Annotated in this window: 77 protein-coding genes, 1 tRNA gene and 1 pseudogene; 61 read left to right on the forward strand and 18 right to left on the reverse strand. The window is 67.9% G+C overall.

Going from position 1 to position 86,495, the window contains the following annotated elements:
* Positions 1-309 precede the first annotated feature (309 nt).
* The 4 genes from FHR84_RS20520 to FHR84_RS20535 all read left to right on the forward strand — a co-directional run bounded on the left by FHR84_RS20520 (position 310) and on the right by FHR84_RS20535 (position 3,443).
* Positions 310-1,287, forward strand: a complete 978-nt coding sequence (locus tag FHR84_RS20520) for a CPBP family intramembrane glutamic endopeptidase (protein WP_179537187.1) — start codon at positions 310-312, stop codon at positions 1,285-1,287.
* A 123-nt stretch (positions 1,288-1,410) separates the two neighbouring features.
* Positions 1,411-1,866 (forward strand): fluoride efflux transporter FluC, encoded by a 456-nt coding sequence (locus tag FHR84_RS20525; RefSeq protein WP_179537188.1) that lies wholly within the window; start codon positions 1,411-1,413, stop codon positions 1,864-1,866.
* On the forward strand, positions 1,863-2,240 hold the full coding sequence (gene crcB / locus FHR84_RS20530) for a fluoride efflux transporter CrcB (protein ID WP_179537189.1): 378 nt from the start codon (positions 1,863-1,865) through the stop codon (positions 2,238-2,240). The genes FHR84_RS20525 and crcB overlap by 4 nt, the downstream gene beginning before the upstream one ends.
* A gap of 231 nt (positions 2,241-2,471) precedes the next feature.
* On the forward strand, positions 2,472-3,443 hold the full coding sequence (locus FHR84_RS20535; RefSeq protein WP_179537190.1) for a mechanosensitive ion channel domain-containing protein: 972 nt from the start codon (positions 2,472-2,474) through the stop codon (positions 3,441-3,443).
* A gap of 85 nt (positions 3,444-3,528) precedes the next feature.
* On the opposite strand, the gene FHR84_RS20540 is transcribed toward FHR84_RS20535, so the two are convergent.
* Both FHR84_RS20540 and FHR84_RS20545 read right to left on the reverse strand, forming a co-directional pair.
* Positions 3,529-3,945, reverse strand: coding sequence for a hypothetical protein (locus FHR84_RS20540; protein ID WP_179537191.1), 417 nt, complete (start codon positions 3,943-3,945; stop codon positions 3,529-3,531).
* Positions 3,945-4,325: a LapA family protein gene (locus FHR84_RS20545; protein WP_179537192.1), complete on the reverse strand. Its 381-nt coding sequence runs from the start codon at positions 4,323-4,325 to the stop codon at positions 3,945-3,947. The genes FHR84_RS20540 and FHR84_RS20545 overlap by 1 nt, the downstream gene beginning before the upstream one ends.
* A gap of 95 nt (positions 4,326-4,420) precedes the next feature.
* On the opposite strand from FHR84_RS20545, the gene FHR84_RS20550 reads away from it, so the two are divergent.
* The 4 genes and pseudogenes from FHR84_RS20550 to FHR84_RS20565 all read left to right on the forward strand — a co-directional run bounded on the left by FHR84_RS20550 (position 4,421) and on the right by FHR84_RS20565 (position 7,430).
* On the forward strand, positions 4,421-4,978 hold the full coding sequence (locus FHR84_RS20550; RefSeq protein ID WP_343075360.1) for an AAA family ATPase: 558 nt from the start codon (positions 4,421-4,423) through the stop codon (positions 4,976-4,978).
* 43 nt (positions 4,979-5,021) lie between these two features.
* A pseudogene (locus tag FHR84_RS20555) lies at positions 5,022-5,503 on the forward strand (DJ-1/PfpI family protein).
* Entirely contained in the window at positions 5,500-6,255 is a 756-nt protein-coding gene (locus FHR84_RS20560; protein ID WP_179537193.1) for a GNAT family N-acetyltransferase, read from the forward strand. The pseudogene FHR84_RS20555 and the gene FHR84_RS20560 overlap by 4 nt, the downstream one beginning before the upstream one ends.
* A gap of 206 nt (positions 6,256-6,461) precedes the next feature.
* Positions 6,462-7,430 (forward strand): bile acid:sodium symporter family protein, encoded by a 969-nt coding sequence (locus FHR84_RS20565; protein ID WP_179537194.1) that lies wholly within the window; start codon positions 6,462-6,464, stop codon positions 7,428-7,430.
* A gap of 196 nt (positions 7,431-7,626) precedes the next feature.
* Here the strand turns inward: FHR84_RS20565 and FHR84_RS20570 are convergent, their stop codons facing one another.
* Entirely contained in the window at positions 7,627-9,471 is a 1,845-nt protein-coding gene (locus FHR84_RS20570; RefSeq protein ID WP_179537195.1) for a glycoside hydrolase family 9 protein, read from the reverse strand.
* 267 nt (positions 9,472-9,738) lie between these two features.
* Between FHR84_RS20570 and FHR84_RS20575 the strand changes: the two genes are divergently transcribed.
* Positions 9,739-10,917: a metallophosphoesterase family protein gene (locus FHR84_RS20575; RefSeq protein ID WP_179537196.1), complete on the forward strand. Its 1,179-nt coding sequence runs from the start codon at positions 9,739-9,741 to the stop codon at positions 10,915-10,917.
* A 299-nt stretch (positions 10,918-11,216) separates the two neighbouring features.
* On the opposite strand, the gene FHR84_RS20580 is transcribed toward FHR84_RS20575, so the two are convergent.
* The 3 genes from FHR84_RS20580 to FHR84_RS20590 all read right to left on the reverse strand — a co-directional run bounded on the left by FHR84_RS20580 (position 11,217) and on the right by FHR84_RS20590 (position 13,960).
* Entirely contained in the window at positions 11,217-12,371 is a 1,155-nt protein-coding gene (locus tag FHR84_RS20580; RefSeq protein WP_179537197.1) for a nucleotide disphospho-sugar-binding domain-containing protein, read from the reverse strand.
* Between the two features lie 123 nt (positions 12,372-12,494).
* Entirely contained in the window at positions 12,495-13,304 is an 810-nt protein-coding gene (locus FHR84_RS20585) for a copper chaperone (RefSeq protein WP_218863546.1), read from the reverse strand.
* Entirely contained in the window at positions 13,301-13,960 is a 660-nt protein-coding gene (locus FHR84_RS20590) for a DUF1326 domain-containing protein (RefSeq protein ID WP_179537199.1), read from the reverse strand. Before FHR84_RS20590 ends, FHR84_RS20585 begins: the two co-directional genes overlap by 4 nt.
* 577 nt (positions 13,961-14,537) lie before the next feature.
* On the opposite strand from FHR84_RS20590, the gene FHR84_RS20595 reads away from it, so the two are divergent.
* Complete coding sequence (locus tag FHR84_RS20595; protein WP_179537200.1) at positions 14,538-15,473, forward strand: DNA-processing protein DprA; 936 nt, start codon at positions 14,538-14,540, stop codon at positions 15,471-15,473.
* Positions 15,474-16,296: 823 nt separating this feature from the next.
* On the opposite strand, the gene FHR84_RS20600 is transcribed toward FHR84_RS20595, so the two are convergent.
* Positions 16,297-16,770 carry a LysE family translocator gene (locus FHR84_RS20600; protein ID WP_343075361.1) on the reverse strand — a complete coding sequence of 158 codons (474 nt, stop codon included), beginning with the start codon at positions 16,768-16,770 and terminating at the stop codon, positions 16,297-16,299.
* A gap of 384 nt (positions 16,771-17,154) precedes the next feature.
* Positions 17,155-17,454 (reverse strand): DUF1330 domain-containing protein, encoded by a 300-nt coding sequence (locus tag FHR84_RS20605; protein ID WP_179537201.1) that lies wholly within the window; start codon positions 17,452-17,454, stop codon positions 17,155-17,157.
* 133 nt (positions 17,455-17,587) lie between these two features.
* Between FHR84_RS20605 and FHR84_RS20610 the strand changes: the two genes are divergently transcribed.
* The 4 genes from FHR84_RS20610 (at position 17,588) to FHR84_RS20625 (ending at position 20,478) form a co-directional block, all read left to right on the forward strand.
* Positions 17,588-18,148, forward strand: a complete 561-nt coding sequence (locus FHR84_RS20610) for a GNAT family N-acetyltransferase (protein WP_179537202.1) — start codon at positions 17,588-17,590, stop codon at positions 18,146-18,148.
* A 261-nt stretch (positions 18,149-18,409) separates the two neighbouring features.
* Positions 18,410-18,811, forward strand: a complete 402-nt coding sequence (locus tag FHR84_RS20615) for a hypothetical protein (RefSeq protein ID WP_179537203.1) — start codon at positions 18,410-18,412, stop codon at positions 18,809-18,811.
* An 84-nt stretch (positions 18,812-18,895) separates the two neighbouring features.
* Positions 18,896-19,642, forward strand: a complete 747-nt coding sequence (locus FHR84_RS20620) for a YoaK family protein (protein WP_179537204.1) — start codon at positions 18,896-18,898, stop codon at positions 19,640-19,642.
* Between the two features lie 281 nt (positions 19,643-19,923).
* On the forward strand, positions 19,924-20,478 hold the full coding sequence (locus FHR84_RS20625; protein WP_179537205.1) for a flavoprotein: 555 nt from the start codon (positions 19,924-19,926) through the stop codon (positions 20,476-20,478).
* An 82-nt stretch (positions 20,479-20,560) separates the two neighbouring features.
* Here the strand turns inward: FHR84_RS20625 and FHR84_RS20630 are convergent.
* Positions 20,561-20,632: transfer RNA gene (locus FHR84_RS20630), tRNA-Gly, on the reverse strand.
* A 79-nt stretch (positions 20,633-20,711) separates the two neighbouring features.
* On the opposite strand from FHR84_RS20630, the gene dcd reads away from it, so the two are divergent.
* Together dcd and FHR84_RS20640 are read left to right on the forward strand one after the other, a co-directional pair.
* Complete coding sequence (gene dcd, locus FHR84_RS20635) at positions 20,712-21,293, forward strand: dCTP deaminase (protein WP_179537206.1); 582 nt, start codon at positions 20,712-20,714, stop codon at positions 21,291-21,293.
* Positions 21,294-21,501: 208 nt separating this feature from the next.
* Entirely contained in the window at positions 21,502-22,905 is a 1,404-nt protein-coding gene (locus tag FHR84_RS20640) for a sugar porter family MFS transporter (protein WP_179537207.1), read from the forward strand.
* A gap of 201 nt (positions 22,906-23,106) precedes the next feature.
* Here FHR84_RS20640 and FHR84_RS20645 read toward each other — a convergent pair whose 3' ends face one another.
* Together FHR84_RS20645 and FHR84_RS20650 are read right to left on the reverse strand one after the other, a co-directional pair.
* Positions 23,107-23,538 carry a hypothetical protein gene (locus FHR84_RS20645; RefSeq protein ID WP_179537208.1) on the reverse strand — a complete coding sequence of 144 codons (432 nt, stop codon included), beginning with the start codon at positions 23,536-23,538 and terminating at the stop codon, positions 23,107-23,109.
* A 249-nt stretch (positions 23,539-23,787) separates the two neighbouring features.
* Positions 23,788-26,055, reverse strand: coding sequence for a heterodisulfide reductase-related iron-sulfur binding cluster (locus FHR84_RS20650; protein WP_246300866.1), 2,268 nt, complete (start codon positions 26,053-26,055; stop codon positions 23,788-23,790).
* Positions 26,056-26,518: 463 nt separating this feature from the next.
* Here FHR84_RS20650 and FHR84_RS20655 point away from each other — a divergent pair, with 463 nt between their 5' ends.
* The 3 genes from FHR84_RS20655 to FHR84_RS20665 all read left to right on the forward strand — a co-directional run bounded on the left by FHR84_RS20655 (position 26,519) and on the right by FHR84_RS20665 (position 28,071).
* Entirely contained in the window at positions 26,519-26,995 is a 477-nt protein-coding gene (locus FHR84_RS20655) for a DUF1707 SHOCT-like domain-containing protein (protein WP_179537209.1), read from the forward strand.
* 165 nt (positions 26,996-27,160) lie between these two features.
* On the forward strand, positions 27,161-27,484 hold the full coding sequence (locus FHR84_RS20660; protein ID WP_179537253.1) for an SMR family transporter: 324 nt from the start codon (positions 27,161-27,163) through the stop codon (positions 27,482-27,484).
* On the forward strand, positions 27,481-28,071 hold the full coding sequence (locus FHR84_RS20665) for a TetR/AcrR family transcriptional regulator (protein ID WP_179537210.1): 591 nt from the start codon (positions 27,481-27,483) through the stop codon (positions 28,069-28,071). The genes FHR84_RS20660 and FHR84_RS20665 overlap by 4 nt, the downstream gene beginning before the upstream one ends.
* Positions 28,072-28,178: 107 nt before the next feature.
* Here FHR84_RS20665 and hisG read toward each other — a convergent pair whose 3' ends face one another.
* On the reverse strand, positions 28,179-29,045 hold the full coding sequence (gene hisG / locus FHR84_RS20670; protein WP_179537211.1) for an ATP phosphoribosyltransferase: 867 nt from the start codon (positions 29,043-29,045) through the stop codon (positions 28,179-28,181).
* A gap of 432 nt (positions 29,046-29,477) precedes the next feature.
* Between hisG and FHR84_RS20675 the strand changes: the two genes are divergently transcribed.
* From FHR84_RS20675 to FHR84_RS20695, 5 genes are all read left to right on the forward strand, one after another.
* Positions 29,478-30,254 carry a DUF4097 family beta strand repeat-containing protein gene (locus tag FHR84_RS20675; protein ID WP_179537212.1) on the forward strand — a complete coding sequence of 259 codons (777 nt, stop codon included), beginning with the start codon at positions 29,478-29,480 and terminating at the stop codon, positions 30,252-30,254.
* A gap of 480 nt (positions 30,255-30,734) precedes the next feature.
* The gene (gene dnaK / locus FHR84_RS20680) at positions 30,735-32,624 is read left to right on the forward strand and encodes a molecular chaperone DnaK (protein WP_179537213.1); all 1,890 of its coding nucleotides are present in this window, start codon (positions 30,735-30,737) and stop codon (positions 32,622-32,624) included.
* Between the two features lie 77 nt (positions 32,625-32,701).
* Positions 32,702-33,400: a nucleotide exchange factor GrpE gene (gene grpE / locus FHR84_RS20685; protein WP_179537254.1), complete on the forward strand. Its 699-nt coding sequence runs from the start codon at positions 32,702-32,704 to the stop codon at positions 33,398-33,400.
* Between the two features lie 141 nt (positions 33,401-33,541).
* On the forward strand, positions 33,542-34,735 hold the full coding sequence (gene dnaJ, locus FHR84_RS20690) for a molecular chaperone DnaJ (RefSeq protein ID WP_179537214.1): 1,194 nt from the start codon (positions 33,542-33,544) through the stop codon (positions 34,733-34,735).
* The gene (locus tag FHR84_RS20695; protein ID WP_246300868.1) at positions 34,732-35,196 is read left to right on the forward strand and encodes a heat shock protein transcriptional repressor HspR; all 465 of its coding nucleotides are present in this window, start codon (positions 34,732-34,734) and stop codon (positions 35,194-35,196) included. The genes dnaJ and FHR84_RS20695 overlap by 4 nt, the downstream gene beginning before the upstream one ends.
* A gap of 123 nt (positions 35,197-35,319) precedes the next feature.
* Here the strand turns inward: FHR84_RS20695 and FHR84_RS20700 are convergent, their stop codons facing one another.
* Positions 35,320-36,423, reverse strand: coding sequence for a globin domain-containing protein (locus FHR84_RS20700; protein WP_179537256.1), 1,104 nt, complete (start codon positions 36,421-36,423; stop codon positions 35,320-35,322).
* 296 nt (positions 36,424-36,719) lie between these two features.
* Between FHR84_RS20700 and FHR84_RS20705 the strand changes: the two genes are divergently transcribed.
* From FHR84_RS20705 to FHR84_RS20725, 5 genes are all read left to right on the forward strand, one after another.
* Complete coding sequence (locus tag FHR84_RS20705) at positions 36,720-37,643, forward strand: pyridoxamine 5'-phosphate oxidase family protein (RefSeq protein WP_179537215.1); 924 nt, start codon at positions 36,720-36,722, stop codon at positions 37,641-37,643.
* Positions 37,644-37,715: 72 nt separating this feature from the next.
* Positions 37,716-38,207, forward strand: coding sequence for a MarR family winged helix-turn-helix transcriptional regulator (locus FHR84_RS22645; RefSeq protein WP_343075362.1), 492 nt, complete (start codon positions 37,716-37,718; stop codon positions 38,205-38,207).
* A 326-nt stretch (positions 38,208-38,533) separates the two neighbouring features.
* Entirely contained in the window at positions 38,534-39,022 is a 489-nt protein-coding gene (locus FHR84_RS20715) for a MarR family winged helix-turn-helix transcriptional regulator (protein ID WP_179537217.1), read from the forward strand.
* Positions 39,019-41,718 (forward strand): MFS transporter, encoded by a 2,700-nt coding sequence (locus FHR84_RS20720; protein ID WP_179537218.1) that lies wholly within the window; start codon positions 39,019-39,021, stop codon positions 41,716-41,718. Before FHR84_RS20715 ends, FHR84_RS20720 begins: the two co-directional genes overlap by 4 nt.
* Before the next feature lie 78 nt (positions 41,719-41,796).
* Positions 41,797-42,654 (forward strand): YceI family protein, encoded by an 858-nt coding sequence (locus tag FHR84_RS20725; protein ID WP_179537219.1) that lies wholly within the window; start codon positions 41,797-41,799, stop codon positions 42,652-42,654.
* A gap of 88 nt (positions 42,655-42,742) precedes the next feature.
* Here the strand turns inward: FHR84_RS20725 and FHR84_RS20730 are convergent, their stop codons facing one another.
* Complete coding sequence (locus FHR84_RS20730) at positions 42,743-43,603, reverse strand: helix-turn-helix domain-containing protein (RefSeq protein WP_179537186.1); 861 nt, start codon at positions 43,601-43,603, stop codon at positions 42,743-42,745.
* Between the two features lie 555 nt (positions 43,604-44,158).
* Here FHR84_RS20730 and FHR84_RS20735 point away from each other — a divergent pair.
* The 27 genes from FHR84_RS20735 (at position 44,159) to FHR84_RS20865 (ending at position 74,878) form a co-directional block, all read left to right on the forward strand.
* A complete protein-coding gene (locus FHR84_RS20735) occupies positions 44,159-44,329 on the forward strand; it encodes a hypothetical protein (protein WP_179537220.1) in 171 nt (56 codons plus the stop codon).
* 222 nt (positions 44,330-44,551) lie between these two features.
* Positions 44,552-45,091, forward strand: a complete 540-nt coding sequence (locus tag FHR84_RS20740) for a MarR family winged helix-turn-helix transcriptional regulator (RefSeq protein ID WP_343075363.1) — start codon at positions 44,552-44,554, stop codon at positions 45,089-45,091.
* Positions 45,088-46,053 carry an ABC transporter ATP-binding protein gene (locus tag FHR84_RS20745; RefSeq protein ID WP_179537221.1) on the forward strand — a complete coding sequence of 322 codons (966 nt, stop codon included), beginning with the start codon at positions 45,088-45,090 and terminating at the stop codon, positions 46,051-46,053. The genes FHR84_RS20740 and FHR84_RS20745 overlap by 4 nt, the downstream gene beginning before the upstream one ends.
* Positions 46,054-46,305: 252 nt before the next feature.
* Positions 46,306-47,070, forward strand: coding sequence for an ABC transporter permease (locus FHR84_RS20750; RefSeq protein ID WP_179537222.1), 765 nt, complete (start codon positions 46,306-46,308; stop codon positions 47,068-47,070).
* 187 nt (positions 47,071-47,257) lie between these two features.
* On the forward strand, positions 47,258-48,451 hold the full coding sequence (locus FHR84_RS20755; RefSeq protein ID WP_218863552.1) for a macrolide family glycosyltransferase: 1,194 nt from the start codon (positions 47,258-47,260) through the stop codon (positions 48,449-48,451).
* The gene (locus FHR84_RS20760; protein ID WP_179537224.1) at positions 48,444-49,646 is read left to right on the forward strand and encodes a macrolide family glycosyltransferase; all 1,203 of its coding nucleotides are present in this window, start codon (positions 48,444-48,446) and stop codon (positions 49,644-49,646) included. Before FHR84_RS20755 ends, FHR84_RS20760 begins: the two co-directional genes overlap by 8 nt.
* 210 nt (positions 49,647-49,856) lie before the next feature.
* The gene (locus tag FHR84_RS20765; RefSeq protein WP_179537225.1) at positions 49,857-50,684 is read left to right on the forward strand and encodes an SDR family oxidoreductase; all 828 of its coding nucleotides are present in this window, start codon (positions 49,857-49,859) and stop codon (positions 50,682-50,684) included.
* Positions 50,685-51,102: 418 nt separating this feature from the next.
* A complete protein-coding gene (locus FHR84_RS20770; protein WP_179537226.1) occupies positions 51,103-52,191 on the forward strand; it encodes a glycosyltransferase in 1,089 nt (362 codons plus the stop codon).
* 826 nt (positions 52,192-53,017) lie between these two features.
* Positions 53,018-53,881, forward strand: a complete 864-nt coding sequence (gene rfbA, locus FHR84_RS20775) for a glucose-1-phosphate thymidylyltransferase RfbA (protein WP_179537227.1) — start codon at positions 53,018-53,020, stop codon at positions 53,879-53,881.
* Positions 53,882-53,921: 40 nt separating this feature from the next.
* Complete coding sequence (gene rfbB, locus FHR84_RS20780) at positions 53,922-54,902, forward strand: dTDP-glucose 4,6-dehydratase (protein WP_179537228.1); 981 nt, start codon at positions 53,922-53,924, stop codon at positions 54,900-54,902.
* Between the two features lie 27 nt (positions 54,903-54,929).
* Positions 54,930-55,709, forward strand: coding sequence for an FkbM family methyltransferase (locus FHR84_RS20785; protein WP_246300879.1), 780 nt, complete (start codon positions 54,930-54,932; stop codon positions 55,707-55,709).
* Between the two features lie 229 nt (positions 55,710-55,938).
* Positions 55,939-57,102 (forward strand): glycosyltransferase, encoded by a 1,164-nt coding sequence (locus FHR84_RS20790; RefSeq protein ID WP_179537230.1) that lies wholly within the window; start codon positions 55,939-55,941, stop codon positions 57,100-57,102.
* Positions 57,103-57,231: 129 nt separating this feature from the next.
* Positions 57,232-57,939, forward strand: coding sequence for an NAD-dependent epimerase/dehydratase family protein (locus FHR84_RS20795; RefSeq protein WP_218863554.1), 708 nt, complete (start codon positions 57,232-57,234; stop codon positions 57,937-57,939).
* A 343-nt stretch (positions 57,940-58,282) separates the two neighbouring features.
* A complete protein-coding gene (locus FHR84_RS20800; RefSeq protein WP_179537231.1) occupies positions 58,283-59,107 on the forward strand; it encodes an SDR family oxidoreductase in 825 nt (274 codons plus the stop codon).
* 1,205 nt (positions 59,108-60,312) lie between these two features.
* On the forward strand, positions 60,313-61,779 hold the full coding sequence (locus tag FHR84_RS20805; RefSeq protein WP_179537232.1) for an FAD-dependent monooxygenase: 1,467 nt from the start codon (positions 60,313-60,315) through the stop codon (positions 61,777-61,779).
* Between the two features lie 78 nt (positions 61,780-61,857).
* Positions 61,858-62,187 (forward strand): TcmI family type II polyketide cyclase, encoded by a 330-nt coding sequence (locus tag FHR84_RS20810; protein WP_179537233.1) that lies wholly within the window; start codon positions 61,858-61,860, stop codon positions 62,185-62,187.
* A gap of 52 nt (positions 62,188-62,239) precedes the next feature.
* Positions 62,240-63,508 (forward strand): beta-ketoacyl-[acyl-carrier-protein] synthase family protein, encoded by a 1,269-nt coding sequence (locus FHR84_RS20815; RefSeq protein ID WP_179537234.1) that lies wholly within the window; start codon positions 62,240-62,242, stop codon positions 63,506-63,508.
* A complete protein-coding gene (locus tag FHR84_RS20820; RefSeq protein WP_179537235.1) occupies positions 63,505-64,722 on the forward strand; it encodes a ketosynthase chain-length factor in 1,218 nt (405 codons plus the stop codon). The genes FHR84_RS20815 and FHR84_RS20820 overlap by 4 nt, the downstream gene beginning before the upstream one ends.
* Before the next feature lie 128 nt (positions 64,723-64,850).
* Complete coding sequence (locus tag FHR84_RS20825) at positions 64,851-65,099, forward strand: acyl carrier protein (RefSeq protein WP_179537236.1); 249 nt, start codon at positions 64,851-64,853, stop codon at positions 65,097-65,099.
* A 45-nt stretch (positions 65,100-65,144) separates the two neighbouring features.
* Positions 65,145-66,845, forward strand: a complete 1,701-nt coding sequence (gene accD / locus FHR84_RS20830) for an acetyl-CoA carboxylase, carboxyltransferase subunit beta (protein WP_179537237.1) — start codon at positions 65,145-65,147, stop codon at positions 66,843-66,845.
* The gene (locus FHR84_RS20835; protein WP_179537238.1) at positions 66,842-67,384 is read left to right on the forward strand and encodes an acetyl-CoA carboxylase biotin carboxyl carrier protein; all 543 of its coding nucleotides are present in this window, start codon (positions 66,842-66,844) and stop codon (positions 67,382-67,384) included. The genes accD and FHR84_RS20835 overlap by 4 nt, the downstream gene beginning before the upstream one ends.
* Positions 67,385-67,393: 9 nt before the next feature.
* Positions 67,394-68,794, forward strand: a complete 1,401-nt coding sequence (locus FHR84_RS20840) for an acetyl-CoA carboxylase biotin carboxylase subunit (protein ID WP_179537239.1) — start codon at positions 67,394-67,396, stop codon at positions 68,792-68,794.
* Positions 68,795-68,843: 49 nt separating this feature from the next.
* Positions 68,844-69,629 (forward strand): SDR family NAD(P)-dependent oxidoreductase, encoded by a 786-nt coding sequence (locus tag FHR84_RS20845; protein ID WP_179537240.1) that lies wholly within the window; start codon positions 68,844-68,846, stop codon positions 69,627-69,629.
* A 194-nt stretch (positions 69,630-69,823) separates the two neighbouring features.
* On the forward strand, positions 69,824-70,768 hold the full coding sequence (locus FHR84_RS20850) for an aromatase/cyclase (RefSeq protein WP_179537241.1): 945 nt from the start codon (positions 69,824-69,826) through the stop codon (positions 70,766-70,768).
* A gap of 217 nt (positions 70,769-70,985) precedes the next feature.
* Entirely contained in the window at positions 70,986-72,458 is a 1,473-nt protein-coding gene (locus tag FHR84_RS20855; RefSeq protein WP_179537242.1) for an FAD-dependent monooxygenase, read from the forward strand.
* Positions 72,459-72,595: 137 nt separating this feature from the next.
* Positions 72,596-73,492: an alpha/beta hydrolase gene (locus FHR84_RS20860; protein WP_343075364.1), complete on the forward strand. Its 897-nt coding sequence runs from the start codon at positions 72,596-72,598 to the stop codon at positions 73,490-73,492.
* A gap of 48 nt (positions 73,493-73,540) precedes the next feature.
* Entirely contained in the window at positions 73,541-74,878 is a 1,338-nt protein-coding gene (locus FHR84_RS20865; RefSeq protein WP_179537243.1) for an MFS transporter, read from the forward strand.
* A gap of 160 nt (positions 74,879-75,038) precedes the next feature.
* On the opposite strand, the gene FHR84_RS20870 is transcribed toward FHR84_RS20865, so the two are convergent.
* Complete coding sequence (locus tag FHR84_RS20870; protein WP_179537244.1) at positions 75,039-75,701, reverse strand: response regulator transcription factor; 663 nt, start codon at positions 75,699-75,701, stop codon at positions 75,039-75,041.
* 1,485 nt (positions 75,702-77,186) lie between these two features.
* Here FHR84_RS20870 and clpB point away from each other — a divergent pair.
* Complete coding sequence (gene clpB / locus FHR84_RS20880; protein WP_179537246.1) at positions 77,187-79,769, forward strand: ATP-dependent chaperone ClpB; 2,583 nt, start codon at positions 77,187-77,189, stop codon at positions 79,767-79,769.
* Positions 79,770-80,033: 264 nt separating this feature from the next.
* On the opposite strand, the gene FHR84_RS22125 is transcribed toward clpB, so the two are convergent.
* Complete coding sequence (locus FHR84_RS22125; RefSeq protein WP_218863558.1) at positions 80,034-80,639, reverse strand: CGNR zinc finger domain-containing protein; 606 nt, start codon at positions 80,637-80,639, stop codon at positions 80,034-80,036.
* A gap of 92 nt (positions 80,640-80,731) precedes the next feature.
* Between FHR84_RS22125 and FHR84_RS20895 the strand changes: the two genes are divergently transcribed.
* Positions 80,732-81,580 carry an alpha/beta fold hydrolase gene (locus FHR84_RS20895; RefSeq protein WP_179537247.1) on the forward strand — a complete coding sequence of 283 codons (849 nt, stop codon included), beginning with the start codon at positions 80,732-80,734 and terminating at the stop codon, positions 81,578-81,580.
* A 297-nt stretch (positions 81,581-81,877) separates the two neighbouring features.
* Here the strand turns inward: FHR84_RS20895 and FHR84_RS20900 are convergent, their stop codons facing one another.
* A complete protein-coding gene (locus FHR84_RS20900; RefSeq protein ID WP_179537248.1) occupies positions 81,878-83,113 on the reverse strand; it encodes an MFS transporter in 1,236 nt (411 codons plus the stop codon).
* Positions 83,114-83,197: 84 nt separating this feature from the next.
* Between FHR84_RS20900 and FHR84_RS20905 the strand changes: the two genes are divergently transcribed.
* The 3 genes from FHR84_RS20905 (at position 83,198) to FHR84_RS20915 (ending at position 85,727) form a co-directional block, all read left to right on the forward strand.
* On the forward strand, positions 83,198-83,857 hold the full coding sequence (locus FHR84_RS20905) for a TetR/AcrR family transcriptional regulator (RefSeq protein WP_179537249.1): 660 nt from the start codon (positions 83,198-83,200) through the stop codon (positions 83,855-83,857).
* 91 nt (positions 83,858-83,948) lie between these two features.
* The gene (locus FHR84_RS20910) at positions 83,949-84,719 is read left to right on the forward strand and encodes a type III secretion system chaperone family protein (RefSeq protein ID WP_246300869.1); all 771 of its coding nucleotides are present in this window, start codon (positions 83,949-83,951) and stop codon (positions 84,717-84,719) included.
* A 234-nt stretch (positions 84,720-84,953) separates the two neighbouring features.
* Positions 84,954-85,727, forward strand: coding sequence for an SDR family NAD(P)-dependent oxidoreductase (locus FHR84_RS20915; protein WP_179537250.1), 774 nt, complete (start codon positions 84,954-84,956; stop codon positions 85,725-85,727).
* An 83-nt stretch (positions 85,728-85,810) separates the two neighbouring features.
* On the opposite strand, the gene FHR84_RS20920 is transcribed toward FHR84_RS20915, so the two are convergent.
* Positions 85,811-86,278, reverse strand: coding sequence for an Imm1 family immunity protein (locus FHR84_RS20920; protein WP_179537251.1), 468 nt, complete (start codon positions 86,276-86,278; stop codon positions 85,811-85,813).
* Positions 86,279-86,495: the final 217 nt, after the last annotated feature.

Raw genomic sequence — 86,495 nt, forward strand, 5'->3', positions numbered from 1 at the left:
ACACCGCCGACCCAACCCCCCCAAGCCCGGCCCCCACCACAAGGGGGCCGGGCCATACTCATCTCTCACAACACAGCACAACACACACCCGCTCTCCGCCGCGGACCGCGGAGCCCTCGCAGGAGCCCGTAGTACACCGATCCCCCGATGGGGCTCGCGGTGCCCCTGCGTGATGCGGCCGGACCTTGCCGGACGGTATGTTCCCCGCACACGACCCGCCACTACCTACAAGAAGGAGTTCGGGTCAAAGGAGTTCGGGGCCGGTGAGGACGCCCCTCCGCGTTTCGATGTGCCACGGATCGGTGCGTGATGATCGAACAGCGTGTGGAACACGGGACCGGAGAGTCCCGTTCCCCGGTGCCGCACGGGATTCTCCGGGCGAGCTCTCCGACCGGCCCCGCAACGGGCACTGCCGTTCTGCTGTTGTGCTTCCTGGTTGGACAGTTGGCCAGTGCTCTCGGCCTTCTCGCGGTGCTCCTCGGTTCGGGCGAGGCCTTCCGGGGAGGTGCCGTCCGGTTGGATCTGCCGGCGCAGCTCGCGCTGACCGGAGGTTTTCTGGCCGGGGTTCTGGCTCTCGGCGCGTGGTTGACCGGCAAGGAGCGCCGTCCTTTCTCCAGCGTGGGCTTTCCACCGGTGCGGGGCGTGGTCCGATCCCTGCTGCTCGGGGCTGTCGTGGCCCTGGTCGCGGTGACGTTGCTCGTGCTCCTCGGTGTGGTCACCGGCCAACTCGTCCTCGAGCGGGAGGTCCTCCATTCGGTGGGAGCGGCGCTGGTGGTTCCGGCACTGCTGGGATTCGCCGTGCAGGCGGGCAGCGAGGAGATCCTCGTGCGGGGCTATCTGGTCCAGGTCACCTGGCGGAAGTGGGGCCTGGGCGCGGCTGTCTGCGCCCAGGCCGTGGTTTTCACCCTGCTGCACGGGCTCAACACGGGGTTCGGGCTGCTCCCGCTGGTCAACCTGCTGCTGATCTCCCTGGTGCTGGTTTTCTGGGCGTTGGCGGAGGGCGGCCTGTGGGGAGTGTGCGCTTTTCACGCGGTGTGGAACTGGTGCCAGGGCAACGTCTACGGCATCGAGGTCTCCGGCATGACGCTGACCACCACCCTGTTCCAGACGGACCCCGCGTCGACGGGTTCGACGTTGCTCACCGGGGGTGATTTCGGGCTGGAGGGTGGTCTGATCACCACCCTGGTGCTCGCGTGCTGCCTGGTGGTCGTGGTGCGTGTCTTCCTGCGTAGCGGATTGACCGGACCTCCCCGTCCCGGTTCACTGGGCGGAGCGTCGCGGAAGTGATGCGTTATCCTGGTCGCGGTTCGTGCGCGACGGACTCCGGCGGTGGGGCTCGCCGGGAGAAAACCGCGAAGCTGTTCGCCGACGGTCCCTACCCGTACGAGGGATTCCGGGTGGGGAGGACTGTTGTCCGGTGTTTTTCGAGTTCGAGCGCGACGGCGCTTCCCGTGGGCGGCGGTTCTCGCCGTGGCGCTGGGCGGCGCGCTGGGTTCCGTGGCCCGTTACGGCGTATCGCCGTGGATCGATCGGGGCGGCGCGGGGTTTCCCTGGAGCACCCTGGTGGTCAACGTGGTGGGCTGTTTGATCATCGGGGCGGTCACGGTGCTGCTCGAGGAGATCGGTGACCCGCACCGGCTGGTGCGTCCGTTCGTGGGAGTCGGTGTGCTGGGCGGCTTCACCACGTTCTCCACCTGCGTCGCCGACGTGGGCGGCCTGCTGGCCGCGCAACGTCCCGTCCAGGCGACGTTCTACCTCTTCGGAACCGTCGCGCTCGGTGTGGTGTCCGTGGGGTGCGGAGCGGCCTCGGTTCGGGCGATCGCGCGGCAGGCGACGGGGAGTGCGGAGAGGGCCGAGCAGTCGTGACGTCGTTGCTGGTCGCGATGGGCGGGGCTTGCGGGGCGCTGGCGCGTTACGGGATCGACCACGCGGTGCGGCGCTTCAACCGGGGAGCGTTCCCGTGGGCCACGCCGGCGGTCAATCTTCTCGGGTCGTTCCTGATGGCCCTGGTGACGGGGTGGGCCGCGTTCGGGGGATTCAGCCCCTCGTGGGTGCGTACGCTGCTCGTCACGGGGTTGTGCGGGGCGTTGACCACCTTCAGCACCTTCGGCATGGACACGGTCCGGCTCTGCTCCGGGGGAGCGCGTTCGCCGGCGGTGTTGAACGTGCTGGTCACGGTTCTGGGGGGACTCGTGGCCGGTGGGATCGGGTTCGGGCTGGCCTTTCTCCTCCAGGGGTGATTGCTTTTCCGACCCGGATCCGATCACCGAGCCGACCGGAAACGGAGAATCCGCGAGCTCTCGGCTGGTCCGTTTCGGGGAGCGCTTTGCGACTTTCTGACGTCCTTGACAGGATGAACGCCGCTCGATCGTGAAAGTCGTTCAATGCGCGGTGCGTGTGGAGCGCGTCCGCCGGTAGGCGATCGGAGCCGGTCGTACCCTTCGAGAAAGGTAAACTCGTTGCAAACCGCCGTGAATTCCACGACACATCTCGCCGAGGCTTCCGCCGCGAGTGTGGCCGACCCAGTGGTGAACTGGTTCACCGAGAACTCGGGCGCCTTCGTGTCCGGATTCATCAACGTTCTCATCATCCTGCTCGTGGCCGTGGTGTTCCGCGCCGTGACGGGGCGGGTGATCACCCACGGTGTCCGGCGGATGGTGAGCTCGCACCAGCGGCTCAACCAGGCCACGTCCAAGGCGGGGAACCTGGTGACCCGCCAGTCGAACAGCTCCGAGAGCGCTGGCCAGCGCCAGCAGCAGCGCGCGCAGACCATCGGTTCGGTGCTGCGCAGCGTGGCTTCCTCGGTCATCTTCGGTGTCGCCTTCGTGATGATCCTCGGAGAGTTCGGGATCAATCTCGGTCCGATCCTGGCCAGCGCCGGTGTGCTCGGACTGGCGATCGGTTTCGGCGCGCAGAGCCTGGTGCAGGACTTCCTGTCCGGCATCTTCATGATGATCGAGGACCAGTACGGCGTGGGGGACGTGGTCGACACCGGTGACGCGGTCGGAACCGTGGAATCGGTGACCCTGCGGATCACGAAGATCCGCGATCTCAACGGCGGGCTGTGGTACGTCCGCAACGGCGAGATCATGCGCGTGTGCAACATGAACCAGGACTGGGCGAACGCGGTCGTGGAGATTCCGCTGGATTACAGCGTCGACATCGCCCACGCCGAACGTGTGATCGAATCGGCCATCGACGATTTCGCGGCCGAGGACGAGTTCAAGTCCAGGATTCTGGAGAAGCCCGATCTGAGCGGCGTCATCGGCATCGGCAACGGTTCGGTGACCGTGCGCATCATCGTCAAGGTCAAGCCGGGCGAGCAGTGGGCGCTGGGACGTGCGCTGCGTGGCCGGCTCAAGAGCCGTTTCGACTCCGAAGGGGTGCGGGTCGCGTACCCGCTGCTGCCCGGTAACGGGGTCGGTGCGGCCAAGCAGGGCTGATTCGGAGTCGGACGTGTCCTCCCCGCGGGCCCGGCCGTCCTCCGACGGTCGGGCCGGGGCGGACGCCGCGACCGGCGCTCTCGGGTCAGCTCCGGTCACGGGTCCTGTTGATCCGCAGGATTCCCAGTGCGATCAGCCCGAGCAGAGCTCCCCAGATGATGTTGCTCAACACGATGCTGACCATGTTCCCCGCGGGCATGGAGATCTGGCCCACCCCGGCGAAGGCCGACACGGCGCGGTTGAGCACCACCGCGAGGACCCCGTAGCCGCCCCCGGTGATCACGAGCGTGAGCAGTGGATGCGGGACGCGGCGAACCACCACCGTCGCCACCCAGCACACCGCTATCAGAGCCGCCACCACCAACGGGGTCCACGGCCTGCCGAGCGTCCTGTAGACCCCGAGCATCCCCAGCGCCGGTTGGAGGAGTCCCACCACGGCGAGCACGGCGATGGTGAGCCAGTGCAGCTGCCCGAAGGTCGACCCGCTGTTCGGACCGGTCATCACGACACCTTTCCGCGTTTCTTGCGCTTGCCGCTCCTGCGCAGCTGCATGATCCGGGCGGCTCCGACCAGGGCGACGAGCAGTCCGCCGATGGCCGCTGCGAACAGCAGGGCCACTCCGAGGGGCAGCGCTCCGCGCACCCCGAGGAAGGTGACCGTCACTGCCTGCAGGTTCTGTAGAATGAAGATCAGCAGGATTATGAGGGCGATCGTCGCGACGACAACGGCGGCCCAGGTCCCCGCCGTCCGGGTGTGACTCTGTTCCTTCCGCGCTTCCGTTCCTCCGCGGACACTGCTTTCCCCGTCGCCCGGTGGACGCACTTCCGGCTCGTGCTGCCCGTTCTCCCCGTCGTCGGACCATCCTCGTGTTTTTTCGGACATGTGCCCATTGTGACCGGTCGCTTTCACCGAGCGTGCGGTGATCCTCGCTCCGCGTGTTCGGTGGGTGTTCGTGTGGCCGGGGAAGGAGTCCCGTGGTGAAGCCGCCCATCGAACCGGTGGTGTTGACCGGAGGCCCGGGTGCGGGCAAGAGCACGTTGATCGAACGGCTGGCGTCGAGCGGGTACGCGTGCGTTCCCGAGGCCGGGCGCCGCGTCATCCGGGAGCAGAGCAGCATAGGTGGCAGGGGAGTGCCCTGGGAAGACCCCGAGCTGTTCGCCGAACTCATGCTCAGCCGGGAGCTGGCCTCGTACGAGGGCGCTCTCCGTGCGCGTCCGCCGGTGTTCTGTGACAGGGGGATCCCGGACATCGTCGGGTTCCTGCGCGTCGTGGATCTTCCGGTGCCGCGGCACCTGGAATCCGCGGCCGCACGGTCGCGCTACCACCGCCTGGTGTTCGTCGCTCCGTTCTGGCCGGAGATCTACCGGCTCGACGACCAGCGCGCCCAGTCTCCGGAGGAGGCGCGGCGCACGTGCCGGGCGGTGGTCGACGCCTATGTCGAGTACGGCTACGAACCGGTCCTGTTGCCGTGCTGCGATGTGGACGGGCGGGTGCGCTTCGTGCGGGAGACGTTGGCAGCGGGCGGGTGTTCGTGAAAACGGGCGGACCCGTCGGCAGTGGTTGTGCTTGGATGCGGGCATGGGGTCGTCGCACGAGGTCGCGCACATCGGTGTTTTCCTGTTTCCCGACGTGGGGAGCTGGACGCGGTCGGGCCGTGGGAGGTGCTCGCCCACTGGACCGGCAATTTCCCGGAGGACGGCCGTGCCGTCTCCACCTTCTCCGCGGACGGTGGGCCGGTGCGCTGCGCCAAGGGGTTGACGGTCGAGGCGGATCACTCCTTCGCGGACGCTCCGGCCTGGGACGTGCTGGTTCATCCGGGCGGTCGCGGCACGTTGCCGATGCCGGAGGACGAGGCGCAGCCGGACCGGCCGGCCGAGCTGGATCCGAGTGTCGATGTCCGCGGCGAGCAGCGTTTCGTCGACGACGGGGACGTGATCACCGCGGCGGGGGTGTCGGCGGGCATCGACACGGCCCTGCACCTAGTCGGCAGGCTGGCCTCGTTCGAGCGTGCCGCCGAGGTGCGCGCCGGGATCCAGTACGACCCGCGCCCTCCGGTGTGACGGGGCCGGCGCAGGTGGAGCGGGAACGTCTGATCGAGCGTTGCGCTGCGCGCGCGTGGCCCGCGGAGACCGTCCGGTCCGAGTCCGGGTGGTTGCTGCGCGCCACGGAGCACTGCTCCCGGCGACGTGGGAACAGCGCCGTGCCGCCGTTCGGCGGCGGGGCCGCTCACGGCCTCTCGGCGGTGGAGGAGTTCTACCGCTGTCGTGGCACCCCGGTGCTCGTGCGGGTCACGCCCGCTCATCGGCACGGTGGGTTGGATTCCGAGCTGGCCCTTCGCGGGTATGCGGCGGAAGCTCCCACGCTGGTGCTGTGCGCCGAGCTGTTCGGCAGGGCGTGGCGTGGTTCGAGCCGGAGGGCGGAGTGCCGGGTGGTGCTGAACGCGCGTGATCCGCTGTGGGCCGAGTACACGGCGGCGCGGGGCGAGGTCGCCGCCGTGCGGCGCACCGTTGACCGGATCGCGCCCACGACGGTTTTCGCCAGGGCCGGGGAGCCGGGAGATCCGCTCGGGTTCGGCGCGGCCGTGTTCGACAGCGGTCTGTTGGGGATTTTCGGCATGTGGACGGCTCCGGGCCGCCGTGGCGGCGGAATCGCCTCGGCCGTGTTGCGGCGGCTGCTCGAGTGGGGAACGCGACGGGGTGCGCGCACCGCGTGGTTGCAGGTCGAGGAGTCGACCCCGGCGGCCCTGGCGCTGTACCGGAGGCGTGGTTTCGGCCTGTCCCACCGCTACCACTACCGCCGGTCACCCGAGTGACGGCGGCTTCCGCCCGGAGGGTCCGTAGCGGCGTGTGGTGCTGCTCTCGCGGTACGTGAGCACTCGGGGTGTCGAAGCTCGCAGTTGGGTCCGCATTCCAGGAACAGCGTTTACATCCTGGGAAACCCCTGTTAGGAACGTTCGAGTACGACCGGAGGTGTCCCGGCTCGTCCGGGACGCGACTCGTTCGAGGAGGTTTCGACCACATGGGCGCGTTACGTCGGGCCGCGGATCTCATCGGCCGCTGGTTCGCGCTGCTGGTGCTGCTGGGCGGACTCGTGGGCCTGCTGTTCCCGACGGCGACGAGCGCGCTTTCCCCGGCCATCACCCCGCTGCTGGGGGTGATCATGTTCGGTATGGGGCTGACCCTGCGCACCGCCGATTTCGCGCTGGTGCTGCGGCATCCGCAGGCGGTGCTGGCCGGGCTGGTCGCTCAGTACGTGCTGATGCCGCTGCTGGGCTGGGGGATCGGCACCCTGTTCGGCTTCTCCGCGGCGCTGCTGGCGGGCATGGTGCTGGTCGGGGCGACACCGGGAGGCACGGCGTCCAACGTGGTCGTTTACCTCTCGCGGGGGCACGTCGCCCTCTCCGTGGCCATGACCTCGGTTTCCACCCTGCTCGCGCCGCTGCTCACCCCGTTGCTGGTGCTGTGGCTGGCCGGGTCGAGCCTCCCCGTGGACGCGGTCGGACTGTTCTCCAGCATCGTCAAGGTCGTGCTGGTGCCCGTGGTGCTCGGGATCGTGGTCCGCGCGTTGCTGACCCGCTGGGTCGAACGCGTGCTGCCGCTGCTGCCGCTGGTCTCGGTCACCGGGATCGTGGTCGTGGTGGCGGCCGTCGTCGGGGGCAACGCGAGCACGTTGGCCTCGGTCGGTGTGCTGCTGTTGCTGGCCGTGGTGCTGCACAACGCCTGCGGGCTGCTGCTCGGTTACGGCGCGGCCAGGCTGGCCGGCGTGGCGGAACCGGCCAGACGCGCGATCAGCGTGGAAGTGGGGATGCAGAACTCCGGTCTCGCGGCGAGCCTGGCCACCACGCACTTCACCCCGCTGGCCGCGCTGCCCGCGGCACTGTTCTCGGTGTGGCACAACCTGTCCGGCGCGATCGTGGCCTCGTTCTGGTCGCGGCGCCCGGCGGGGGAGCAGGACTCCGCCGGAGCGGCTAGCTCCGCGCGGAGCTGATCCCCGCTGCTCGGCTTCTCCCCGGAGGCGGTCCCGGCCGTCCGGGAAGCGTGTTTCGGCGCTGCCTGCGCCGGAGGAGAAACCCCGACCCGCCCGGCAGCTCAGCCGGAGAGCTCCGTGATCCGGTGAAGGACCGACCATCGCCGCGGGCTCCCGGGAAACGCCGGAACGGATCCTCCGGGAGCCCGGGGTCGGGTCAGCCTCCGGCGCTGACGGCGTACAGGTACCAGGTGGCGTGCGGCAGCCACTGCTCCGTCCAGCGCCAGTCCCAGTCCTCGCCGGTCTCGGAGTAACCGCGGTTCCACAGGATCCCCGAACCGTCCCGGTTCCTTCCGGTGATGCCGTTGGCGATCCCGCCGGCCGTGTTCAGGAACTGCCAGGAGTCCAACCACATGTACCGGGGGTTGTTCCTGCCGCTGCCGCCGAGCATGCACACCTCGAACGGGTTGAGCCCGAGGATCCAGTTGAGCTGGTCGGCCGCGTAGCGGCGCAGCCCGGCGGCGAACTCCCCGTCGAACCTTCTGGCCGCCAGCCGGGCCGCGGTGGCCAGCGAGGCGATCCGGGCGTTCTCGCCCTGCCACCACCGGTCCTCGGCTCGCGGGGTCACGTCGTGCGGGAAGAAGAACGAGGTGTGCCGGTGCCCCGTGCCGTCCTGGACCAGTTCGCGCGCGTAGCCGTAGGGGTTGGTCACTTCCGAGGTGACCCGTAGTTCGAAGGACAGCGACCTGCGCACCACGTCCAGCACCCGTTCGGCCCGCGCGGGGCCGGCGATGTCCAGATAGGTCAGCAGGCTCACCACGGGAAGGCCCGCGTCGGAGGGGTGGAAGTACGGTCGGTCCCCGTCGTCGGCGCGCCAGTAGTCCCGGTGGCCGCGCCAGGAGGCCAGCCGGTTCAGCAGGTTGTCGGCCCGCTCGTCGGCGGCCGCGCGGTAGGTGCTGTCACCGGTGGCCTTGTGCAGTTCCACCGCGGCTACCAGGGCGTTGTAGTCGTCCTGGATGTTCTCGGCCCCGTCGTTGGTCATCTCGGTGTTGTGCCGCCGCAGGTGGGCGAAGGCGTTCTCGGCGGTGCGCAGGTACTCCTCCGGGGAGTGCTCCCCGGAGGGCTCGAGGGTGGAGGCCAGCGCCAGCGCCGCGATCGCCACACCGGCGCCCTCGCGGTGGTTGACCTGGCGGACCAGGCGTTCGCCGTCCTGCTCGACGGCTCTCAGGTAGCGCAGCGCCGGGTCCTTTGGCGGACCGGGCTGCATGACCGAGTGGCAGAACGTCCCCTCCGGACGTTTCACCCTGGTGAGGTAGTCGGCGCCGTACAGGCCCTCGTCGCACAACCAGGTCCGCAGTTGGGTGAACTCCGCGTTGTCGCGTGCGGTGAGCTGCTCGTGGGCCTTGAGCAGCCCCCATGCCGTCAGCGGGATGGACAGCGTGTTGAAGTAGCTGTGCCGTGAGAGCTGGGTGAAGTGCTTGCCGAAGTCCCCGGTGGCGTCGTACCAGCCGCCGTGCGCGTCGATCCCGCCCGAGCCGTTCTCGCCCACGGGCAGGGAGTGGTCCCGCCGGTCGAACCTCCCGGAGCAGCGGGTGGCCTTGAACCAGTGCGCCACGTGGGAGAGGGTGCCGCGTTCCAGCGCGAACGCGGTGACGGTGAAGGGCTCGGATTCGCCGTGCGGGCTGCCGCCCGCGCCCGCCCGCAGCACGTACTCGCCCTCGGTGGAGAGCTCGGAGAAGTCGAGCGTCCAGTGGTGCCGGTCTCCCCAGTCGTGGACCGGTCCGACGTAGTGGGGACGCGTCCGGTGGACGGTTTCGCCCGTCCCGGTGTCCACGAGCACGCACCAGTCGATGCGCACGCGGTGGTCGGCGGTGAGCACGGCGGTTTTCGGCGCGTGCGGTTCGTAGCCGACCTGGTTCACGTGCACCCGCGTCCCACCGCTGCCGCCGTGTCCGGGTGCGGTTTCCGCGGTGGCGCTTCCGGTCAGCGCGCTCACGGCCGTTCCGCCGCTGACGGCCGCCGATCCCGCGAGGAAACGGCGTCGGTCGATGTCTGTGGACATGGCCACCCTCCATTTTGGTCTAAACCTTTCGGGAGGTTAGGGGGCGGACTCAGGGGGTTGGCAAGGGCGGGGTCCCGGGCTTGCTGCGTTCGCGAGCCCGATTGGTCCTTTCGGGAGGCGGGGCACGAGCACTTCCGGAGGAACGTCCGGGGCGGATCCGGGAGGGTTCGTGGTTTTCACCCGGTGTTCGTGAAACACCCACCGCGGGGTCACCCGGTGCGCCTACGGTGCTTCCACGTCGAGGTGGAACCGAACGGTTGGGGCGGTATGAGCGAGCGGACAGGACCCATCGGGCGGCGTGCGTTGTTCCGGGCCACCGGCGTGGGGGCCGCCGCGGCAGCGGCGACCCCGGCGGTGGCCCGGGCGGGAACCGCGCGGGAGGACGGGGCGCCGGAGCCGAAGCTGCGCTTCCGGGAGGACGGGACCTTCCGGGTGGTGCAGTTCAACGACACGCAGGACGACGAGCGCACCGACCGGCGCACCGTCGAGCTCATGGAACGCACCCTCGACTCCGAGCGGCCGGACTTCGCGCTGATCAACGGCGACGTCATCACCGGTGGCTGCGACAGCGAGCTCCAGGTGAAGCAGGCCATCAACAACGTGGTCACACCGATGGAGTCGCGCGGTGTGCCGTGGGCGATCACGTTCGGCAACCACGACGAGGACTCCGAGCGGAGCTCCGGCATGTCCGAGCAGGACATGCTGGAGTTCTACACGAGCTACGAGCACAACCTCAACGAGCGAGGACCGCGGGACGGCAGCGGCACCGGGGACGCGGTGCTGACCGTGGCCGGTTCGCACGACGGACGGGCGGCTTTCGCGCTGTGGCTGGTCGATTCGGGCCGCTACGCCCCGGAGACCATCGCCGGGCAGGACTTCGAGGGGTACCCGCACTGGGGGTGGGTCCGCCCGGACCAGATCCGGTGGTACTCGGAGACCTCGCGGAAACTCGAACGGGCCGCTGGCGGCAGGGTTCCGGGGCTGATGTGGATGCACATCCCGTTGTGGGAACACCGGTTCATGTGGTTCGCCGGTGTGGACTCGCGCGGCGAGCAGGACCACGCCCGCGCGGTGGAGAAGCACGGAATCGAGGGCGAGCGCAACGAGGCCGAGTGCCCGGGGCCGTTCAACAGCGGCATGTTCACCGCGATCCTCGAACGTGGCGACGTGCGGGGTGTGTTCTGCGGACACGACCACGTGAACTCGTACGTGGGCGACTACTACGGGGTGCTGCTGGGGTACTCCTCCGGCACCGGTTTCGGGCCGTACGGGCTCGACGGCGCGGACAGGCACCGGCTGCGCGGAGCAAGGGTGTTCACCCTGGACGAGAACGCGGACGGGGTGCTGCGCGAGACCCGCATGGTCTTCGCCCGGGACTTCGGCATCGACATGAGCCCGCAGGACCAACCGATGGCTCCGCTGCCGCTGGGGCCGGAGCAGCGCTGAAGCGGATCAGCACGGGCGGCGCGCTGTCGGGGGATCTCGGCGGGACGCCGCCCGGCTGTTTCCGATTTCGCCTAAGGATTCCTTGCAGTACGACTTGCTCGGGTGGCCGGCTTCCGGCGCGTGAGGCGGCGCCCTGCTGCGTTGGACGGCACCTCGAGTAGCGACCTACGCCACGTGCCCTCCCGCCTTGCGATGCATCCACCTCACGTGCCGGAGCACCTCGTTCTGCTCTGGCCGAGCGCTCCAGCCAAGAAAAACCACACTGAAAGGACCCCTGAAACCGGAGGTTGTCCGCAGGGTTATCGCTCGGCGAGTTCCGGCAGTCGCCCGACCACTTCCTCCGGCGAGGGCATGGCGGCGATCTCGGAGGCCAGGCGGTTCGCCACCTCCCGCGGGGCCGGGTCGGCCAGCAGCCGTCGCGCCGCTGCGGTGACGGCCTCGGTTTCCAGCTGCTCGGGAAGCAGGCTCTCCCCCGCGCCGGAGGCGTGGATCGCCTCGGCGTTGGCGAACTGGTCGGCTCCCCTGGGCAGCAGCAGCTGGGGGACGGCCGCGCCCAGCGCTCCGAGGGTGGTCCCGCTGCCGCCGTGGTGCACGATCAGGTCCAGGTGCGGCAGCAGCTCCGACTGCGGCAGCCAGCTTTCCACGGTGACGTTGTCCGGCTGTTCCCCCAGCTCGGCGGGGTCCACGGGGCCGGTGGCGACCAGCAGGTGCAGGGGCAGCCGGGCGAGTGCCGCCGATGTCTCGCGCAGCAGCTCGGCGGTGCCGAAGCCGGTTCCGAAGCTCAGGTACGCCAGCCCGTGCCCGGGCTCACGGTGCAGCAGCCGTTCGGGTGGTGGGGCGTTTTCCGGTTGCGGGACCGGACGCAGCGCGAAGCGGCGGTGGTCGTTCCGCGCTTGCGCGGTGTGCAGCGAGGGCGGGTAGATGTCCAGGTGGGGGACCGTGCGTCCCGGTTCCGGTGCGGACAGGCCGAGTTCGGCGCTGAATTCGGCCAGCAGCCGCTCGTGCTCCTCGAATCCGGCTGGGGTGTCCGGGCCGATTCCGTGGGACAGCGCGGGGATCCCGGCGAGTCGCGCGGCGATCTCGGCTCCGCTGTTGGCGCTGTCGAGGACCACCACGTCCGGTGCGGTTCGCTCCAGCAACGGGGCGAGGTCGGTGAGGAAGCGGTGCGGCAGGGTCCTTCCGAAGGTCTCCGCGCCGACGCGGGCGAGCCGCTCCCCGGTGAGTCCGGGGTCGTCCGGTGTGGTGCCGAAGAGGTCGCGGATGGTCCGAGCTCCGGCTTCGCGGATCGAGGTGCCCGCGGTGAGCGGTTCGAATCCCGCCTTCCGCAGCGTCGGGTGCATGTCCGGGCCGGTGGCGAAGTCGACCTGGTGGCCGGCCGCGCGTGCGGCGGTGGCCAGCGGAAGCAGGGGGCGGGTGTGCCCGTGGGCGGCGAGGGCGGTGAACAGGAGGCGCACGTGCGGAGATCCTAGGGGACCGGTTCCGCGCGTGGGGCGGTCTCGGAGGAGATCGGGTGCTCGTGCAGGGGCCGTGCCCTCCTTCCCGCGTGCTTCCCGCCACGGAGCGGGAGGTGCGCGGAGCTACGCGACCGCGCTGACCAGTCCCGGGTTCACGAGCAGGACGGTTCCGGCTCCGGCGAGGAGTGCGCCGATCGCGCGACTGGTCCGTCTCGCGTGCGGCAGAACCTTCTCGACGGTGATGACGGCCGTGACACCCGCCATCCAGACGAGGCTCATCGTCCCGGCCGCCAACAGCACGACCATCAGCGCCCAGCAGCATCCGATGCAGTAGGCCCCGTGCCCGCAACCGACCAGCAGCGCGCCGCGCCGGCTGCGGACGGCCCGTTGACCGTGCTGGACCAGCAGGGCCATCGGTGAGCGGCAGTGCGCCAGGCACCACTGCTTCAGCCGGGTGAACTGGAACAGCCCCGCGATCAGCAGCACGATCGCTCCCCAGCGGGCCGCCGTGGTGCTACCGGCCGTGGCCAGAGAGTCGAAGGCCAGCAGGCACGCGTACGCCAACAACCCCGTCAGGGTCCAGGTGAGCAGGTAGCCGAAGGTCAACGCCGTCACGCTGCCCGTGCCGGCACGGCGTTGCCGCAGCAGCCTGCTCATGCCGAGGGTGAACGGCGTGATGCCGGGCAGCATCATCGCGGTCATCATGATCATCCATGTGAACAGGAAGAATCCCGCTCGTGCCCACTCGATACCGGGCGGGGTCATCGGCCGCGTCCCGGTCAGGATTCCCAACCGCATGCCGGGGGTGGCCAGGCTGTGAGTCAGCAGCCAGGCCAGCACGGTGAGCGTGAGCAGCGCGGCCGCCAGCAGGAGTTCGGTCCGCGACCACGTGCCGGGCCGCGGGATCCCACGCGACGCGACTCGATTCGTCACGGCGCATCCGGTCCGGACCATTCGAAGGGGATGAGCTTGCTGGAGTAACCGGACCGGTCCCATCGGAACCCGAACGCGTCGGTCCGGTCCGTGACGGCTCTGCCCCAAACAGCCGGTGGTTGTCCCGGCCCGACCTCCGCGCCGGGCAGGTTGTGGACCTCCACTCGGCTCCCCTCGGAGGTGGTGGGACCGGTCAGGGCTTCCACGGCCGCTTCGGCCTTACCGGGTATCCGCACGTTCCACCGCGCGAAGTTCTCCTCGAACGAGGCCTCGATGGGGGCGAACTCCATGCCGAGGATCTCGGGCCGGAACATCGCCCCGAACCGTGCGGGCCAGCCTCCCGCCTCGCCTCCGAAGATCGTCCGCAGGGCCTGCCGCTGGTCCTCGTCGGCGCGTTCGTCGATGAACACGGCGGCGTACGGGTCCGTGTGGTCGCCGTCCCACACGTTTCCGACGAAGGAGGTGAGCATCACGACGCTGAGTCCGTTCAGCCCGGTCTCGCCGTAGGTTCCGGTGCGAACGTGCCAGACGAGGATGCCGCTGCAGTCCCCGTACGTCGGGGGCTGGGCGAAAGCGCAGGGGCAGGGGATGGCGCACTTGCAGGCGTCGAACCAGACGCCGTCGAGGTGCCAACTCAGGGCGGTCGGAGTAGTCATGATCCACCTCGTCGTCCGTCGTGGTGGGCTACTTCCGTCTCAGTCTCCGCTCCCGGCGAGCGCGGGTGTCAATACGCGGTGCGCGCCGTTTCCCGAGCGAATCGGATCAGCCGGCTCGGCACGCGCGGCCGAGCTCAATGCGTGAAATACGTTCGTGATTCCGTGCTGCACGGAGTCGTACCGCACCACGTCTCCGGCCGTTCTCACTGCTGTGACAGGGCGAGAGCTCCGCCGAGCCCGATGAGGGTGGTGCCGCTGGCGGCGTGCTGGCGTCGTTGCCAGCGCGGGTTGTTGGCGAGCCAGGTGCCGGATGCCGCTTTCGGTACTTTTCCGGAGGAGGTTTGCCCCTGGGGTCGAGGTGGGGGCGCCACCGGGGAGGAAAAACGGGGAGCGATGCTGCGTCCTCTGGCACGGCGTTGTCTCGCCTAGCTTGTCGAACCCGTGTTCGATACTCTGTTTCCGGGGTGGTTGAGGTCCGTGTTCGAAGGCTCGGGAGGTGTCCATGCGCAGTGCTTCACCCGGTTCGGTGGGCCCCTGGGAAGGGCCGCGCGCTCTCACATCTCCTAGGCTTTCGGGTATGAGCTCCTGGAACGACGAGGAACGAGCGGCATTGGTGGCCCTGTTGCGGGCGCGCCCGGAAGGGATGTCGTGGCCGACGATCACTTCCGAGGTGGCCGAAGCCGGTAGTGCGCGTGCTGTTCGGGAGCGTTTCGGGACTCTTTCTCCCGGGGATGTTGCCTTGTTCGAGGTGACCTCGTCGGAGCGCCCTCCGGACGGAGGGCTCGAACGGGCGTTGGAGGACGTCGCCTCCTGGCGTGATGAGGACTTCGATTTCCTCACTTTTCAGGACGAGCACTACCCACCCCGTCTTCTCGAGGTGAATCAGGTTCCCCCGTTCGTCTTCGCTCGTGGAAAGCTCGTTCCTGACGAGAGCGCGGTTTCGGTAGTGGGCTCCCGTGCGGCTTCGGAATACGCTCGTGCGATTACCGCCGATGTTGCCCGCAGACTGTCGGGTGCGGGTTTCACGGTGCTTTCGGGGCTGGCGAGCGGAATCGATACCGCAGCGCACACTGCCGCGCTCGACAGCGGTGGCCGAACGGTAGCGATCCTCGGAAGCGGTATTCGTCGGGTCTATCCCGCGGCGAACCGGGAGTTGCAGGAACGGATCGCTCGGGAGGGGCTCGTGCTGTCCCAGTTCTGGCCCGACTCACCTCCGACCAAGCAGAGCTTCCCGATGAGAAACGCGACGATGAGTGCCTACGGCGTCGCCACGATCGTCGTCGAGGCGGGCGAACACAGTGGGGCACGAATTCAGGCGCGGATGGCTGTCGAGCACGGGCGTCCGGTGATTCTGATGAAGCCTGTGGCAAGAGGGACCGACTGGGGGGCGCAGCTGTGCGCGCAGCCCGGTGTCTTCGTCGTCGACACTCCGGAGGAGGCCGTCGGTGTCGCGGAACGGTTGGCCAGTGGTGAACGGGAGGTCTCACGGCTGCTCGCCTTGGCCACGTCGTGACTGACGAGGAAATTCGGACGGAGCTACGGCGGCAACTGACCCGTCGGGTGGGCGGGTTCTTCCACAATACGAGGAAGATCCACGGTGTGACCTGTCTGGTGTGTGCTGGACCGGTTTCCTCCAACGAGGATGTTTGTTCCAGGTGTGCCGGGCATCGTGCGGAGTTCGGTGACCGGCTGGCGGATCGGGTGCTGCTGCTGACGTATGTCCGTGGTCAGCAACCACGGACGCAGCACCAGTCGGCGCACACCGTGCGAGCGTACAAGTGGCCCTGGTCACCGGTGGAGAGGTGCCTCAACGATCTGCGGCTGATGGTTTTGGCCGCCACCCGTATTCACGCTCGGTGCGTTGCCGAATCAGCGGGACGAATCTGGGATTCGGTGACTTTCGTTCCTTCCAGGAACAGGCCGGGAGCGGAACATCCTGTTGCCGAGCTGGCACGTCATGTGGCTTTTCGTAATCGGTCCGAGAACCGACTGGTTTTGGAGATCGGCCCGGGATTCGATGCTTCGGAGCGTGTCGTCCGTACTGATCAGTTCGTCGTACCGGATGGGTACAGGGAACGTGTGATGGGCAAGCACGTGTTGTTGGTGGACGACACGTGGACTTCGGGAGCGAAGATGCAGTCGGCGGCTGTGGCGCTCAGTGACGCCGGTGCGGAACAGGTTACGGCGCTGTGCGTGGCCAGGTGGTGTCGACACGATTGGCCGGATCATCGGGAGCTGCTGGATTCCTGTGCCGAGCCTTATGACGCTTTCGGATGCCCTGTCCTGGGTGAGGGGTGTTCGGTAAGGTGAGCTCGTCGTGTGTTCGCACTCGCGGTTCACTGCTGTGACAGGGCGAGAGCTCCGCCGAGCCCGATGAGGGTGGTGCCGCTGGCGGCGTGCTGGCGTCGTTGCCAGCGCGGGTTGTTGGCGAGCCAGGTGCCGAGTGAGCCGGCGAAGACGGCCACGAGCAGGTCGGCGGTGGAGGCGAGCACGACGAAGGCCAGCCCGAGGGCGAGGAAGGCGATGCTCTGCGAGCCCCGTTCGGGGTGCACGAACTGCGGTATGAACGCCAGGAAGAACATCGCCGTCTTCGGGTTGAGCACTTCGGTGACCAGGCCCTGGGTCACCGCGGAGCCGCGCTGTTCCAGGGACGTCGTCCGCTGCTCCGCGGGTGCGCCGCGCAGTTCCCACAGGGTGCGTGCGCCCAGGTAGACCAGGTAGGCGGCGCCGAGGAACTTGACCACGGTGAACGCCAGAGCCGAGGTGGCCAGCAGCGCCGACAGCCCGGCCGTGGCGGCGAGCACGTGCACCGCTGCTCCGAGGAAGGTGCCATGGCCGAGCGGACCCCTTCGGCCCGGCCGCCGTGCAGGCTGCGGGCGAGCACGTACAGGATCCCGGGGCCGGGGGCGACGGCTATCAGCGTCGCGGCCCCCAGGAAGATCCACCATTCGGAGAGGTCCGGCATGGGGGCGAGGCTACAAGAACGTGGTCGGTGCGTGTTCCGACGACCTCCGGTCGTACCGGTGTTCGGGACACCGGGAGGCGCACCGTGCGGAGATCGCTCCGCACCTCGCGGAGGTCCACCTGGCCGAACCGGTCGGGTGGGAGGTCTGGAGAGTCTCCGCGGTTCGACGTTTCGGTGTGGCGCGGGGGCGCGCTCGGGAGCCGAGCGTGGAGGTGGCGCGGGGCCGGCCTCAGTCGGTGTCGGTGTCCTCGACGAAGAACAGGCGCCGTTCCAGGGCCGAGCCCCGCACTTCGAGCGCCCGCGCGTATTCGGGCGAGTCGTACCACTCCCGGGCGCGCCGCATGCTCGGGAACTCGACGACAACGACGCGCTGCTCCACCGGCCAGCTGCCCTCGACCACGTCCGGCGACGCGCCGCGGACCACGTAGCGCCCGCCGTACTGCTCGATCGAGTTCCGGGCCAACTCGCGGTACCGCTCGGCGAGTTGTTCGTCGAGTATCTCCACCTCGGATATCACGTACGCGGTCATCACCCGCCAGTCTGCCGCGGACGGCGAAGCACGTGTGGCCGTTCGTCTCGATTCCGGGCACCCACCGACGAATCGAGTCATGTTGGCACGTTCGGCGGATGAGACGGCGCGGAGCAGGCCGTAATTTTCGGGCATGTCGACGTTGTCCTTTCCCCGGCCGCCGCTGGCCGACGAGGTCGTCGCTTTGCGCCCGTGGCGGCGCGCGGACATTCCGCAGAAGTTCGCGGGGTTCTCCGATCCGCTGTGCCAGCGCTTCTCGTGGCCGTCGGCCGAGCGGTTCACCGAGGCCCACGTTCGACGGAATCTCGAGGACGAGGAACGGGAGCGGCTCAACGGGGAGGCGCTCAACTTCGCCGTGGTGGACGTGGCCGCGCGGGAGCACGTGCTGGGCGGTGCCCAGCTCTACGATGTGGACGGTGCGCGGTCGTGCGCGGCGGTCGGCTACTGGCTCGCCCCGCACGCGCGGGGACGCGGCATCGCCACGCGCACGGTGCGACTGCTGGCCCGGTGGGGTTTCGAGCGACTCGCGCTCGCCCGCCTGGAACTCACCTGCGGGCCGGACAACACGGCCTCCCAACGGGTTGCCGAGCGGTGCGGGTTCACCAGGGAGGGAATGCTGCGTTCGCACCTGCCGTTTCAGGGCGTGCGGCGCGACACCGTGATGTACGGCCTGCTGCCCGGGGAGTTGGACTGAGCCCGGCTGCTCCGGGGCTCACCAGGAGGTGCTCCGGAGCTCGGACGGCGGCTACTTTCCGGCGGTTGCGGACACGTCAGGAATCGCAGAAGTTCGATTCCTTCCCGGGGTTGACGAGGCTCGCCAACTGATCCTGGGGTGATGAGCCGCGGCCTCGGCGCCGAAGCTGGTTTCCCGCAGGTGGGGCGGGATCAGCGGTCAACACCCACGAGGGCCGCGGGGTCCCTCCGGTCCGCTCTCGCCCGGGTCGACACCAGTCTCGTGAAGACGCCTGCAGTGTGCCGCGGCTCCGCGCAGGACGGACGGACGAGCACGTTCACGTTCGTCGAACCTCTTTCGGGCGGAAAGTTCGGCCGCTGGTTCACCCGCGCCGGCGCGGGTGATCACGTGGACTCCTCTCACGTGCTTGCCGCGGCGGCCGCGTGCCGGACGGTGTTTCCGGACCCGGTGGACGGCGGGTGCGGCCTGCGGCTGAGGAGGACGGCAAGGGGAGAACGAGATCTTACCATTCCCGCAGGAACAAAAAGCGTTCCATTAAAGAGATTTCATATAGAATTCATTTTACTGTCACGAAAATTTTTGAATATCACGCGATCGAGTGTGTTCGATCATTTTTCTTTGTTGGTTCGCGATGTCGCCGATAGTGTGGTGGCGCCCTGGTGAGTGCAGTAATTCTCACTTGTTCCCCCGTGCTCGTCAATGCCGTCGAGCTTCCTTTTCGTGTCGATTTTGTTGGGAACGGCCAGCATGAGTACTTCGGCAGCAGGTGCGGACACCGACGCGTCACCGTCCCGGGAGCTGTCCCCCGACAGCGGACTCCCGACGGTTCTCATGGGGTTGACCGTGCTGAGCGGCATCATCGACGCGGTCAGCTACCTCGGACTCGGACGTCTGTTCCTGGGCAAGATGACCGGCAACGTGGTCGTGCTCGGGCTCTCCACCGCTCAGGTTCCCGGGTTCTCGGTGACCGTTCCCGTAGCGGCGCTGACGGCTTTCCTGCTGGGAGCTGTGCTGGGCGGGCGGTTGCGAACCGCTCTCGGGCACGCCAGGTTCCGCTGGGTGAGCTCGGCGTTGACGATCGAGGCGGTCCTGCTGGTCGCCGCTGCAGGAACCGCCGCCGTGACCGGCGCCGACGGTCCCGAACCGACCGACCTGGAGATTCTCGTCCTGGTCGTGCTGATGGCCCTGGCCATGGGGCTGCGCAACGCCACCGTGCGCAAGCTCGCGGTCCCGGACCTGACCACGACGCTCATCACGCTCACCCTGGCCGACATAGCGGCGGACTGCTTCCTGGCGGGGCGGCGCAATTCACGCCTGAACCGTAGGTTCGGAGCCGTGGTGTCCATCTTCGGCGGCGCGCTGCTCGGCGGGTACCTCGTGCTCAGGTACGGGCTGCTGCCGCCGTTGGTGGTTGCCGCTGCGCTGGCCACGGCACTGGCCGTCGGTTATCCGCTGCTGTGGCTGTGGTTCGCCCGCAGGCGCGGTCGTCGCTGAATCGGCCGGGCCGCGGCGAGCGGTGTCTCACGTGGCGACGGTGGGGAACTCGTCGAGCCGATGGCGTGTGTTCGTCCAGCTCGTGACGCGGAAGGCGGTCCGTGCCCCACCGACCGCGGTTGACCGTCCTCAACGGTCCGAGGTCGACCGGTGGTGGGGTGCTGATCGCGTGGACATGCCCCGAGGTCGTTACATCCGTGGCGAGAGCCCGCGAGGGATTCCACCAAACGAGCCCCTGTGCCGGGGGGAACAGAAAACATCGATGAGATGCTGGTTGATCGATGACCACGCACGCGCTCGGGCTGATCGGTTCCGCCACCGATGGTCTGGAGAACATCCGCACTTCCCTGATTGAGCCAGCGATCGCGCGTGGTTGGCGGGTCGCGGTGACGCTGACTCCGACGGCGGGAACGTGGTTGGAGGACACCGGGGAGCTGGCTCGGATCGAGGACGCTACGGGCCTGCCGTGCCGGGTGGCTCCGCGGATGCCGCGCGAGACGAGTCCGCACCCTCCGATCGACTGCTTCCTCGTCTGCCCCGCGAGTGCGAACACGGTCGCCAAGCTCGCGCTCGGCCTTGCCGACAACCAGGCGTTGACGACGGTCTGCGAAGCGATCGGTACTCAAGGGGTGCCGATCGTGGTGTTCCCGAGGATCAACGCCGCGCACGCCCGGCAACCCGCTTGGGACGCCCACATCTCCGCTCTGGAGCGTGCGGGCGTGCACCTGCTGACCGGGGACGAGTACTGGCCGCTGCACGAACCGCGCGGCGCACCTGCCGGCAAGGACCTTCCCTGGACGAGGATCCTCGACACGCTCGAGGAGGTGTCCGGCTGAGGGCGTGGAGTCCACCCCGGCCTGGCACGAAAAAGGCCCAGGCGGAACCCTGCGGGGTCCTGACCTGGGCCTTCATCGTCGGAGCGGGTGACGGGAATCGAACCCGCATTCTCAGCTTGGGAAGCTGATGTTCTTACCATTGAACTACACCCGCACTGCCTCAATGCGCTGATAACAACGCTAGCACGGCCACCATCGTCCGGTGTTCGCCCCCCGCCCGATACGCTGTGCGGGTGCTGCTCAGTGACCATGACCTGCGTAAAGAGCTCGATGACGGGCGCTTGGAACTCGATCCGTTCGACGACGCGCTGATACAACCATCGAGCGTCGACGTCCGGCTGGACCGTTTCTTCCGCGTCTTCGACAACTCCAAGTACACCCACATCGACCCCTCGCGGCAGCAGGACGACCTGACCTCGCTCGTCGAACACTCCGACGACGACGCGTTCGTGCTGCACCCCGGCGAGTTCGTCCTCGGCTCCACCTTCGAGACGGTGCGGCTGCCCGAGGACCTGGCGGGCAGGCTCGAGGGCAAGTCCTCCCTGGGACGGCTCGGTCTGTTGACCCATTCGACGGCCGGTTTCATCGACCCCGGGTTCGGTGGGCACATCACCCTCGAACTGTCCAACGTCGCGAATCTGCCCATCACCCTCTGGCCGGGCATGAAGATAGGGCAGCTGTGCCTGTTCCGCCTGTCCAGCCCGGCCGAGCACCCGTACGGCAGCAAAGCGGCCGGTTCACGATACCAGGGACAGCGCGGCCCCACCCCCTCACGCGCATATCTCAACTTCGTAAGGGTTGACACCAGTAGGTGAACACGATCGAGACCGAGTCGTTAGTCGTTCAGATGCAGCTCGCGTCGATTCAGCAACGTATGGTGTCTGAATGCGTCACAGTGGTCAGCATCACACTGAATCGTGGAAGTCAAGCGGGATGGATGTGACTTACGTTGTCGCGTAACCCGTCGTTAACGAGCGGTGTGCGAAATGGCACACCGGCGAACGGGGGCACAGGAGAACTTCGATGTCGGTAGATCAGACGAGAGGTCGTTCCACCGATCACCTGGCACACGTGGTGATGATCGCCGGGGCGGCTGCCCTGGGTGGCTTTCTGTTCGGTTATGACACTTCGGTCATCAACGGTGCGGTGCAGGCCATCCAGGACAACTTCGCCGTCGGCGCGGCGCTTACCGGCGTCACCGTCGCCGCGGCTCTGCTGGGTTCGGCTGTGGGAGCGGCCATAGCAGGTGGCATAGCGGACAGACTCGGCCGCACTCGGGTCATGCAGGTGGCGGCCGCGCTGTTCATCATCAGCGCCATCGGTTCGGCGCTGCCGTTCACCATTTGGGATCTGGCCATGTGGCGAATAGTCGGCGGCGTCGCCGTCGGTATCGCCTCCATGATCGGTCCGGCCTACATCGCCGAGGTGGCCCCGGCCGAGTACCGCGGACGACTCGGTTCGTTGCAGCAGCTCGCGATCGTGCTGGGAATCGCGGTTTCCCAGCTGGTCAACTACGCCCTCGCCTCCGCGGCGGGAGGCAGTGCCTCGGCCCAGCTGGGCCCGTTGGACACCTGGCAGTGGATGCTGGCGGTTGAGGCCGTCCCCGCGTTGATCTACCTGATCCTCGCCACGATCATCCCCGAATCCCCGCGCTACCTCGTCTCCGCGGGCAAGACCGAACTCGCCCGCAAGGTGCTGCGCCGCATCGAGTCGGCCGACGCGGACGAGAAGATCAAGGAGATCCGGGACGCCCTCGGCGGCGAGCAGAAACCGAGGCTCAGCGACCTGCGCGGAAGGTTCGGTCTGCTCCCCATCGTGTGGGTCGGCATGGCCATCGCCGCGCTGCAGCAGTTCGTCGGCATCAACGTCATCTTCTACTACTCCTCCTCGCTGTGGCAGTCCGTCGGCGTGGAGGAGAGCAACTCGCTGCTGCTGAGCCTGTTCACCTCCATCGTCAACATCGTCGGCACGATCGTCGCGATCATGCTGGTCGACAAGATCGGCCGCAAGCCGCTGCTCGTGATGGGCTCGACCGGTATGACGATCGCGCTGGCGATCACCGGGTGGGCGTTCAGCTACGCCGAGGTCAGCGGCGACCAGGCCAACCTGCCGTTCGCCTGGGGCGTGGTGGCGCTGCTCTCCGCCAGTACCTTCGTGTTCTGCTTCGCCGCTTCCTGGGGTGTCGTGATGTGGGTGCTGCTCGGCGAGATGTTCCCGCCCCGCATCCGTGCCGCGGCGCTCGCCATCGGCACCGCCACGAACTGGGTGGCGAACTGGTTGGTCACCGTGACGTTCCCGAGCATGAACGCCTGGAACCTCCCGGCGACCTACTTCATCTACGCGGCGTTCGCGTTGATCTCGCTGTTCTTCGTGGTGCGCTACCTCAAGGAGACCAAGGGGCGCTCGCTGGAGGAGATGGGCAGCTGATCGGAGCCGTCCGCTCGTTCTCGCCGGAGTGCTCGGCCGGCGGAACCTCCCGCCGGCTTCACCGCGGGAGGCGCGATGCCGAGCGGGTACGAGGTCCGGGCCGAGCCGGGGCCTCGTTACCCGCGGCAGCGCACATCGGGAGGGGCGTCGCCCGCCGCGACGCCCCTCGCTTCGCCGGGGCGGACGGATCCGTGAGTCGGTTCAGTCTCGCGTGTTCATCCGTCCGTACTTCTCGAAGGCGACGTAGTCGGTCAGCTCGTCCCGGCCCAGGTTGACCCGCTCGAACGAGCGCAGCACCCGCATCCCGCGGCGGTCCTCGAGCAGCCCGGCCGGGTCGAAAGGGAGCGGGAACGGCTCCTGTGCTTCGAATGTCGAGTCCGCCGGGGCTTTGTGCACGTCGTAAGCGCCGTCGTCACCGAGCCGCAGCAGTACGACCCCGGCGTGGCCCCTGGTGCGGGAGACCTCCACGCGCATGAAGCACTCGGTGCCCGTCTCGGCGCACGTGGCGGGTTCGTCGATCCGGTCGGCGAGATCGGGGTCCAGACACAGTGCAGCTCGACGAGTGGGTCGAACGCTCCGGTGTCGTAGGCAGGTGCGGCCACAGGTACCCCCTTCGGCCACCGCGGTGCTCATGCCCGAGACCGCCGCGAGCGATCGGCCGCGTGGGCCACCGCGCCGATCTCTCACCCCACCGGGGAGCAGCGTGATTCGGTCACCGGCCGCGCTCCGGCTGCCCGCCTCTCCGGCCGGGGTCGTTTCGCGGACACCGCTCCCGAGCACGAAACGGGGCCGGACTCCCGAGTGGGAATCCGGCCCCGTTCGTCGAACCGTCGCCGCTTTCCGAACGGGCGGCGCGGGACCGCAGCCGCTCGGCGCCAGCGGTCAGCCGCTCGTCTCGGCGTTCGCGGTGACCCCGTCCGAGCCCTGGTCGTCGTCCCCGGGGCCGTCGCCGTTCGCGTCGGAACCACTGTCACCGCGCTTGACGGACTGCAGCAGCAGCTGCGCCACGTCGACGACCTCGACGTCCTCCGAGGCGGTCTGCTCGTTCTGCCGCGTGGTCACCCCGTCGGTGAGCATGACCTTGCAGAACGGGCAGCCGGTGGCAACCTTCGACGGTGCCGTGCCCAGTGCCTCGTCCACGCGGTCGAGGTTGATCCGCTTGCCCGTGCGTTCCTCCATCCACATCCGGGCACCACCGGCTCCGCAGCACATCGCGCGGTCCGCGTGCCTGGGCATCTCGCGGAACGAGGCCCCGGAGGCGTTGACCAGGTCACGCGGGGGTTCGTAGACCTTGTTGTGCCTGCCGATGTAGCACGGGTCGTGGTAGGTGACGTCCTCGGTGACCGGGGCGACCGGGACCAGCCGCTTCTCCCGCACCAGCCTGTTGAGCAGCTGGGTGTGGTGCACCACCTCGTAGTTGCCGCCGAGCTGCCCGTACTCGTTGGCCAGGCTGTTGAAGCAGTGCGCGCAGGTGGCGACGATCTTGCGCTTGCTGGGCTCGCGCCCCTCGAACACGGAGTTCAGCGTCTCCACGTTCTGCTCGGCCAACATCTGGAAGAGGAACTCGTTGCCCGCGCGCCGGGCCGGATCGCCGGTGCAGCCCTCCTCCGGGCCGAGCACGGTGTACTTCACGCCCGCGATGTGGAGCAGCTCGGCGACGGCCTTGGTGGTCTTCTTCGCGCGGTCCTCGAACGCGCCCGCGCAGCCGACCCAGAACAGGTACTCGACGTCCTCGTCCAGCTCACCGTCGAAGACCGGCACCTCGAAGTCGAGCTCCTCGGCCCAGGCCAGCCGGTCCTTGTTGTTCTGACCCCACGGATTGCCCTTGTTCTCCAGGTTCTTGAACATCCCGCCGAGCTCGGTGGGGAAGTTCGACTCGATCATCACCTGGTAGCGCCGCATGTCGACGATGTGGTCGACGTGCTCGATGTCCACCGGGCACTGCTCGACGCAGGCGCCGCAGCTGGTGCAGGCCCACAGCACCTCGGGGTCGATGATGCCTGCTTCCTCGGGGCCGCCGACCAGCGGACGCTCCGACTCGGCCAGGGCCAGCGCGTCGATCCTCTCCTTGCGCTGTTCGGCGTCGTCGCCGGTGAGGCCGACCTCGTCGCCGGCCATGTCCTTCTTGCCGCCCTCCAGCAGGTACGGCGCCTTGGCGTAGGCGTGCTCGCGCAGGCTGGTGATCAGCATCTTCGGGGAGAGCGGCTTGGCCGTGTTCCAGGCGGGGCACTGGTCCTGGCACCGCCCGCACTCGGTGCAGGTGGTGAAGTCCAGCCAGCCCTTCCAGGAGAAGTCCTCGACGCTGCCCGCCCCGAAGGTGTCGTTGTCCGGGTCGGCCTGCTCGAAGTCTATCGGTTCGCCGTTGCTCATCATCGGCTTCAGCGCGCCGAGCGCGGTGCGCTCCGGGTCCCGCTTGAAGTAGATGTTGAAGAACGCGGTGAACCGGTGCCAGGCCACGCCCATGGTGATGTTCGAGGCGATGACGATGACCCAGATCATCGCCGAGAGGATCTTGAACGCGGCGAACAGCGACACCGCGAACGCGCTCGCGGGCAGGACGCTGCCGAGCGCGAAGCTGATCGGTGCCGACCACACCGGGGCGTGGAAGAGGTCGGAGGAGACCTTGAAGGAGCGCAGGCCCATGATGCCGACGCCCTCCAGGACGACGACGGCTTCGACGAAGTAGGCCTGCCAGAAGTTGGATCCGGCGAACCGGGAGACGCGTCCGGCGCGGCGGGGGTGGTTGAGCTGGCGTACCGCGCTGAGCCAGATCCCTCCGAGGATCGTGGTCACACCGAGGACCTCGATCAGCAGGTTCCACGGGCCGAACGACCCGAGCCAGGGGATCTCGAAGGGCGCGTGGAAGACTTCGCCGTAGGCGACGAGTACGCTGAGACTGAGTCCGCCGAAGCCCACCATGACGAACCAGTGGGCGATCCCCACGTGGCTCTTCTTGAGCATCTTGGTGTGCCCGAGGACTTCCTTGATCATGTTGCTGAACCGGGCGCCGAACGGCCCCTTGCGGTTCGGGTCCGGTTGTCCGAGCCGGATGGAGGAGATCATCCGGCGAACCGTCCTGACCACCATGACCACCGCGACGACGGTCACGGCAAGACAGATCAGGCCCAGGACGAGCTGTAGGGCTACCATGCTCGTGGCCTCCTGTTCGCGGGTTTGAGCGCCGAGCGTAACCCATGTTACTGGTCGGTAACCATTGGGGTTTCCGCTCGTGGTGGAAACAGCCGGTGATTGTGCGGAACGCTATCGCGAAAAACCGGTCGGGCAACAGTTCGGCGTTCCGGTCTCGGGCGATTCGGAGGTGTTCCACGGGGGGCCGCCTGCCGGGCACCGCTGTCGTTCGCCCCCGTGAGGACGGTTTCGCCCCCGGGGACGGCCTTCGACGGGCACCGCTCGCACCTCGCTCGCGCCGGGTGCGATTTTCACCACGTCGGGTCCGCCCCCGCCTGTCCGGGGGGTGGGGGCGCGTTCTGCGGTCCTGCGGCGGTGCCGCCGCGGGAAGCGGCTCGGTATGGTGGGCCCAACCCCTCGTGGGTGACCTTTCGGCGCCCGGTTTCTCCGGCGGTGTCGCCGCCGTTTCCGGTTTGGGGGAGCGATGGCCGAACCCGACGATTCGATCATGCGGGCTTCCGACGCCGACCGTGAAACGGCGGTGGAAAGGCTGCGTGGCGCGCTGAACGAGGGCAGATTGGACATCGCCGAGTTCGACGAGCGCGTCCGGCGCGCCTACGCGGCCGTGACCTGGGGAGAACTCCGGCCGCTCACGGAGGATCTGCCCGCCTCGTCCGCGGTGGCCGAGCAGGGCTCGGCACCCGCCCGGAAGGGGAGGGACCGGAAGCTCGGCAAGGAGTGGCGCGACTGGGCGGGCACGTCCTTCGTCCTGGTCGGCATCTGGGGGATGACCTCCCTGCTGTCCGGTGACCTCCAGTGCTTCTGGCCGGCCATACCGATGGGCATCTGGGCGCTCGTCCTGATGGCCGGGATGTTCTTCGGTTTCGGCGGCGCGGACCCCGCCGAGGACGCCGACTCCGACGACGAGGAAGGCCCCTTCGGCGGTACGACTCGCCGTTGATCGAGGTATTCGGGCTGATCGGGATTTCCGGCCCGGTTCGCGCGGCGGTGCGCGATGTGTTCGACACGGCTGCCGGTGGAGGAGTACATTCCAAATCTGGAACATCTGTTCAAATTTTGGTTGTTTCGTCGCCCACGCGGCGACGCGACGGTGCTCGGAGGCTTCGTGGTCTACATCGTGCTGGCGACGGCGATACTGTCGGAGGTGCTCGGGACGATCTCGCTGCGGTTCGTCGAAGGCCTGAGCAGGCCCCTTCCGCTCGCGCTGGTGGTGCTCGGCTACGGCTCGGCGTTCGTGGCGCTGTCCAAAGTCCTCAAGATGGGCATCCCCGTGGGGGCGGCCTACGCGATCTGGGCCGGTGTCGGCGTCGCCCTCGTGGCGCTCATCGGCGCGGTCTTCCTGAACGAGACCATGACACTCGTCCAACTGATGGGAGTGCTGCTGATCATCGGTGGCGTGGTCGCGCTGGAGGCCGGAGGAGCACATTGACCGACACCGAGAGTCCGGGCGAGCGGTCCGACGGACGCCGTGCCAAGGGCGAGCGCAGACGGCGCGCGATCATCGACGCCACGCTGCGCGTGGTCGAGCGGGACGGCATCGCGGGGGTGAGCCACCGCAACATCGCCCGCGAGGCGGAGATCCCGCCCGCTTCGATCATCTACTACTTCGACAGCATCGACGGGGTCCTGGTGGCGACCCTGCTGGAGAGCTGCGAAACGATGATCTCCGAGCTGCGTCGGTCGACCGAGGACGCCGCCGACGACCCGGAGCGGTGGGTGACCGCCACGGCCGAGATGCTGTCCGGGATGGTGCGGGACCACCGCGGGCGGACGCTGGCCGAGTACGAGCTCTACCTGCTCGCCGCCCGCAGGCCTGCGCTGCGGCCTGCGGCCCGGCGCTGGATGGAGGTCACGGCGGGCTACGTGCACGGCATCGGGGGCAGGGACTCCGGTGCCGTGCAGGCCATGCTCGCGGCCCTCGACGGTTTGTTGATGCAGGCGTTGATCGCCGAGCGACCCCCCGGCCCCGAGGTGTTCCGCCCGGCGCTGGCGGCCCTGGTGCGGCCACGGGAGTGAGCGGTCCGCGGCCGCGCGGGCTCCGGCGACGTCTCGCGGGCTCCGGCGACGTCTCGCGGGCACGGCTCCGTGCCCCGAGGCGTCGGTGGCCGAGCGGCTCCGCGGGCCTAGAGACGGCAGGCCTCCAGGCGCGTGACCAGTATCTCGGTGGCTCCCACCTCGGCCAGCCGGTCCATCACGTCCTGGACGTCGGCGCGGGGGACCATGCTCCGGACCGCGACCAGGCCCGGTTCCGCGAGGTTGGACACGGTCGGCGACTCCTTGCCCGGGGTGATCGCGGTGGCCGTTTCGAGCGCGGACTTCGGGCAGTTGTAGTCCATGACCACGAAGCTGCGCGCGTCGAGAACGCCGCGCAGGCGCTGCAGCAGCACCTGCACCGCCTGCTCCCGCTCCTCGGTGAGCGCCGTCTCCGAACCGCGCACGAGCACGGCCTGCGACCGCAGGATCGGCTCGCCCAGCGTGACCAGCCCGGCAGCGCGCAGGGAGGAACCGGTTTCGACCACATCGGCGATGGCCTCGGCCAGCCCCAGCTCGACGGCCGTTTCCACGGCCCCGTCCAGCTCCACGGTGTGGATCTTGATGCCGTACCGGTGCGCGGCCTGCTCGACCAGGCGGGGGAACGAGGTCGCGACCCGCTTGCCGTCCAGGTCCTCCACCGAGCGGACCGGGCCGTCGGCGGCGACGGCGAAGTAGAACTCGGAGCTGCCGAAACCGAGTGGCAGCAGCTCCTTCGTGCTCGCGGCCGTTCCCGCCCCGGCCAGCAGGTCCTGTCCTGTTATGCCGACGTCGAGCACTCCGGCGCCCACGTTGCGGGCGATGTCGCCGGCTCGCCAGAAGATGAACCGCACGTTGTTCGTCCGGTCCTCGGCGAACAGGGCCCGATGCTCGCGATGCAGCCGGTATCCCGCTTCGTCCAGCAGTTGGGTGGTCGGACCGTGCAGCGATCCCTTGTTCGGGACGGCGACGCGCAACATCAGCATCCTCAAATACAGCCTGCTAGGACTTCGTCGGCTCGGTTGTCGTGGGCGGTCGCCGAGCGGAACCTCCAGCGGGCTCTCGTGAGCGGGTGTCCCGATGCCGGGACCGTCGCGAGAGCCCGTGCGGGAGACCCCGCGGCGGCGGCTGCTCGGGTGGTGCGTTTCAGCGCTGCCGGCGCCGAAGTGCGACCTCGGACAACCGAGTGAACACACCTGACGAAGCACTACTATGCCCTGGAACCACCAATCCTAGTAGTGCGCTGTGGGGCGAGTTCGTTCGGCTGTTCGAGACCTCGCCCGTCCCTGTCCGCTCCCGGTGCTTCTCGGGGGAGTTCTCGGGGCGTGTCCGGGGTTTCGCCCGATTCCGCGCGGGTGGAACCGGCGTTAGCTTGATGGTGTCCGTATCGGCCCGCGGCGGAGGCGATGGTGATGGTTCGTACGGGGTTGGCGGTGGGGGGTGCCGTGCTGGTTCTCCTGGGTGGTGCGGCCCTGACCTGGGGTGAGCCCTCCGAGACCCGCACGGCCGCTCTGCCGGGGGTGTCCACGGTCGAACTGGAGCGGGGAGCCGCTCGAGTGGAGATCGACCGCGAACCGGGGGTCGAGCCCACGATCCGCACCGAGCGGACCGGATGGGGCGGTTGGGGAGCGGACGGCGGAGCCTCGTACCGCCTGGACGAGGACCGGCTCGTGCTCGAACCGCGCTGCGGCTGGGGGTGCCGGGTGAACTACCGGGTCAGCCTTCCCGAGCGGGCACGGGTGACCGGGGAGCTCGAATCCGGGTCGTTGCGGGTCACCGGGATGTCCGCGACCGATGTCCGGGTGGGTTCCGGCGGCCTGCGGTTGCGCGACGTCTCGGGAGGGGTCACCGCGAGCACCGGTTCCGGTGCCGTCGAGTTGGCCGATGTGGCCGGGCCCGTGGACGTGGACACCGGAAGTGGAACTGTCGAGGGCACGAATGTTCACTCCGAGGAAGTAACTACGCACACCAGTTCGGGTGGAATATCGCTGGACCTGTCCGATCCGAGGGCGGTGCGTGCCGATACGGGCAGTGGCGGCATCGAGTTGGAGGTCGCCGACAAGCCCTACAGGGTGGTCACCGACACCGGGAGCGGACGGACGGACGTCGAGGTCGAGCGGGATCGGGACGCGGGGAGTTCGTTGCGGTTGTCCACCGGAAGCGGTTCGATAGAGGTCGGTCCCCGGTAAACCTCGATGACCCCGGTAAGCCTCGATGAGCGAGCAGGCGGTGCTTCCGCCGGCCGCCGAGCGAGACGCTCCGGCGGACTTCACCCTCACCCACGCGGCGCGCCGCTCCGGTCTCCTGGCGCGCCGAGTCGGGGACATCGCGAGGTGCCGAGCCTCACGTGCGGGCGCTCGGCCTGCCTCCCCACGCGGAACCTGCGCCGAGCTCCCCCGGGCAGGGGTGGGAAGAGCCCCTCGGAGGGGCCCGGGGACCCACTGAGTGCCGCTCGACTCTTCGGGAATATCTGTGCAGGTCACAGAGTTGTTGGAAGTGCGTCCGGAATGCACGCTGAAGGTCGTGCGTTGAGCGGGCAGGAACCTTGAGCGTGCTCGACTCAAAGCTGGTTTGACGAAACGGATGCTGTTTCGGTAAAACTTGAGTCAGACAGGCTCAGGAGTTGTAAGTCCTGGCTGAGAAACCAACATTACTGGAGGAGACTTCCAATGGGGCGAGCGGTCGGTATCGACCTGGGGACGACAAACTCCGTCGTTTCCGTCCTGGAAGGCGGTGAGTCCACGGTCATCGCCAACTCCGAGGGTGCGCGGACGACACCGTCCGTCGTCGCTTTCGCGAAGAACGGTGAGGTGCTCACCGGCCAGCCGGCCAAGAACCAGGCCGTGACCAACGTCGACCGGACCATCAGGTCGGTCAAGCGCCACATGGGCACCGACTGGAAGACCACGGTCGACGAGAAGGACTACACCCCGCAGGAGATCAGCGCGCGGGTGCTGATGAAGCTCAAGCGGGACGCCGAGGCCTACCTCGGTGAGGACGTCACCGAGGCCGTCATCACCGTCCCCGCCTACTTCGAGGACGCCCAGCGTCAGGCCACCAAGGAAGCGGGTCAGATCGCCGGGCTCGACGTGCTGCGCATCGTCAACGAGCCGACGGCGGCCGCGCTGGCCTACGGGCTGGACAAGGGCGAGAACGAGCAGCGCATCCTGGTCTTCGACCTCGGTGGCGGGACGTTCGACGTCTCCCTGCTCGAGATCGGCGAGGGCGTCGTCGAGGTCCGCGCCACCAGCGGTGACAACCACCTCGGTGGCGACGACTGGGACGAGCGCATCGTCGAGTGGCTGGTCGAGAAGTTCAAGTCGCAGAACGGCATCGACCTGACCAAGGACAAGATGGCGCTGCAGCGGATCAAGGAGGCGGCCGAGAAGGCCAAGATCGAGCTCTCCAGCTCCGCGCAGAGCAACATCAACCTGCCCTACATCACCGTCGACGCGGACAAGAACCCGCTCTTCCTGGAAGAGACCCTGACCAGGGCCGAGTTCCAGCGGATCACCTCGGACCTGCTCGAGCGCACCCGCAAGCCCTTCGAGTCGGTGCTGCGCGACGGCGGTGTCGCCGTGGCCGACATCAACCACGTGGTGCTGGTCGGCGGTTCGACCCGCATGCCCGCCGTGACCGACCTGGTCAAGGAGCTCACCGGCGGCAAGGAGCCGAACAAGGGCGTCAACCCGGACGAGGTCGTCGCGGTCGGTGCCGGCCTGCAGGCCGGTGTGCTGCGCGGTGACGTCAAGGACGTGCTGCTGCTCGACGTCACGCCGCTGTCCCTGGGCATCGAGACCAAGGGCGGCATCATGACCAAGCTGATCGAGCGCAACACCACGATCCCGACCAAGCGTTCGGAGACCTTCACCACGGCGGACGACAACCAGCCGTCGGTGCAGATCCAGGTCTTCCAGGGCGAGCGCGAGATGGCCTCGGAGAACAAGAAGCTCGGCATGTTCGAGCTGACCGGGCTGCCCCCCGCGCCGCGCGGAGTGCCGCAGATCGAGGTCACCTTCGACATCGACGCCAACGGCATCGTGCACGTCAACGCCAAGGACCAGGGCACCGGCAAGGAACAGTCGATGACCATCACCGGCGGCTCGGCGCTGCCGAAGGAGGACATCGACCAGATGGTCAAGGACGCCGAGGCCCACGCCGAGGAGGACAAGAAGAAGCGCGAGGAGGCCGAGACCCGCAACCAGGCGGAGTCGATGGTCCACCAGACCGAGAAGGTCCTGTCCGACAACGACGACAAGCTGCCGGACGAGACCAAGCAGAAGGTGCGCAGCGCCATCGACGAGGTCAACGAGGCGCTGAAGGGCGAGGACTCCGACGCCATCAAGTCGGCGGTGGAGAAGCTGGCCACCGAGTCGCAGTCGCTGGGCCAGGCGCTGTACTCCGAGGCAGGCGGTGACGAGTCGGCCGCGGCGGGTGCCGCGGGTGCTGCCGGTGGCGCGGATGCCGGTCAGGCCACCTCGGGCTCCTCCGAGTCCTCCGGTGCTGACGATGTGGTGGATGCCGAGGTCGTCGACGACGAGGACGAGAAGAAGAAGTGACTCCGAACAAGCCAGAAGAAGGCCGGGGCCCCCAGGCCCCCGGCGCACAGGACGAAGGCGAACAGGAGCCCGTCGTCGTGCGGGACCGGCGCAGGATCGACCCGGAAACGGGGATGCGTCGGCCCGCCGAGGGCGACGAGCCGGAGGACGCCGGCGGTCGGACCGGTGAGGTGACCGACAGTATGTCCGGAACGCTGGACGACGAGCTGGCCCAGGTCGCTGCCGAGGCCGAGGCGGTGGAGAACGCCGCCGAGGCCACGGACGAGGAGTCCTCCTCGGACGCCGAGGCGCAGCTGCGCCGTCAGGTCGACGAGCTGACCGCGGACGTGAAGCGGGTCCAGGCCGAGTACGCCAACTACCGCAAGCGGGTCGAACGGGACCGGGACGCAGTCGTCAACAACGCGAAGGCCTCGATCGCGGAGTCCCTGCTGACGGTGCTGGACGACCTGGAGCGGGCCGAGTCGCACGGTGATCTGACCGGACCGTTCAAGGCGGTTTCGGACAAGCTCACCTCCGCGCTGACCGAGGCCGGGCTGGAAAGCTTCGGCAAGGAGGGCGAGGAGTTCGACCCGAGCGTGCACGAGGCCGTTCAGCACGACACCTCTCCCGAGGTCGACGGGCCGACCGTGACCACGGTGCTGCGTCGTGGCTACCGCTTCGGTGATCGGGTGCTGCGACCGGCGATGGTCGGGGTCACCGATCACGAGCCCGCCGCGGGCGGCGACGGCGACACTGTCGCGGCGGATTCTCAGGACGAGACTTCCGAACAAGGCTGAGTCACTAGACTGCTGAGGAACTGCCGTGTTCAGTAACTGCTCGAGCGGGCCCGTCCACGGGTTCCCGCGAGGCCGTTCGTTCGCGTCGGGGGGCCGCTCGGCGCCCCCGCGAACGGATCGTGACGAAAGGAGGGACGTCCGGTGAGTGCCAGGGAATGGCTGGACAAGGATTTCTACGCCGAACTGGGCGTCTCCTCCGACGCCTCGGCCGACGAGATCAAAAAGGCGTACCGGAAGCTGGCCAGGGAGAACCATCCCGATGCCAATCCCGGGGACACCAAGGCGGAGAACAAGTTCAAAGCCGTCTCCGAGGCCTACGGAGTGCTGTCCGATCCCGAGAAGCGCAAGCAGTACGACGAGGCCCGCAGGCTGTTCGCCTCCGGTGGTGGCGGCCAGGGTGGAGTCGGCGGCTTCGGCGGCGGCTTCGGGTCGCAGCCGGGGGCCGGTGGCGCCGGGTTCGATCTCGGCGACCTGTTCGGCGGCATGGGTGGTCAGTCCGGCGGATTCGGCGATCTCTTCGGTGGGGTCTTCGGCAATCGCGGAGGAGCCGGTGCGGGCAGCGTGAACCGCCCCACCAGGGGGTCCGATGTGGAAACCGAGGTCCGCATCGACTTCACCGAGGCGGTGAAGGGCGCGACGGTTCCGCTGCGTCTTTCCAGCCCGGCCACCTGCACGACCTGTCACGGCTCCGGAGCACGCCCGGGCACGAGTCCTCGGAGGTGCTCGACCTGCTCGGGTCAGGGTGCGGTCACCCGTAACCAGGGTGCTTTCGCGTTCAGCGAGCCGTGCCCGGACTGCCGGGGGCGGGGCAGGGTCGTCGACCAGCCCTGCTCCGAGTGCCGCGGTGAGGGCGTCAGCACCAAGACGAGGACGTTGACGGTGCGGATCCCGCAGGGCGTCTCGGAGGGACAGCGGATCCGGTTGGCCCACCAGGGAGAACCGGGGCGCAACGGTGCCTCCGCGGGCGATCTGTACGTGGTCGTGCACGTCAACCCGCACCAGGTGTTCGGACGTTCGGGGCACGACCTGACCATCACCGTTCCAGTGACCTTCCCCGAACTGGCGCTGGGCGCTACGTTGACCGTGCCGACGCTGGAGAGCAAGGTTTCGGTGAAGGTTCCCGCGGGGACCAACAGCGGCCGTACTCTCCGAGTGCGCGGCAAGGGAATCGGCAAGAAGGACGGCGGTAGCGGGGATCTGCTGGTGACGCTGCAAGTGGCTGTTCCGTCCAGGCTGGACGGAAAGGCCAACGAGGCGTTGGAGGCCTACGCGGCGGCGACGGCTCAGCACGATCCGCGTGCCGAGCTGAACGAGCTGCTCCGGAGGTCGGAATGACCGCGCGTGAATGGTCCTCGGAACCCGGCCTGGCAGCCGGGTTTCCTCCCGGCGCGTCAGAGGACACACCGGTTTTCGTGATCTCCGTGGCCGCGGAACTGTCCGGGCTGCACGCCCAGACACTGCGCAGCTACGACCGGCTCGGTCTCGTGTCCCCGGGGCGTACTCCCGCGGGAGGACGCCGTTACTCGGCTCGCGACATCGCGGTTCTCCGCGAGGTGCAGCGCCTCTCCCAGGAGGAGGGCGTGAACCTCGCGGGGATCAAGCGCATCATCGAGCTGGAGAATCAGGTCGACGCGTTGCGCAGCAAGATCAAGGAGCTGACCGAGGAGCTCGCCACGGCACACGTCGCCGCCGAGCAGGCGGCGGCACGGGTGCACGCCTCCTATCGGCGTGATCTGGTGCCCGTGCGCCAGGAAACGGCGTTGGTCGTGTGGCGGCCGGAGCGCCGCAGGAGCTGACCGCGCGTTCCGCGGCTTCCCGAGCTCCGAACCCGTCCGGTGCCGGACCTCCCGCTTTCGAGAGCGGGCGGGAGGTTCCGCCACGCAACCACCCGAGCAACCGGCACCGCCGAAGGTTCCCCCTCAATCCAGGGTGAACGGATCGTAGTGGATCCGCTCCAGCGGAGTCCCGGCCACGAGCATCCGCGAAACCGTCGTGCGGATCATCTCCGGGGAACCGCTGACCAGCACGTCGTGCTCCTCCCAGGCTCCGTGCCGCGTCACCGCGTCGGCCAGGGTGCCGTGCTCGGCTCCCTGCGCGGAGGGGTCGTCCTCGAGGACCGGGATGACCTTGAGCCAGGGATTGCTCATCGCGGCCTGTTGCAGGTTCCGCAGCTCGTACAGGTCGTCCCTGGTGCGTCCTCCGTAGAACAGGTGCACCTCGGGGTTGCCGCCGTACTGCGTCAGTTCCTCGATGATCGCCCGCAGCGGAGCCAACCCGGTGCCTCCCGCGATCATGACCACGTCGCGTTCGGAGCTCCGGTCGACGTGCATCCGCCCCATGGGGGCTCCCATGCGCCACTGGTCTCCGAGCTGGGCGTGTCCCACGATGGCTCGGCTGACCCAACCGCCTTCCACCGAACGAATGTGGAACTCCATGGTCCCGTCCTCGGAGGGCGGGTTCGCGGGGGAGAGGTAGCGCCACAACCTGGGACGTTGGGGCACCTCCACGCTGACGTACTGCCCGGCCTGGTACGGCACGGGGTACTCGGGGCGGACGCGCACCAGCGCCATGTCCCAGCTCAGTCGTTCGTGGTGCACGACCTCGCCGTTGTACCAGGCAGGCCCTTCGTCGGCGGCCGCGGCGTTGGCCATGGTCGTGGCCATGATCGTGTAAGCCTCGGCCCACGCCCGTTCGACGGCCTCGGTCCAGCTGTCGCCCGCGTGCTTCTTTATGGCGGCGAGCAGCGCGGTTCCGACGGCTTCGTAGTGTTCCGAGACCACACCGAATTTGCGGTGGTCCCGCCCGAGCTGTTGGAGGAAGGGCGTGAGTTCGTCCGGGCGGTCCACCATCTGAACCACGTGGACCAGGGCACGCAGCAGTCTGCTGCGCTGCACCTCCATGTTGACTGGGAAGAGCTCGCGGGTCGCTGGTGCGAGGCTGAACAGCATGCCGTAGAAGAAGCGGGACACTTCTTCCGAGTAGGGCTCGACTTCGGCCCAGCTCTCGCGGATGAGCTGGACCATGTTCGCGGCGTTGGCCAGGTGCGCGCGATTCTGTTCGTCGTTCGGCTGTTCCGGTTGTAAGGCGGCGTTGGCTGTCATCGCTCGGGCGAGTCTCTCCACATTGGCGGGCGTACCTGTTCAGGCACGGCGTCCGTGTACATGTCCCCCGACTGCCAGGAACTCTAACCCGTTTTTCGGGTTGTGTGACCCTTGATGCCACCTTTGAGTGGATGTTTAATACACACCGTCAGTGTGTGCTCACACAGTTGAGTTGATTTCGCATTCCAGTGCTTGCATGTTCTCCGAGGCGTGACACGGTGAGGCGCGTGATCCCGGACTGGTTGACCTCTCCCGAGGCTCGTCGCCCCACGGGGACGGCGAAGGCCGAACTCCTGGAACTGGAGCTCGCGGAGTCCACGCTGCCCGCGAGCTCGCCGGACGCGGACGCGACCGCCGGAACCGTCCGTTCCGGCCCCGGGGGCGGCTTCGACGCCCCTTCCGGGGACAGCCCGACACGTCCCACCATGAGGGCGGTCACCCCCCACTCGTCCACAATGGATGGAAGCTCCGCGGGTGGATATCCGGCCGATCCCTTCGCCACGGCCGGTGGGGAGCCGCGGTTGCCCGGCTCGTCGGGCGAGCACCTGTTGCAGCAGGCCTACGACACCGAGAAGCGTGCTCGCCGCTTCTACGACGATCAGGTCCTCGACCACCTCAATCCGCGCATGAAGGAGTTCATCGCCGGTATCGACCTGGCCTTCATCGCCACGGCCGACGGTCACGGCGAGTGCGACTCGAGCCTGCGGGCGGGCGCTCCCGGGTTCATCGAGGTGCTCGGTGACCGGCATCTCGCCTACCCCGAGTACCGGGGCAACGGTGTGATGGCCAGCCTGGGGAACATCAGCGAGAACCCCCACGTCGGCATACTGCTCGTCGACTTCGTGACCGAGTTGATCGGGCTGCACGTCAACGGCAAGGCCCGCATCCTCGAGGACGTCGACCTCAGGGCGATCCACCCCCAACTCCCCTCCGAGTTCGAACGCGGCCGCAAGCCGGAGCGCTGGGTGGTGGTGCAGGTGGAGGAGGCCTACATCCACTGCCGCAAGCACATACCGCGCATGGAGCCGGTGGAGCGGAACCGCTCCTGGGGCACCGACGACGTCAAGCGCAAGGGCGGGGACCACTTCGCGGCCAAGGGGACCCCTCGTCCCTGGCACGATCCACAGCCCCAGCACGGGTGACGGGCCGGATGTCCGCGATCCCGCCGTTGCCGTCAAACTGGAAGCGTCGGTGAACGGAGGGAGGCCCCGGTGGTGAGCGAAGCCCGTCCGGATGATGTTTCGACCGCGGACGCGGGCGCTGGCTCCTCCGACGAGGAACGCGACAGCGCGGCGGCCGAGGTCGAGCAGGAACTGGCGATGATGTTCCGCCGCGCGCGCAAGATGTCGTCGAGCGTCGCCACCGAGGTGCACCCCGAACTCGACCCGGCCTCCTACAGCCTGCTGTTGATGGTGGCCGATTCCGGCTCGCTGCGTGCCATGGACATGGCGGAGCGCATCGGCCTGGACAAGTCCACGGTGAGCAGGCAGATCGCGCACCTCGTGCGGCTGGATCTGCTGCGGCGGGTTCCCGACCCGGAGGACGGCAGGGCGCGGTTGATCCAGTTGTCGGACTCGGGCAGAGCGCGGCTGGACGAGGCCCGGAAGTGCCGTTCCCGCAGGCTGCGGGCGGACTTCGCCCAGTGGTCCACCGATGATCTGCACCAGTTCGCGCGGTTGCTGGGCAAGCTCAACGCCATGCACTGATCGGACTGGGAAGTCGGCGGATCGGTTTGCGCAGGTGGTCACTCGGCGGAACCTCTCGCGGGTTCTCGCCCCGGGCGCCCGACATCGAGTAGCCGCCTGCGCCACGTCGGGCCGCCCTGGTGAGAGCACCGAGAGAGACCCCGCGGCGGTGCCGACCGCGGGAGTGGTCGTAAGCGGCTGTGCCGCTTGACCGAACAGGGACGGCCGGGCGAGCGCTCAGGTCCTCCGGAAGCTTCGGTGTGTTCTCGGTCTCGCCCGCCGCGAAACAAGTTGCTTGGTGAAACTAATAATTTTATAGTTGCTTGTACCAACCAAAGGAATGGGCGATGACGTCGCACACCGAGGCCTGCGGGCGATTGCTGGGGCCGCTTCGGAATCTCCTGGGGTTCAGGCAAACGGCGCTGCAGCGGGCACAACAGAGCAATGACCTGACCGTTTCCGGCACCGGGCTGCTGGCCGAACTCGTGCACGGCGGCGAGTCGCGGGCTTCCGACCTCGCCCACGACCGCGTGGTGGACGCCTCCGTGGTGAGCAGGCAGTTGGGGCACCTCGAGCAGGAGGGGCTGGTCGAGCGCAGACCCGACCCGGAGGACCGCAGGGTCTCGTTGCTGCGGGCCACCGACCGGGGGCGGGAGGTGCTGGCCGAGCGCGAGGAGCAGAAGGCGCGCTGGCTCAGCCACGCGCTGCGCGACTGGGACGACGACGAACTCGTCAAGCTCGCGGAGCTGCTGCGGGGACTCTCCTGCGACCTGATCGAAGCCTCGCGCGAGGCGTTGGCCGGTCCGGACGAAGCGATCGAGGAAGGGAACCGATGACGACATCGAGCCTCGCGGAAACCGAGGACGGTCCGGCACCGCCGAACCCCGCGCGAGGAGCCGAGCAGCGGAGCGGGTCGGCGGAGACCGGGCGGAACGCTTCGAACGGCGACGCGATGACGCACCGGCAGGTGCTCAAGGCGTTCGTGGGGCTGATGCTGGCGCTGCTGGTGGCCATACTCAGCTCCACCATCGTGTCCAACGCGCTCCCCCGGATCACCGCCGAACTCGACGGGACGCAGGGGCAGTACACCTGGGTGGTCACGGCGATGCTGCTGACCTCGACGGCGACCACCCCGCTGTGGGGCAAGCTGTCCGACCTGTTCAGCAAGAAGCTGCTCTACCAGCTGGCCATCGCGATCTTCACCCTCGGATCGATACTCGGCGGGTTCTCCCAGTCGATGGGGATGCTCATCGGGTTCCGCGCGATCCAGGGGATCGGCATGGGCGGGATGCAGGCCCTGATCCAGGTGGTGATCGCGGCCATGGTCGCCCCGCGTGACCGCGGTCGTTACACCGGCTACATCGGTGCCACCTTCGCGGTCGCCACCACGAGCGGGCCGCTGGTCGGCGGTCTGATCGTGGATTCGCCACTGGGGTGGCGCTGGTGCTTCTGGGTGACAGCACCGATCGCGGTCATCGCCTTCCTCGTGCTGGGGCGGACGCTGCGGCTGCCCGTGATCAAGCGGGACGTCTCGATCGACTGGTTCGGTGCGCTGTTCCTGGTCGGGGGCGTGAGCCTGTTGCTGGCCTGGGTCTCCTTGGCGGGCAAGCAGTTCGACTGGATCTCCTGGCCGACCCTCGGCTTCGTCGCGGGCGGATTGGTTGCCCTGATCGTGGCCGTGGTCATCGAGACGAAGGTGCGCGAGCCGATCGTTCCGCTGGGCATGTTCCGCAACCCCACGGTCACGCTGGCGATCATCGCCATGGTGGCGGTCGGTACCGCCATGTTCGGCGGTTCGGTGTTCCTGGCCCAGTACTTCCAGCTGGGGCGCGGCTACACCCCGACGGAGGCCGGGCTGATGACCCTGCCGATGGTGCTCGGGCTGTTCGTCTCCTCGACGGTTTCCGGCCAGATCATCTCCAGGATCACGGGAAAGATCAAGCCGTTCCTCATCGGCGGGAGCGTGGTGCTCACCGTGGGGATGGGGCTGTTGAGCACGATCGACTCGGACACGCCGTTGCCTGTCGTGGACGTCTACCTCGCGCTGATGGGGATCGGCGTCGGTGCGTTGATGCAGAACCTGGTGCTCGCGGTTCAGAACAGCGTCGGCACCAGGGACATGGGATCGGTGACCTCGGTGGTCACCTTCTTCCGCACGCTCGGTGGTTCGGCCGGTGTGTCCGTGCTGGGCGCGGTGCTGGGATCGCGGGTGTCCGGCTACGTCAGCGACGGGTTGTCCGGGTTGCCCGGAGGTGCTTCCGCGGCTTCGGACATCGGCGGTTCGAGCAGCGTCTCCCTGGACATCGGCAGCCTGCCCGGTCCGATCGAGGAGATCGTGCGCGACGCCTACGGCATGGCCATCGGGGACCTGTTCCTCATCACGGCCTGCATCTCGGTGGTGACCCTGCTCGCCGTGTTGGTGATCCGCGAGGTCCCACTGCGCACCACCGTCGAGAAGCAGGAGCCGGAAGACGGGCACCGGGCTGTGGAAAATCCTGAAGAGCTTGTGGACAACTCGCCGAGTGGTAGCGCTGGGTCGTTGACCGGTGCGTCGACTTCGGTGCAGCCGATCAGGCGTGAAGGGGACATTTTGGAGGCGACGGGCCGCACTGTGCACACAACGGAAAAGCTTGTGGACAACTCTGTGGACAGGTCTGGGGACAACCTTGGGGAGAACTCGTTTGACAGCTGGTCATCGACTTCATCCGATGGTGGTTCCGGGGGGCACGCGTCCGGTGTGAACGGCACGAGCCTCACCGGTTCCCTCTACCCGGGTGACGGCGGCCTGACCGTGTACGGGGTGGTTCGCGGTCCGGGCGGTTCCCCGCTCTCGGAGGCGGTGCTCACCCTGACCGACTCGCTGGGCAACCAGGTGGACCGGGCCCGCTCGGATGAGCAGGGACACTATCGCGTGACACCCACCGGCGGTGGGACCTACGTGCTGATCGCCGCGGCCGGGGACTACCAGCCGTCCGCCTCCATGATCGCCGTGTCCGGGCGCGCGGTGCGGCACGACGTGGAGCTCTCCGGGGGTGCCGGACTGGCGGGGATGGTCCGCAGCGGCCCGGTTCCCGTCCCGGAGGCGACCGTCGTGCTGACCGACGTGCGCGGCAGCGTCGTCGCCGCGACCAGGACCGGCAGCGGAGGGGGCTACGAGCTCTCCGATCTGGTCGGAGGTTCCTACGCCCTCACCGTCACCGCGGACGGCTACCAGCCGGTGAGCACCGAGGTGACCATCTCCGAGGGCAAGCAGTCCACGCTCGACGTGGCCCTCGAGGCCGGGGCCGGGGTCAGCGGGGTGGTCCGTTCCGCCCGGATGGGGCACGTCGTTCCCGAGGCGCAGGTGACCCTGCTGGACTCCACGGGCGGGGTGGTCGCGTCCACGGTCACGGATGTGGACGGGGCCTACGAGTTCGCCGATCTCTCGCACGGTGAGTACACCGTGATCGCCACCGGTTACCCGCCCACCGCGAACACGGTTCGGGTCCGGGAGGAGCAGCTCGGTTACGACATAGCGCTCGGGCTGGAGTAGCCCGCGAACGGAATCGCCGCACGCAGCGGGACGCGGTCCGGTTCCGCGTCCCGCCGGATCACATGAGAGGAAGGCCGGATGGATTCCGGGCAGGACGCAGCAGGAGCGCGCGGGGAGCAGGAGAGCGGCGCGGTCGCGGTACAGGTCCGTTCGCTCGGTGGTTGGCCGATACCGGACGCGGTGCTGACCGTCACCGACGGATCGGGTGCGCAGCGCGGGCGTGTTCACGCCGACGCGGAGGGCCTCGCGCGTGCGGACGGTCTCGCCGAGGGGCGTTACACGGCGATCGTCACCGCCCTGGGGCACCAGCCCACCGCGCGGACGGCGATGGTGCGCTCCGGCCACGAGGCTGCGCTCGGCACCGTCGAGCTGTCCCCGGTCAGTGGTGGTGAGCTGCCCGAGCCCGGAGTCTGGCGCATCGACCCGGAGCACTCCTCGATCCGGGCCACGGCGCAGCACCTCGGGATAAGCAGCATCCACGGCCGGTTCAACGGGTTCGGCGGCGAGATCAGGATGGCCCGTCCCGTGGAGTCCTCCCGGGTGGAGGTGCGGATCGACGCCTCGAGCGTGGACACGGGCAACGAGCAGCGCGACCAGCACCTGCGCAGCGCCGACTTCCTCGACGCGGCCAACCACCCCGAGATCCTCTTCGAGGTGACGGGGATCGGCCGGCGGCAGGACGACAACTGGGACCTGGTGGGGCGGCTCACGCTGTGCGGAGTGACGCGCGACGTCCGGCTGGAGACCCGGTTCGCCGGGACCGGCCCGGACCCCTGGGGCGGCACGCGTGCCTCCGCCACGGCCACGACCCTGCTGCGCAGGGAGGATTTCGCGATGACCTTCAACCAGTCGTTGAGCACCGGGATAGCCGCGATCGGGACCACGCTGCGGATCGACATCGACGTGCAGGCCGTGCTGGCGGAGAGGACCGGTTGATCGCGCAGCCGGCCGTGGCCTCCGGGTGGAGCCGGGCTGGAGGACACGGCCGGGCGCCGTTCGGGTGCGGAGTTGCCGCGGAGCGAGGTCAGCTCCGGTGTTCGAAGGTCAGTTCGACGTCCGAGCCGTGGTAGTAGGTCCGCCCGGCTCGTTTGACTCTCCGCCACTTCCGTTCACTGGCGAGGCGGTACACGGTGCCGTGCGAGGTGTTCCACAGCCGGGAGACCGTTTCGACGTTCAACCAGCGGGGACGGGTGTTTCCGCCGTCGTTCGCCCCAGTCGCCCCGAGCCTCCTGCTCAGCTTGAGCCACTGGTGGCCGGACCAGCTGTGCGCGGAGTCGTCCTGGCAGGTTATCTCGAGCGGAGTGTGCTTCTCCGCCGGATGCAGCAGCGCGACGAGCCTTCCGGCGCAGCTCTTCTCCACGCACGAACCGACGTGCAACCTGCGGGTGGGGTCGGAGTGGAGCACGTCGCGGGTCTTCCGCACGAGCTGTGCGATCTCGGAGACCAGCTCCGCCGCGGCACTGTGTGAGACCAACCAATCGGAGTGCTTCACCAGAAACGCCGCCATGTCCGTGACGGTTCTCCGCGGGGCCGCGACCCTCCGCTGCTCCACGACCATGCCCGTCCACGAGCCGAGCACGTGGAGCACGGAGGTGCGGGCGTCGGACGCCCCCACGTTGAGCGGCAGGGACGGTTCGGAAGTGCCCGCGACCCGCTCGCGGAGTCGGCTCGGGCTGACGGTCGTTCCTCCGAGGGCGTGGCCGCACGCCCTGTGGAGATCGGGCAGCACGCGAAGCCCGTAGAGCAGCTCGTCCCGGCACCCGCCGCAGAGTTCCGCTGCTGCCGGGGCGGTCCGGTCGTTGTCCCCCGGGCCGGCTCGGCGGTGGCGTCCGGGACCGGCGCACAGATTTACCGGTGATTTTTCGGAGTCCGTGTTCTGCCACATTGCTTGCTCCCCCAGAGTGAGCTGTTGGCGATTGTTCCGCGCACTCCGGGGTGCGCGGCCCGAGTGGAGCTTAGAAACTCCGCGGGCATGTGACAACACCTGTTTTCGGTGTTGCTCGCGGAATTGATCGTCAATTTACCTTCGGTTTTCATTTGACGAAGTTCGGACGTGGTGTTTTCGGAAACTTGAACCGGGAACGGTTGACCACGTGGGGGGGTGGCGAAGAATATTGGTGACAACCTGGATTCCGCTGTCCGCAGGGGCGGTGCACAGTGGACGTGCCTCGTGGGAGCTGAGATTCGCCCGTCCGGGAAGAAGTGCGGAGGATCGCGCGGCTGGCGGGCTGTGCGGTTTCCGTGCGGTAGTCGGCCCCGGACGTGGATTCCCGCGCATGCGTCCTCCCGCTGCTCGGGCGCGCGTTCGGTTGTTCAGTCCGGAGGTGGATCGCTCCGAGCTGGTTTCTTCTCGTTTTTAGCCGTGGTTCGTGATTTTCTGGTGGGATTTCTCGTGGATTCGTGTGCTTCCGGAGGAAGAGTGTGTGACGAGGGCCAGGACATGAGGGTGGGCGACGCCGTTCCGGAGAGGCGGACACGCGGGCGGACCGGCGAGCGCGTTCGCCGTGAGGGCGCGCGGCCTCCGGAGCGCGTGGTCGAGCAGGACCCGGGTCCGTCCGTGGAGGGGGCGGCCGAGGCGGACGAGGACCACCTCGTGCGCGGTTACGACTGATCGTCTCTCCGGGGCGCGGAGGTGGAAAGCGCGGTCGTGCCGAGGCCGCAGCGTGGCTCGTCTCCGGCGCCGACAGCCCTCGCGGGCGGGGGCGGCGTGGTCGCTTGGCTGGTTGATCTCGGATGCGGGGTCCGACGACCTCATCCAAATGTCATGATCAATTGCTGTATTGGGAAAACATTGTCACTTGACATGACAATCCAGTGCTCTAGCATTGTTGGTGTGAGTGATCAGAGTAAGCCCCTGAACGAGGGGGAGCCGGCCATGGACCGGCCCGCGTTTCTGCTCTCGGCTCTCGGCCTGCACGTCGCGAGTGACTTCACCGAGAGACTGCGACCGTTCGGGCTGGAGCCGATCAAGTTCGCCCTGCTCGCGCATCTGAAGTCCGACGAGGGCAGTACTCAGCAGTCCCTCGCGGACGCCCTCGGGGTGCACCGCAACGCGATGGTCGGACTCGTCGACGAGCTCGAGGAGCAGGAGCTGGTGCAGCGCCGCCCCCATCCCAGCGACCGGCGGGCGAAGGCGCTCTACCTCACCGAGCCCGCTCACGAACTGGTCGAGCGCGGATATCGCGTGGCGGATGAACAGGACGCGGACCTGCTGTCCGTGCTGGAGGAATCCGAACGCCCCCAGCTGATCTCCCTGCTGCGGCGCGTCGCCGAAGCACGGGGGGTGAACCCGCAGGCCCACCTGTGCATGACGCAGAACTCCGGACCGGTCAAGCAGCCCCCCACGAACCGAGCGGACGAGGACTCCAAATGATCGAATCCAGTCAACTGACCCGGAAGTTCAGCACGAAGCAGGGCACGGTCGAGGCGGTCCGCGGTGTCGACTTCGAGGTCGCCGAAGGTGAGACGGTCGGTTTCCTGGGGGCGAACGGCGCCGGGAAGACGACCACGCTCCGGATGCTGACCACACTGCTGGGCCCCAGCTCGGGAACGGCGACCGTCGCGGGGCACGACCTGCGCGATGAACCGATCGAGGTGCGCAAGCGCATCGGTTACGTCGCCCAGGCCGGCGGGACCGATCCGCAGACCTCGGTGCGGGAGGAGCTCGCGCTGCAAGCCAGGCTCTACCGGGTGCCTGCCTCCGAGGTCCCGGAGCGAGTGCGGCGAGTGAGCCACCAGCTCGACCTGTACGACCTGCTGGATCGAGAGGCCGGGGCGCTGTCCGGGGGGCAACGCCGCAGGTTGGACATCGCGCTGGGACTCATCCACCGGCCGCCGCTGGTGTTCCTGGACGAGCCGACCAGCGGACTCGATCCGCAGGCCCGCAGCGCGTTGTGGGAACACATCCGGCGACTGCGCGACGAACTCGGAACCACGATCTTCCTGACCACGCACTACCTGGACGAGGCGGACGCGCTCTGCGACCGGCTGCTGATCATCGATCAGGGCCGGATCGTGACCGAGGGGTCGCCGGAGGAGCTCAAGAACCGGGTCGCCGGCGACCTGATCACCATCGAACTGCAGAGCGGGGAGCTGGTGGACCGGGCGAAGGCGCTTCTCGGATCACGGGAGGACGTTCGCGAGCTCGCCACAGTGGGATCGACGCTGCGACTCACGGTGGAGCGCGGCGAGCAGGCGGTCCTGGACATGCTGCGCGTGCTGGACGGAGCCGAGCTCCAGCCGATCGCCATCAACCTGGCCCGCCCCTCACTCGACCAGGTCTTCCTGGCCTTCACGGGCCGCTCGTTGCACGACGACCCGGGCGCCACGACCTGACCGATGTTCTCCGTTCGAGTCGTCGGCCGGCCTGAGGTCTTTCTTCGGCGCAGGCGGTGCCGAAACGCCCACCCGATCAGTCGGTACCGCCGCGGGGCCTCTCGTGTGCGCTCTCGCGCGGACGGCCCCGAGGTCGGGCAGGCCGCTACCCGAGGTCGGAGGCACCCGCTCACGAGACCGCGGGAGGTTCCGCCCAGCGAGCCACCTACGACAGGGAAGAACAGAAAACTTTAGTGAGCGAGGAGAGCTCCGTTGGAACTGTTGCTGGATACCCGCCTGATTTTCGGCCGCTACATGCGGCAGCTGATGCGCAACAAGATCGCTCTTACGTTCGGGGTGCTGCAACCCCTGCTCTACCTCGGTTTCTTCGGGCCGTTGCTGACCCGGATGCCGGGGTCCGGAGCACTCTACGACGGCCAGAGCGTCTGGCAGGGGTTCGTGCCCGGGATGCTCGTCATGCTGGGGCTGTTCGGCTCGGCCTTCGCCGGGTTCGGCATCATCGGCGAGCTGCGTCTGGGCGTCGTTGAAAGGATGCGAGTGACACCGGCCAGCAGGCTGGCGCTGCTCATGGGACGTATAGGCACGGACGTGGTTCGAATCGAGATGCAGGCGGTCCTGCTGTTGCTCGCCGCGTTCGGGTTCGGGCTGCGTGCCCCCGTCTTCGGGATCCTCATCTCGCTCGGGATCCTCGGTCTGATCACCGGTTGTATCGCGTCACTGTCCTATGCCATCGCGCTGTTCGCCCGCGAGGAGAACTCCTTCGCCCCGCTGCTGAACGCCGTGCTGCTGCCGTTGGTGCTGCTCTCGGGCATTCTGCTGCCGATGTCCTTGGCTCCGGGCTGGCTGAACGCGCTGGCGCACATGAGCCCGTTCCTGTACGTCGTGAACGGGCTGCGGGACGCCTTCGTGGGGGACTACGGTTCGTCCGCCATGCTGGTCGGGTTGTTCGTGACGTTCGTGTTCACGGCGGTTTCGCTCACGGTCGGTGCGCTGACCTTCCGCCGGGAGAACGCCTGACGGGGGAGCCTCCGGGCTGGCGCTTCGGAACGCGAGGGGCCGTTCGACCGGGTTGTTCCGCGCGGTTCGGTTCGGGTACGTCGGTCGGTGCGAGAGCACCAGCACGAACCAGCAGGTCGGACTCGCACATCGTAGTCGTTCGGTGGAACTTCCAAGCGGAGGGCAGCTCCGTCGATTGTGGGAATACATGCACATAGCGTTTGTTTCAGGACCCGCGCACGGGCACGTCAATCCAGCGTTGTCCGTGGTGGAGGAACTGGTGGAACGAGGACACAGGGTTACTTTCGCCACCGGTGCCCCCTTGGTCGGGGCGGTTTCGGAATCCGGAGCCACACCGGTCGAGATTCCCGCTACGCTCCCTCCCGTGCTGCGTACCAGCAATGAGATGACGGCTGACGACGTGGCCGGCATTCTCGAGCATTCCCTGGAAGAGATGCCCGGCGTCCTGGGAACGCTGGAGGAGCATTTCGCCGCGGACGTCCCGGACGCCGTGTGCTTCGAGATCATGACGAACGAAGGACAAATGCTCGCCTACCGGCTCGACGTTCCGGCTGTCAGCTGGATACCCACGTTCGCGGGGAACGAGCACTTCTCGTTGTTCTCCAGGATAGTGTCCGCGGACTTCGACCACACGAGTCCCCGGCTGCTGTCCGCGGTGGAGAGGACGGCGGAGATGGCGTCGAGCAACGGCGTCCCGCAGGAACGTGATCCCATCGCGGCACCACCGTGCGGACTGAACCTTTCCTTGCTGCCGCGCGAGTTCCAGATCGCGGGGGAGACGTTCGACGACCGCGTCCGCTTCGTGGGGCCGTCGCCGAGGAGGAACGGAGCCGAACGGGACTGGACCCCACCGGACCGCGATGCAGCGGTACTGCTGGTATCGCTCGGCACGGTGGCGAACAGGCGTCCGGACCTGTTCCGCTCCTGCGTCCGTGTCTTCGCCGGCGGTCCGTGGCACGTCGTGGTGGCGACGGGCGACCTCCCGGCGGACGAGATCGGGGAAGTGCCGGACAACGTGGAACTGCACGAGTTCGTACCGCAGCTCTCCGTGCTGCGGTACGCCAGCGCTTTCATCTCCCACGCCGGGATGAACTCGGTCATGGAGGCGATGCTGCACCGGGTGCCGGTGCTGGCCGTGCCGCAGACTCCCGAGCAGCGCACCAATGCCGCCCGCGTGGAGGAACTCGGGCTCGGACGGGTCGTCTGCGAGGAGCTCGACCCTCCGACCCTGCGTCGTCTCGTGGACGAGGTGGTCGGTGACGAGGTCATCTCCCGGAATCTGGAGTGGATGCGGGAGGCCATCACCCGGAGCGGGGGATGTTCTGCCGCCGCGGATGCCGTCGAGGGGTACCTGAGCCAGGAGGGGGAACGTGGTGAGTAGGCATTTCGCGTTCGTCGTGCCGGCCGCACATGGACACGTGACCCCGACGCTGCCGTTGGTCGGGGAACTCCTGCGGAGAGGGCATCGGGTCAGTTGTGCGACGGGGGAGGACTTCGTCGCGGACGTGGCCAGCACCGGTGCGAGGACCGTCGCGCTCCCGGCGAAGCCGCCTCCGCCGCTGCGCACGGTGGAGGGGAGGCTCAGTATGGACGATTTCCTCAAGATGGCCGATCACTCCAACGCCACCGCGCGAGCCTGCTTTCCGGTGCTGATGGACCACTTCGAAAGTGATCGCCCGGACTTGGTGTGCTTCGAGACGAGGGATCTCGCAGGCCGCATGTTGGTGGACCGCCTGGGGAGTGCCGGAGCGGCACTCGTCCCCACGCTCGCGAGCAACGAGAGCTTTTCGCTGCAGGCCGGTATGGTTCCGAGCTCGTTCGACCCGCAACACCCCGACCTGGTCGAGCTCGGGCGGAAGATGGAGGAATTCACTCGTGCGCACGGTGTATCCACGCCCACGGATCCGTCGGCCGCCGGCACGCCGGACCTGAACCTCGTGTTCATCCCCAGGGAGTTCCAGGTGCACGGTGACCTCTTCGACGACCGCTTCCGGTTCATCGGTCCCGCAGTGATCGACAGGGATGACACGGTGCCCGGGCGGGCGGGAGCGGAGGATCGTCCACTGCTGTTCGTGTCCCTGGGGACGGTTTTCAACCAGAACCCCGATTTTTTCCAGTCCTGTGTCGACGCCTTCAGGAACACCGAGTGGCGTGTCGCCGTGGCCACAGGAGGGAGTGTCGGACCGGAAGAACTGGAGGGAGTTTCCGATAACTTTGATATTCGTCCCCACTTCTCGCAGAGCGAGATGCTGAATCGTGCGTCCGCGTTTTTGTCGCACGCGGGGATGAATTCGATCATGGACGCCGTGTACTACGAGGTTCCTCTGCTGGCGGCGCCGCAGATGCCGGAACAGCAGATCAACGCGAACCGGCTGGAAGAGCTCGGTGCGGGGCGGAGGGTTCGTCCGGACGAGTTCACCGCCGACGGTTTGTACCGAGCCGTTTCGCGGGTGGCGACCGATGGAGGAATCCGGGAAAACCTCGCGGGAATGCGTGCTGCTCTGGATTCGTGCGGAGGGGCCTCGGAGGGAGCTGATGCTCTCGAGCGGCGTGTGGATGCGGTTGGTTCGCGCTGATGATTCGTCCCTGTGATGGCTGTTCGGGCGGGGCGTCGTCCCGAGCGCGGCGGGACGCGGTCATCGACGCTCGGCCGCGGGGCGTACCCGTCGGTGATGGTGGAAACGGTGATGTGTATCCAAATTTCCGCGTCAGGTTTTGTTTTTCTGGTTCTGTGACTGTTCGGCCCTCGTGGGAATGATTCTCGATTGGTTCGCGGAGGTGTACCGATGATCTTGGTGACTGGTGCCACCGGCAACATCGGCAGTGTGTTGGTCCGTCAGCTCGCGGAACAGGGGGTTCCGGCGCGTGCGCTGACAAGGGACGCGAAGCGGGCGGTCGTTCCGTCCGGGGTCGACGTGGTCGAGGGAGACCTGGGGCAGCCCGAATCGCTGCGTCCGGCCTGGGAGGGCGTGGAATCGCTCTTTCTGCTCCAGACGGGCAACGAGGATACGGAGGCTGTTCTGCGGTCCGCCCGGGAGGCCGGCGTCAAGCACGTGGTGATGGTCTCGTCGCTGCTCGCGGAGACACATCCCGACTCGCCGATCGGCGGTGGGGCGATCCAGGGCGAGCAGGTGGTGCGGGACAGCGGGATGTCCTGGACGATCCTGCGCCCCTGGGAGTTCGCCTCGAACGCGTTGTGGTGGGCGCAGGCGATTCGCGAGCAGGGTGTGGTGCGCGCCGCCGGTGGGGACGCGGGTTCGCCGGTGATCGACCCCGCGGACATCGCTTCGGTGGCGGGCCGGGTTCTTACCGAGCGGACTCACGAGGAGCGGATCTATTCGCTCACCGGGCCTGCCGAGGTCACTCCGCGCGAGCGGGTTCACAGCATCGGTCGGGTGCTGGGACGCGACCTCGTTTTCGAGGAGATGACCGTGGAGGAGGAACGCGAAAGGCTGAAGCAGTTCATGCCGGCTGAAGTGGCCGAGTCGATGGTCGAGAATGATTCCGGTGACGATCAGGGGCCCGGAATCCGGACCGCTGTGGAGGACGTGACCGGAGCGCCGCCGCGAACATTCGAGCAATGGGCGGCCGACCACGCCGATTCCTTTCGGTGAACCCCGGGTGTGACCTGCTGTTTTCAACCGCCGCGTTCCTGTGCCACGGATTCGGAACAGGAACGCGGCGGTTGTCCCGTCATTCCGGACCCGACTGATCTCGTCGTCCGTTCCAACCAGCGAATTCCTCGCGCCGGCGCGGCCGTGAGGTCCGAACCTCAGCGATGTTTCCTTCCGCGGCGGAACTGATCCCGCGCTTGGTAAGACGGTTCCGGAAGGATTTCCGCTGCGTCCCCACCGTGGCGGAGCTCTCGTCAGTCTTCAGCGGAACCTTCAGGACCTCGCCGCGCCTCACGGCCGGTTCCGCGACGAAACCCGCCACGAACCACCGTTGTTACATTCACGTCGATTGCACGAGGTACGGAGCGTTATGCGTCTTCTGTTTGCCACACCTCCCGGTTATGGTCACCTTTTCCCGATGGTCCCGCTGGCACACTCCGCGCTCGTCGCCGGGCATCACGTCCTGAGCGGAACGAGTGGGCCCACAGTGGAGGCCTCGGTCCACGCCGGTCTCCCCACGCTCGATGTTGCTCCGGACAAGCAGGTCGCCGCCCCTTACTTCCGCCTCGGCGAGGCGATCATGAACGAGGGGACCGCGACCGAGGACCTCGTCCGCGAGGTGTTCGGGAGGTTCGGAGAGATCAGCGAACTCATGCTGGACGGCCTTGTCCGAGCGGCCGAGGAGTGGGGAGCGGATGCGGTGGTCTACCCCCCCGCGTTCCCCGCAGGCCTCGTCGCGGCGCGCGTTGCGGGGATCCGTGCTGTGATGCACGGGATCGGCTTCCGGCGTCCCACGCTGCTACCTGCTCTGGAGAACCTCGAGAGCACTGACGGTGGACCACGGACGGCGGATTCGGAGAAGGAACCCGACGTCGAAATCAACGTGAGCCCGAGCTCGGTCGAACCGGAGCCGGTTCCCGGGGCGCTTCCGATGAGGTACGGCTCGTACAACGGGGGAGCCGAATTGCCCTGGTGGTCGCTCACCAGCACGGACAAACCTCGTGTCGCGGTCACCCTAGGTTCGATGTCGTCGACGGTCCGCGAGGGTGAGCTGTTGACCCGGATCATCCGCGGTGCGGAGAACTTGGGGGTGGAAATCGTCCTCACCTCCGCGAGCATGGACCTCCCGGCGTTGCCGAAACCCCTGCCGGACTACGTCCGCGTCGTCGACTGGTTGCCGCTCAACATGCTGCTGGCGACATGTCAGGCGGTAGTCCACCACGGTGGCTCGGGATCGACTTTCACCGCGCTTCGTGCCGGTGTGCCGCAACTCGTCGTTCCGCACGGCGGGGACCGGCTGGATAACGCGACGGCCGTGGAGCGGCGTGGTTGTGGTCGCGCGCTGTCGCTCTCCGAGACGACGTCGGCCGACGTCGCCGACAAACTCCGGGAGGTCTTCGAAGACCCCGGATACCGTGCGGCGAGTACTGAGGTCGCGGAGGAGATGGCTTCGATGCCAGGTCCGGAGAGCGTGATCTCCCGGCTCGACTCGGAGATCCTCGTCTGACCCGCTGTGGTTGGACGGGACGAACAGCGCACTGCTCCCTCTGCTCCGGTGGGTTGACGGAGCGGTGCGTTCGGTAAGCGGTGCCCGGAGTCCCTCGTCCGGCGGACCTCGAGCGGGAGCTGACTCGACGTGACGGGCGCTCCGTAGCGGAGCGGGGTGGCGGGCTCCTCCGCGGCCGCTCCGGGGACGTTCGACCGCCCGGTGGCCCCGGAGGAGTGTGCTCGGTAGTCGATCGCGGGGACCGAGGACGAGTGCCGGATGCTGACGAGCGTGACCGCCGTGCCCGGTGCGGAGGGCCCCACCGATACGTAGCGGGGCCGGTGACCGGTTGTCGGCGGGGACATGTCGAACGACGAGGGCACCGACCGTGCGTCCGGTACGTGACTGCCCGCTGCCGAGGCCGCTGTGGTCGAGGACCGGTCCCGCGCGCCCGGTGAGTGCGCTACCGCTCGCACCCGGTCGTTCGAATCCGATCGGTCCCGGGCCCGGTCGTCCCTCCCAGTGGAACGTGTTTTCCGGTGGACTCCCGGAATCAGTGCACTTCTTCGGGGGACGGAAAACTCCCCGGGACGCACGGTGCTGTTCCGGATCCGTGCCCGTAGGCGGCCGGACGGACGCAGCCGAACAGCGCACTGCTCGGAAAAGGGCGGGGGACCTTGTTCGGAGGACCTGCCGTGCCCGGAAAATTGATCGGCGGCAGCTGTCCTCCGAGGTGCTTTATACGGTTGTTCACCAGGGTGTGACCGGTTTGTCGAGTGACTTCTTCCCGCGGTCGCAAAATTGTCGTAAAAGGCTGTGACAGCACTGTCGTGCAGAGAGGTTTAGAATGAAGGGGATCATACTTGCCGGGGGCAGCGGAACACGTCTTCACCCGATAACTCACGCTGTTTCCAAACAGCTCGTCCCGGTCTACGACAAACCGATGATCTACTACCCGCTTTCAGTGCTCATGCTTGCGGGGATCCGGGATATTCTGATCATAACCTCCCCGGGAGACGTGAAAAATTTCAGCGCGCTGCTCGGGGACGGTGAATCACTTGGTATTTCCATAAGCTATGCGACGCAGGAAAAACCGAGAGGGATAGCTGACGCCCTGGCGATCGGTTCCGAACACATAGGTGGGGACTCGGTGGCGTTGATACTCGGGGACAATATTTTCCACGGCCCGGGCTTCTCGTGGTCCCTGAAGCAGAACCTGGATTCGATCGACGGGTGTGTTCTTTTCGGGTACCCGGTGCACGACCCGGAGCGCTACGGTGTCGGGGAAGTGGACTCGCACGGACGAATCGTTTCGATCGAGGAAAAGCCCGAGAAACCACGTTCGAACCGTGCCATAACCGGGTTGTACGCCTATGACAACGACGTCGTGTCCATGGTGGAGGAGCTGCGGCCCTCCTCGCGGGGGGAGCTGGAAATCACCGATGTGAACCGGATGTACATGGAACGAGGAAAGGCGCGGCTGGTCGATCTCGGACGTGGTTTCGCCTGGCTCGACACCGGCACCCCGGAAGCGCTTATCGAGGCTGGTCAGTACGTCAGGGCTCTGGAGGTGCGTCAAGGGGTGCGAATCGCTTGCATCGAGGAAATCGCCTTCCGCATGGGATTCATCGACCAGGAGTCCTGTTATCGAATGGGGCTGCGTCTGAACAAGTCGGAGTACGGTCGGTACATAATGGAACTGGCCGGGTAGTGGTCAACGGGTGCGCGGCGCACCGGAAAAGGAAATCAAAATGAATATTCTGGTCACAGGAGGGGCAGGATTTATAGGTTCGAACTACGTGCGAAAGCTGTTCCAAGGGGAGTACCCGTCCTTCGACGGAGCGGGGGTAACCGTTTTGGACAAGCTGTCGTACGCGGGGAACCGAAAGAACCTCGCTCCGGTGGAGGGCAGCGACCGGTTTCACTTCGTCCGAGGAGATATTTGCGACCCCGCCGTCGTGCGTAGCGCGATGCGTGATGCCGATGTTGTCGTGAACTTTGCCGCGGAATCGCATGTAGACAATTCGATCAAAGGATCGAAGGGTTTTGTCGAGACCAATGTTCTGGGTACGCAGAACCTGCTTCAAGAGGCTTTGCGCGCCGAGGTGGATAAATTCGTCCACGTGTCGACGGACGAGGTGTACGGCAGCGCCGAATCGGGCAGCTGGACGGAGGAGGAGCCACTGGACCCCAGGTCTCCGTACTCGGCTTCGAAAGCGAGCTCCGATCTGATGGTGATGGCTTTCAACCGGACGTACGGTTTGCCCGCTTGCATCACGCGGTGCTCCAACAACTATGGGCCCTACCAGTTTCCGGAGAAGGTCGTACCGCTGTTCATCACGAACCTGTTGGAAGGTGTTCCGGTCCCGCTGTACGGGGACGGCACAAATGTTCGTGACTGGCTACACGTCGATGACCACTGCGCGGGTGTTCAACTAGTTGCGGAGAGCGGAAGGCCGGGAGAGGTCTACAATATAGGTGGAGGAACCGAGCTGAGCAACCGAGAACTCACCGAACGGTTGCTCGAGGCTTTGGGGGAAGACCGGTCGATGATCACTCGGGTCCCGGACAGGCTCGGTCACGACTGGCGTTACTCGGTGGACAGCGGAAAGATTCGTGGCGAACTCGGGTACTGCCCGCGCGTGAGTTTTTCAGAGGGATTGTCCGAAACAGTTCGCTGGTACCGGGAGAACCAGGAATGGTGGGCCCCGCTCAAGCGTGCGAAATCGTAAACGAAATACCCAGGAGGCATCGTGAACATGAGTTCGGAGTCCGCGCTGGAAACATTCACCCTTCCGGACGGACGTGAGTTGCTTTGCACAAATGCTGATGACGCGGACGCGGTCTGGCGAGAGATCCTCGACGGTACGACGTACTCCGCGGCCGCGGAGTCGCTCGAGCCCGGTGAAACAGTAGTCGACGTCGGGGCCCACTTCGGTGTCACTTCGCTGTACTTCTCCGACCAGTCGAGCGAGGTTGAAGTAATCGCTTGTGAACCCGCACCGCAGTCCTTCTTGTGCCTCGAAGAAAATTTTGGGCGGCACCTGAAGAGCGGTGTGTGCGTTCAAACTGCTGTTGGATCCCGCTCCGGGGAGGCACAGCTCACCTACTACCCGCACCAAACCACGATGGCGACCCTGCACGTGGACGACGAGGATGACAAGCTCAATTTGGACACCATTTTGAGCAATATCGGCCTCGAGGAGTCGGCACGTGTCGCGTACTGGGACAGGTCGCGAAGTGGCTCACAGCATGTCACGGTGCCGATCAGGACGCTCAGCGACATATTCGCCGAGCGCGGTGTGACCAGGGTCGGTTTGCTGAAGGTCGACGTGGAGCGTTCCGAGCTCGATGTCCTCCTTGGGATAAGCGAATCTGATTACCGAATGATTCGCAACATCGTTATGGAGGTTCACGACGTCGATGACAACCTGCGACGTGTCAGTGATCTGCTCCGGTCGAGAGGGTTTCGGTTGGAGACTTCCCAGGACAGTGTTTTCGAAGGCGGAAGCGTGTACACCGTGCTGGCGAAAAAATGAAGCGATGAACCGATGATTTCACCTTCCGGCGGTGCCGGAAGGATTTTCTCGTTGGGCGCTCCCGCGCCTGGAGCGCCGTTTTGATCGTGCCGATCCAGCGCTGTTCTTTTTTCTTGGTTCGGTTTCGCGCGTCCGTCGATGTGTACTTTATCGCGGACTTTCCCGTTTTTGTCGTCCGGTCGGTGCGACCGACTCCGGTTTCTGTACCGATCTTGGTGAGGAGCTGTCATTGCGACTTCTGTTTACTTCTCCGCCGGGAATGGCCCATCTGTATCCGATGACCCCCCTGGCCCATGCCGCGCGTACCAGCGGGCACGAGGTGCTCGTGGCCACCAGTGGAGCCACGGTGTCGGCCGCCACCGGCGCCGGGCTCCACACAGTGGACATAGCTCGTGGGCAAGGGGTCGACCGGCCGTACGAGCAGCTTGCGGAAACGGTCAAGGAGTCCGAGCTCGCTCCTCCGGAGCTCATGGTGGAGGTCGCCACCCGTTTCGGAGAGATGAGTGAGCTCATGCTGGACGGACTGGTGCGGACGGCCAAGGCGTGGCGGGCGGACGCGATCGTCTACCCTCCCGCTTTCCCGGCTGGACTGCTCGCCGCGAAAATATGCGGTATCCACAGCGTCCTGCACGGTTTTGGGTTGCGGCGTCCGACACTCATGCCTGCCATGGAGCAGCTGCTGGATACGGCGAGTGGCTGGGGAGTGACAGCGCTGCCCCGAGATCCGGACCTCGAGATCAGCATAAGTCCGCCCACGGTGGAAGCCGCGTCCATGACACCGGACTCGATGCAGGGACAGGAGAACGCCGATGCCCTGCGTATGCGTTACCTGCCCGAAAACGGCGGAGCGGAGCTTCCGAGTTGGTTGGTCGAGGAGAGCGCACGGCCACGGGTAGTGGTGACTCTGGGATCGATGCCTTCCACCGTCGGGGACGGTGATGTGCTCTCGGAAATAGTCCGTGGTGCGGGGGACATGGACGTCGAACTCGTCCTGATGTCCGCTCGGTCCGACCTTCCGGGGATGCCGGAAAAGATTCCTGACAACGTGCGAATGGTCGGTTGGCTCCCGATTCCCGCGCTTCTGTCGAGCAGTTCGTCGATTGTCCATCACGGGGGCATGGGGAGCACGTTCGCCGCTTTCGCGGCCGGCGTTCCGCAGGTGGTCGTTCCACATGGAGGGGACCGCGTCTACAACGCCCAGGTCGTCGACGAGTGCGGTGCCGGGTTGAGCATCCCCCTGTTCGAGGTGGACGAGGCACGAGTCGGGAGAGAGCTTCGGCGCATCTTGAACACGCCAGGGTATTCGCAGGTCAGCGATGTGATATCGCGAGAGATGGCGGGTGGGATGAGCCCGCATGACGTCGTGCACCGGATGACGGAGATCTTCTCGTGACGGGGAGGTTCTCCTCGTCCCGCCCTCGTGGATCCGTTGTTCGTGCTTCTCGAATTCTGATGGTGAATACCCAGAGTTGGCCGGGAGATGGCTGTGGAAATTATAGGCAGAGGATTCCTTGCGCGACACTTGAACTTGAATATCGGTGACAGGCACCCGGACGTGACCGTGATCGCGGCCGGTGTGACGAATGTGGGGACCACTTCGGCGGAGGAGTTCGACAGAGAAGCCACTCTCGTGTACGAAGCATTACGCAGGTGCCGGGCACAGGGGCGTACGGTCGTGTTCTTCTCCACCGCCTCGGCAGGAATGTACGGTGCGACGGATTCGCCAGGAACGGAGGAGGGAGCGGTGTTTCCCTCCACGGCGTACGGGCGCCACAAACTGGGACTCGAGCGCGTGTTGGCCACGTCGGGTGCGGACTGGCTGGCACTACGAGTGAGTCACGTCGTGGGGAGCGGGCAGCGGAAGTACCAGCTGATGCCGGCCCTCGCGAACCAGGTTCGCGCCGGTGCGGTCACGTTGCACAGGGGAGCGGTACGGGACCTGATCGACGCCGAGCACATGGTGAGCATCCTTGACAGGCTTCTGGAAAAAGGTGTTTCAGGTGAAGTTTTCAACCTGGCTTCCGGTTTTTCGTACTCGGTGGAGGAGATAGTTGGGGAGTTGGAGAGTTCTTTGGGCGTGGTCGCGAGCAAGAGTGTGGTCGAGTCACCGACGGAGAACGCCTCGGTGAGTGTCGGCAAGATCCGTGAGTATGTTCCGGAGTTCGAGGAGTTCGGATTCGGTCCCGGGTACTTGTCCCTGTTGCTCGATCGGTACCTGTCGACGTGGTGATCGCGCAGGACGGTTGTACGAGCGTGTGACGTCGGGTGATGGTTCCTGCCTCGTGTTCCGCGATCGATTCGGCGGTGTGGAGGAGGTTCATCGGTGCGTGGCTGTTCCGCACGTGTCGCTCCTCGGAGGGGCCGTACGGCCGAAGCACGGGTCCGGCGGACCCCGGGAGGAGGGTGTTCCCCTCTCCTCCCCGGAAGAGGGGTGTTGTCGCACCGCTGCAGCTCCGGCGACCGGAAACGGTGCTTGTGATCGATATCACCGTCCGTTGACTTCCAGTTGGCTCGAAGTATCACGGTGTCGGGTGTTGCTGGGACCGATCACCGAGACCGATGGGGGAAATTCGATGATTCTGGTGACGTCGGCGACCGGGAACGTGGGTGGCCACCTGGTGCGCCAGCTGCACGAGTCCGGTTTCGCGGTGCGGGCGATGACCCGGGAGCCGAGCCGGGCCAGCGTGCCTGCCGGAGTGGAGATCGTGGAAGGGGACCTCGAGGCCCCGGAATCCCTCGGGGAGGTTTTCGACGGGGTTACCGGTTTCTTCGTCCTGGGGACGACGGGAGACCTTTCCGGCGTGCTCGGCAGGGCCTCGGCCGCCGGCGTGAAACGAGTCGTGCTGGTGTCCACGTTCCTGGCCCGGACACATCCGGATTCCGCCATCGGACGGGGTTCGCTGGAGGCGGAACGGCTCGTACGGGAGAGCGATCTCGAGGAGACCGTGCTGCGCCCCTGGGAGTACGCCTCGAACGTGACGGCGTGGGCGGAGGAGGTACGTGTCGAGGGCGTGGTGCGTCCTCCGACGGCGGGGCTGCCGTCTCCCGCCGTCCATCCCGCCGACATCGCCTCGCTGGCGGCGCACGCGTTGACGGAGGAGGGGCACGGCGGGCAGACCTACCCGTTGACCGGGCCCGAGGAGCTGACACCGCGGGACAAGGTGCGTGCCCTGGGCGAGGCTCTCGGGCGCGAACTCGGCTACGAGGAGCGGCAGGACCAGCGGGAACTGGAGCGGCTCTCCGAGCAGGCGCCGGACGAAACTACGGCCGGCTTGATGGTTCCCGGGGTCTGCTCCCTGGAAAGCCCCGGGGTGACCGACACCGTGGAGCGGATCACCGGCAGCCCGGCCCGGAGCTTCGGGCAGTGGGCCGCGGAGAATGCGCACCTTTTCCGGTGAACGGTTTCCCGCCGTGGTGATCGTCATCCGCAGGAAGGAGGGTCACTTCGCCGCCCGGAGGACGACAGGAGCGTTGCCAGCACGCGACGTGACTGGCCCCGTGCCCCGCGCGGACCTCGTTCGAGACGGTTTCGGAAAGTCCGGGAACTCCGGCGAACTCTTCGTCGGTGGTTTCGACCGGCCGGCGTGGATGCGTGTTCGTGGGGGCTCGGGCCTCGTTCTCGGGTGTTCGTTTCCCGACCGGTGACGCGCACTCATCGCGTGAGTGCGCGTCACCCGCTTCGCGGTTCGCGAGGTTTCGTTGGCCAGACCGCTGCCCGTGCCGACGCTCGAGGTGGTGACCACAGGCGCTGGTGGGGGCTGGTGGTAACAGCGCTGGCACACCTGCTGATCACACTGGACGCCACGATCGTCAACGTCGCTCTGCTGCCGCCCGGCAAGACCGCGGCATCTCGGCGACGGGCCGCCCCCGGGGCATCACCGCCCACGCGCTCGCTTTCGCGGTACTCGTGGTGCCGGTCTCGGTGAACCCGCTGTTGGGCAAAGGGTTTCCGGCGGGGGCTGACCCGCGTGTGAGGCAGGAGTCACTGCTCGGCAGCGACCGGAAACCGCTCCGAGCGGTGACCTCGCGTGTCGAACGGTGACACTTGCTCACCACCCCGCCGCACCTGTGCTCCGTCCGGGGCTCGCCCCGAACCGGTGGGAGGCGCTCCGCCCGGCCGTGCGTCCGTGGTGGGCGCCCGCACCACCGTGGGCCACGTCCCCCCCGGGGCGCCGCTTCCGGGAGGGTCACATGCGCGATCTTGCGTAGTTATTGCTTTTTCTTGTGAAAGTTTTCCCGCGGCACCGTTGACGAGAGGACGGTGTGGCGAAGAAACTGGGAACCAGGATGGAGATCCCGTGTAGTCGGGGTCTCCGCTTCTGGGGTCCGGGTGCTCCGGCCGCGCTTTCCGTGGTCGTGCTTTTCCTTTCCCCTGCTTCGTCGCCCCGATTTTCGCGGGGAGGGGGGCTCTTTTCAACGGCCCCGCGGCGCTCCGGTCCGCGGGGCCTTTCGATTCTTTCCGGGTTTTATTCGGGAGGGTGCGGAGCAGGGGGTTCGCGTTTCCTTCGGCCTTTTCGTGCAGTTCACGCGGAGTGCCGCTTTCGGAAGGTACGGGAAAGAATCTGCCCCCGCTTGGCGGGCGCGGACTCCGATGGAGGTTTTTGTGGAAAATTCCGTGATTATCGTGGGAGCGGGTCCGACCGGCTTGATGCTCGCCGGGGAGCTGCGGCTCTCCGGGGTTCCGGTGACGGTTCTGGAGCGGCTTCGAGAGCCCACCGGACAGTCCCGCGGGCTCGGGTTCACCGCCCGTGCCATGGAAGTGCTCGATCAACGGGGCCTGCTGTCCCGCTTCGACAGCGTGGCGACCAGCACTTCCGGGCACTTCGGCGGGATCGAGCTGGACTTCGGGGTTCTGGAGGACGGGCACTTCGGTGCCCGGGGGATCCCCCAGGCGCGCACCGAGGCCGTTCTGGAGGAGTGGGCCACCGAGCTGGGGGCCGAGGTGCGGCGGGGGTGCGAGCTCGTCGATCTCACCGACGACGGTTCCGGGGTGGACGTCGACTTCGAGGGCCCACAGGGCGCGGAGCGGCTGCGTGCCTCGTACCTGGTTGGGTGCGACGGCGGGCGCAGCACCACGCGCAAGAAGACCGGGATCGACTTCCCCGGCAGCGAACCGACCCTGGAGATGTTTCTCGGCGACGTGCGGGGGATGGGGCTGCGCTCGCGCTTCCTGGGCGAGAAGGTGACCGGCGGCATGGTGATGGCCGCTCCCCTGGAGGACGACGTCGACCGCATCATCGTGTGCGAACGGGGGACCCCGCCCAAACAGCGCACCGAACCCCCGGACTTCTCGGAGGTCGCCGCTGCGTGGGAACGCTTGACCGGGGAGGACATCCACGACGCGACACCGCTGTGGGTCAGTGCCTTCAGCGACGCCGCTCGCCAGGCCGCGGAGTACCGGAGGGGGCGCGTGCTGCTGGCGGGTGACGCCGCCCATGTTCACCTGCCCGCGGGAGGCCAGGGGCTCAGCGTTGGGGTGCAGGATGCCGTGAACCTCGGGTGGAAGCTCGCCGCCGTCCTCAACGGGTGGGCACCGAACGGTTTGCTGGACACCTACCACGAGGAGCGCCACGCGGTGGGTGTGCGGTTGCTGCGGAACACGCGCGCTCAGGGGCTGCTCTACCTGACTGGTGAGCACATGCGGCCGTTGCGCGAGATCTTCGCCGAGCTGCTCGAGCACGGTGAGGTGGCCCGGTATCTCGCCGGCATGGTCAGCGGCTTGGACATCACCTACGAGGTGGGACCGGGGGACCACCCGTTGCTGGGCAAGCGGCTACCACCGCGAAAGCTGCTGACCGGATCCGGAGTCACCAGCACCGCGGAGCTGCTGCGCTCGGGCAGGGGACTGCTGTTGCACGGCGGCGACGCGGGGATTCGCGAGTCCGTCTCCGGATGGGCGGACCGCGTCGACGTCGTCGCGGCCGAGTCCGCCGAAGACGCGGACCGGGACTTCTTCACGAAGGACACCGACGCCGTCCTGGTGCGACCGGACGGCCACGTCGTGTGGGCGACCCCGGGTGGAGGGGAACTGGGTGCGGCGCTGCGGCGCTGGTTCGGTTCCCCGGCGTGATCCGCCGCCGTCGGCGACTGCGCCTCCACCGGTGTGCTTCTCGATTTTTCCGAACGATCACGAACGGAGAGAACCAGCATGTACAGCACGTTGATAGTGGCGCGGATGGACCCGTCCGCCAGTCAGGACGTGGCCGGGCTCTTCACGGAGTTCGACAGCACGGAGATGCCCCGTGTGATGGGGACGCGGCGTCGTCAGCTGTTCTCCTACAGAGGGTTGTACTTCCACCTCCAGGACTTCGACTCCGACGACGGCGGCGAAGCGATCGAGCGCGCCAAGAGCGACCCGCGTTTCGTGGCCATCAGCAACGACCTGAAGCCCTTCATCGGAGCCTACGACCCGGAGACCTGGCGGTCTCCCTCGGACGCCATGGCGACCCGCTTCTACTACTGGGAGGACTCGGAATGACCGGAACGGGGATCCGGGAGGGCTGCCCGTCCTCGCACGAGGGAGGACTGTCTTGAACCGGCGAGTCGTGATCACCGGAATGGGCGTGCTCGCACCGGGTGGGACGGGGACGAAGGCGTTCTGGAAGTTGTTGACCGAGGGGCGGACGGCCACCAGGAGAATATCCCTGTTCGACCCCTCCCCCTTTCGTTCCCAGGTCGCGGCCGAGATCGACTTCGATGGTGCGGAGCACGGGCTGAAGCCGCAGGAAACACGTCGCATGGACCGTGCCACTCAGCTGGCGGTCGTCGCGACCCGGGAAGCGATGACGGACAGCGGTCTGGAGGACCGGGAGTTCGACCCGCACCGCACCGGTGTGACCGTGGGAAGCGCCGTGGGCGCGACCATGGGGCTGGAGCAGGAGTACCGCGTCGTCAGCAACGACGGTGACTCGTGGTTGGTGGATCACGAGTACGCGGTCCCGCATTTGTACAACCATCTCGTTCCCAGCTCGATCGCCACGGAGGTCGCCTGGTCGGTGGGTGCCGAGGGGGCGGCCGCGGTCGTTTCCGCGGGATGCACCTCCGGGCTGGACTCGGTCGGTTACGCCTGTGACCTGATTCGGGAGGGGACGACCGACGTGATGATCGCCGGGGCCACGGACGCCCCGATATCGCCGATCACTTCGGCGTGCTTCGACGCGATCAAGGCGACGACGCCGCGCAACGACGATCCGGAGCACGCTTCGCGGCCCTTCGACGGAACTCGCAGCGGTTTCGTGCTCGGTGAGGGCGCGGCGATGTTCGTGCTTGAGGACCTGGAAAGCGCCCGACGGCGCGGAGCCACGGTCTACGCCGAGATAGCCGGGTACGCCTCGCGTTGCAACGCCTTCCACATGACGGGGTTGCGCGCGGACGGGCGGGAGATGGCCGAAGCCGTCAGGATCGCGCTGAACGAGGGCGGCCTGGACCCGACCGACATCGACTACGTCAACGCGCACGGATCGGGCACCAAGCAGAACGACCGCCACGAGACCGCCGCGTTCAAGAGGAGTCTGGGCGAGCACGCCTACAGGGTTCCGGTCAGTTCCATCAAGTCCATGGTGGGGCACTCGCTCGGGGCGATCGGCTCCGTCGAGATAGCGGCTTCCGCGCTGGCCATCGACAACGACGTCGTACCGCCGACCGCGAACCTGCACGAGCCCGACCCCGAGTGCGATCTGGACTACGTGCCGTTGACGGCCCGGGAGCAACGCACCCGTGCGGTGCTGACCGTGGGAAGTGGTTTCGGCGGGTTCCAGAGCGCGATGGTGCTGACCGGAGCGGATCGGAGGAGTTCTTGAGTGCGCCGGTGGTGATAACAGGGGTCGGAGTCACCGCGCCCAACGGTTTGGGCACCCGGGATTACTGGTCGGCGACGCTGGAGGGACGCAGCGGCATCGACGTGGTCAGCCGGTTCGACCCGGAGCAGTATCCCTCCAGACTGGCCGGTGAGGTCCCCGGTTTCGAGCCGACCGAGCACCTCCCGAGGAAGCTGATCCCGCAGACCGATCACATGACCCGGTTGGCCCTGGTGGCGGCCGATTGGGCGATCGCCGACGCCGGGGTGGTGCCGGAGGAGCTGTCCGAGTTCGACATGGGAGTGGTCACGGCGAGCTCTTCCGGCGGATTCGAGTTCGGGCACCGGGAGCTGCAGAACCTGTGCGCCAAGGGAAACGAGTACGTCAGCGCCTACCAGTCGTTCGCGTGGTTCTACGCGGTCAACACGGGCCAGATCTCGATCCGCAACGGCATGCGCGGTCCGAGCGGGGTCGTGGTCAGCGACCAGGCCGGTGGGCTCGACGCCGTCGCTCAGGCCCGCAGGCAGATCCGCAAGGGGGTCGAGCTGGTCGTTTCCGGGGGCGTGGACGGGTCGATCTGTCCGTGGGGCTGGGTGGCCCAGATGGCCGGTGGGCGGCTGAGTCCGGTGAACGACGCGGAGCGGGCTTATCTGCCCTTCGACTCCGAAGCAGCCGGTCACGTCCCGGGGGAGGGCGGGGCGATCCTGCTGGTGGAGGACCGCGAAGCCGCACGTCGCCGCGGGGCGGACGACGTCTACGCGGAGGTCGCCGGATACGGGGCCACTCTGGACCCTCCGCCGGGCAGCGGCCGCGAGCCGGGGCTGCGGCGTGCCGTGGAACTGGCTCTGCGGGACGCGTCCGTCGGGCCGGACGAGGTGGACGCGGTGTTCGCCGACGCAGCGGCCGTCCCCGAGCTGGACCGCGTCGAGGCCGAGGTGATCACGGAGCTGTTCGGGGAGTACGGAGTTCCGGTGACGGCGCCGAAGACGATGACCGGGCGGTTGTACTCGGGGGCCGCGGCGTTGGATCTCGTCGCCGCCGTGCTCGCCATCCGGGACGGGGTCGTGCCACCGACCGTCAACGTGAGCGGGGCGCCCGAGTACGCCCTCGACCTGGTGGTCGGTTCCCCGCGCGCCGCGGACCTGGGAACCGCGATGGTGCTCGCCAGGGGCCAGGGCGGTTTCAACTCGGCGATGATCGTTCGCCGCCCCGACTGATCTCCCCGAGCGGTGACGTGGCCGCTCTCCGGCCTCCCGGTGCGGCGAGGCCCGGCTCCCGTGCGGGGCCTCGCCCGCGTGGACGGGCCCTTTTCCCGAGGAATCAACACACGAAGGAGCAGTGGAACATGTCCGGACAGGAAATCACGATCGACGATCTCAAGAGGGTGCTGACCGAGGCTGCCGGCGTCGAGGACGGAGTAGAGATAGGTTCCGATTCGCTCGACACCGAGTTCGAGGAGCTCGGATACGACTCGCTGGCGCTTCTGGAGGTGGCGGGGCGCATCCAGCGCGAGTACGGGGTCGAGCTGGACGACGACACCGCCACCTCCGCCCGGACGCCGCGCTTGCTCCTCTCCGCCGTCAACGGTGGCTGAGCTTCCGTCCGGGACCACGAGTGACCAGGTCAGAGGAGGGTTTTCATGACCAAGCCTGCCACCCGGCGGACCGGGGAGGAAACGGACTGGACCGTGTGCCCCGGTTGCGGGGACATGCTCTACGGCAGACGACTGGCGCGGAACCTGCGCGTGTGCCCCGAGTGCGGTCATCACCACAGGCTCACCGCGCACGCACGAGTCGAGCAGCTCTTCGACGAGGAGGGGCTGGAACTGCTGGACATCGCTGAGCGCAGCGTCGACGTTCTCGGTTTCAGCGACACCAAGCCGTACACCTCCAGGCTGGAGCAGGCCCGTGCCGCGACCGGGTTGGAGGAAGGGGTGGTGCTGGCCACCGGCACCATCCGGGGCCACCCGGTCGCGGCCGCCGTGATGGATTTCCGGTTCCTCGGCGGGAGCCTCGGATCCGCCACCGGGGAGGCCATCACGCGTGCCGCCGAGATCGCGTCCGACCGGCGCGTCCCGTTGTTGCTCGTGACGGCTTCGGGCGGTGCTCGGATGCAGGAGGGCGCGCTCTCCCTGATGCAGATGGCCAAGACCAGCCAGGCCCTCGGAAGGCTGGACGAGGAGGGACTCCTCACCGTTTCGTTGGTCACCGACCCGACCTACGGAGGTGTCGCGGCCTCCTTCGCGACGCTGTGCGACGTGATCATCGCCGAGCCGGGGGCCCGACTGGGTTTCGCGGGCCCGAGGGTGATCGAGCAGACCATTCGGCAGACCCTTCCGGAGGGGTTCCAGACGGCCGAGTCGTTGCTGGAACAGGGCATGATCGACGCCATCCGTCCGCGGAACGCGCAGCGGACGGCTCTGGCGCGGTTGTTGGCCGCGGGCCGAAGGCGCACGGGGCGGCCGAAAGCGGTCGGGACCGGCGATGTGGTCGTGCGGGAGGGGGCGGAACTCCCCCGGCTCGACGCCTGGCAGACCGTGCAGCGGGCCCGGGACCTGGACCGGCCCACGACCTTGGACTACGTCGGGCGGGTGTTCGACGATTTCGAGGAGCTGCGCGGGGACCGGGGCGGCGGTGAGTGCTCCGCCCTGATCGGCGGCGTGGCCCGGCTGGGTGACAGGCCGGTCGTGGTGCTCGGGCACCAGAAGGGCCACACGATCACGGAGCTGACGAACCGCAACTACGGCATGGCCACACCGGCCGGGTACCGCAAAGCGGCGCGTCTGATGCGTGTGGCGGAGAAACTCTCGATTCCCGTGGTCACCTTCGTGGACACTCCGGGCGCCTTTCCCGGTGTGGAGGCCGAGCAACACGGTCAGGCCGTGGCCATCGCCGAGAACATCAGGCTCATGGCGGGGCTGTCGGTGCCGATAGTCGCCCTGATCACCGGAGAGGGCGGGAGCGGAGGCGCTCTCGGGCTCGCGGTGGCCGACGAGGTGCTGATCTGCTCCAACGGCGTTTACTCGGTGATCAGCCCGGAAGGATGCGCCTCGATTCTGTGGAGTGATCCCTCGAAGGCTCCAACAGCGGCGAACGCCCTGGGAGTGGACTCAAGACGGCTGCTCGAACACGGAATCGTGGACGGGGTGATCCCCGAACCCGAGGACGGGAGCCAGTCCGACCACGCGCTCGTCGCCGAGCGTGTGCGGGGTGCCCTGGAAGAGGCGGTCGACCGGCTGGCCGCGGTGGACCCGACGACCCTCAGGGAGCGGAGGAGGGCGCGGTTCAGGCGGTTCGGCGCCACGGCCGCGCAACCGGACGAGAACGAGGAGGGAAAATGACACAGCGGGCGATGAACCGGCTCGAACGCGAGTTCGACGACGAGTCGACCGGCGTTCCCGCGGCCGGGTCGGAGTACGAGAAGCGCGTTCTCCTGGATGAACTGTTGGAACGGGTGCGACACCACTCCGTTCGTTTCCTGGCCGATGTTTCGCGTTCTCCCCGCTCGTTGCGAGTCAGAGCGGGAGACGTCTCCTTCGACATCGAGTGGTCCGAATCCGGTCACGACGTTATGGAAGCGGGCGATACAGCCTCCGTGGTGACCGAACGGGGCGACGCCGTCACCCGGGAGCACGACTCCCTGGTGTCCCCGACGGTCGGTGTTTACTACGAGGCCCCCGAACCGGGAGCGGAGCCGTTCGTCCGTGCCGGGGACGCGGTGGAGCAGGGACAGCAGGTGGGGATCGTCGAAGCCATGAAGCTGATGATCCCGGTGCGGGCGGAACGTGCCTGCCGGATCGTCGAGCCGTTGAAGGCGAACGGCGAGTCCGTCGAGTACGGCGAGGCCCTGTTCACCGTCACCTCGGTCGACGAGGACTGAGGAGGCGCCGTGTTCGACAAGGTGTTGATCGCCAACCGCGGGGAGATCGCGCTGCGGGTGGCACGGGCGTGCCGGGAGATGGGGGTCCGGACGGTGGCCGTCTACTCCACCGAGGACAGCGAGTCCGCCGTCGTCTCCTACGCCGATGAGGCGGTGCGAATCGGACCCGGTCCGTCCAAGCGGAGTTACCTCAGCATCCCCGCGGTCGTGGAAGCGGCGCTGCGCGCGGGTGCCGACGCCGTGCACCCGGGGTACGGCTTCCTCTCGGAGGACGCCGACTTCGCCGAGGTGTGCACGGACAACGGGCTCGTCTTCATCGGTCCTCCGTCGGAAGTGACGGCACGGCTGGGGGACAAGACGGCCGCGCGGGGGTTGATGTCGGAGGCGGGACTACCGCTGCTGCCCGGGAGCCTGGATCCGCTCTCCTCGGCGGAACAGGCCCACCGCCTGGCCGATGACATCGGGTACCCGGTGATCATCAAGGCCGCTGCCGGCGGCGGCGGTCGCGGTATGCGCGTCGTGCACGACAGCGCCGAGTTCGAGGCCGCCTACCAGGAGACCAGGGCGGGAGCGCTGGCCTTGTTCGGCGATCCGCAGGTCTTCGTCGAGCGCTACCTCCCCAACGGGCGCCACGTGGAGATACAGGTGCTGGCCGACCGGTTCGGCAACGCCGTTCACCTCGGGGAGCGGGACTGCTCGGTCCAGCGCAGGCACCAGAAGCTGATCGAGGAGAGCCCCGCGCCGCGGCTTCCGAGCGGGCTCGTGGAGGAGATGGGGCGGGTCGCCGTACAAGGGGCCCTCGCCGCGGGGTACGTGGGGGCCGGCACGTTCGAGTTCCTGGTGAGCCCGGACGGGGAGTTCTCCTTCATGGAGGTGAACTGCCGCATCCAGGTCGAGCACCCGGTGACCGAGATGGTCACGGGGGTGGATCTGGTCCAGGAGCAGCTGCGGATAGCGGCCGGGCACCCGATGACGCTGCGCCAGGAGGACGTCGCGGTGCACGGGGCGGCGCTGGAGTGCCGTGTCAACGTGGAGAACCCGGACGCGGAGTTCGCACCGACGCCGGGGGTGTTGCGGGAGTTCCGGCCGGCGGGTGGCCCCTTCGTCCGGGTCGACACCCACGGCTACCCGGGATACCGGGTGCCCGCTTCCTACGACTCCCTGCTGGCCAAGCTCATCGTCTGGGCGCCTTCGCGGCAGCGGGCGCTGGATCGTATGGACCGTGCTCTGGAGGAGTTCCGGGTCGAGGGGGCGGGAGTTCGCACCACCATCGGATTCCTCCGCGAGGTCGTGGCGGATCCGGGTTTCCGGGCCGGCGAACACGACACGACGATCGTGGACCGGATTCTCCGGGAACGCGGGGAACCCGGTTCGAGAAGTTCCGGAGAAGGTGTTTCCGGGGCGGCCTGATTCCGGCGCGTCCCGATTGTTCGAAACTGTGGAGAGGCGGGAAGAGAGCATGTCCGACCGAAATCGGAGGACCGTTGTCGTCACGGGCGCCACGAGCGGGATCGGTCTCGAAGTGGCCAGGGACCTGGCCGAGAGCGAGCACGCGGTGTTCATCGGGGCCCGGGACGCCGACGAGGTGAAGCTGACCGTCGAGCAGTTCCGTTCCCGGGGGCTGGAGGTCCAGGGGACGAGCTGCGACATCCGTGACCAGGACAGCGTCGGTCGCTTCGTCTCCGCGGCCGTCGACGGCTACGGGCCGGTGGACGTTCTGGTGAACAACGCGGGCAGGGGCGGTGGAGGTGTTACCGCCGACATCCTCGACGAGCTGTGGCACGACGTGGTCGACACCAACCTCAACGGGGTTTTCCGGATGACCCGTGAGGTGCTGAACACGGGAGGGATGCGTGAGAGGTCCTGGGGCAGGATCGTCAACATCGCCTCCACGGCGGGCAAGCAGGGCGTGGTCCTGGGAGCGCCCTACTCCGCCTCCAAGCACGGGGTGGTCGGCTTCACCAAGGCGCTCGGCAAGGAGCTCGCGCAGACCGGCATAACGGTGAACGCGGTGTGTCCCGGTTACGTGGAGACCCCCATGGCCGAGGGGATACGGCAGCGGTACGCGTCCGTGTACAACACCACGGAGGAGGACATCCTGGAGCAGTTCCAGGCCAAGATCCCGATGGGTCGGTACTCCACGCCCGAGGAGGTGGCCGGGATGGTCGGATACCTCGTCACCGACAGGGCCGGGTCGGTGACGGCGCAGGCCCTGAACGTGTGCGGCGGGCTCGGCAACTTCTGATTCCGGGTTCCGGCGCGGAAGCGCGGCCGGAGCATTTTCAATTTCCTTTTCTCTGCCGGCGTGCGCCGATTTTTTTCGGCGTCTGCGGTGTTTTTATTTTTTCGGGGGCGGGTTTCTCCGCGCGGAAAAAGAATGTCCAAGGTTCGCGGGCGGCGGTTCCGTCGCCCGCCCAGAACTAGTCCGAGGAAGCGAGCATGGTGGAAACCGGGGAACAAGAGGTCGAGCACGGGATCACGGTGAACGCGCCCGCCGATGTCGTCTACGGCCTGGTGGCCGACGTGGCGAACTGGCCGAACATATTTCCTCCGACGGTGCACGTGGAGCACCTGGAGAGGGGAGAGACCAGGGAACGGATCAGGCTGTGGGCGACCGCCAACGGTGCGGCGAAGACCTGGACATCGGTGCGGTACCTGGATCCGGTGCGGCGACGTGTCGAGTTCAGGCAGGAAGTGTCGCAGCCACCGGTGGCGAGCATGGGCGGCTGCTGGACGGTCGAGCCGGTCTCGGACACGGAGTCCAGGGTTCGACTGTCGCACCAGTACCGCGCCGTTGACGACGACCCGGACAACCTGGCCTGGATAGCCAGGGCCGTGGACGGGAACAGCGACTCCGAGCTCGCGGCCATGAAGGCCGAGGCAGAGATGGCCGCGAGCGAGTCGCGGCTGAAGATGGAGTTCGCCGACACCGTGCGGATGAACGGTTCGGTGGCCGACGCCTACGACTTCATCAACGAGGCGAACCTGTGGTCCGAGCGGCTGCCGCACGTGGAAACCGTGCGCATGGACGAGGAAACGCCGGGGCTGCAAACGCTCGAGATGGACACTCGCGCCAAGGACGGTTCCGTGCACACCACGAAGTCCATACGGGTGTGCTTCCGAAACGACAGGGTCTCCTACAAGCAGATCGTGCTCCCGCCGTTGATGAAGCTGCACACGGGGCTGTGGACCTTCGTCGAGGAGAGCGACGGGGTGGCCGTGACCTCGCGGCACACGGTGGTGCTCAACGAGGACAACATCACCGGGGTGCTCGGCGCGGACGCCGGGGTCGAGAAGGCGCGGGAGTACGTGCACAACGCGTTGAGCACCAACAGCCTCAGCACCCTCGGGCACGTCAGGGAACAGGTCGAGAAGCCACGGTGAACCACCGTCGTCGAGACCTCCGGCGGCTCGGTTCGTCCGCTCGAGCGCCCAGCCGGGACGGGCCGAGGTGCTCCGGGGACTGAGTCGGACGCTTCGCAGGGTCGCGGGGCACGTGCGCGCGGCCGCTCGAGGTGCCCCGCGACGCGGCGGGGCGCCGATTCAGCCGTCGGTTCCCCAGCCGCCGAACCAAGTCGTCGGCCGGTCTCCGAGGAGAGATATGCGAACTCAGGTGATAGTGGTCGGCGCGGGCCCGGTCGGGCTGATGCTGGCCTGCGAGTTGCGCCTGGCGGGGGCGGACGTGGTCGTCGTGGAACGGCTGCTCGAGCCCACCGGGGAGTCCAGGGCGTCCCAGCTGAACTCCAGAACCGTGGAGGTGCTCGATCAGCGCGGGCTGCTCGAGGCGCTGGGGGAGGTCCAGTACCAGCCCTCGGGGCACTTCGGTGGGCTTCCGCTCGACATGAGCGGTGTGGACAGTGTCCACCCCGGACACTGGAAGGTTCCGCAGTTCCGGACGGAAGCCGTCCTGGAGGAACGTGCCGGGGACCTGGGAGCGGAGATCTGGCGTGGTCACGAGCTCAGGGACCTCTCCGTCGGTCGGGACGGGGTGGAAGCCGCGGTCGAGGGCCCGCGGGGCGGGCTCGAGCTGCGCGCCCGGTACCTGGTCGGCTGCGACGGTGAACGCAGCGTGGTGCGGGACCTGGCCGGTTTCGACTTTCCGGGGACCGGCGCCACTCGGGAGCTGTTCCGGGCCGACGTGGCGGGGATCGAGGTGGCCGACCGCAGCTTCCAGCGCTACGAGCGAGGTCTGGCCATCTCGGCCCGGCGGCCGGACGGGGTCACCCGCGTCATGGCGCACGAGTTCGGGAGCGCTGCACGGGACCGGGACGGTCCCCCCTCCTTCGAGGAGGTCGCAGCGGCGTGGTTCCGGATCACGGGTGAGGACATCACCGGGGGGAGCCCGATCTGGGTGGACTCCTTCGGGGACGCCAACCGTCAGGTGGATCTGTACCGGCGGGGAAACGTGCTGCTCGCGGGGGACGCCGCGCACCTGCAGATGCCTGCAGGCGGGCAGGCGCTCAACCTGGGACTGCAGGAGGCCGTGAACCTGGGGTGGAAACTGGCCGCGCAGGTGTGCGGCCGGGCCCCGGAGGGGCTGCTGGACAGTTACCACTCCGAACGGCACCCCGTGGCGGCCCGCGTGCTCTCCAACGTCGGGGCACAGGCGCATCTGCTGCTCGGTGGTCCGGACATGGAGCCGATGCGGCGGCTGTTGCGTGGAATGCTGGAGTTCGACGAGGTACGCGAGCACCTGACCGGGATGCTCAGTGGTCTGGACGTGCGCTACGACGTGGGAGGGGACGGCCATCCTCTGCTCGGCGCGCGGCTGCCGCACTGCGAGCTGGTCACGGACACCGGGACCACCAGCACGGTGGAGTGCCTCAGAGCGGGTGGCGGAGTGCTGCTCGAACTGTCCCCGGAGGAACGCTCGGGCCGGGACGCGCGGAAAGTCCTGGAGCCGTGGCGGCGGAGGGTCCTGCCGGTGACGGCACGTGTGCCGTCGGGCGGGGCCCTGGACGGTCTCACCCGGGTGCTGGTCCGGCCGGACGGCCACGTGGTGGCCGTGGACCCGCCCCCCGAGGAACTCGGCAGCGCGTTGACCGCGTGGTTCGGCGCCCCCGAACCGAGCTGAGGGGCGGCGGGAGGAGCGGGACGTCCGGTGCCGATGACCGGCGGTCTCGGCCCGCGTCCGGTCGCGGGCCGTGCCACGCACATCCCCGGTGTTCGTCCGCGCCACGTGCCGTGGGCGGCCCGAAAGCGTACTGAGGAGTGCTGATACCTGTGTGCTCGGAGTCGTCGGGCGCGTCGCCCGAAGTCAGGGACGTGGTTCTGGAAGGGGCGGACGGGGTGCCGCTCTCCGCGCTGCTGGCAGAACCACGGCGGTCCCCGCCCCGCGCCGTGGTCGTCGCCCTGCACGGCGGGGGGATGCGCGCGGGATACTTCCACGGGCGTGCTCATCCGAGTCTGTCCCTGCTCACGTTGGGGGCCGAGCTCGGTTTCACGGTGTTGGCCGTGGACCGTCCCGGGTACGGGCTGTCGGCGGAGCGGATGCCCGAGGGCGGGACTCTCGAGGAGCAGGCGGGCTGTCTGCACGGGGCCCTGGAGAGGTTCGCGGCCGACCGTGCCGTGGGCGCGGGGTTCTTCTTGGTGGCCCACTCCTCGGGAGGGAAAGTGGCGCTGTGCATGGCCGCTTCCGACGAGCACCGCGGTCTGGTGGGGTTGGACCTCTCCGGATGCGGGCATCGTCACGCCGTCGACGTCAGGAGCTTCCTCGAATCGTCCGGCAGGGACGTGTGGCGACTGCACTGGGGTGCTTCGAGGTTCTACCCGGAGAGCACCTTCTCCGCGGCCCGCTCGCTGCTGACTCCGATGCCTCCCGTGGAGATCGAGGAAGCGGCGCGGTGGCCGCGGTTCTTCCCCGGGATCGCTGGTCGCGTGCACTCGCCCGTGCGCTTCACCTTCTCCGAGCACGAGTTGTGGTGGCGGCACGACGAGGAATCGGTCGGGGAACTGACGGCTCTGCTGGGCTCCTCCCGCGTGCGGGTGGATCGTCAGGAGGGGGCCGGGCACAACATAAGTCTCGGGTGGGCCGCCAGGTCCTACCACCTCCGTGCTCTCGCGTTCGCCGAGGACTGCGTTCGGGCCAGCGGAGCGGGGCGGCGGTGACCGCGCGGACTTCCGAACCGGGAGCGAGCACGTTGGGAGAGGTGGGAAATGTCGGGGTCTGTGTCCGGTGGTGGAAGCGAGGGGGCGGTCGCACCGCGTTCGGAGGAGCGATCCCGGCCGGGGAGTTCGGAGGCCCCCCGGCCGGGCCCGGTTCTTTCGGTCTTCTCCTCGCTGCGGGTGCGCAACTTCCGGTTCTACGCGGGGGGCCAGGTCGTTTCCCTGCTGGGCACCTGGATGCAGCGCATCGCCCAGGACTGGCTGGTGCTGGAGATATCCGGCGGTGACCCCGTGGCGCTCGGAGTCGCGATCGCCCTGCAGTTCGCGCCGATGCCGTTGTTCACGCTGTGGGCGGGTGTGCTGGCCGACCGCTTCGACAAGCGTTTGTTGCTGATCGCGTTGCAGTACGGGGCCGGTGGGTCCGCCCTGACGTTGGGACTGCTGGACGTGACCGGTGTCGTCCAGCTGTGGCACGTTTACCTGCTGTGCCTGGTGCTGGGGTGTTGCGGGGCCGTCGAGATGCCCGTTCGGCAGTCGTTCGTCATGGAGATCGTGGGCGGGGACAGGGTCGGCAACGCGGTCGCCGTCAATTCCATGATCATGAACACCTGCCGCATGTCGGGACCGGCCGTGGCGGGCTATCTGATCACCCTGAGCGGAACGGGGTGGTTGTTCCTGTTCAACGCCGCCTCGATGCTCGCCGTGGTGGCGACGCTGCACATGATGGACCCGGCGGCGCTGCGCCGGGACAGTACCGCTTCGTCCGGAAGAGGGCGGCTGCGCGAAGGTCTGTCCTACGTGCGCAACCGTCCCGACCTGATCCCGGTTCTGACCATGGTGTTCTTCCTGGGGACCTTCGGGATCACCTTCAACACCTCGTTGGCCGTGGTGGCCGGTGAGGTCTTCGGGCTCGGCTCGTTCGGCTTCGGGATGTTGCACGCCTCGTTGGCCGCGGGGACCCTGACCGGAGCGGTCCTGGCGGCCTGGCGGAGTTCGCACGGCCGCCCCCGGAAAGAGGTGCTGGTGGGCAGTGCGCTGACGTTCGGTTTCTGCGAGGCGCTCGCGGCCTTCCTGCCCTGGCTGATCCCCTTCGCGGCTGCGCTCCTCGTGATCGGCGCGGCACAGATGACCTTCATCCTGACGGCCAACAACACCATCCAGGTGTCGGTGAGTGCCGAGATGCGCGGACGCGTGCTCGCGCTGTACATGCTGTTGCTGCTCGGGGGAACGCCTGTGGGCAGCCTTCTGGCCGGGTGGTCGGCGGAGCATCTGGGACCGCGGTCGCCGCTGCTGCTCGGCGGTGTCGTGTCGTTCGTACCGGCACTCGTCTGCGGGATCGTCGCCGCACGCCGGGGTGGTGCGGTGCGCGCGGCCCCGCCGGCTAGCTAGGCGGCGAACTCCCGGACGGTGGTGTCCTGGAACGTCCGGCACGGTCCGATCGCGTTCGTGAGGACCGGACCGTGCCGGACGGCTTCGGTTTTCCCGCTCGTGCTTCCCGGCGGGAAGCCGAACAGTTAGTGCGCGAGCTCTCTCCGCTCTTTCCCTCCCGTTACTGGGGTTGCCCTATCCGGAAACCGACACCCCGCAGCGTCGTGATCCACGTGGTCGACCCAAGTTTGGAACGCAGCGATCCGACATGGGTGTCTATGGTGCGACTGGACAACGAGGACTCGTCGTTCCAGACCCTCGACATTATCTGTTTTCGGGTGAACACCGTTTCCGAATCGGAGGCGAGGAGTGCGAGCAGGTCGAACTCCTTGCGGGTCAGGTGAACCGATCGGCCACGGACTTCCACCTCCCTCGTGCGCAGGTCTATCACCATGGAACCGTGCGTGATCCTTCTTCGCGTGACCCCGGTTTGCTTGGTGCGGCGCAGAACGGCCGTTATGCGGGCGACCAGTTCTTGAATCCCGAAAGGTCTGGTCACGTAGTCGTCGAACCCCATTTGCAGCCCCAGGACGCGGTCGGGTTCGTCGCTTCGGTTGTTCATGGCTATTATGGGGACGTCGCAGTCCGTCCGGATGCGGCGGCATATCTCGAGTCCGTCTATGTCGGGCAATCCCAATTCGAGCAGCAGGAGATCGGCCGTCCGGCACCCCTCTATCGCTGCGGATCCGGTGTGTACGGTGTCGACGAAGAAACCGTGCCGGCGCAAATCATCCGCCAGGATCTCGGGATGAGCGGCATCGCTCTCCGCGACAAGTAAGTTCAACTGAAACCCTCCCCAGTTGTGTGTACCCAGCGCCGCAGAAGCTTTCCTTCCCCAGACGGGCTCTAATTTGGTGCGTGTTTTGACCGTCGTGGAATTCAGCGGTTCGGCTGACGGTGCTCGGCGTCTTCCCGACGGGTAGCGTTGCGGTGTCCTCCGGTAGGACGGCGACGGTGTGGCGTTGCTACCGGACCGCGTTCCCCAGAATCACGGATCCTCCCCAGTGGATCGTCTTCCCGTGTTCGCTCTCCGTGGATACGGACGAAGTTTATCATCCTATCGGGTGTCAGGGCTAATCTGGAACTGTTCAAGATAATTAATGGTGTTCGTGCTCACCGTTTTCGCGCTCCTGTCGGTCTAAGGGGGTGGAGTTTGGATTTCGTTTCATTTCGTGAGTGCCTTCCGTGTGTGTAACGCGTTTTGCGGCGCCCCCGGGCTCTGCTTCGGATGGAGCAGTGTTTGGGGTGCCTCTGGGGGCGGTCGATGTCGTAAGAACGGGGTAGCGTCCGCCGCTTCCGCGGCGGTGTGTAATCTTTGTCACTCCTCGCGCGGGTGGGGGTTTCGTTTGGATCGCTTGGTGCTTTGTTCGTTCGAGCGCGGACGTGAAGGGAAGTGGCGGAGAGGGCAAGGTGGTCGGCGTGGGAGTCACTCCGTGTGGTCCCGCGCTTCGCGTTCGGCTGAACGAGTGGGATGTTCTTCTTTCCGGGAAACCACTCGAATGGAAAATTTCCGTGAACAGCTTCGTGCGCGCTCGTGCGCTCGAACCGTGGGAGTTCGGTCCGAGGGGGCTCGAGGTCGACCAGCGGAGGATTTCGAGGGGTGCGGCTTCCGTGTCGGTGGAGCGGTGTTCGGAGGGGTGTGAACGCGTTGCCGCCTTCTGGGTCGAACCGGGCTCCGGGGGTCGGAGTTCTTCCCGGAGGCCGCGCACTCTTCCGGAAGGGACGGGGTCCGGGAGGAGGCCACGTGTCATCGACACCTGCGCGGAGGCGGACGGCGCGGAAGCCGCGCACCGACCACATCGATCCGTGCCGGGTTCACCTGTGGGGGTGGAACACGCCGCTGGAGGAGGCGCCGCGGGCGCTCGACGACGTCGTGCGCCCCGGCTGGGTGCTGCACGTCGGGGTTTCCGACGCCTCCGGCCCGGGGGTCGGGGCAACGCCCTCACCGAGTGGAAGCGGTGGACGCCGCTCGTCGGCCCGCGGGTCCCGTGCGACCCGTTGAACCGTGATGCCGGGCGTGGGCCGCTGCCGGCGGCGGAGGAGCTTCCGGAGTGCGCCGCCGTTCGGAGCGGTGGTCTGCGCGACAGTGTGATCGAGGATGACGCGAGTGCATCCGTGTCGTTATAGTTGAGTCAGATAGACTCAACTTTGCTTCTGCGGTTGATGCGAAGCAGTTGTCGCCGGTGGCCGCCCACGGGTATCGGAGTCGAAGGGGTACCCGGCAGGCGCGGACGAAGGGGACGAGTTCCCGATCACGACGAGGTGAGGAATGGACGCTTTCAACCCGACGACCAAGACCCAACAGGCGATCTCCTCCGCAGCCCAGGCCGCGACCATGGCGGGCAACCCCGATGTGGCCCCCGCGCACCTGCTCGGGGCCCTGCTGGCCCAGAGCGACGGACTGGCCTCCCCCCTGCTGTCCGCGGTCGGCGCCGACCCGGCTCGGGTGCGCTCCGAGTGCGAGCAGCTCGCGAGCGGACTGCCCGCGGCCTCGGGGTCCACGGTCTCCACCCCGCAGCTCTCGCGGGAGTCGGTCAAGGCCCTCACCCACGCCCAGCAGCTGGCCACGGAGCTGGGCGACGAGTACGTCTCGGCCGAGCACCTGCTGGTGGGCCTGGCGACGGAGGGCGGACAGGTCGCCGAGCTGCTCCGGCGCGACGGCGCCACCCCGGACGCGCTCCGGGATGCGTTCACCAAGGTGCGCGGTTCGGCGCGGGTCACCAGCCCCGATCCGGAGGGCACCTACAACGCGCTGGAGAAGTACGGCCTCGACCTGACCGAGCGCGCCCGCGGCGGTGATCTCGACCCGGTCATCGGCAGGGACACCGAGATCCGCCGGGTCGTGCAGGTGCTGTCCCGGCGCACCAAGAACAATCCCGTGCTGATCGGCGAGCCCGGCGTGGGCAAGACGGCGATCGTCGAGGGACTGGCCCAGCGCATCGTCGCCGGTGACGTGCCCGAGTCGCTGCGCGACAAGCGCGTGGTCGCGCTGGACGTGGGGTCCATGGTGGCCGGGGCCAAGTACCGCGGCGAGTTCGAGGAACGCCTCAAGGCCGTGCTCAAGGAGATCACCGAGTCCGAGGGGCAGGTGATCACCTTCATCGACGAGCTGCACACCATCGTGGGCGCGGGCGCGAGCGGTGAGGGCGCCATGGACGCGGGCAACATGATCAAACCCATGCTGGCCCGCGGCGAGCTGCGCATGGTCGGCGCGACCACGCTCGACGAGTACCGCAAGCACGTCGAGACGGACGCCGCGCTGGAGCGCAGGTTCCAGCAGGTCATGACCGGTGAACCGAGTCCGGACGACGCGGTGGCGATCCTGCGCGGGCTCAAGGAGCGCTACGAGGTGCACCACGGCGTGCGCATCACCGACGGTGCGCTGGTGGCGGCCGCGACGCTGTCGGACCGCTACATCACGGATCGCTACCTGCCGGACAAGGCCATCGACCTCGTCGACGAGGCCGCCTCGCGGTTGCGGATGGAGATCGACTCGCGCCCGGTGGAGATCGACGAGGTGGAGCGCGCCGTCCGCAGGCTCGAGATCGAGGAGATGGCGCTGTCGGCCGAGCAGGACCCGGACTCGCGGGAACGGCTCGAGACCCTGCGCCAGGAGCTGGCCGACCAGCGCGAGCGGTTGTCCGAGCTGACCGCGCGCTGGCAGCAGGAAAAGGAGTCCATCGACAGGGTTCGGGACCTGAAGGGACAGCTCGAATCGGTGCGCGGCGAATCGGAGCGCGCCGAGCGCGACGGTGACCTCGGCAAGGCGGCCGAGCTGCGCTACGGCCGCATACCGGAGCTGGAGAAGGAGCTGGAGGCGGCGACCGAGGCGCAGAACCGCTCCAAGGCGATGTTGCAGGAGGAGGTCTCCCCGGACGACGTGGCCGAGGTGGTCAGCGCCTGGACCGGTATCCCCGCGGGGAGGCTGCTGGAGGGCGAGACGGCCAAGCTGCTCCGCATGGAGGACGCGATCGGCTCCCGCGTGATCGGGCAGTCCGAGGCGGTGCGGGCGGTCTCGGACTCGGTGCGCCGTTCCCGGGCCGGGGTGGCCGATCCGGACAGGCCGATGGGGTCCTTCCTGTTCCTCGGTCCCACCGGGGTGGGCAAGACCGAGCTGGCCAAGGCACTGGCCGAGTTCCTCTTCGACGACGAGCGCGCGATGGTGCGCATCGACATGAGCGAGTACTCCGAGAAGCACTCGGTCGCGCGGCTGGTGGGCGCGCCACCGGGATACGTGGGCTACGACCAGGGCGGCCAGCTCACCGAGACCATCCGCAGGCGTCCCTACTCCGTGGTGCTGCTCGACGAGGTCGAAAAGGCCCACCAGGACGTTTTCGACGTGCTGCTGCAGGTGCTCGACGACGGCAGGCTCACCGACGGCCAGGGGCGCACGGTGGACTTCCGAAACACCATCCTGGTCATGACCTCGAACCTGGGCTCGCAGGCCATCGCGGACCGGAACCTCTCGGAGTCCGAACGGGACGAGGCCGTGATGACGGTGGTGCGCAGCCAGTTCAAGCCGGAGTTCCTGAACCGGTTGGACGGCACGCTGGTGTTCCACGCGCTTTCCACCGAGCAGTTGACCTCGATCGTGGACATCCAGGTGGACCGGTTGGCGCGCAGGCTGGCGAAGCGGCGGCTCACGCTGGACGTGAGCCCGGCCGCGAAGGAGTGGCTGGCCGTCAACGGGTTCGACCCGGTGTTCGGGGCGCGGCCGCTGCGGCGGTTGGTCGAGTCGGCCATCGGGGACGAGCTGTCCCGCAAGCTGTTGGCCGGCGACATCAAGGACGGCGACGAGGTGGTCGTCGACGTCGGTTCCGAGGGGTCCGCGCTGACCGTGGCCGCGGAGTGAGCCGGAGTGGGCGGGCTCGGCAGCCGGTGCCGTGCGCCGAACACGGCGTGCGGCCCGGCGGCCGGGCGCTGCCGGACGCAGGAGGCCGTGCGGTGCGGAGTGCTCCCCGCCGCGGGTGGTCCGCCACCGCTCCGGGGCGTCGTGTCCGGAGTGGTGTCCCACGTGGGCGTACGTGGGACGCGCGTTCGATGCTGACGTCCACTCGTGCGTCGGCGGTGAGCCGCCCTGTCGCAGCAGTCGCCGGGCTTCGCGCCGCGGCCGGGCTCACGATCGCTGATTACGCTGGTGGCGTTCGGCCTTGGCCCTGTTGCCGCAGATGGCCATGGAACACCACCGGCGGCGGCCGCTCGGTGACGGGTCGAGAAAGAGCCACGAGCACCGGCCGCACGTGCTCACCAGCGATCTCCGTTCGCCGAGCAGCAGCGCCGCGCTCGCCAGGGCTGCTCTGCGGGCGACGAGACGTGGTCCCAGTGATGTGGTGTCGAACTCCCAGGCCCGCTGGGCGTGGAACCGCTCCGAGGGTTCGGCCTGGCGCTGCGCTGCCAGGACGTCGGCTTTCACCCGGTCACGCACACCCGGTTCGCAAGCGGTGCGCTCGACGCCGGCCAGCAGGAACTCGTGCAGGGCTTCGCGTTGCTCACGCAGTTCCGTCAGCGCTTCGTCCGCTTCGGCCGGGTCCGCTTCGGCGCGGTTCAGCAGGTACTCGTGCTCGTCCTCGTCGAGCAGCTCGACCGCGCGCGCCCAGTCGGCCGCGTCGGCGAACTCGCGCAGGTACTCCACGTCGCGGTCCTTGGTGCGTCCTCCCACGGTGTTGACGAAGTCGAGCGCCGGATGGCCGCCGATCAACGAGGCAGCCGTCCATGTGGCCATGTTCCCTCCGAGAACGCGTCGACGGGCGGGTTGACGACTCGAGGTCGTTGCCACGACCATACTAACCATAAATCAAATAAAAGGGGTTAGTAGTGTTCGAGACATCGACGCGCGACACGTGGTGTCCGCCCGAGACGTTCGAGTTCCGGGGGCAGGAGATCCGTCACGGGGTGGTGGGAGAGGGTGAACCGGTGGTCCTGCTGCACGGCACGCCGTTCTCCTCGGTGGTGTGGCGACGTATCGCGCCGCAACTCGCCCGGGACCACCGGGTGTACTACTTCGACCTGCTCGGTTACGGCCGCTCGGAGCAGCAGGAGGGACAGGACGTCTCACTGGGCGTGCAGAACCTGGTTCTCACCGCGCTGCTCGACCACTGGGGGCTCGAGTCCCCGCACGTGGTCGGTCACGACTTCGGGGGAACCACCGCGCTGCGCGCGCACCTGCTCGACGGACGGGACTACCGGTCCCTGACGCTGATCGACCCGGTCGCGCTCAGCCCGCACGGTTCGGAGCTCGTGCAGGCCGCTCGGCGCCACGAGGACGCGTTCGCCGAGCTGCCCGGCTACGTCCACGAGGCGGTCCTGCGCGCCTACATCGGCGGAGCGCTGTGCCGGTCGCTGTCCGAGCAGGAGATGCGTTACTACCTGGAACCCTGGGTGGGGCAACGGGGACAGTCCGCGTTCTACCGCCAGATCGCCCAGATGGACGACCGCTACACCGACGAGATCCAGGACCGCTACGGGGAGATCCGCTGTCCGGTCGCCCTCCTCTGGGGCGAGCGGGACGCGTGGGTCCCCCTCGCGACAGGCCGGGCGCTGGCCGAACGCATGCCGCACGCCGAGTTCGGCGTCGTGCCGGGAGCGGGGCACCTGGTCCCCGACGACGCGCCCGAAGCGGTCGTGGCCGCTGTGCTCGACTCGCTGCGTCGGCTCGACCGTTGATCGGACGCGACCGGTCCGAGCCGGGCGGATCCGGTGCGTTCGCGACCGAACCGCAGCCCGGGGCCAACCGTCCCCACCTGTTGGCCGGGCCGACTCACGCCGTTGACCCGGATCCCGGTGAGCGAGCCACCGGAGACGGGCCCGGCGGTACCGCGTTTCGTCCGCCGGTGTTCCGCCGCGTCGGGGCTGAGTGACCGCCGATCGCCGGACCAACCGGCACGTTTTCCGGCTCACGCGGATTCCTCGGCGGGGTGTCCCTCCGAGACCTCGCGCCGCCTCTTTCCCGGTTCGAAGGGTTCAGCCGCGCTGCCTGCCGCTGCCGATCCCGGCCAGCGCGGCGAACGCCCCCGCGGCCGCGGCGAAGACGATCGTGGCGTTGTGCAGCCCGAACAGCGTGGTCAGGTAGCCGAGCAGGATGCTGGACCCCCCGGCGGACAGGTAGGCGACCACGTAGATCATCGCCGAGGTGCCCGCGCGCTGCTCGGGTGTGGCCAGCGCGCTGAGCATCCGGAAGCCGCCCGCGAACATCAGGCCCCAGCCCGCGCCCAGCACGACGGATCCGGAGAACAGCAGCGCCGCGCTGCCGGCGACCACGGCCACGGCCACGGCGGCCAGCCCGATCAGCAGCAGCGGGACGGCCAGCCGCACCGCGCGCGTGCCGTGCCAACCCGATGCCAGCACCTGCGCGATACTGCCGACGCCCGCCAGCACCGTCACGGTCAGCCCGCCGACGAAGTGGGAGTTGCTCTCGACCAGTCCGCTCGCCACCGACGGCCCCAGCGACATGAACATTCCGCCGATCGTCCACGCGGACAGCATCGTGGTGGCCAGCAGCGCGAACGTCCGTCCCCGGCCCTCCGGCACGGTCGGCCGTTGCGGGCGCAGCACCCGCTTCAGCTCGGCCCGCCGCTCGGTCACCGGTTCGGGCATCGCCAGCACCCCGAGGAACAGGAGCACCAGGGCGGCGATCAGCACGAGGTAGCTGAGTTCGGTCGGGGCGGGGGCGAACTGGACCAGCGCTCCGGCCAGCACCGAGCCCACGGCCATGCCGCCCGCCGCGGCGACTCCGTTCACCAGCGGTCCACGTCCGCTTCCCCGTGGTTGGAAATCCAGCAGCGTGGCGCTGACCGCGCTGGTCACGGCGCCGGTGGCCAGTCCCTGCAGCACGCGTCCCACGCACAACCACCCGACTCCGGGAGCCAGGGCCAGCACGAGCAGCGAGATCGTCTCCAGCGCTATCGAGCCGAGCAGCACCGGGCGGCGGCCCAGGTGGTCGGACAGCGAGCCGAACAGCAGCAGCGCGGCGAGTATCCCGACCATGTACACGGCGAAGACCACCGTCAGCACGGTGCTGGAGAAGTGCCATTCGCGCTGGTAGATCGCGTACATGGGGGAGGGCGCCGTGGAGGCCATCAGGAAGACCGCGAGCACGGACCCCGCGAGTGCGAACGAGCCCCTTCGCGAGAGGGTTCGGCCGCGCGCGGGGCGCGTGGGAGGTGGGGGAGTCGTTTCGACGTCCGGTCCTGATCGCATGATTCTCCTCACCGGAACGGATCATTCCGCTCCGGCCAACACGGCTTCGGAGGGGAGCATTCCGCTCCGAGTTAGCATGTGGGCATGGCCACAGCGCAGCACGCGACGGACTACGACGAACGAGTCGTCAACGCGGCTCGCGAGGTGTTCGCGCAGCAGGGATTCGCCGCCCCCATCTCCGAGATAGCCGAGCTCGCCGGAGTGGGGGTCGCCAGCATCTACCGGCGCTACCCGAACAAGCGGGAACTGGCCGAGCACGTACGGATCGCGGCCACCAGCCGCATCATCGCCGAGGCCGAAACCGCCCGGGAAGCTGAATCCGACCCCTGGAAGGCCTTCGAGCTGTTCATGCACGGGTGTCTGCGGGAACACACCGGTATCGGTGTCGTGCTGCCGCCTCACGCGGACTGCCGGGGTTTCTCGGAGGAACTCCTCACGCTCAGGGATCGGATGATCTCGCGAGTGGAGGAGCTCGTCGCGGCGGCGCAGCACGCGGGGGGACTGCGCGGCGACCTGCGGGCCGCGGACGTGTTCGTGCTGTTCAAGCACCTCAACCCCCCGCTCGCCACCGACGAGCCGCGCCGCGCCGAGCTGCGCGCGCGCTACCTGGCCCTGGTGCTGCCCGGCCTGCGGGACAGCTCCGTCCCGCTCCCGGGGGCGGCTCCGGACTGGGAGGAACTGCGACGGATGTGTGAGGGCGGCGCGGACTCCGAGCCCGCGGAGGAGCGAGTCGGCTCGGGGTGAGCGCTCCGCTCCTCCGCGGATTCCGCGGTTCGCGGCGGAATCGAAGGCAGGTGATCTTCGCAGCGATTCGTCGGCGGACTACCCTGCGCGTGTGGGCATACCTGCATGGGTCTGGTTCGTCGTGGCGGCCGTCGCGATCGCGGCAGGCGTCGCGCTGCTGATCACCGACCGCGCGCGGCGGACGGCCAAAAACCGGGAAAGACGACGTTGGGCGGCGCTGCGCGGATGGCAGTTCGCCGAGTACGACCAGGTGCTGCCGACCAAGTGGCGACGCGGATTACTGCCGCAGTACAGCGGAGCCGTGGCCACCGACATCGTCGCGGGATCCACGTTCACCGCCGACGGTCGGCGCCAGGTCTCGGTGCTCGACCTGGTCGTCGGTGGCAGGACCGTGGCCGTGCTGGTCGGGCTGCGGTGCCGCAGGCCGATCGCGACCACGCTGGAGTTGTGGCTGCCCGAGGTGCCGGTGCCGCACGAGTCCGAACTGGACCTGCTCGGTCCGGTCGGTTCGCGCTACGCGTTCGTGGGCGACGTGGCCACGGCACGTCCGAACGTCACCCCCGACGTGGTGGACGCCGTCGAGGAGTTCGGTGACGACGTCACCGTCGTCTGGGCCGAGAGCGACTGGGTGCTGGCCGCGCTCGAACCGGGCGCCGCCGACCCCGCGCAGCTGGAGAACGCCCTGCGCGCCCTCGGACAGCTGGCCGACCTGGTCGATCCGTTCGAAGTGGACCCCAACGAGGACCGGCCTTCCGAGCGTTCCGCGGAGGACGACGCCGCGGAGGAGCCCGCGGACGACACGGCGGACGAGCTCGATGCCGACGCCGGGACGGGGAAGTCGGTGGAGGGCGGAACGGCCTGACCGCAGGCACGGCAACGGTTCCTCGCGCGAGGGGGTGATCCGGTGCGCGGACGGCCCCTTACGGAGCCGTCCGCTGCACCGGAGCGTGCTCGTCTCGCGGGCGGGGTGCCGACATCCGAGTGGGAGCCCCACCCGTCGGCCGCTCCCCGTCCCGCGGTTCCGGCGCGGCACCGGCCGGCTTCGCACAGGCCTCGCGGGAGGGGGCCGGTCACTCGTGCGGGTAGGGTTCGGGGCATGTCTACCGCTCTCGTGACCGGTGCGACGGCGGGTATCGGACGGGCTTTCGCCCGCCGGCTCGCCGCCGAAGGCTATGATCTGGTGCTGGTTGCCCGCGACTCGGAACGGCTGCGCTCGTTGGCGGAGCAACTGCGCGAACGCTACGGGACGTCCAGCGAGCCGATTCCCGCCGATCTGACCGAACAGGCCGACCTCCGCGAGGTCGAGCAGCGCCTCGAGGACCCCACCCGCCCGATCGACCTGCTGGTGAACAACGCGGGCTTCGGCACCTCGGGGGCCTTCTGGGACACCGATCCGGAGACCCTGCGCGCCCAGGTGGATCTGAACGTGACGGCCGTGCTGCGGCTGGCCCGCGCCGCCGTTCCGGTGATGCGCGGGCTGGGGCGCGGTGACGTGATCAACGTGTCCAGTGTGGCCGGTTTCTTCCCGATGTCCGGGTCGACGTACTCGGCCACGAAGTCCTGGGTCACCACCTTCTCCGAGGGGCTCTCCGTCTCGCTGGCGGGCAGCGGGGTGCGCGTGATGGCGTTGTGCCCCGGATTCACCCGAACCGAGTTCCACCAGCGGGCCCAACTGGAGATGAGCGGTCTGCCGCGTGCGTTCTGGTTGGACGCCGACGGCCTGGTGCACGGGGCGATGGACGACCTCAGGAAGGGGCGGACGGTCTCCGTTCCCGGAGCTCAGTACAAGGCGCTCGTGTTCCTGGGGCGGCTGCTGCCGAACTGGCTGCAGCGGCTCATCGTGACCAGGGCAGCACCCGGGCGCACCTGATCCGGCGGCTCCGCTCGCTTCGCGCTCGGGGCGGGGCCCGGGCGTAGGTCGCCGTGGCTTTCCCCTTCCGGGACTGCCGGTTCTCAGAGGGCGAGGTAGCCCTGCTGCCACTGCACGGTGGTGGGGCGTGTCCCGGTGTGGGTGTATTCGGTCAGGGCCCGGCGCACGTCGGTTTGGGGGAGTGAGGCTGAGGCGGGCAGGAGGTCGGGGCCATCGCAGGCGAACACTAGTTCGGGGGCGTCCTCGGGGGCGTGTGGGTTGAAGGTGTCCAGTACCTCGGCGGTGCCGATCCAGGTCATCGCGCCCCACCCGGTGTCGGGATCAACCGCGACGCGGAGATAGGCAGGCGGGTACTGGGGTTCGCCCTCGTCGTGGTGCGACCGGGCGGGGCGGTCCCACACCGTGACCAGGGTGGTGCGGTTTCCCTCGGTGGATTCGGTGACCACGCGGTCGAGCAGCGTCGCGGTTTCCTCGGGTGTGTAGGCGTACTGTGACCCGCGGTGCTGGTCGAACATGACCGTGAGCACGGTCGCGGTGTCGATCGTCGTCATGCCTGTCCCTCGATTCGTACTGGTCGTGTCGCGCCTGGCTCGTACACATCGAGCACATAGCCTTTCGGCAGGATCGCGGAGACCGCGGTCCGGCACCCGAGCGGACCACGGTCCGGACGTGTTCGGCGGCCCGCATCGCTGCCGGTAGCTCGCCGGTGGGGGTGGCCTCGGTGATCTGCGGGAGTCGTTTCCGGATGTCGTCGCGCATCACCGGTCT

This window comes from Actinopolyspora biskrensis (assembly GCF_013408175.1).
GTDB classification, from domain to species: domain Bacteria; phylum Actinomycetota; class Actinomycetes; order Mycobacteriales; family Pseudonocardiaceae; genus Actinopolyspora; species Actinopolyspora biskrensis.

Coding starts and splice junctions, on each gene's coding strand:
- FHR84_RS20520 (WP_179537187.1), top strand. CDS start 310: ATGATCGAACAGCGTGTGGAACACGGGACCGGAGAGTCCCGTTCCCCG.
- FHR84_RS20540 (WP_179537191.1), bottom strand. CDS start 3,945: ATGACCGGTCCGAACAGCGGGTCGACCTTCGGGCAGCTGCACTGGCTC.
- FHR84_RS20545 (WP_179537192.1), bottom strand. CDS start 4,325: ATGTCCGAAAAAACACGAGGATGGTCCGACGACGGGGAGAACGGGCAG.
- FHR84_RS20565 (WP_179537194.1), top strand. CDS start 6,462: ATGGGCGCGTTACGTCGGGCCGCGGATCTCATCGGCCGCTGGTTCGCG.
- FHR84_RS20570 (WP_179537195.1), bottom strand. CDS start 9,471: ATGTCCACAGACATCGACCGACGCCGTTTCCTCGCGGGATCGGCGGCC.
- FHR84_RS20575 (WP_179537196.1), top strand. CDS start 9,739: ATGAGCGAGCGGACAGGACCCATCGGGCGGCGTGCGTTGTTCCGGGCC.
- FHR84_RS20590 (WP_179537199.1), bottom strand. CDS start 13,960: ATGACTACTCCGACCGCCCTGAGTTGGCACCTCGACGGCGTCTGGTTC.
- FHR84_RS20595 (WP_179537200.1), top strand. CDS start 14,538: ATGAGCTCCTGGAACGACGAGGAACGAGCGGCATTGGTGGCCCTGTTG.
- FHR84_RS20605 (WP_179537201.1), bottom strand. CDS start 17,454: ATGACCGCGTACGTGATATCCGAGGTGGAGATACTCGACGAACAACTC.
- FHR84_RS20610 (WP_179537202.1), top strand. CDS start 17,588: ATGTCGACGTTGTCCTTTCCCCGGCCGCCGCTGGCCGACGAGGTCGTC.
- FHR84_RS20620 (WP_179537204.1), top strand. CDS start 18,896: ATGAGTACTTCGGCAGCAGGTGCGGACACCGACGCGTCACCGTCCCGG.
- FHR84_RS20625 (WP_179537205.1), top strand. CDS start 19,924: ATGACCACGCACGCGCTCGGGCTGATCGGTTCCGCCACCGATGGTCTG.
- FHR84_RS20640 (WP_179537207.1), top strand. CDS start 21,502: ATGTCGGTAGATCAGACGAGAGGTCGTTCCACCGATCACCTGGCACAC.
- FHR84_RS20645 (WP_179537208.1), bottom strand. CDS start 23,538: ATGAGCACCGCGGTGGCCGAAGGGGGTACCTGTGGCCGCACCTGCCTA.
- FHR84_RS20650 (WP_246300866.1), bottom strand. CDS start 26,055: ATGGTAGCCCTACAGCTCGTCCTGGGCCTGATCTGTCTTGCCGTGACC.
- FHR84_RS20655 (WP_179537209.1), top strand. CDS start 26,519: ATGGCCGAACCCGACGATTCGATCATGCGGGCTTCCGACGCCGACCGT.
- hisG (WP_179537211.1), bottom strand. CDS start 29,045: ATGTTGCGCGTCGCCGTCCCGAACAAGGGATCGCTGCACGGTCCGACC.
- FHR84_RS20675 (WP_179537212.1), top strand. CDS start 29,478: ATGGTTCGTACGGGGTTGGCGGTGGGGGGTGCCGTGCTGGTTCTCCTG.
- dnaK (WP_179537213.1), top strand. CDS start 30,735: ATGGGGCGAGCGGTCGGTATCGACCTGGGGACGACAAACTCCGTCGTT.
- FHR84_RS20695 (WP_246300868.1), top strand. CDS start 34,732: ATGACCGCGCGTGAATGGTCCTCGGAACCCGGCCTGGCAGCCGGGTTT.
- FHR84_RS20700 (WP_179537256.1), bottom strand. CDS start 36,423: ATGGTCCAGCTCATCCGCGAGAGCTGGGCCGAAGTCGAGCCCTACTCG.
- FHR84_RS20715 (WP_179537217.1), top strand. CDS start 38,534: ATGACGTCGCACACCGAGGCCTGCGGGCGATTGCTGGGGCCGCTTCGG.
- FHR84_RS20720 (WP_179537218.1), top strand. CDS start 39,019: ATGACGACATCGAGCCTCGCGGAAACCGAGGACGGTCCGGCACCGCCG.
- FHR84_RS20725 (WP_179537219.1), top strand. CDS start 41,797: ATGGATTCCGGGCAGGACGCAGCAGGAGCGCGCGGGGAGCAGGAGAGC.
- FHR84_RS20730 (WP_179537186.1), bottom strand. CDS start 43,603: ATGTGGCAGAACACGGACTCCGAAAAATCACCGGTAAATCTGTGCGCC.
- FHR84_RS20735 (WP_179537220.1), top strand. CDS start 44,159: ATGAGGGTGGGCGACGCCGTTCCGGAGAGGCGGACACGCGGGCGGACC.
- FHR84_RS20745 (WP_179537221.1), top strand. CDS start 45,088: ATGATCGAATCCAGTCAACTGACCCGGAAGTTCAGCACGAAGCAGGGC.
- FHR84_RS20755 (WP_218863552.1), top strand. CDS start 47,258: ATGCACATAGCGTTTGTTTCAGGACCCGCGCACGGGCACGTCAATCCA.
- FHR84_RS20765 (WP_179537225.1), top strand. CDS start 49,857: ATGATCTTGGTGACTGGTGCCACCGGCAACATCGGCAGTGTGTTGGTC.
- FHR84_RS20770 (WP_179537226.1), top strand. CDS start 51,103: ATGGTCCCGCTGGCACACTCCGCGCTCGTCGCCGGGCATCACGTCCTG.
- rfbA (WP_179537227.1), top strand. CDS start 53,018: ATGAAGGGGATCATACTTGCCGGGGGCAGCGGAACACGTCTTCACCCG.
- rfbB (WP_179537228.1), top strand. CDS start 53,922: ATGAATATTCTGGTCACAGGAGGGGCAGGATTTATAGGTTCGAACTAC.
- FHR84_RS20785 (WP_246300879.1), top strand. CDS start 54,930: ATGAGTTCGGAGTCCGCGCTGGAAACATTCACCCTTCCGGACGGACGT.
- FHR84_RS20800 (WP_179537231.1), top strand. CDS start 58,283: ATGATTCTGGTGACGTCGGCGACCGGGAACGTGGGTGGCCACCTGGTG.
- FHR84_RS20810 (WP_179537233.1), top strand. CDS start 61,858: ATGTACAGCACGTTGATAGTGGCGCGGATGGACCCGTCCGCCAGTCAG.
- FHR84_RS20825 (WP_179537236.1), top strand. CDS start 64,851: ATGTCCGGACAGGAAATCACGATCGACGATCTCAAGAGGGTGCTGACC.
- accD (WP_179537237.1), top strand. CDS start 65,145: ATGACCAAGCCTGCCACCCGGCGGACCGGGGAGGAAACGGACTGGACC.
- FHR84_RS20835 (WP_179537238.1), top strand. CDS start 66,842: ATGACACAGCGGGCGATGAACCGGCTCGAACGCGAGTTCGACGACGAG.
- FHR84_RS20845 (WP_179537240.1), top strand. CDS start 68,844: ATGTCCGACCGAAATCGGAGGACCGTTGTCGTCACGGGCGCCACGAGC.
- FHR84_RS20850 (WP_179537241.1), top strand. CDS start 69,824: ATGGTGGAAACCGGGGAACAAGAGGTCGAGCACGGGATCACGGTGAAC.
- FHR84_RS20855 (WP_179537242.1), top strand. CDS start 70,986: ATGCGAACTCAGGTGATAGTGGTCGGCGCGGGCCCGGTCGGGCTGATG.
- FHR84_RS20865 (WP_179537243.1), top strand. CDS start 73,541: ATGTCGGGGTCTGTGTCCGGTGGTGGAAGCGAGGGGGCGGTCGCACCG.
- clpB (WP_179537246.1), top strand. CDS start 77,187: ATGGACGCTTTCAACCCGACGACCAAGACCCAACAGGCGATCTCCTCC.
- FHR84_RS22125 (WP_218863558.1), bottom strand. CDS start 80,639: ATGGCCACATGGACGGCTGCCTCGTTGATCGGCGGCCATCCGGCGCTC.
- FHR84_RS20900 (WP_179537248.1), bottom strand. CDS start 83,113: ATGCGATCAGGACCGGACGTCGAAACGACTCCCCCACCTCCCACGCGC.
- FHR84_RS20905 (WP_179537249.1), top strand. CDS start 83,198: ATGGCCACAGCGCAGCACGCGACGGACTACGACGAACGAGTCGTCAAC.
- FHR84_RS20915 (WP_179537250.1), top strand. CDS start 84,954: ATGTCTACCGCTCTCGTGACCGGTGCGACGGCGGGTATCGGACGGGCT.
- FHR84_RS20920 (WP_179537251.1), bottom strand. CDS start 86,278: ATGACGACGATCGACACCGCGACCGTGCTCACGGTCATGTTCGACCAG.